Annotated in this window: 111 protein-coding genes (2 of these 111 cut by a window edge); 49 read left to right on the forward strand and 62 right to left on the reverse strand. The window is 68.9% G+C overall.

The genetic code is table 11. From position 1 onward, the window contains the following. From EV137_RS13835 to EV137_RS13850, 5 genes are all read right to left on the reverse strand, one after another. A protein-coding gene (locus EV137_RS13835; RefSeq protein ID WP_133997424.1) for a response regulator transcription factor crosses the window boundary here: on the reverse strand, nt 1-216 show its 5' portion. 450 nt of this gene lie to the left of the window's left edge; 216 of the gene's 666 nt are visible here — the first part of the coding sequence; its start codon is at nt 214-216; its stop codon lies beyond the left edge, outside the window. 155 nt (nt 217-371) lie between these two features. Further along, nucleotides 372-545, reverse strand: coding sequence for a hypothetical protein (locus EV137_RS40540; RefSeq protein ID WP_166679864.1), 174 nt, complete (start codon nt 543-545; stop codon nt 372-374). Nucleotides 546-619: 74 nt separating this feature from the next. After that, the gene (locus tag EV137_RS13840; protein WP_134128981.1) at nt 620-1,249 is read right to left on the reverse strand and encodes a 3-oxoacid CoA-transferase subunit B; all 630 of its coding nucleotides are present in this window, start codon (nt 1,247-1,249) and stop codon (nt 620-622) included. Nucleotide 1,250: 1 nt separating this feature from the next. Then, on the reverse strand, nt 1,251-2,015 hold the full coding sequence (locus EV137_RS13845; RefSeq protein WP_134128983.1) for a CoA transferase subunit A: 765 nt from the start codon (nt 2,013-2,015) through the stop codon (nt 1,251-1,253). Between the two features lie 31 nt (nt 2,016-2,046). Then, on the reverse strand, nt 2,047-3,243 hold the full coding sequence (locus EV137_RS13850; protein ID WP_202870914.1) for an acetyl-CoA C-acetyltransferase: 1,197 nt from the start codon (nt 3,241-3,243) through the stop codon (nt 2,047-2,049). An 80-nt stretch (nt 3,244-3,323) separates the two neighbouring features. Here EV137_RS13850 and EV137_RS13855 point away from each other — a divergent pair, with 80 nt between their 5' ends. Continuing rightward, nucleotides 3,324-4,205, forward strand: coding sequence for a LysR family transcriptional regulator (locus EV137_RS13855; RefSeq protein ID WP_133997440.1), 882 nt, complete (start codon nt 3,324-3,326; stop codon nt 4,203-4,205). On the opposite strand, the gene EV137_RS13860 is transcribed toward EV137_RS13855, so the two are convergent. The 4 genes from EV137_RS13860 to EV137_RS13875 all read right to left on the reverse strand — a co-directional run bounded on the left by EV137_RS13860 (nt 4,186) and on the right by EV137_RS13875 (nt 7,823). Next, nucleotides 4,186-5,502, reverse strand: a complete 1,317-nt coding sequence (locus tag EV137_RS13860) for a sensor histidine kinase (protein ID WP_134128988.1) — start codon at nt 5,500-5,502, stop codon at nt 4,186-4,188. The two genes, EV137_RS13855 and EV137_RS13860, sit on opposite strands and share 20 nt — an antisense overlap. A 2-nt stretch (nt 5,503-5,504) precedes the next feature. Next, nucleotides 5,505-6,188, reverse strand: coding sequence for a response regulator transcription factor (locus tag EV137_RS13865; RefSeq protein WP_133997448.1), 684 nt, complete (start codon nt 6,186-6,188; stop codon nt 5,505-5,507). Between the two features lie 133 nt (nt 6,189-6,321). Then, nucleotides 6,322-6,942 (reverse strand): hypothetical protein, encoded by a 621-nt coding sequence (locus tag EV137_RS13870; RefSeq protein ID WP_133997451.1) that lies wholly within the window; start codon nt 6,940-6,942, stop codon nt 6,322-6,324. Nucleotides 6,943-7,001: 59 nt separating this feature from the next. Continuing rightward, nucleotides 7,002-7,823: a tryptophan 2,3-dioxygenase gene (locus tag EV137_RS13875; RefSeq protein WP_133997454.1), complete on the reverse strand. Its 822-nt coding sequence runs from the start codon at nt 7,821-7,823 to the stop codon at nt 7,002-7,004. 83 nt (nt 7,824-7,906) lie between these two features. Here EV137_RS13875 and EV137_RS13880 point away from each other — a divergent pair, with 83 nt between their 5' ends. The 8 genes from EV137_RS13880 (at nt 7,907) to EV137_RS13915 (ending at nt 16,886) form a co-directional block, all read left to right on the forward strand. Then, nucleotides 7,907-8,422 (forward strand): hypothetical protein, encoded by a 516-nt coding sequence (locus EV137_RS13880; RefSeq protein WP_134128990.1) that lies wholly within the window; start codon nt 7,907-7,909, stop codon nt 8,420-8,422. 67 nt (nt 8,423-8,489) lie between these two features. Then, complete coding sequence (locus EV137_RS13885) at nt 8,490-9,947, forward strand: glycoside hydrolase family 76 protein (protein WP_134128992.1); 1,458 nt, start codon at nt 8,490-8,492, stop codon at nt 9,945-9,947. 141 nt (nt 9,948-10,088) lie between these two features. Further along, complete coding sequence (locus EV137_RS13890; RefSeq protein ID WP_134128994.1) at nt 10,089-12,149, forward strand: hypothetical protein; 2,061 nt, start codon at nt 10,089-10,091, stop codon at nt 12,147-12,149. Then, entirely contained in the window at nt 12,146-12,649 is a 504-nt protein-coding gene (locus EV137_RS13895) for a hypothetical protein (RefSeq protein WP_133997466.1), read from the forward strand. Before EV137_RS13890 ends, EV137_RS13895 begins: the two co-directional genes overlap by 4 nt. Continuing rightward, nucleotides 12,642-15,116 (forward strand): Hsp70 family protein, encoded by a 2,475-nt coding sequence (locus tag EV137_RS13900; RefSeq protein WP_133997469.1) that lies wholly within the window; start codon nt 12,642-12,644, stop codon nt 15,114-15,116. Before EV137_RS13895 ends, EV137_RS13900 begins: the two co-directional genes overlap by 8 nt. Beyond that, the gene (locus tag EV137_RS13905) at nt 15,113-16,027 is read left to right on the forward strand and encodes a hypothetical protein (RefSeq protein WP_134128996.1); all 915 of its coding nucleotides are present in this window, start codon (nt 15,113-15,115) and stop codon (nt 16,025-16,027) included. Before EV137_RS13900 ends, EV137_RS13905 begins: the two co-directional genes overlap by 4 nt. 17 nt (nt 16,028-16,044) lie before the next feature. Then, nucleotides 16,045-16,536: a DUF2505 domain-containing protein gene (locus EV137_RS13910; protein WP_133997475.1), complete on the forward strand. Its 492-nt coding sequence runs from the start codon at nt 16,045-16,047 to the stop codon at nt 16,534-16,536. Between the two features lie 140 nt (nt 16,537-16,676). Further along, nucleotides 16,677-16,886 carry a hypothetical protein gene (locus tag EV137_RS13915; protein ID WP_134128998.1) on the forward strand — a complete coding sequence of 70 codons (210 nt, stop codon included), beginning with the start codon at nt 16,677-16,679 and terminating at the stop codon, nt 16,884-16,886. Between the two features lie 4 nt (nt 16,887-16,890). Here the strand turns inward: EV137_RS13915 and EV137_RS13920 are convergent, their stop codons facing one another. Beyond that, nucleotides 16,891-17,568, reverse strand: coding sequence for a hypothetical protein (locus EV137_RS13920; RefSeq protein ID WP_134129000.1), 678 nt, complete (start codon nt 17,566-17,568; stop codon nt 16,891-16,893). A gap of 47 nt (nt 17,569-17,615) precedes the next feature. After that, nucleotides 17,616-18,491 carry an esterase/lipase family protein gene (locus EV137_RS13925; RefSeq protein WP_134129002.1) on the reverse strand — a complete coding sequence of 292 codons (876 nt, stop codon included), beginning with the start codon at nt 18,489-18,491 and terminating at the stop codon, nt 17,616-17,618. 140 nt (nt 18,492-18,631) lie between these two features. Here EV137_RS13925 and EV137_RS13930 point away from each other — a divergent pair, with 140 nt between their 5' ends. Then, nucleotides 18,632-19,264: a TetR/AcrR family transcriptional regulator gene (locus tag EV137_RS13930; RefSeq protein WP_134129004.1), complete on the forward strand. Its 633-nt coding sequence runs from the start codon at nt 18,632-18,634 to the stop codon at nt 19,262-19,264. A gap of 2 nt (nt 19,265-19,266) precedes the next feature. On the opposite strand, the gene EV137_RS13935 is transcribed toward EV137_RS13930, so the two are convergent. The 6 genes from EV137_RS13935 to EV137_RS13960 all read right to left on the reverse strand — a co-directional run bounded on the left by EV137_RS13935 (nt 19,267) and on the right by EV137_RS13960 (nt 25,573). Further along, nucleotides 19,267-20,319: a hypothetical protein gene (locus tag EV137_RS13935; protein WP_134129006.1), complete on the reverse strand. Its 1,053-nt coding sequence runs from the start codon at nt 20,317-20,319 to the stop codon at nt 19,267-19,269. A gap of 79 nt (nt 20,320-20,398) precedes the next feature. Next, a complete protein-coding gene (gene pruA, locus EV137_RS13940) occupies nt 20,399-22,027 on the reverse strand; it encodes an L-glutamate gamma-semialdehyde dehydrogenase (RefSeq protein ID WP_134129009.1) in 1,629 nt (542 codons plus the stop codon). 116 nt (nt 22,028-22,143) lie between these two features. Next, nucleotides 22,144-22,617 (reverse strand): VOC family protein, encoded by a 474-nt coding sequence (locus EV137_RS13945; protein WP_133997492.1) that lies wholly within the window; start codon nt 22,615-22,617, stop codon nt 22,144-22,146. A 19-nt stretch (nt 22,618-22,636) separates the two neighbouring features. After that, entirely contained in the window at nt 22,637-23,566 is a 930-nt protein-coding gene (gene ku / locus EV137_RS13950; protein ID WP_238175280.1) for a non-homologous end joining protein Ku, read from the reverse strand. Between the two features lie 28 nt (nt 23,567-23,594). Then, on the reverse strand, nt 23,595-24,119 hold the full coding sequence (locus tag EV137_RS13955) for a DUF6912 family protein (RefSeq protein ID WP_134129013.1): 525 nt from the start codon (nt 24,117-24,119) through the stop codon (nt 23,595-23,597). Then, nucleotides 24,116-25,573 carry a WS/DGAT/MGAT family O-acyltransferase gene (locus EV137_RS13960; protein ID WP_133997498.1) on the reverse strand — a complete coding sequence of 486 codons (1,458 nt, stop codon included), beginning with the start codon at nt 25,571-25,573 and terminating at the stop codon, nt 24,116-24,118. Before EV137_RS13960 ends, EV137_RS13955 begins: the two co-directional genes overlap by 4 nt. 168 nt (nt 25,574-25,741) lie before the next feature. Here EV137_RS13960 and EV137_RS13965 point away from each other — a divergent pair, with 168 nt between their 5' ends. The 3 genes from EV137_RS13965 to EV137_RS13975 are packed head-to-tail and all read left to right on the forward strand — an operon-like array spanning nt 25,742 to nt 28,301. Next, nucleotides 25,742-26,227, forward strand: a complete 486-nt coding sequence (locus EV137_RS13965) for a cupredoxin domain-containing protein (RefSeq protein ID WP_134129015.1) — start codon at nt 25,742-25,744, stop codon at nt 26,225-26,227. Next, nucleotides 26,227-27,543, forward strand: a complete 1,317-nt coding sequence (locus EV137_RS13970; RefSeq protein WP_134129017.1) for a hypothetical protein — start codon at nt 26,227-26,229, stop codon at nt 27,541-27,543. The genes EV137_RS13965 and EV137_RS13970 overlap by 1 nt, the downstream gene beginning before the upstream one ends. Next, nucleotides 27,543-28,301: a nucleotidyltransferase domain-containing protein gene (locus EV137_RS13975; RefSeq protein ID WP_134129019.1), complete on the forward strand. Its 759-nt coding sequence runs from the start codon at nt 27,543-27,545 to the stop codon at nt 28,299-28,301. The genes EV137_RS13970 and EV137_RS13975 overlap by 1 nt, the downstream gene beginning before the upstream one ends. Here EV137_RS13975 and EV137_RS13980 read toward each other — a convergent pair. From EV137_RS13980 to EV137_RS14000, 5 genes are all read right to left on the reverse strand, one after another. Then, nucleotides 28,246-29,427 (reverse strand): glycosyltransferase 87 family protein, encoded by a 1,182-nt coding sequence (locus EV137_RS13980; protein ID WP_238175281.1) that lies wholly within the window; start codon nt 29,425-29,427, stop codon nt 28,246-28,248. The genes EV137_RS13975 and EV137_RS13980 overlap by 56 nt on opposite strands. Nucleotides 29,428-29,477: 50 nt before the next feature. Further along, on the reverse strand, nt 29,478-30,134 hold the full coding sequence (locus EV137_RS13985) for an HAD family hydrolase (RefSeq protein ID WP_133997507.1): 657 nt from the start codon (nt 30,132-30,134) through the stop codon (nt 29,478-29,480). A 137-nt stretch (nt 30,135-30,271) separates the two neighbouring features. Beyond that, nucleotides 30,272-31,066 (reverse strand): DUF4097 family beta strand repeat-containing protein, encoded by a 795-nt coding sequence (locus EV137_RS13990; RefSeq protein ID WP_134129021.1) that lies wholly within the window; start codon nt 31,064-31,066, stop codon nt 30,272-30,274. 110 nt (nt 31,067-31,176) lie between these two features. Next, nucleotides 31,177-32,454: a CpaE/TadZ family protein gene (locus EV137_RS13995; RefSeq protein WP_134129023.1), complete on the reverse strand. Its 1,278-nt coding sequence runs from the start codon at nt 32,452-32,454 to the stop codon at nt 31,177-31,179. Beyond that, entirely contained in the window at nt 32,454-33,113 is a 660-nt protein-coding gene (locus EV137_RS14000) for a CpaB family protein (protein WP_133997517.1), read from the reverse strand. The genes EV137_RS13995 and EV137_RS14000 overlap by 1 nt, the downstream gene beginning before the upstream one ends. A 165-nt stretch (nt 33,114-33,278) precedes the next feature. Between EV137_RS14000 and EV137_RS14005 the strand changes: the two genes are divergently transcribed. Then, the gene (locus tag EV137_RS14005) at nt 33,279-33,527 is read left to right on the forward strand and encodes a helix-turn-helix domain-containing protein (RefSeq protein WP_133997520.1); all 249 of its coding nucleotides are present in this window, start codon (nt 33,279-33,281) and stop codon (nt 33,525-33,527) included. 149 nt (nt 33,528-33,676) lie between these two features. Here EV137_RS14005 and EV137_RS14010 read toward each other — a convergent pair whose 3' ends face one another. Beyond that, a complete protein-coding gene (locus EV137_RS14010) occupies nt 33,677-34,225 on the reverse strand; it encodes a hypothetical protein (RefSeq protein ID WP_130382387.1) in 549 nt (182 codons plus the stop codon). 169 nt (nt 34,226-34,394) lie between these two features. On the opposite strand from EV137_RS14010, the gene EV137_RS41035 reads away from it, so the two are divergent. From EV137_RS41035 to EV137_RS14030, 4 genes are all read left to right on the forward strand, one after another. Beyond that, the gene (locus EV137_RS41035) at nt 34,395-35,660 is read left to right on the forward strand and encodes a LysM peptidoglycan-binding domain-containing protein (protein ID WP_202870915.1); all 1,266 of its coding nucleotides are present in this window, start codon (nt 34,395-34,397) and stop codon (nt 35,658-35,660) included. A gap of 461 nt (nt 35,661-36,121) precedes the next feature. Further along, nucleotides 36,122-36,271 carry a hypothetical protein gene (locus tag EV137_RS14020; RefSeq protein ID WP_202870916.1) on the forward strand — a complete coding sequence of 50 codons (150 nt, stop codon included), beginning with the start codon at nt 36,122-36,124 and terminating at the stop codon, nt 36,269-36,271. 248 nt (nt 36,272-36,519) lie between these two features. Continuing rightward, nucleotides 36,520-37,662 (forward strand): Rv3235 family protein, encoded by a 1,143-nt coding sequence (locus EV137_RS14025; protein WP_134129025.1) that lies wholly within the window; start codon nt 36,520-36,522, stop codon nt 37,660-37,662. Between the two features lie 131 nt (nt 37,663-37,793). Next, complete coding sequence (locus tag EV137_RS14030; RefSeq protein WP_166679865.1) at nt 37,794-38,711, forward strand: VanW family protein; 918 nt, start codon at nt 37,794-37,796, stop codon at nt 38,709-38,711. On the opposite strand, the gene EV137_RS14035 is transcribed toward EV137_RS14030, so the two are convergent. Then, nucleotides 38,712-39,119, reverse strand: coding sequence for a cupin domain-containing protein (locus EV137_RS14035; RefSeq protein WP_166679866.1), 408 nt, complete (start codon nt 39,117-39,119; stop codon nt 38,712-38,714). It abuts the gene before it with no gap. 125 nt (nt 39,120-39,244) lie between these two features. Between EV137_RS14035 and EV137_RS14040 the strand changes: the two genes are divergently transcribed. Both EV137_RS14040 and EV137_RS14045 read left to right on the forward strand, forming a co-directional pair. Next, entirely contained in the window at nt 39,245-39,955 is a 711-nt protein-coding gene (locus EV137_RS14040) for a helix-turn-helix domain-containing protein (RefSeq protein WP_238157455.1), read from the forward strand. Between the two features lie 13 nt (nt 39,956-39,968). Then, nucleotides 39,969-40,994, forward strand: coding sequence for an aminoglycoside phosphotransferase/kinase family protein (locus EV137_RS14045; RefSeq protein WP_134129027.1), 1,026 nt, complete (start codon nt 39,969-39,971; stop codon nt 40,992-40,994). Here EV137_RS14045 and EV137_RS14050 read toward each other — a convergent pair. The 6 genes from EV137_RS14050 to EV137_RS14075 are packed head-to-tail and all read right to left on the reverse strand — an operon-like array spanning nt 40,975 to nt 47,954. Then, the gene (locus tag EV137_RS14050; protein ID WP_134129029.1) at nt 40,975-42,867 is read right to left on the reverse strand and encodes a hypothetical protein; all 1,893 of its coding nucleotides are present in this window, start codon (nt 42,865-42,867) and stop codon (nt 40,975-40,977) included. The genes EV137_RS14045 and EV137_RS14050 overlap by 20 nt on opposite strands. Continuing rightward, nucleotides 42,864-43,922, reverse strand: a complete 1,059-nt coding sequence (locus tag EV137_RS14055; RefSeq protein ID WP_238175282.1) for a glycoside hydrolase family 130 protein — start codon at nt 43,920-43,922, stop codon at nt 42,864-42,866. The genes EV137_RS14050 and EV137_RS14055 overlap by 4 nt, the downstream gene beginning before the upstream one ends. An 18-nt stretch (nt 43,923-43,940) precedes the next feature. Next, nucleotides 43,941-44,759 (reverse strand): carbohydrate ABC transporter permease, encoded by an 819-nt coding sequence (locus EV137_RS14060; RefSeq protein ID WP_133997535.1) that lies wholly within the window; start codon nt 44,757-44,759, stop codon nt 43,941-43,943. Continuing rightward, entirely contained in the window at nt 44,756-45,655 is a 900-nt protein-coding gene (locus tag EV137_RS14065; protein ID WP_133790346.1) for a carbohydrate ABC transporter permease, read from the reverse strand. The genes EV137_RS14060 and EV137_RS14065 overlap by 4 nt, the downstream gene beginning before the upstream one ends. Continuing rightward, the gene (locus EV137_RS14070; RefSeq protein WP_134129031.1) at nt 45,652-46,920 is read right to left on the reverse strand and encodes an extracellular solute-binding protein; all 1,269 of its coding nucleotides are present in this window, start codon (nt 46,918-46,920) and stop codon (nt 45,652-45,654) included. The genes EV137_RS14065 and EV137_RS14070 overlap by 4 nt, the downstream gene beginning before the upstream one ends. 11 nt (nt 46,921-46,931) lie before the next feature. Further along, complete coding sequence (locus EV137_RS14075; RefSeq protein ID WP_133997548.1) at nt 46,932-47,954, reverse strand: LacI family DNA-binding transcriptional regulator; 1,023 nt, start codon at nt 47,952-47,954, stop codon at nt 46,932-46,934. A 275-nt stretch (nt 47,955-48,229) separates the two neighbouring features. On the opposite strand from EV137_RS14075, the gene EV137_RS14080 reads away from it, so the two are divergent. The 6 genes from EV137_RS14080 to EV137_RS14105 are packed head-to-tail and all read left to right on the forward strand — an operon-like array spanning nt 48,230 to nt 54,326. Further along, nucleotides 48,230-49,042 (forward strand): endo alpha-1,4 polygalactosaminidase, encoded by an 813-nt coding sequence (locus EV137_RS14080; protein ID WP_238175283.1) that lies wholly within the window; start codon nt 48,230-48,232, stop codon nt 49,040-49,042. Nucleotides 49,043-49,074: 32 nt separating this feature from the next. Beyond that, nucleotides 49,075-50,373: an ABC transporter substrate-binding protein gene (locus tag EV137_RS14085; protein ID WP_134129035.1), complete on the forward strand. Its 1,299-nt coding sequence runs from the start codon at nt 49,075-49,077 to the stop codon at nt 50,371-50,373. After that, nucleotides 50,373-51,296, forward strand: a complete 924-nt coding sequence (locus EV137_RS14090; RefSeq protein WP_134129037.1) for a carbohydrate ABC transporter permease — start codon at nt 50,373-50,375, stop codon at nt 51,294-51,296. Before EV137_RS14085 ends, EV137_RS14090 begins: the two co-directional genes overlap by 1 nt. Continuing rightward, nucleotides 51,293-52,111, forward strand: a complete 819-nt coding sequence (locus tag EV137_RS14095; protein WP_134129039.1) for a carbohydrate ABC transporter permease — start codon at nt 51,293-51,295, stop codon at nt 52,109-52,111. Before EV137_RS14090 ends, EV137_RS14095 begins: the two co-directional genes overlap by 4 nt. Nucleotides 52,112-52,113: 2 nt before the next feature. Continuing rightward, complete coding sequence (locus tag EV137_RS14100) at nt 52,114-53,034, forward strand: carbohydrate kinase family protein (RefSeq protein ID WP_134129041.1); 921 nt, start codon at nt 52,114-52,116, stop codon at nt 53,032-53,034. Beyond that, complete coding sequence (locus EV137_RS14105) at nt 53,031-54,326, forward strand: alpha-glucosidase/alpha-galactosidase (protein ID WP_134129043.1); 1,296 nt, start codon at nt 53,031-53,033, stop codon at nt 54,324-54,326. Before EV137_RS14100 ends, EV137_RS14105 begins: the two co-directional genes overlap by 4 nt. Here the strand turns inward: EV137_RS14105 and EV137_RS14110 are convergent. The 3 genes from EV137_RS14110 to EV137_RS14120 form a co-directional block, all read right to left on the reverse strand. Further along, a complete protein-coding gene (locus EV137_RS14110) occupies nt 54,290-55,216 on the reverse strand; it encodes an NAD(P)H-dependent flavin oxidoreductase (protein ID WP_238175284.1) in 927 nt (308 codons plus the stop codon). The two genes, EV137_RS14105 and EV137_RS14110, sit on opposite strands and share 37 nt — an antisense overlap. Nucleotides 55,217-55,372: 156 nt before the next feature. Next, a complete protein-coding gene (gene secA, locus EV137_RS14115; RefSeq protein ID WP_134129047.1) occupies nt 55,373-58,345 on the reverse strand; it encodes a preprotein translocase subunit SecA in 2,973 nt (990 codons plus the stop codon). Between the two features lie 187 nt (nt 58,346-58,532). Beyond that, the gene (locus tag EV137_RS14120) at nt 58,533-59,744 is read right to left on the reverse strand and encodes a winged helix-turn-helix domain-containing protein (RefSeq protein ID WP_238175285.1); all 1,212 of its coding nucleotides are present in this window, start codon (nt 59,742-59,744) and stop codon (nt 58,533-58,535) included. A gap of 150 nt (nt 59,745-59,894) precedes the next feature. Here EV137_RS14120 and EV137_RS14125 point away from each other — a divergent pair, with 150 nt between their 5' ends. After that, nucleotides 59,895-60,710, forward strand: a complete 816-nt coding sequence (locus EV137_RS14125; protein WP_133997579.1) for a S1 family peptidase — start codon at nt 59,895-59,897, stop codon at nt 60,708-60,710. A gap of 67 nt (nt 60,711-60,777) precedes the next feature. Here EV137_RS14125 and hpf read toward each other — a convergent pair whose 3' ends face one another. From hpf to mtrA, 5 genes are all read right to left on the reverse strand, one after another. Further along, the gene (gene hpf, locus EV137_RS14130) at nt 60,778-61,404 is read right to left on the reverse strand and encodes a ribosome hibernation-promoting factor, HPF/YfiA family (RefSeq protein WP_202870917.1); all 627 of its coding nucleotides are present in this window, start codon (nt 61,402-61,404) and stop codon (nt 60,778-60,780) included. A 216-nt stretch (nt 61,405-61,620) separates the two neighbouring features. Continuing rightward, the gene (locus EV137_RS14135; protein ID WP_238175286.1) at nt 61,621-62,325 is read right to left on the reverse strand and encodes a ComF family protein; all 705 of its coding nucleotides are present in this window, start codon (nt 62,323-62,325) and stop codon (nt 61,621-61,623) included. 52 nt (nt 62,326-62,377) lie between these two features. Further along, nucleotides 62,378-64,132 carry an LpqB family beta-propeller domain-containing protein gene (locus EV137_RS14140; RefSeq protein WP_134129051.1) on the reverse strand — a complete coding sequence of 585 codons (1,755 nt, stop codon included), beginning with the start codon at nt 64,130-64,132 and terminating at the stop codon, nt 62,378-62,380. Next, on the reverse strand, nt 64,129-65,886 hold the full coding sequence (gene mtrB / locus EV137_RS14145) for an MtrAB system histidine kinase MtrB (protein ID WP_238175287.1): 1,758 nt from the start codon (nt 65,884-65,886) through the stop codon (nt 64,129-64,131). Before mtrB ends, EV137_RS14140 begins: the two co-directional genes overlap by 4 nt. Before the next feature lie 50 nt (nt 65,887-65,936). Continuing rightward, nucleotides 65,937-66,614: an MtrAB system response regulator MtrA gene (gene mtrA / locus EV137_RS14150; RefSeq protein ID WP_130445425.1), complete on the reverse strand. Its 678-nt coding sequence runs from the start codon at nt 66,612-66,614 to the stop codon at nt 65,937-65,939. Nucleotides 66,615-66,881: 267 nt separating this feature from the next. On the opposite strand from mtrA, the gene EV137_RS14155 reads away from it, so the two are divergent. Genes EV137_RS14155 through EV137_RS14175 form a run of 5 tightly spaced genes read left to right on the forward strand, consistent with a single transcriptional unit; the run spans nt 66,882 to nt 71,926 of the window. Beyond that, a complete protein-coding gene (locus EV137_RS14155) occupies nt 66,882-67,901 on the forward strand; it encodes a glycerophosphodiester phosphodiesterase family protein (RefSeq protein WP_238175288.1) in 1,020 nt (339 codons plus the stop codon). Continuing rightward, nucleotides 67,898-68,527 carry a DUF4129 domain-containing protein gene (locus tag EV137_RS14160; RefSeq protein ID WP_133997588.1) on the forward strand — a complete coding sequence of 210 codons (630 nt, stop codon included), beginning with the start codon at nt 67,898-67,900 and terminating at the stop codon, nt 68,525-68,527. The genes EV137_RS14155 and EV137_RS14160 overlap by 4 nt, the downstream gene beginning before the upstream one ends. Further along, entirely contained in the window at nt 68,524-69,666 is a 1,143-nt protein-coding gene (locus tag EV137_RS14165; protein WP_134129053.1) for a DUF4350 domain-containing protein, read from the forward strand. The genes EV137_RS14160 and EV137_RS14165 overlap by 4 nt, the downstream gene beginning before the upstream one ends. Then, complete coding sequence (locus EV137_RS14170; protein ID WP_133997595.1) at nt 69,663-70,634, forward strand: AAA family ATPase; 972 nt, start codon at nt 69,663-69,665, stop codon at nt 70,632-70,634. Before EV137_RS14165 ends, EV137_RS14170 begins: the two co-directional genes overlap by 4 nt. After that, the gene (locus EV137_RS14175; RefSeq protein ID WP_134129055.1) at nt 70,634-71,926 is read left to right on the forward strand and encodes a DUF58 domain-containing protein; all 1,293 of its coding nucleotides are present in this window, start codon (nt 70,634-70,636) and stop codon (nt 71,924-71,926) included. The genes EV137_RS14170 and EV137_RS14175 overlap by 1 nt, the downstream gene beginning before the upstream one ends. On the opposite strand, the gene EV137_RS14180 is transcribed toward EV137_RS14175, so the two are convergent. The 3 genes from EV137_RS14180 to EV137_RS14190 are packed head-to-tail and all read right to left on the reverse strand — an operon-like array spanning nt 71,923 to nt 73,752. Beyond that, on the reverse strand, nt 71,923-72,618 hold the full coding sequence (locus tag EV137_RS14180) for a phosphotransferase (RefSeq protein ID WP_134129057.1): 696 nt from the start codon (nt 72,616-72,618) through the stop codon (nt 71,923-71,925). The two genes, EV137_RS14175 and EV137_RS14180, sit on opposite strands and share 4 nt — an antisense overlap. After that, nucleotides 72,615-73,418, reverse strand: coding sequence for a VOC family protein (locus EV137_RS14185; RefSeq protein WP_134129059.1), 804 nt, complete (start codon nt 73,416-73,418; stop codon nt 72,615-72,617). Before EV137_RS14185 ends, EV137_RS14180 begins: the two co-directional genes overlap by 4 nt. After that, on the reverse strand, nt 73,411-73,752 hold the full coding sequence (locus tag EV137_RS14190) for an ArsR/SmtB family transcription factor (protein WP_130382441.1): 342 nt from the start codon (nt 73,750-73,752) through the stop codon (nt 73,411-73,413). The genes EV137_RS14185 and EV137_RS14190 overlap by 8 nt, the downstream gene beginning before the upstream one ends. A 72-nt stretch (nt 73,753-73,824) precedes the next feature. Here EV137_RS14190 and EV137_RS14195 point away from each other — a divergent pair, with 72 nt between their 5' ends. Next, nucleotides 73,825-74,076 carry an amphi-Trp domain-containing protein gene (locus EV137_RS14195; RefSeq protein WP_134129061.1) on the forward strand — a complete coding sequence of 84 codons (252 nt, stop codon included), beginning with the start codon at nt 73,825-73,827 and terminating at the stop codon, nt 74,074-74,076. Between the two features lie 43 nt (nt 74,077-74,119). On the opposite strand, the gene EV137_RS14200 is transcribed toward EV137_RS14195, so the two are convergent. The 5 genes from EV137_RS14200 to EV137_RS14220 all read right to left on the reverse strand — a co-directional run bounded on the left by EV137_RS14200 (nt 74,120) and on the right by EV137_RS14220 (nt 79,754). Continuing rightward, entirely contained in the window at nt 74,120-75,001 is an 882-nt protein-coding gene (locus EV137_RS14200; RefSeq protein WP_238175289.1) for an ABC transporter ATP-binding protein, read from the reverse strand. Nucleotides 75,002-75,076: 75 nt separating this feature from the next. Next, entirely contained in the window at nt 75,077-76,021 is a 945-nt protein-coding gene (locus tag EV137_RS14205; RefSeq protein WP_238175290.1) for an ABC transporter ATP-binding protein, read from the reverse strand. Beyond that, nucleotides 76,014-76,901, reverse strand: coding sequence for an ABC transporter permease (locus EV137_RS14210; RefSeq protein WP_133997614.1), 888 nt, complete (start codon nt 76,899-76,901; stop codon nt 76,014-76,016). The genes EV137_RS14205 and EV137_RS14210 overlap by 8 nt, the downstream gene beginning before the upstream one ends. Continuing rightward, on the reverse strand, nt 76,898-77,920 hold the full coding sequence (locus EV137_RS14215) for an ABC transporter permease (protein ID WP_134129067.1): 1,023 nt from the start codon (nt 77,918-77,920) through the stop codon (nt 76,898-76,900). The genes EV137_RS14210 and EV137_RS14215 overlap by 4 nt, the downstream gene beginning before the upstream one ends. A 37-nt stretch (nt 77,921-77,957) precedes the next feature. Further along, nucleotides 77,958-79,754, reverse strand: a complete 1,797-nt coding sequence (locus EV137_RS14220) for an ABC transporter substrate-binding protein (protein ID WP_134129069.1) — start codon at nt 79,752-79,754, stop codon at nt 77,958-77,960. Between the two features lie 171 nt (nt 79,755-79,925). On the opposite strand from EV137_RS14220, the gene EV137_RS14225 reads away from it, so the two are divergent. From EV137_RS14225 to EV137_RS41770, 6 genes are all read left to right on the forward strand, one after another. Next, a complete protein-coding gene (locus EV137_RS14225; RefSeq protein WP_202870918.1) occupies nt 79,926-80,792 on the forward strand; it encodes a phosphotransferase in 867 nt (288 codons plus the stop codon). 105 nt (nt 80,793-80,897) lie between these two features. Beyond that, entirely contained in the window at nt 80,898-81,500 is a 603-nt protein-coding gene (locus EV137_RS14230; RefSeq protein ID WP_133997623.1) for a TetR/AcrR family transcriptional regulator, read from the forward strand. Nucleotides 81,501-81,502: 2 nt separating this feature from the next. Next, on the forward strand, nt 81,503-82,399 hold the full coding sequence (locus tag EV137_RS14235) for an ABC transporter ATP-binding protein (protein ID WP_133997626.1): 897 nt from the start codon (nt 81,503-81,505) through the stop codon (nt 82,397-82,399). Further along, nucleotides 82,396-83,982 (forward strand): ABC transporter permease, encoded by a 1,587-nt coding sequence (locus tag EV137_RS14240; RefSeq protein WP_134129071.1) that lies wholly within the window; start codon nt 82,396-82,398, stop codon nt 83,980-83,982. The genes EV137_RS14235 and EV137_RS14240 overlap by 4 nt, the downstream gene beginning before the upstream one ends. Nucleotides 83,983-84,020: 38 nt before the next feature. Further along, nucleotides 84,021-84,479 (forward strand): DUF899 family protein, encoded by a 459-nt coding sequence (locus EV137_RS41765; protein WP_255517778.1) that lies wholly within the window; start codon nt 84,021-84,023, stop codon nt 84,477-84,479. Nucleotides 84,480-84,499: 20 nt separating this feature from the next. Then, a complete protein-coding gene (locus EV137_RS41770; protein WP_255517779.1) occupies nt 84,500-84,784 on the forward strand; it encodes a DUF899 family protein in 285 nt (94 codons plus the stop codon). On the opposite strand, the gene EV137_RS14250 is transcribed toward EV137_RS41770, so the two are convergent. Both EV137_RS14250 and EV137_RS14255 read right to left on the reverse strand, forming a co-directional pair. Next, nucleotides 84,756-85,523: a DUF1206 domain-containing protein gene (locus tag EV137_RS14250; RefSeq protein ID WP_238175291.1), complete on the reverse strand. Its 768-nt coding sequence runs from the start codon at nt 85,521-85,523 to the stop codon at nt 84,756-84,758. The two genes, EV137_RS41770 and EV137_RS14250, sit on opposite strands and share 29 nt — an antisense overlap. 69 nt (nt 85,524-85,592) lie before the next feature. Beyond that, nucleotides 85,593-86,588 (reverse strand): stage II sporulation protein M, encoded by a 996-nt coding sequence (locus EV137_RS14255; RefSeq protein ID WP_134129075.1) that lies wholly within the window; start codon nt 86,586-86,588, stop codon nt 85,593-85,595. An 81-nt stretch (nt 86,589-86,669) separates the two neighbouring features. Between EV137_RS14255 and EV137_RS41850 the strand changes: the two genes are divergently transcribed. Then, complete coding sequence (locus tag EV137_RS41850; protein WP_305000153.1) at nt 86,670-87,668, forward strand: RDD family protein; 999 nt, start codon at nt 86,670-86,672, stop codon at nt 87,666-87,668. 71 nt (nt 87,669-87,739) lie between these two features. On the opposite strand, the gene ahcY is transcribed toward EV137_RS41850, so the two are convergent. Then, nucleotides 87,740-89,176 (reverse strand): adenosylhomocysteinase, encoded by a 1,437-nt coding sequence (ahcY, locus tag EV137_RS14265; RefSeq protein WP_133790292.1) that lies wholly within the window; start codon nt 89,174-89,176, stop codon nt 87,740-87,742. Between the two features lie 109 nt (nt 89,177-89,285). On the opposite strand from ahcY, the gene EV137_RS14270 reads away from it, so the two are divergent. Further along, nucleotides 89,286-89,645: a MerR family transcriptional regulator gene (locus EV137_RS14270; protein WP_130382469.1), complete on the forward strand. Its 360-nt coding sequence runs from the start codon at nt 89,286-89,288 to the stop codon at nt 89,643-89,645. On the opposite strand, the gene EV137_RS14275 is transcribed toward EV137_RS14270, so the two are convergent. Then, on the reverse strand, nt 89,642-91,024 hold the full coding sequence (locus EV137_RS14275) for an MFS transporter (protein WP_134129077.1): 1,383 nt from the start codon (nt 91,022-91,024) through the stop codon (nt 89,642-89,644). The genes EV137_RS14270 and EV137_RS14275 overlap by 4 nt on opposite strands. 88 nt (nt 91,025-91,112) lie before the next feature. Between EV137_RS14275 and EV137_RS14280 the strand changes: the two genes are divergently transcribed. Beyond that, nucleotides 91,113-91,751 (forward strand): TetR/AcrR family transcriptional regulator, encoded by a 639-nt coding sequence (locus EV137_RS14280; protein WP_202870919.1) that lies wholly within the window; start codon nt 91,113-91,115, stop codon nt 91,749-91,751. A 32-nt stretch (nt 91,752-91,783) separates the two neighbouring features. Here the strand turns inward: EV137_RS14280 and EV137_RS14285 are convergent, their stop codons facing one another. From EV137_RS14285 to EV137_RS14305, 5 genes are read right to left on the reverse strand one after another with little or no spacing between them, the layout of a single operon-like run. Next, the gene (locus tag EV137_RS14285) at nt 91,784-92,743 is read right to left on the reverse strand and encodes a cation diffusion facilitator family transporter (RefSeq protein WP_133997644.1); all 960 of its coding nucleotides are present in this window, start codon (nt 92,741-92,743) and stop codon (nt 91,784-91,786) included. Nucleotides 92,744-92,771: 28 nt separating this feature from the next. After that, nucleotides 92,772-93,938, reverse strand: coding sequence for a mannose-6-phosphate isomerase, class I (manA, locus tag EV137_RS14290; RefSeq protein ID WP_133997648.1), 1,167 nt, complete (start codon nt 93,936-93,938; stop codon nt 92,772-92,774). Further along, nucleotides 93,932-95,008 carry an SIS domain-containing protein gene (locus tag EV137_RS14295; protein ID WP_133997652.1) on the reverse strand — a complete coding sequence of 359 codons (1,077 nt, stop codon included), beginning with the start codon at nt 95,006-95,008 and terminating at the stop codon, nt 93,932-93,934. The genes manA and EV137_RS14295 overlap by 7 nt, the downstream gene beginning before the upstream one ends. Nucleotides 95,009-95,018: 10 nt before the next feature. After that, nucleotides 95,019-95,222, reverse strand: a complete 204-nt coding sequence (locus EV137_RS14300) for a Trm112 family protein (RefSeq protein WP_133790278.1) — start codon at nt 95,220-95,222, stop codon at nt 95,019-95,021. Next, nucleotides 95,223-96,608 carry a phosphomannomutase/phosphoglucomutase gene (locus EV137_RS14305; protein ID WP_134129081.1) on the reverse strand — a complete coding sequence of 462 codons (1,386 nt, stop codon included), beginning with the start codon at nt 96,606-96,608 and terminating at the stop codon, nt 95,223-95,225. A 170-nt stretch (nt 96,609-96,778) separates the two neighbouring features. Between EV137_RS14305 and EV137_RS14310 the strand changes: the two genes are divergently transcribed. Genes EV137_RS14310 through EV137_RS14320 form a run of 3 tightly spaced genes read left to right on the forward strand, consistent with a single transcriptional unit; the run spans nt 96,779 to nt 101,363 of the window. Further along, nucleotides 96,779-99,883, forward strand: coding sequence for an FtsX-like permease family protein (locus tag EV137_RS14310; RefSeq protein ID WP_134129083.1), 3,105 nt, complete (start codon nt 96,779-96,781; stop codon nt 99,881-99,883). Further along, a complete protein-coding gene (locus EV137_RS14315; protein ID WP_134129085.1) occupies nt 99,880-100,719 on the forward strand; it encodes an ABC transporter ATP-binding protein in 840 nt (279 codons plus the stop codon). Before EV137_RS14310 ends, EV137_RS14315 begins: the two co-directional genes overlap by 4 nt. Beyond that, entirely contained in the window at nt 100,716-101,363 is a 648-nt protein-coding gene (locus EV137_RS14320) for an ABC transporter ATP-binding protein (protein ID WP_134129087.1), read from the forward strand. Before EV137_RS14315 ends, EV137_RS14320 begins: the two co-directional genes overlap by 4 nt. 4 nt (nt 101,364-101,367) lie before the next feature. Here the strand turns inward: EV137_RS14320 and EV137_RS14325 are convergent, their stop codons facing one another. The 3 genes from EV137_RS14325 to EV137_RS14335 form a co-directional block, all read right to left on the reverse strand. Beyond that, on the reverse strand, nt 101,368-102,123 hold the full coding sequence (locus tag EV137_RS14325; protein ID WP_134129089.1) for a ThuA domain-containing protein: 756 nt from the start codon (nt 102,121-102,123) through the stop codon (nt 101,368-101,370). Then, nucleotides 102,116-103,198 (reverse strand): Gfo/Idh/MocA family protein, encoded by a 1,083-nt coding sequence (locus tag EV137_RS14330; protein WP_238175292.1) that lies wholly within the window; start codon nt 103,196-103,198, stop codon nt 102,116-102,118. Before EV137_RS14330 ends, EV137_RS14325 begins: the two co-directional genes overlap by 8 nt. Nucleotides 103,199-103,282: 84 nt before the next feature. Continuing rightward, on the reverse strand, nt 103,283-103,729 hold the full coding sequence (locus tag EV137_RS14335) for a metallopeptidase family protein (protein WP_238157444.1): 447 nt from the start codon (nt 103,727-103,729) through the stop codon (nt 103,283-103,285). A 31-nt stretch (nt 103,730-103,760) separates the two neighbouring features. Between EV137_RS14335 and EV137_RS14340 the strand changes: the two genes are divergently transcribed. Further along, nucleotides 103,761-104,144 (forward strand): DUF3499 domain-containing protein, encoded by a 384-nt coding sequence (locus EV137_RS14340; RefSeq protein WP_130382495.1) that lies wholly within the window; start codon nt 103,761-103,763, stop codon nt 104,142-104,144. Between the two features lies 1 nt (nt 104,145). Here EV137_RS14340 and EV137_RS14345 read toward each other — a convergent pair whose 3' ends face one another. From EV137_RS14345 to EV137_RS14360, 4 genes are all read right to left on the reverse strand, one after another. Beyond that, the gene (locus EV137_RS14345) at nt 104,146-105,627 is read right to left on the reverse strand and encodes a DUF5719 family protein (RefSeq protein ID WP_134129092.1); all 1,482 of its coding nucleotides are present in this window, start codon (nt 105,625-105,627) and stop codon (nt 104,146-104,148) included. After that, complete coding sequence (locus tag EV137_RS14350; RefSeq protein WP_133997673.1) at nt 105,624-108,536, reverse strand: glycosyltransferase family 2 protein; 2,913 nt, start codon at nt 108,534-108,536, stop codon at nt 105,624-105,626. The genes EV137_RS14345 and EV137_RS14350 overlap by 4 nt, the downstream gene beginning before the upstream one ends. A 190-nt stretch (nt 108,537-108,726) precedes the next feature. Then, the gene (locus EV137_RS14355) at nt 108,727-108,978 is read right to left on the reverse strand and encodes a WhiB family transcriptional regulator (protein WP_020389877.1); all 252 of its coding nucleotides are present in this window, start codon (nt 108,976-108,978) and stop codon (nt 108,727-108,729) included. A 340-nt stretch (nt 108,979-109,318) separates the two neighbouring features. Continuing rightward, entirely contained in the window at nt 109,319-110,584 is a 1,266-nt protein-coding gene (locus tag EV137_RS14360) for a hypothetical protein (RefSeq protein WP_134129094.1), read from the reverse strand. Between the two features lie 114 nt (nt 110,585-110,698). On the opposite strand from EV137_RS14360, the gene cofD reads away from it, so the two are divergent. From cofD to EV137_RS14375, 3 genes are all read left to right on the forward strand, one after another. Next, nucleotides 110,699-111,676, forward strand: coding sequence for a 2-phospho-L-lactate transferase (gene cofD / locus EV137_RS14365; protein ID WP_133790260.1), 978 nt, complete (start codon nt 110,699-110,701; stop codon nt 111,674-111,676). Beyond that, nucleotides 111,673-112,647: a coenzyme F420-0:L-glutamate ligase gene (locus EV137_RS14370; RefSeq protein WP_134129096.1), complete on the forward strand. Its 975-nt coding sequence runs from the start codon at nt 111,673-111,675 to the stop codon at nt 112,645-112,647. Before cofD ends, EV137_RS14370 begins: the two co-directional genes overlap by 4 nt. 86 nt (nt 112,648-112,733) lie before the next feature. After that, on the forward strand, nt 112,734-113,237 hold the 5' portion of the coding sequence (locus EV137_RS14375) for a thioredoxin-like domain-containing protein (protein WP_134129098.1). It continues 213 nt past the right edge of the window; only the first 504 of its 717 coding nucleotides appear in the window; it begins with the start codon at nt 112,734-112,736; the stop codon falls past the right edge of the window.

A 113,237-nucleotide genomic window follows, 5' to 3' on the forward strand; every position in this document is an offset into this window, starting at 1 on the left:
CGGATCCTGGGTCACCAAGGCGGAGAGCACGGCCTCACCGTGCATACCGGGCATCGCCAGGTCGAGCACGATCAGCGCCGGGTGTTGGTCCAGCGCGAGCCGGAGACCCTCCAGGCCGTTGGTCGAGGTCAGGACCTGATAACCCTCGGCCTCGAGCGCGCGCCGCACGAAGCGGACGAGATCGGGCTCGTCGTCGATCACAAGAATCTTGGTCATCTCGCCCCCTCAGGATGATGACCAGGTGCAACTGTCCGCCAGTCTGGAACGGTTGGGCCCACAATGGAAGCCTGCTGCCGGACAGACCGGGCGCTCGGGCTGAATACCGGACGTCAGCGTGCATTCGGTGACCGTGGGAAACGAACTGAACGTGCTCAGTTGTGGCGCTTCGACAGGAGAAGGGGCGGAATCCTGCCGTACGACGTGATCGCGGTCGCCCTACCGTTCGCGTGGCTCATTGCGAACTGGTGGGCGGACTGCTTGTCGTGGTCGGCGGCGACGAGCAGCGTGCCGCCGCGCGGGCCGAGCCAACGACCGTTTGACGACAAACTTGCAGCGAGCTGCAACCATGCCAGGTCCGCGACCCGTGCTCGACTCGCGGACCTCGGACGGGACGGCGGAGTTACCAGGTGATGGGGGCTGCGGTGGCGGATCGGAGGTCGGGGAGGGTTACGGCGGGGGCCAGTTCTACGAGGTTGAAGGTGCCGTTGGCAACGTCCAGGACGGCCAGGTCGGTGATGACTCGTTGGACCACCCCGCGGCCGGTCAGCGGAAGAGTGCAGGACGTGAGCAGTTTGGGGGCGCCCTGGCGGGTGCGGTATTCCATCAGGACGATCACGCGGCGGGCGCCGCTGACGAGGTCCATGGCGCCGCCCATGCCCTTCACCATGGCGCCGGGGACGAGCCAGTTCGCGAGGTCGCCGTACGCCGAGACCTGCATCCCGCCGAGGATCGCGACGTCGATGTGGCCGCCGCGGATCATCGCGAAGCTGGTCGCCGAGTCGAAGTACGACGCCCCAGGGACGACGGTGACGGTCTGTTTGCCGGCGTCGATCAGGTCCGGGTCGACCTCGTCGTCGTACGGAAACGGGCCGACGCCGAGAATCCCGTTCTCTGCATGCAACGTGACGGACGATGCGAGCGGCAGGTGGTTGGGGACGAGGGTCGGCAGTCCGATACCGAGGTTCGCGTACTCGCCGTCAGTCAGCTCGGCGGCCGCTCGCGCGGCCATCTCGTCACGGCTCCAGGGCATCTCATGCACCCCGGGTCGTGCGTTTCTCGATCCGCTTCTGCGCGGCCTGCTCCGGCGTCAGCGGTACGACGCGGCGTACGAAGACGCCTGGGAGGTGGATCGCGTCCGGGGCGAGGTCGCCGACGTCCACGACGCGCTCGGCCTCGACGATCGTCAGCCGGCCGGCCATCGCGGCGACAGGGTTGAAGTTTCGGGCGGCCGCATGGAACACGCAGTTGCCGGACCGGTCGGCGACCGCGGCGCGGATCAGCGCGACATCGGTGACGATCGCCTCCTCCAGCACCATGTCCCGGCCCTGGATCGTCCGCACCTCCTTCGCGGGTGAGGCGACCGCGACCGTACCGTCCGGCGCGTACCGCCACGGCAACCCGCCCTCCGAGACCAAAGTGCCGACACCGGTCGGGGTGAAGAACGCCCCGATCCCGGACCCGCCCGCGCGCAAGCGCTCGGCGAGCGTGCCCTGCGGCGTCAGCTCGAGCGTCAACTCCCCCGCGAGGTACTGACGCGCGAACTCCTTGTTCTCCCCGACGTACGACGCGATCACCCGGCTGATCCGCCCGCGTTCGAGCAGCAGACCCAGGCCCGCACCGTCGACGCCGCAGTTGTTCGACACCACGGTCAGATCGCTCGCGCCCTGCTCGAGCAACGCCTCGATCAGGAACCACGGGATCCCGGCCAGCCCGAACCCGCCGACCGCCAGACTCGAACCGTCCGCGATGTCCGCGACTGCCGCAGCCGGCGTGGCGACGACCTTGTCGAGACTCATGAGCCTCCCTCCAGAAGGTGGTCCGGTGCGGTCATAGGACTGCTTCGAAGACGGCCGCGATGCCCTGGCCGCCGCCGATGCACAGCGTCTCCAGGGCGTAGCGGCCTGTGCGGCGGTGGAGTTCGTGGGACAGCGTGGCGAGGATGCGGGCGCCGGTCGCGCCGAGCGGGTGACCCAGGGAGATGCCGGAGCCGTTCGGGTTCAGGCGATCGTCGAGCGGGTCGATCTTCCATTCGCGCAGGCAGGCGAGCACCTGGGCGGCGAACGCTTCGTTGAGCTCGATCAGGTCGAGGTCGTCGAGGGTCAGCTCGGCGCGGGCGAGCGCGGCGGCGACCGCCGGGACCGGGCCGATCCCCATCACCTCGGGTCCGACACCGGCGACAGCCCAGGACTTCAGCCTCACCAGCGGACGCAGACCACGCCGTTCGGCTTCGTCGCGAGTGGTGACGACGCAGACCGCGGCGCCGTCGTTCTGCCCGCTCGCGTTGCCGGCGGTCACGGTCGCTTCCGGGTCGTCCTCGAGCATGACGGGCCGAAGAGCGGCGAGGCCCTCGAGTGAGGTGTCAGGCCGGGGATGCTCGTCCGCGGTGATCAGGCCGCGCTTGGGGACGGCCACCGGAATCAGTTCGTCGGCGAAGCGGCCATCGGTTTGCGCGGCGACGGCCCGCTGGTGCGAGCGGAGCGCGAACTCGTCCTGCTCCTGCCGCGAGATGCCGTACTCCCGCCGTACGTTCTCGGCTGTCTCGAGCATGCCGCCCGGCACCGGGTGATACTTCCCGCCCGCGGTCGCGCGAGCGCGGATCAGGCGGTCGTTCAGCTCCACGTTGCCGCGGATGCCGGTGCGCAGGCCGAGGGCGTAGTGCTCGACCTGCGACATCGATTCGGTGCCTCCGGCAACCACCACACGGGCCGCGCCGGTCGCGACCATGCCCGCGGCGAACAGCACGGCCTGCAATCCAGAGCCGCACCGGCGGTCCACCTGGACACCCGGTACGCCGACGCCGAGGCCCGCGTCGAGGGCAGCGATCCGGCCGATGGCGGGCGCCTCGCCGTTCGGGTAGCACTGGCCGAGAACGACGTCGTCGACATCACCTTCGCCCAGACCGGTTCGCCGTACCAGCTCGGTGAGAGCGACGGTGGCGAGGTCGGCCGCGGACAGCGCGGACAGGACGCCGCCGAAACGGCCCACCGGCGTACGGATCGGTTCGCAGATCACCACGTCGTTCATGCTCTCGACGGTAGGCCGGTCGAACCGATATGGAGAAATACTCATTTACGCTGGATAAAGACTCTGCGAGTATGAATGGCATGGAGCTCCGGCACCTGCGGTACTTCGTCGCCGTCGCCGAGGAACGGCACTTCGGTCGCGCCGCGGCCCGCCTGCACATGGCGCAGCCGCCGCTGTCGCAGCAGATCCGCCAGTTGGAGAGCGAGCTGGGCCTGCAGCTGCTCCGCCGTACGACGCGACGCGTGGAGCTCACGCCCGCGGGCGAGTCCTACCTGGTGCGGGCGCGGCAGATCCTCGCGGCGGTCTCGTCCGCGGCGGGTGAGGCGCAGCGGGTCGCGGCCGGGCTGCAGGGGCGGTTGGTGATCGGGTGCGTCGGCTCGGCAACGTACAGCCTGCTGCCGCAACTGGTCCGGACGTTGCGCGAGGAGCTTCCCGACCTCGAGGTCGCCGTACAGGGCGAGATGCTCGCACCCGATCAGGCGCAGGCCCTCGCGGACGGGCGGATCGACCTAGGGCTGCTGCGGCCGCCGGTCGAGGACGAATCACTGCGGGTCGAAGTACTGCGGGCCGATCCGCTGATCGTCGCCGTACCCGACGGGCATCGGCTGGCCGGCCGACGGCGGGTGCGGCTCGAGGAGCTGGCAGACGAAGACTTCGTGATCCATGCCGGTGGCGGGCGGTCGGTGATGCACGACACCGTCCTCGCCCGCTGCCGAGAGGCCGGATTCGAACCGCGAGTCCGGCACGAGGTCGCGGAAACGTCAACGTTGGTGACGTTCGTCGCCGCCGGACTCGGCATCGCGATCGTGCCCGCGCCCGTAGCCGAACTCCTGGTCCCAGGCGTCACCTATCGCCCACTCACCGGCTCACCAACCATCGACCTGGCAGCCGCCACCCGAGCCGACGACGAAGCCCCGCACCTAGAGCGCGCACTGTCTGTCCTCAAAGGTTTGGTTCAGTAGCAGCTCTGAGAGTCAGGACGACTTCGTTGCGGTGGAGGGTCAGGGTCCCGCCGGCGGCTTCGGCGCAGCGGCGGGCTATGTCGAGGCCCAGGCCGGTGGAGCCGCGGTCGCTGCGGCCGCGTTCGCCGGCGCCCAGGGGGATGCCGGGACCGTTGTCGGCGACAACTATCCGTACGACGTCGTCCTTGCGGGTCAGGGTGATCCGCGCGGGTGTCCCGTCGGGGGTGTGCGCTACAACGTTCTCCACGAGTGCGTCGAGTGCCGCGCCGAGGTCCTCGCCGGAGGAGCGCACCGACGCGGGCACGTTCGGCAGGTCCAGCGCGAGCTCGCGGCCCTGGTCCTCGAACAGCGGCTCCCAGAACGCGGCCCGCTGACGCGTCACCTCGACCGCGTCCGAGTGCGGAACGCGGCCCTCACGCTGGGGTCGCCGAGCAGCACTGATCACCGCGGTCAGTGTCCGTTCGAGGCTGTTGACCTGGGTGTTCAGCTCCTCGGCGCTCTCCCGGTCCGGCAGCGCCTCGACCTGCAGACGCAGCGCGGTCAACGGCGTACGCAGGCGGTGCGACAGGTCCGCGACCGCCTCGCGTTCGACCGCGATCACCTCGTCGATCCGGTCCGCGAGACCGTTCAGCGCGGAGCCGACCTTCGCGACCTCGGCCGGTCCGGTCGTCGGGGCGCGGGCGTCCATGTCGCCGCGGGCCAGACGTTCCGCCGTACTCGCCGTCTCCTCCAACGGGCGCGCGAGCCGACGCGACACCAGTTCGGCGCCGGCGATGCTGAGCAGCAGCACGACCAGACTCCCGCCGACGAGGATCAGGATCCTCGGCACCACACCGTCGTACAGCTCATCGCCGGTGAGGTAGAGGCAGACGGAGGCCGCGCCGTGCGGCGTACCGACGCTGACGTCCACCGCGAGACCGCCGCCGATGTCGCGGTAGTCGGCGTCGCCGATCTTCGGCGGGCCCTTGTCGTCACGGTCACCGTCGCCGTACCCGGCGGGCATGTTCTTGGGGGTCGGCACCCCACCGGGCGGCGGATCGCCCAGTGTCGTACCGTCCGGCATCCGCACCGAGATCCGGCCCGGATGGTCCGTCAGGCCGTCGAGGTACGCCGTGATGTCGTCGTTCGTGTGGTTCTTGTCGCCGACGTAGTACGCGACGCTCTCCGCCAGGTACCGCGCCTTGTCCTTGGACTCGTTGGCCGTAGTACTGCGCAGCAGAATCACCAACGGTACGGCGAATGCGAGCACGACCAACGTGGTCATGCCCACCGACAGCAGCAGGATCCGACGGCGCATGCTCAGCCGTCCACCGCGAGCTTGATCCCGACGCCGCGAACACTGTGCAGGAACCGCGGCGCGGCCGCCGTCTCGCCGAGCTTCCGGCGCAACCACGACAGATGGACGTCGACAGTCCGGTCACCGCCGCCCCACGGCAGCCCCCATACCTCCGCGAGCAGTTCCCGCTTCGTCACCACGGCTCCGGGCCGACGCGACAACGCCAGCAGCAGGTCGAACTCCTTCCGGGTCAGGTCGACCGGCGAGCCGTCCACCGTCACCTCCCGGCTGCGCGGATCGATCCGCAGCCCGCCGACCTCGACCGTCGACTCCTCTTGCGAGTCGTGCCCGAGCCGCCGCAGTACGGCGCGAATCCGCGCATCCATCTGCGCCGCGCTGAACGGCTTGATCACGTAGTCGTCCGCGCCCGCGTCGAGCAGCCGTACGACGCTGGCGTCGTCGTCCCGCGCCGTCGCCACGATCACCGGCACATCGCTGACCGCCCGAACCATCGCGAGCACGTCCCGGCCGTCGAGGTCGGGCAGTCCGAGATCGAGCAGCAGAACCTCCGGCCGCTCCCGCGCGACCGCTGCGACCCCGTCGGCGCCGGCCGCGACCGCCGAGACCACATGCCCGGCCGCCGTCAGGGACTTCCCCAACGACAACCGAATCGCGTCATCGTCCTCGACCAGCAGCACCCGCGCCATGCTGTTGAGCGTAACCGCCGCCCCTGCCCGCGAGCCTCAAGCCGGGGTTAAGCGAACGTCAGCCACTCATCAACCTCGCGCCTGCTCCCTCGGCCACGCTCGGCGGGCCGGGTTCACCGGGTGTCGGGGAAGGTTACTGAGTGCTGGAGGTCCGGGGCGGCTTCAGGCCGGTGGCGCGGAGTTCGAGGGTGGCCAGGGCGGTGACGACCTCGCGGTCGCCGTCGCGCCAGGCGGCGACCGGGTCGTCGGAGATCTTCGCGAGTTTGTGCATCGGCTGGTTCGCCATCGCCCGGAGCGCGAACAGGTCCAGGTCCGCCGCGTTGTCGATGAACCGCTGCGCCGCGCCCGCCCGGCGCGCGAAGCGGATCCGCCGCGGCACCCAGATCAGTACGGCGAACAGCACCGGCAACCCGATCGTGACGGCCGCGAGCACGTACGCCAGCTGTTCCACCGCATGCGCCTGGTCCCGCCCCGCCTGCGCCAGCTTCCCCGCGGCACCGGCCGCCCCGTCGATCGGCGACCGCAACTGGTCACCCACCGCCGGCACCTTCCCGATCGGCTCGGACAACCGCCGCAGATCCCCCGCAAGCCCGTCCCCCGCCTCAGCCGCCTTCCGCCCCGGCGCCCCGAGCGCGTCGGTCACCCGGTAGACAAGCAAGCCCAACTCGACACAGGCCCAAACCCACGCCGCCAGCATCAGATCACCAACAACCTGCCGGAACCGCTGACCCCGTAGATCGGAATAGAGCTTCACCACTTGGCTCCCATCTGCCAGGGCGGTCCGGAACCACAGGCGATCTGTTCCGGAGAGGGTCAGAGGTTGCTGCGGAGGTTCCAGAGGAGGGGGTAGTAGCGGAGGTCGAGGCGGCTGCGCAGGTAGGTGGCGCCGGAGGAGCCTCCGGTGCCCGGTTTGGTGCCGATCATGCGCTCGACCATGACCACGTGTCGCGCGCGCCACGCCGCGGCCAGTTCGTCGTGCTGGACCAGCGCCTCGGCGAGTTCCCAGATGGCGGCGTAGTGCGAGCGGTCGCCGGCGATCTTGCGCAGGGCGTCGCGGATGGCGTCCTCGGAGTCGGTGTCGAAGCCGCCCTTCCGCAGTACGTCGAGGTACGCGTCCCAGAGCGTCGGCTCCTCCAGCCGGCGCCGCAACCGGTCCTGCTCAACCGCAGTCAGCCCGCGGAATCGGCGTACGAAGGACGGATCCTTCGCGCCGGAGAGGAACTCGATCTCCCGGAACTGCACGGACTGGAACCCGGACGCCGGCGACAACCGGTGCCGGAACTCACCGAAGTCCTGCGGCGTCATCGTCTCGAGAATGTCGACCTGCTGCGTCAGCACGCGCTCGATCGTGTGCACCCGCCGCAGCAGGTGCTCGGCCAGCCAGTGCTCGCCGGCGAGCATCGCGTCCCGGGACGCGGTCAGCTCGTGCAGGATCTGCTTGAACCACAGCTCGTACACCTGGTGGATCGTGATGAACAGCAGCTCGTCGTGCGCCGGCGGGTCCGACTCCAGCCGCTGCTGGTCGAGCAGCTCGGTCAGACGCAGGTAGCTCCCGTACGTGAGCCGTCCGCCCTCCTCACCGAAGTGCACGTCGACTCCGCCCCACTGTCCAGCAACCCCGTCATCAGTGCTCATGTGACGGAGACTAGCCGACCGTTCCGTGACCGGTCAGTGATTCGTTCGTTGGTTCTCAGGTACGCCGAGTTTCTAGGAGTTGCATGTCCGCCACGGTCGAGAGCCCGATCGTCCCGGGACCGGTTCAGGGTCCCACCCGGGAAGAGCCGCTGATCGAGGCGTTGCTGCTCGACGACTACCGGTCGCTCGTCCACCTCGCCTACCTGATCCTCCCGCCTGCGATCAGCCGGGCGAGGCGGGTAGCGGCCGCGCATGCCGTCGTCCAGCGGGCGCTCCCGCCGGGGCTCGTGCCGCCGAGGGATCTGGTGCTCCCGTCGAGCCTGATCGTGGCGCCGGATGTCAGGGTCCCGGCGACCAGGCTCCGGGAGTTCATGCGCCGCCGGGTCGTCGAGGAAGCAACCCGGCAGGCGGAGCGCCGGTCGTTCCTCGCCCGCCTCGGCAGCGCACTCGCACCGTCCGACGAACTCGGCTTCGAGCCGTGCACGACCCGCCCCGACCGGTCCGCCCTCGCCCGCCGCCGCGCCCGCGGCCGCCGCTTCGCGATCACCACCGTCCTGGTCCTCACCGCAGGGATCCTCGCAGCACTGCTGATGTCTTGACGTAGAGTCGCCACCCACTTACCTTCGGTGGCACCGCCTTCTTCCTACCGCCCCAGGGAGATCTGTGATGTACGTTGGAATCGTTTCCAGCCTGTCCCTGCTGATCGCTCCCCTCGGCGCGCCACCACCGCCGCCGGCCGAGACCCCACAGGTGAACATGTCCACCCAGGCAACGATCTGCAACAAGTACTGCGACGCCCGCGACCCTGCCCTCGCGCCCAACGACCGGGCTCCCGTCTCCACCACGATCTTCGGCCGCACGATCACCCTGCACTTCGACGACGACGACGCGATGGGGTGGGCCTCGATCGAGAACGGCAACCCCGGCGACGAGGTCTGGCTGGACCGTTCGATGGACGGCGGCCGCACCTGGTCCGGCGGCAGCCGCCTCGGCAACACCGCGATCCCGAGCGGTCAACGCGGCTGGCGCACGCAGATGTACAACGTCGACGACTGGAACAACCTCGGCGTCGGAGCGCTCCGGGCGTGCGGTAAGGCCGGCGACCGCGCCGACATCGCCTGCACGCCGTGGGCCCGAACGACGTGGAACGCCTGGGACCGTCGTACGGCGGCCGCGACCGCGCTGATGCAGAACTACAACCTGGCCAGTGGGCTGTTCGACACCACGGGCTGGTGGAACTCGGCCAACGCGCTGAACGCGTTGATCGACAACGCCCGGGTCAGCGGGATGCAGAGCTACAAGTACGCGATCGGCAAGACGTACGACCTGAACCTGAACAAGTTCGAGGGCCAGTTCCGCAACGACTACATCGACGACACCGGGTGGTGGGGGCTCGCGTGGGTTGCGGCGTACGACCTCACCGGCGAGGACCGCTACCTGCAGACGGCGCGTGCGGACGCCGATCACATGGCGGCGTACTGGGACAACACCTGCGGCGGCGGTGTCTGGTGGAGCGAGGCGAAGACGTACAAGAACGCGATCTCGAACTCGCTCTACATCCAGCTGAACGCGCAGTTGCACAGCCGGATCGGCGGCGACACGACGTACCTGCAACGCGCGCAGGCCGGCTGGACGTGGTTCCAGCAGACCGGGATGATCAACGGCTCGAACCTGGTGAACGACGGGATCGACCTGTCCACGTGCAGGAACAACGGCGACACCGCGTGGACGTACAACCAGGGCGTGCTGATCGGCGCGCTCACCGAGTTGTCCAAGGCAACGAACAACTCGGCGTACCTGACGTCCGCCCGCCGGCTCGCCGACGCGTCGACCACCGCGTCGTCGCTGCACACCGCCGACGGCATCCTGCGCGAGCCGTGCGAGAACGGCGACTGCGGCGGCGACGGCCCGTCGTTCAAGGGCGCGCACGTCCGCGGCCTCGGCAAGCTGAACGCGGCGCTGTCCGACCACCCGTACACGTCCTACCTGCAACGCCAGGCCGACCGCGCCTTCGCCGCCGACCGGACGCCGATGGATCAGTACGGTCTGCGCTGGTACGGCCCGGTCGACACACTCGACGCCGCCCGCCAGCAATCCGCCCTCGATCTACTGAACGCCGTCTGAAAATGCAGGTTCGATACAAGGTCTGTCCGCAGGGGATCCAGGGGAGGTCCAGACCGGTCTGAATGCGTCTCGAACGGTCTGTTTCCGGTGCCAAGGTGAAGTGACGGGTCCACAGGACCCCACAACCCTGGGGGTGAGCCGGTGGCGGATCCGATCGTCGACGAGTTGCGCAGTCTTGCCGGGCCGGACCTGTACCGGCGGAACGCCTTCCGGATCAGCGGGCTGCTCGCGGACGCCAACGCGCGCACCACCCGTCAGGTCGCGCAGCGGTTGCGTGCGGCGCTCGAGGGCGGAGCCGACATCGATCTCGGTACGGCGACCTCTCGCGACCCGCACGAGATCCAGGCCGCCTGCGACCTGATCCTCGGCGACCCGCGCCGCCGGCTGGTCCACGAGGTGTTCGCTCCCTGGGGCGACGACGTCTCCGGCTGCGGCTGCCACCCCAAGGTGCACGAGGACCACGATGCCGCGGTCGCAGCCCACAACGACTCGATCGATCGCGAGCAGAGCCGCGGTACGCCGGACGCCGAGTGGAGCCGCGCCTCGCAGTCCTGGTCGAGGGTTGTCGGCGCGCTGACGAACCACCTGGAGTATCGGGTCCGCGAGCTCGACGACCGGCAGCTCGACGACTCGGCCGTTGCCGGGATCGAGCGGGAACTGCCGCGGACCCTCGTGCAGCCGGCCGTCGATCTCGCAGTGGCCGGTCCGCTCGGCCGGGCGGGCATGCTCGTCAAGACGGCGCGGAGGTTCCCGAAGGCGGAGACCGTGCACCATAGGCTGATCGAGGCCGCGGCAACCCCGTTGTACGAGGACCTGGAGGAACGCCGTACGCAGGTCGCCCGGCGGATCGGCGAGGAGCCGGTCGATCCGATCGTCGCCGAGATCGAACGCGACCTGCTGCCGCAACTGCAACGGCTGGACGCCCTGCTGCCGCCGAAGCAGAACCACCGGACCTCCGCGCTCCACGACCAGCTCGCGATCCTGCTCAACAACTGCGCCGTCGACCTGATGAACCGCGGCAAGGCCGCCGACGGCCGCGCCGAACGCTGGCTGGACCGCGCGACGAAGCTCGTGATCGACCAGCGCGACCGCGACCTGATCGACGAGAACCGGGAGGCGCTGCTCGAGAACCAGCGCGCGATGCGGGAGTTCCGCGAGCAGGTCGACTACCTGTTCCGGATGCGCGGGAAGTACGCCGCGCAACGCCTGCTCCGGCAGGCGCGGACGCAGACCAGCTCGCCGTCGGTCCGTGCCGAGATCGACCAAATGCTCGCCGAGCTCGCGGCCGGCACGTTCAACTCGGTCCACTCCCCTCCGCCACAGGTGAAGCGGCCGCCGGTCTCCCCGAAGCGCCGGCGTCGTCGCCGGCTGGTGGCCTGGCTGCTCGTCCTCGCGCTGATCGGTCTCGGCGTATGGCACTGGTGGCCACGGAAGCTCAACATCTCCAGCGACAAGATCTCCGACAACGCACCCGCCGGGACCTGCCTGGACCAGACGGACAGTTCGCCGACCGATCTCCGCGGCGCAGACTGCGACTCGCCGCACTGGGGCGAAATCATCGGGTACGTCGCGATCACCAAGGTGCCCGCGACGTATCCGGGTGACGACCAGGCGAACGCGCTCGGCCAGTTCCTGTGCGGCGAGAAGATGGTCCAGCAGCGTCTGAACGCCGACGTGTACGACGTGACCACGCTCCATGCACCCGCACAACGCTGGAACAACGGCAAGAACTCCAGCAAGTACGAGAACTACGCGGCCTGTGTGGTTCATCGGCACGACGGTCTCGACCTCGAGAGCGGTGTGACACCGATCGCCGAGCTGAAGGATCCGAAGCCGGTCGCGATGGACCTGCAGGCCGCGAAGGTCGCCGACAACGCGCCCGTCGGTAGCTGTGTCCAGGGCCGAGTCGACGGCGAAGCGCTCGCCGGCAAAGTCAAGATCGTCCGCTGCAGTGAGTGGCACTGGGGGCAGATCTTCGGCTACCCGACGCTCTACGAGGCCGGCCAGTCCTTCCCTGGCGACAGCGAGGTCAATGCCGTGTCCCGGAACGCCTGCGCAGCCAGGATTCCCAGCCTGCCGGGTTTCGCGACCTGGGTAGGACCGCCGTCGTATCCGTCCTGGGAAGACCCGAACCAGGTCAAGTACGCCGTCTGCTTGGTGCACCGGGCAGACAACAAGCCGTTCAAGGGAGCACCTGAATGACGTGGGCCTGGTTCCGCCAATGGCGGCAGCACAAGGCGTTCCGGATCGCGGCACCGAGCTGGTCAGGTACGGCGTACGACGACCTGGACCGCTACCTCGCCGAGCTCGGGGAGACCGCTGCTCAACCGGGCGAGGACGCGGACGACCACGCGCTCGCCGAGGCCGCGACCAATCTGTGGCGGGCCCGCCGCAAACTTGCCCAGGGCAACGATGGGCAGGGGAAGCAGGCTGCACGGTATCTGCGGACCTGCGCCAATGCGCTCGCGTCCGCCGGGTTGACCGTTCAGGACCATGACGGCGAGCCGTTCCATGCCGGGCGTTCGGTCGACGTGCTGCTCTACTCCGACGATTCCGAGGTGACGGTGGAGACCGTTGTCGAGACGGTTCGGCCGGCCGTGTACCACCACGATCGGCGGATCCAGACAGCTCAGGTGATCGTCGCCGTACCCACCGGCTCCAAGAACTCGACCAGCTCCGACAGCGAGGACAGCCATGCGTGACACCATCGATATCGGGATCGATCTCGGCACCACCAACAGCGCGATCGCCCTGGCCGAGGGCGACACGGTCACGGTGATCAAGAACAACGAGAGCCAGGACACCACACCGTCGGCGGTCTGGATGCCGCGCGCGGGTGAGGTCAGGGTCGGCGCGAAGGCCCGTACCCGGGTCGAATCGGATCCGGAGAACACCGCGTCCGAGTTCAAGCTGGAGATGGGTCTGGCGGATGTGGCTCGCCGGTTTGCGAGGGCCGGCGTCCAGCTCACGCCGCCGCAACTGTCGGCCGAAGTCCTGAAGTCGTTGCGCAATGACGCGACCCGGTTCCTGAACGACGCTCCGACCGCGGCCGTCATCACGGTCCCGGCGGCGTTCGCGCTGAACCAGAACAAGGCGACCGTCGAGGCGGCCACGTTGGCCGGTTTCGTTCCCGGCTCGCCGTTGCTCCAGGAGCCGACCGCGGCCGCGTTCGCGTACGGGCTGCAGGACACCAGCGACCGGGCGTACTGGATGGTGTTCGACTTCGGCGGCGGGACCTTCGACGCCGCGGTGGTGAACAAGCGCGACGGCGAGCTGCGCGTGCTGCACCACGCCGGCGACCCGTACCTGGGCGGCAAGCTGATCGACTGGGCGCTCGTCGAGCGAGTGCTCGCACCGGCCGCCGCGTCGGAGTTCGGGCTGTCCGACTTCCACCGCGACAACCCGCGCCACGCGCGGAACTTCGCCCGGTTGAAGGCGGCCGCCGAGGAAGCGAAGATCGCGCTCTCCGGCATCGAGTCGACGTCCGTCCTGGTCGAGTTGGACACGCCGGGCGGCGACAGCGAGACGTTCGACTTCACCCTCAGCCGCGGCGCCCTCGACCGCGTCGCCGAGCCGTACTACGTGCGCGCGATCAACCTCTGCCGCGAGGCGATGCGCGAGAACGGCCTGTCGGCGGACGCGATCGACAAGCTGCTCCTGGTCGGCGGCGTCACGCTCTCCCCCGGCCTGCGCGAACGGCTCGCGGACCCGGCCGACGGGATCGGGATCTCGTTGGAGACCCGGTTGGACCCGTCGACCGTGGTCGCCCGCGGCGCGGCGTTGTTCGCGAGCACCATTCGGCATCCCGCGCGGCTGGCCGCGGCCCCCGCAGCGGGCGAGTTCGCCGTCGAACTCTCGTACGAACCGGCCGTCACCACCACCACGACGACCGTGGCAGGCCGGCTGCGCGCCGGGCGCGACCTGGATTGGACCGGGTATTCCGTGGTCCTCGCGAACCCCGAGGGCCGGCCGCCGTTCCGGACCGCGAACATCGCGCTGAACCGGGTCGGCGCGTTCGCGACCGAGGTCGACGTGGACGAGCGCCGTACGTCGCGATTCACCGTCGAGCTGATCGACCCGGCCGGCGCGCCGCAGAAGGTGGTCCCGAACACGTTGTCGATCACGCACCGGACCGAGACGTTCGGCGGCGCGCGGCTCGCGCACTCGCTCGGCATCCAGCTGGCCGACAAGACGTTCTCGCCGCTGCTCCGCAAGGGCGCCGGGGTTCCGACGACGGCCCACGGGAAGTTCCGTACGTCGTACACGCTGCTCCGGCGCGACGACGAGGCGATGATCCGGATCCCTGTCGTGCAAGGGGAACGGGTGCGCGCGAACCGGAACCGGCCGGTCGGGCTGCTGACGATCAAGCCGGTCGACCTGCGGATGGATCTGCCGGTCGGGACCGAGGTCGAGGTCACGTTCGAGGTGGACGCGTCGAACCTGGTGACGGTGGTCGCCGACGTACCGCTGATCGGGGCGCAGTTCGAAGCAGAGATCGACCTCGGGTCGGTGCGGACGCCGTCGGCCGACGTACTGACCCGGCAACTCGCGGAAGCCGAGGATCGGTACGACAGGTTGCAGCGGTCGGCTGATCTGCGGGATGTGGACGAGCGGTTGCGGCGGCTGGAGGCCGAGGGCACGTTGCCGACCGTTCGGGAGCAGGTACGGGCGTCTGCGACCGACGCTGGTGCGGCGGCGACGGCCGAGGACCGGCTGCGGGACTTCCAGGCGGAACTGGACGACATTGACGATCTGGCGGCGTTGCCGGGTCGTACACGGGGGTTGCTCGATCTCCTCGCGGAGGCGGGCGAGTTGGTTCAGCAGGCAGGAGCGGTACGGGACGAGCAGGAGCTGACCGCGTTGCGAGAGGCGGCGCAGCAGGCGATCGACGACCGCGATCTCAAGGCGATCGACGCGGCGACGGAGCGGACCGAGATCTTCATGGCGCGGCTCTATCGGAGGCAGCCGGGGTGGTACGAGGCCGTGTACTGGGAGGTTGTCCGGTCGCCCGGGATGTTGCCGCCGACCGCTGAGGCGGATCGGCTGGTGGCCGAGGGGCGGGACGCGATCAACCGGCGCGACGAGCGTTCGCTGGAACACGTCGTACAGCAGATGATCCGGCTCCTTCCGCGCGATGAGCGGGAGATCATCATCGGACTCACGCAATGACCGCCTTTCGCCAGCAGGTGGCCCTGGGCCGAGCCGCCGAGCTGGCCCGTCAGGGGGACCTGTCTGGTGCGGCCACCTTGCTCACCGACCTCGAAGACCCGTCGGTCGAGGTCCTCGACCTACTAGCCCGAATCCGAGCCCAGCAGAGGAGGTGGGACGAGGCCGATGCGCTGTGGGCGGAGGTGGTGAAGACCGCTGGAGGCACAGGTACTGCGGCGGGGGCGGTGGCGGGGCGGCGGATGGTTGCGGCGATTCGTGGGCATCGGCGGGCGGCGCGGCCTGTGCTGCCGGTTGTTGTGGCAGTGGTGCTGGTGGGTGCGGTGGTTGGTGGGGGCGCGGTCGCGTTGGGTGGTCGTGCCGACGAGCCTGTGGCGCAGCCGGCTCAGGTACAGCCGACCGTCACACCAAGTGTTGACACCGGCGCGGAGGAGCGGGCGGCTGAGTTGGCCCGGCGGTTGGCGGCGTTGGAGGCGCAGCGTCGCGCCGAAGCCGCCGCAACCGCGGCCAAGTTGGTTGTGATCGCACGACGCGTTGCTGGCGCAGGTGTGCTGGTGCAGCGCGAGAAGAGTGCGGTGCGCGTCGTTTTCACGGAAGGGGTGTTCGAAGCCGGCACCGACCTCAGTACATCCGGCGAGCGCGCACTCGACGTACTCGGAAAGCGGCTCCCCGGGCTGAAGGCAAGGATCACCGTGACCGGCTACTCGGTCGTCGTACCAGGCGGAACCAACTCCGGCGGCTCACGCACCGCACTCCTACGAGCCCGCGTCGCGACCCAGCAGCTCAGCACCGCGTCGGGTCTCCCGTTGACCGCGTTCACGATGCAGTCCGGCGACCAGGCACACCCGCCGTACCGCACCGACGCCCGGAACCGCACCGTCACGGTCACGTTGACGCCGGGTGCCACGCCCTAGATGCCATGATGACGGGCATGGAGCTGAAGATGTCGGCGTCGTACGACGCCACCCCCGAGGAAGTGTTCGCGATCGTGACGGACACCGCCTTCCGCGAGCAGGCCTGCGAGAAGACCAAGGCGCTGTCGTACGACGTCACGGTCAGCGCGTCAGGTACCGACACCGTCGTCCGGGTCTCCCGGAAGATGGAGGCCACCGACATCCCCGACATGGCCCGGAAGTTCGTCGGTGACACGTTGACCGTCGTCCAGACCGAGACCTGGCACGCCGCCGCGGCCGACGGCTCGCGGACCGCGGACGTGTCCGGCGAGATCGCCAACACCCCGGTCACCCTGAAGGGCACCGCCCGGATCGCCCAGGACGGCGGTCAGACGGTCCAGGCCATCGACCTCGACGTCAAGGTCGCCGTACCGCTGATCGGCAAGAAGATGGAACCGTTCGTGGTGGACGCGATCCGCTCCGGCCTCCAGAAGGAACACGACCTCGGCCACGACTGGGCCGGCAAGTAATCCGCCTAGGTCCTGTCTGGTGGATCACCAGACAGGACCTAACCACGACCGGGCCGTGTCGTTGCGCTGACTGCGTCGCCTCCGGTGGCAACCTGAGAAGAAGTGTTGCACCGGAGGTGACCCGTTTGATGCCCCGTTTGATGCATAGTTCCCTGCGAAAGAAGCACGATCGCACCCCCTCGACAACCGACGCGGACCAGTACTGCGCGTTCTGCGCCGCCGTGATGCCCTTCGAACGCATCGAGCCCTCGGACTACCTGGTCGACGAGCCCGACGAGTGGATCTGCGTCAAGTGCGGCTCCGCCCTCCTGGTAGACCCACCCACCCAACAACTCCACCAATCCGCCTAACTCCCTACGGCTGGTTTGTGGTGTCGGCTGTGGTGAGGGCTTTGCGCATGGCTTCGCGTACGTCAGGAGGCCAGGGGCCGGTGTTGGTGAGGGGGATCTCGGTCATGAAGCGGCGTTCTGGCTCGGGGATGGTTGTTGCCACGAGATTCGGATCGTCGACGACCGCCGCGTAGAGCCTCGGGCCGTCGGCGCCGAAGAGGTCCGCGGCGACCAGGCGGCCGTCCGCGTTGCGCATGATGTTGTCCGGGTTGTCGTCCAGCTTCGGCGCGAACCAGTGCAGCTCGCGGCGCCCCCGCTCGTGCACGCGCCAGACGACCTCCGCGAGCTCGGCAACCGCTGGCTCCCGCGCCGCCAGCGCCCGGTGGAACTCCGCCGCCTCGTCCGCATCGACGGGCTCGAGCCACTCCATGATCTGCAGGTCCCCGCCGCCCACCAGTCGGCGATGCGCGAACAGCCGCGGGACCTGACGGGTGTGCGCGGCCTCCCGATACAACGCCACCGTGTACGGCGCTGTCGGATCGAACGGACTGATCCGCGCTGCCGCACGACCGTCCGGAGCCCGCAACGCAATCGCCCAATCACCCGCCCCACAAGGAGTCCACCCAGCCTCTCGCAGTACCCGTTCCGTGTCCCGGTGGTCGGCTGCACGCCCCAGCAACCTGAGCGTCTCGTCGGGTGTCACTTTGGAGAGAATAGGCAACCGCGTGTGTCGCCGCCTCCGAGTAAGAGCTACAGCGGAGGGCCGAAGGCGCAAGTCACCCGCGTCGCACGGGTGGGGTCGAGAGCGTTGGCTACCAGTTGGGCAACAGTCGGGTCGAAGGCCAGGCCGACGTGGCCGACCGTGTCCAGCGGGCAGGTGTCCTGCACGAACTCGTTGGTCACGCCGGGCTCGCGGATGAACGACGTCTCGTGCGGTGTCACCAGCGCGTCGAAGCGGGACGCAATCACGGTGTACTTCACGCCTGGCTGCGCGATCGGGCCCGCGGTCAGCTGTGCGACGGCTGAGCCGCCGACGATGAGTTCGTCGCAGGCCGGGCAGCCGAATTGCCGTAGGACCTGGTCGACGAGCGGGCCCAGGCCGAGGTAGTCACCCACGCTGACCAGCCCGCCGAACGTCGTACCGTGCGTCGGCGGCGCCAGTGCGATCACCTTGCCGACCTGATCGGCGTACCCGAGGACCTTCGGTCCGTAGATGGACTGGAAGCCGCCCTCGGAGTGGCCCACGATGTCGACCTTCGCGGCACCGGTCGTCCGGCGGACTCGCTGGACGAAGGACGCGATCTCCGCGGACGACTGCGCGATCGAAAGCGTGCCACCGACCGGGATCGCCGGGGTTGCCTGGCCGTAGGTGAGGGTGAAGGCGCAGTAGCCCTTCGCGGCGAGGAACGGGCCGAGGTACGAGTAGTTTCCGGGGCCGTTGCCACCGAGGCCGTGCAGCAGGACGAGCGGGTTCGGGTGCGCGGCCGACGGTTTGCACGTCCAGTCGTCGAACCCTGACGCCATCGCACCAGCTGTGCTCGCGGTTGCGGGGCTGGAGGTGATCGCTGCGGTGAGGAGGAAGGCGGCGAGCAGGGCCGCGGCGGTTCGGCGGAGGCGGTGGCGCATGACAAACTCCCCGTGAATGTGTCGACGAGTGATCAGTAGATCACGGGTAGTGGAGCATGTCGGCCGGTTATAAACAAGATGTCGTGTTCATAACAAGATCTCTCGGTTACGGATCGGCCACTCGGGGTAGTGTCCTGCGCATGGGTCGCACGATACGGGGACTGGACGCCGGCCAACGCCGGGCCGAACGACGCGAGCAGTTGCTGGACGCGGCGCTCAAGCTGTTCGCCGACAACGGGTATCTGGGGACGTCGATCGAGCAGATCTGCAGTACGGCGTACATCGGGACGAAGAGTTTCTACGAGCTGTTCACCAGCCGCGAGGAGTGCTACCTGGCGCTGCTCCGGCGGACCTCCGAACGCCTCGAGGAGCGGATGGAAGAGGCCGCCGCGCAGGCGACCGGGAACGAGCGGCAGGAGGCGCCGCGGCTGCTCGCGATCTTCGTGCACGCACTGGTCGACGATCCACGGATCACCAAGGTCACGTTCGGGATGGCGTCCGGCATCTCGGAAGCGGTCGAACGGCAGCGCCGCGCCAACCGGCGGTGGGCGGCCGGCTACCTCGTCCAGCTCTGGGACCGGTACGACGGACCGCAACCCGAGGAGCAGCGCGCGGCACGGCACAGCGTGGCGATCGGGCTGATCGGCGGCATGTTCGACCTGGTCTCCGACTGGCTGCTGGACGCGGACCTCACCGCTCCACCCCAGGTCGAGGCACTGATCGACGACCTGACCACCTTCTACATCACGGTACGCCGGGGCCTCGCGACCTGACCTCAGTCGAAGACGAGCGTGCGGAGCGCGACATGTCCTTCCTCGTCGATGACGTAATGCGCGTGGCCCTCGTCGTCGACCGCGACGCCCTCGACCCGGCGTACATCGCCGAAGTGATGCACCACCTTGCTCCCGACAACCCGGCCGCTCTCCGGCGGTAGCTCGAAGCGGATGTGCTCGGAGTCCGCGGCAGCACCTTCCGGGTGGTCCGCGAGTACCGTGGCTGACTTGCCCGACGCATCGAGGTCGCCCACAACAGCGTCGAACACATCGCCGCCGCGCGTATCGAGCGCCCGGAGTCCCGCCGGTGCCTCCACGCTGCCGGCGTCGCCAAGGATCCAGACGTTGCCACAACGCGGTACGGCGCCGGGATCGTCGAACAGCTCGCCGACGTTCTCGAGCTCCACCAGCACCGGATGCCCGTCGGCGGTCACCGGGTACCGCAGCCCCAGCAGAAGGTTGCCGTTGGCCCGGAACTCGGCCGCCTCGACGTTGATCGGGTGATCGGTCGCGCGAACCGTCCCGTCCCAGCTCTTCGCCTTCAACTGTCCACGAGCGATCGTCGCCTCGACGTACGCCTGCCGCCCGAGCGGCCCGAGAGGCAGCAGATCGAGGTCCGCGAGCGCATCGTTGACCGCCCGATGCAGACCGAACCGGAACCGTACGATCTCCATCGGGACGGGGCCGTCACCGGCGATCGACTGCTCCGCGACCCGTGCGATCCAGGATCGCTTGGCCGACAGCGGGCCTGCCTTCTTCCCGAACTGTGAACCGAGTAGATAGATGTAACCGTCGCGCGCGGCGCACGCCTCGGCGTCCTCTGTCTTGTCTGCGCTCAGGCCGGCGGCGGCGTGGATCCGCCGGGCCGACCAACCCCCGTCGAGCGCCGCTCCAGCTGAGTGCACGAGCAACGCGAGCGCGTCCTCCGCGGTCGTCTCGTCCAGCACGGTGACGAACGCTCGGTCCCAACCGTGCCGCGCCAACTCGTCAGGCGTGAAGACGCGGCACAGGTCGGATGCTTCGTTCGGTTCCAGCTGCAGATCAGTCGCATGCATACCCGAGGAACGACGGACCCGGCAGGAGTTCTCCCACAGCCCGCCGATTCCCGGGTAATCCCCGATCTACCCTGATTTCTCAGCCCTGGTGGGGGTAGCGGTAGTCGGTGGGCGGGGTGAAGGTTTCTTTCATCGACCGGGGCGAGGCCCAGCGGATCAGGTTCCACATCGAGCCGGCCTTGTCGTTGGTGCCGGACGCCCGCGCACCGCCGAACGGCTGCTGCCCGACGACCGCGCCAGTCGGCTTGTCGTTGACGTAGAAGTTCCCCGCCGCGAACCGCAGGTACTCCGCCGCCTCCGCCACCGCGTGCCGGTCCTGTGCGATGACCGCACCGGTCAGCCCGTACGGCGCCGAGTGCTCCATGCCCCGCATCACCGAGTCGTAGTCCGCGTCGTCGTACACGTGCACGCCGAGGATCGGGCCGAAGTACTCGGTCGTGAAGATCTCGTCGGCCGGGTCGTCGGAGACCAGCAGGGTCGGGCGGACGAAGTACCCCTCGCTGTCGTCATAGGTGCCACCGGCAACAACCTCGATCGAGTCCGTCGCCCGGGCCCGGTCCAGCGCCGCCTTGTGCTTGGCGAACGCACGGTCGTCGATCACGGCGCCGATGAAGTTCGACAGGTCGGTGACATCGCCCATCGTGATCGCCTCGGTCTCGGCGACGATGTCGTCCCGGATCCGGTCCCACACCGAGCGCGCGACGTACGCCCGGGACGCCGCCGAGCACTTCTGCCCCTGGTACTCGAACGCGCCGCGCACCATCGCGGTCTTCAGCACCGCCGGGTCCGCCGACGGGTGCGCCAGGATGAAGTCCTTGCCGCCGGTCTCCCCGACCAGCCGCGGATAGGTCTTGTACGACGCGATGTTCGCCCCGACCGTGCTCCACAGCGACTGGAACGTCTTCGTCGAGCCGGTGAAGTGGATGCCGGCCAGATCCGGATGGGTCAGCGCCGCCTTGCTGACGTCGATGCCGTCGCCGGTGACCAGGTTGATCACGCCGGCCGGAAGCCCCGCGGCCTCGAACAGCCGCATCGTCCAGTGCGCCGCGAACTGCTGCGTCGGCGACGGCTTCCACACCACGGTGTTGCCCATCAGCGCCGGCGCGGTCGGCAGGTTGCCGGCGATCGCGGTGAAGTTGAACGGCGTGATCGCGTAGACGAAGCCCTCGAGCGGCCGGTAGTCGACCCGGTTCCACACGCCCGGGGACGAGATCGGCTGATCGCTGACGATCTGCCGCGCGAACGCCACGTTGAACCGCAGGAAGTCGATCAGTTCACACGCCGCGTCGATCTCGGCCTGCTGGATCGTCTTCGACTGACCGAGCATGGTCGCCGCATTCAGCGTGTCGCGCCACGGGCCGGCCAGCAGGTCGGCTGCCTTCAGGAAGATCGCGGCGCGGTCGTCGAAGGACAGGGAGCGCCAGGCCCGAGCCGCTGCCAGCGCCGCGTCGACCGCAGCCTTGCCGTCCGCCTCGGTCGCGTTACCGAGCGTGCCCAGCACGTGCGCGTGCTTGTGCGGCTGCACCACCTGGATCGGCGTACCGCCACCCAGCTTCTGCTCGCCGCCGATCGTGCAGGTCAGGTCGATCGCACCCGCCGCAGTGAACTCCTTGAGCTTCGCCTCCAGACTCGCGCGCTCGACCGCCCCGGGCGCATAGCCCTTGACCGGTTCGTTCGCGGGGGTCGGGACAGCGGTGACAGCATCCATGGGTGCGGTGCTCCTCGATCGACTTGACTGGTTCTCAGCAACTTCATGGTGCCATGTCCAACAGCGGACCACGAACCTGACAGGTCCGCTGCGAGGACGGTCACAGAAGCGGACCGTCAGCGGCGCCACGGCATGTGCTGGAGAGCCCAGGTGTTGCCGTCCGGATCCTCGAACCAGGCGTAGTAGACACCGCCGAGGTCCTCGGTCTCGCCGACCTCGACGCCGCGGCCGATGAGCTGCTGCCGGGCGGCCTCGATGTCCTTCACGACCAGATGCAGAGCGCGCATGGATCCTGGCTCCATGTCCGCCATCGGCAGACCCTGGAGCAGGCTGATCGAGCAGTACGAGCCGGGCGGCGTCAACTGCACGACGCGGACGCCGTCCGCCGGCGAGACGTCCACATCGACGTGGAACCCGCACTGCTCGGAGTAGAACCGCTTCGCCCGGTCGATGTCGGACACCGGCACCGGGATCAGCTCGAGCAGGAACGCCCCGGGCTGGACCAGCGGCGCACCGGGGTCGTCGGGGATCTCCGAGGCGTCCTTCGGGATGTCGGTCGTGGTCGGTGGCGGAGTCGGCAGATCATTCATCGGAGCTCCCCCCGCTTGCTCATGCGGACTTCTTCGTGGCTTTCTTGGCGGCCTTCTTCGCCGTGGTCTTCTTCGCGGCGGTCTTCTTGGCCGGCTCCGCCTTCTTGGCAGCGGCCGCCTTCTTCGCCGGTGCCTTCTTCGCCGGTGCCTCACCACCGCCTGCGCGACGCGCCTTGGCGGCCTCGACGGAGGCGCGCAGCGCGGCGACCAGGTCGACGACCTCGGCGCCCTCGGTCTCCTCCTCCTCGGACTCCGGCAGCGGGATGCCCGCCGCCTTCGCCTCGACCACCTTCTCCAGTGCCTGGCGGTACTCGTCGTGGTACTGGTCCGGGTCGAACTCACCGCGCAGCGTGTCGATGTACGACGACGCCATCGCCTTCTCCTGGGACCGGATCTCCACGTCCTCCGGCGGCGCCGCGAACGACTTGTCCCGGACCTCGTCCGGCCACAGCATCACCTGCAGCACCAGGACGTCGTCGACCGTCCGCAGCAGCCCCAGGCTCTCCCGGGACCGCAGCGCGACCTTGACCAGCGCATACAGCTCGGAGCCGTCGAGTGCGTCCCGGAGCAGCACGTACGGCTTGGCGCCAGGTCCGCCGTCGGCCGCCAGGTAGTACGACTTCCCCAGGTACAGCGGGTCGACCTGGTCGGCCGGCACGAACTCCAGCACGTCGATGACCTTCTTGCTGGACAGCGGCAGGTCGGCGAAGTCCTCCGAGTCCAGCACCACCATCCGGCCGTCCGGCATCTCGTACCCCTTGCCGATGTCGGAGTACGGCACCTCTTCGCCGTCGATCGAGCAGATCCGCTTGTACTTGATCCGGCCCCCGTCGGCGACGTGCACCTGACGGAACGAGATGTCCTTCTCCTCGGTCGCGGAGAACACCTTGATCGGGATCGTCACCATCCCGAACGAGATGGCCCCCTTCCAGATCGCCTGCATCGCCATCAGCTCCCTAAGTGCCCTTATGTGCCGCTTATGTGCGCTGTCCGCCGCGCGGCCCCTCCGCCGCGAGCAGATCGGGGATCTCCTGTGTCGCGTACCACATCAGGTCTTCACCCTCGCACGAATCGAGGGCGAACACAGCGTTGTCATCACCGCTCAGGGCGGCTTCCCAGAGGTCCGCGGCCTTACCGATCACCGTGGTCGCCTGCGCCGCGTCCAGATGCACGGACGCCACCGACCGCCACGGAATCACCACGTGCAGCTCCAGCCGGGCGTCACCGAGCTCCATGGACCCGTCGGCGGGCGGTACGGCGCTGACCTCGGCCGCGATCACCACCCGTCTCCGAGAGGTACCCGGATCGGCGGCCAGCAGTCCTACCGAGGCGCGGGCCGCCTGCGCCATCGCGGCGTACTCCAGCTCCTCGTCGTCACCTTCGACGTACCACTCGCGCAGCGCCGGTGTCACGGCGTACGCCGTCAGCGGCGCCGGGCCGATCTCGCCGGCATTGCACGCCGCGCCCAGCAACCGGAGCGTGGACGGTACGTAGACCCTCATGAGCCCGCCTTCTTGGTCTGTTTCTTCCGGCCCCGGGAAGCCCGGTTCCGGCTGCCCTTGGTGGTGTCCAGCAACTCGTCCAGGGCATCTGTCACACATTGGGCGAAAACGGCGAGGTCCGGCATGGCGGTGCGGTCCGCGTTCAGACCGTAGTACACCTTCCCGTCGTACGACGTGACGCCGACCGACAGGCCCTGACCGGGCATCAACGGAACCACCGGGTACGACGCGAGCATCGGGGCACCCTGCGCGTACAGCGGGAACTGCGGACCCGGCACGTTGGTGATCACGACGTCGTCGATCGGCCGGACCGTGGCGGTCGCGACCCGGGCGGCGAGCGCGTGCAGCGTGGTCGGCGCGAACCCGGCGATCCCGACCAGCGAGCGGGCGCTGACCGCGCGGCCGGTGTCCTTGTGCACCTTGGTCTGGTACGAGATCTGGTGCAGCCGCATGACCGGTGAGTTCTCGCCGACCGGCAGGTTCACGCTCGAGGCGATCACCCGGGAGCCGAGCGACGTGGGCTCGTCGTCCTCGTCGTCGCGGATGCTGACCGGGACCACGGCCCGCACGCTGCGCGTCGGCCCGACGCCCTCGCCACGGGTCATCATCCAGGCCCGGAACGCGCCCGCGACCACCGCGAGGATCACGTCGTTGACCGTCCCGCCGTGGGCCGCGCGGATCGTCCGGTAGTCCTCCAGGTCGGTCTGCACGGTGGTGAACCGTCGCTGACCCGATGTCTTCACATGCAGTGAGCTCTCCTGCGCATGCCGCTGCGCGACGAGGGAGCCGACCACGTCGCCGAGCACCTCGCGAACCGAGGTCGAGCCGGTCAGGCTGGCCATCTCCGCGCGGGCCAGCTCCAGGACCGCGGTCGGGTGCTTGGTGGCGTCGGCGAACACCCCGGCGAGCAGCTCCAGCGCGGACGGCGGGTGCTCCGGCTGCCAGGTGTCGGTCGGCGTGTCCTTGGGCTGCGCCGTCGAGTCCAGCACGACCTGGCCGATGTCGACGGTGCTGTTGCCGTCGACAAGCGCCTGATGGGACTTCGCGATGATCGCGAACCGGTCGCCCTGCAGGCCCTCGACCAGGTACATCTCCCACAGCGGGCGGGCCCGGTCGAGCCGCCGGGACATGATCCGGGCGACCAGCTCGAGCAGCTGCGCGTGCGTGCCGGGGCGCGGCAGGGCCGAGCGCCGGACATGGAAGGTGATGTCGAACTCTTCGTCGTCCACCCACACCGGCCCGGCGAACCGGCCGGGCACCTGCTGGACCCGCTGCCGGTACCTCGGCACGAACGTGATCCGGTCCCGGATCAGCGCCACCAGGCTCTCGTAGTCGAACCCCTCGTCACCGTGCACCGGCGGCTCGAAGATGTCTACCGTCCCGACGTGCATCGGGGTGGCCGGCGACTCGGCCTTGAGAAAGGTGAGGTCGAGCGACGTCAACCGGTCGGGCACGGCGGTCACCTTCCTCTCGTTCGACGGATTCTCACCCTAGCGGGCCGCACGGACAGTGGGCTGCGACACTGCTCGTACGGGAACACTGAGCTATCCGTGTTCGTCAGGCAAGAGGGTGTGTCCCGCACCCTGAGAACTTCGTTGACCCTTTGAAAGGCTCCTGGACCGATGCGTTCGACGCTCACTCGCGGTGCCGCCACCGCACTCCTGCCCGCCCTCGGCATGCTGGTCCTGGCCGGCTGCGGCGGCGACAGCACCGGCGGCACAACCACCCCCTCGCCGAGCGCCCCGGCCAGTACGCCGACGTCGACCCTCCCGACCAGCACCCCGACCCCGGGCAAGCCGAACACGAGCTCGCCGTCGAACACCGCCGACCCGTCCGGTGAGCAGGCGGACGTCACCGTCGACGTCACCGTTGCCAACGGCAAGGTCAACCCGAGCGGCGCGACGATCAAGGTGAAGGCCGGCCAGACCGTGCTGGTCAAGGCGGTCAGCGACGCCGCCGAGGAGCTGCACATCCACGGGTACGACAAGGAGCTGGAGCTCAGTCCGGGCAAGCCGGCCTCGGTCAAGTTCACCGCGAACATGAAGGGCACGTTCGAGGTCGAGACCCACAAGAGCGGCAAACTCGTCGCCAAACTCGTTGTCTCGTGATGCTTCCCCTTCACGGGATCGGTGGGCGTCAGGACCTGCCGGTTCCGTTCGGGCTGGCGGTCGGTGGGGCCGCGGTCGCGGTCGCGCTGTCGTTCGTCGTCCTCGGGCTGGCCTGGCGTAGTCCGAAGTACCGCGGCGACGCGTCCGGCGTACCGTTGCCGACCGCAATCACCCGGATCGTCGACGCCGGCTGGTTCCGGTGGATCGTGCGGCTGTTCGGGCTGGCGACCTTCCTGTACGCGATGGTGTCGCTGGTCTTCGGCGTCGACCGGCTGACGAACCCGATCTTCGGCTTCATCTACATCCTCGTCTGGGTCGGGCTGGTACCGATCTCATTGGTCTTCGGCCCGGTCTGGCGGACGCTGAACCCGCTGCGCACCGTCCACCTGCTGCTGTCGAAGCTGCTCCGCCAGCCGCCGTCCAAGGGTCTGCTCGAGCTCCCGGCCTGGGTCGGTCTGTGGCCGGCCGCGCTGGGCATCTTCGCGTTCACCTGGCTGGAACTGGTCGCGCCCGACCGCGCCACGATCCCGGTACTGCAGGCGTGGATCGCGTTGTACGTCGTGATCACGATGTTCGGAGCTGTCCTGTTCGGGGACCGCTGGTTCGCGCAGGGCGATCCGTTCGAGGTGTACGCGACCCTGATGTCGCGCCTGTCGCCGTGGGGTCGCCGTACCGACGGGCAACTGGTCCTCCGCCGGCCGTTGGAGAACCTCGACGGCCTTCGCGCGCAGCCCGGACTGGTGGGGATGGTGGCGGCGCTGCTCGGCTCGACGGCGTACGACGGGTTCTCGAACTCGTCCGCGTGGATCGGCTGGGCGCAGAACCAGGACGTCTCGATGACCTGGCTCGGCACCGGCGCGCTGATCGTCTTCATCCTGTTCGTGCTGATCACGTACTCCGGTGCCACGGTCCTGGCCGGCCGGCTCTCCGACAGCTCGCGGACTTCGCTACCGGGCCTGTTCGCGCACTCCGTCGTACCGATCGCCTTCGGATACGTCGTCGCGCACTACCTGACCCTGTTGATCCTGGAGGGTCAGCGGACGCTCATCTACCTGAGCGACCCGCTGAGCAACGGCGCCAACGTCTTCGGCACCGGTCTCCTCGCGGTGAACACCGGCATCACCAACCACAGCACGGCGATCTCGGTCATCCAGGTCCTCGCGGTGGTCTGCGGACACCTGCTCGGCGTCATCTCGGCCCACGACCGCGCGGTCGCCCTGTTCCCCCGCGCAAAGGCCCTGGCCGGCCAGCTGCCCCTACTGATCGTCATGGTCGGCTACACCTGCGGGGGCCTACTCCTGCTCTTCTCGTCCTGATGTACACCCCAGCCGAACGCTCGAGCCTCCGCGACGCCCTGGTTGCGGCAGCTCGAGCGGACGCGCGTGTTGCGGGCGCTGCGCTCACTGGCTCGGCTGCAGCGGGTGCAGAAGACAGGTGGTCGGACATCGACCTGGCACTCGGTCTCGCACCAGACGCGGACCAGTCCGGCGTCCTGACGGACTGGACGGACCGCATGTACCGCGAGCACACCGCTGTCCATCACACCGACGTCTGGTCCCGCAGCACCGTCTACCGCGTGTTCTTGCTGCAGTCCACGCTGCAGGTGGACATCGCGTTCGCCCCGGCCGAGGAGTTCGGCGCACTCGGCCCCACGTTCCAACTGCTCTTCGGCGAGACCGCAGAACAGCCGCAGTGGAGTGCACCGGCAGCCGTCGACGTCGTCGGTATGGCGTGGCTGTACGCGCTGCATGCGCGATCGAGCATTGGGCGCGGCAGGGTGTGGCAGGCGGAGTACATGATCAGTGGAGTGCGGGATCACGTGCTGACGCTGATGTGCCTGCGCTACGGCGTACCGCACTCTCAGGGGCGTGGGCTGCATCTGTTGCCGTCGGACGGCGCGTCTGCTGTGGAGGCGACTCTGGTGCGTTCGCCGGATGTGGAGGAGCTGCGGCGCGCGTTTCGTGCGAGCGTCGACGTACTGCTTCTTGAGGTCGAGTACGTCGACGCGGAGCTGGCGGTCAGGTTGGCGGGGCCGCTTCGGGGGTTGACGGCTTCGGCAGACTCCGGCTCGTGATCACCAGCAGGATGAAGGCGATCATTCCGACGATCAGGTGTGAGTTGCCGGGGATCGACTGCCAGAAGCTCCAGCTGAGCTCGCGGTCGTCGCGGAACGGGACCCACCAGATCGAGCGCAGCACGAACAGGCCGTAGAACAGTACGCCGGTGACGACCGCGGGGTTGAGGCCCCAGACGCGGTTGACGCCGCGGATCAGGCTGACGCCGAGCGGGATGATCCACACCCAGTGGTGGCTCCATGAGATCGGCGACGCGTACAGGACCGCGAGGGCCATCACGGAGATCGCGGTGACACGCTCGTCGGCGAGCCAGTACTTCCGGGCCAGCCACAGCACCGCCAGCCCGAACGCGGCCGACAGCACGAACCAGGTCGGCTGCACCCAGCTCGCTTCGTCTCCGATCCGGTGCAGGAACCCGTTGAACGACTGGTTGCCGGTGTAGGCGATCCCGCCGACCCGGTTGGCGTCCAGGATCACGTCGGTCCAGTACCGCCACGACTGGTGCGGCACGATCGCGAACCCGATCGCCATCGTCGCCAGCAACCCGAGTACGGCGTTGCGCAGCGCACGCCACTGCTTCGTGACCACCAGCAGTGCGAGGAACGGCAACGGGGTGAGCTTGACGCCGATCGTCACACCGAGCCAGAACCCGCGCAGGCGCGCGTCGTTCGGCCGGATCAGGTCCAGCAGGATCATTGCGGTCAGCAACAGGTTGATCTGGCCGAACTGGATCGTCTGCCAGACCGGCTCGAGCAGCAGCGACAGCACGGTCAGCGCGATCAGCACCGCCGTACGCTTCCGCTGGGTGACGAACGACCAGAACGTCCTGGTCAGGCTGGCCCGCCACAACGCGGTGATGCACAGCACCGAGATCGTCGTCCAGACCACGAGCGCGACACCCCACGGTACGGCGCCCAGCGGGACCATCGCGATCGCGGCGAACGGCGGGTACGTGAACGGGAGGTTCGAGCCGCCGGGGAGCTTCGCGTCGTACAGCGAGTCGCCGTGCAGCAGGACCGAGCCGCCCATCCGGTAGACGCGCAGGTCGATCATGCCGCCGTACAGGTGGAGGATCCAGGCGCCGAGCGCCACGAGGACCGCGCATCCGGCGATCGCGATGATCACGCGACGACGACCGGCCGGACGAGTTGGGGAGGAAGGAGGGGTGGTCACGGTCACGTCAGGTCGGCTCCGAACAGGGTTTCCAGCGCTCGCCGGGTCTCGTCGTACTCGGTGTGAAGAATCGCGGTCATCCCGACCGCGCGGGCGCCGTCGACGTTGAGCTGCAGGTCGTCGACGAACACGCACTCGGCCGGCTCGAGGCCGAGCCGCTGGGCGGCGAGCTCGAAGATCTCCGGCTCGGGTTTGCGCAGGCCCACCTCGCCGGAGATGACGATGTCGTCGAACATCCCGTCCCAGGTGTCCCGCGGGTAGGTGTTGCCCCAGGAGTTCGAGAGCAGCGCGGTCCGGATCCCGCGCTCGTTGGCGCGGCGGACCAGCGCGGACATCGCGGGCTGGTGCTCGAAGTGCGCGAACATCCGCTCGATCAGTCCCTCCGCGGGGACCGGCGTACCGTCGCGGCGGACCAGGATCGAGGCGAGCTTGCGCTCGAAGTCGGGGACGGCGATCTGACCGCGTTCGAGGGCGTGCACCGGGTTGAGCTCGGCGGTGACGCTCTCCGAAGGGAGCCATTTCATGACTGCTTCGAGGTAGGAATCGAAGTCGAAATCGTCGAGTTCGGCCCAGCGCCGCAGCGCCGGCTCGAGGCCGGAGGTGAGCACGCCGCCCCAGTCCACCAGCAGACCACGCGGCACCGCCCGCTCCTCGACCATGCGCGCAAGCCTACTCAGACGACAGTCGCCCTCACCCTCCCGACCCTCACCCTCACAGGCTGTGCACACTCGGCCAGAGTCCGTCATACCCCCGGCGTCGGTTCGTCCGCCCCGACCCCGAGCGGAGTGAGGGTTGGTCAGTGGTTGTATTCGATGCTGACGTCACCCGAAGACGTCTTCGCGGTGATCGTGCGGCTGGCGTTCGGATCGATCTTCACATTCGCCGACTCGTCGCCCGACGACGTGTCGGTGTCCACCTTGTACGCCTCGGTGCCGGACGGGAGCCGGATCGAGACGTCGCCGGAACTGGTCTTCGCCTCGACAGTCTGCGGCGCCTCGGTGAAGTCCAGCGACGTACTGCCGGAGCTGCTGTGCGCCGTCACCGACGTCGCGCTGAGCCCGTCCGCCTCGAGCTCACCCGAGTTCGACTTGAGGTCCAGCGGGCCGCCGACGTCGTGCACCTCGATGTCACCCGAGCTGGTCTTCAGCTCCGTCGCGCCCTCGATCCCGCTCACCGTCATGTCGCCGCTGCTGCTCTCGACCGTGAGCTTCATGTCCCGCGGCACCGTCAGGACGTACGTCGTCTTGCACCCGAACGACAGGAATCCGCAGCCGCCGCTGTCCAGCTCGAGCTTGCCTTCACTCTCGTCGTACTTCTCCTTCGGGTCCGAACCGAACACGTTCCGCTCGGACTGCCGGTCGATCTTGACCTCGGTCCCGTCGCCGGGCCGTACCTCGACCGTCGCGGAGCCGCCTTTCACGAGCAGCGCACCGCCCTGCACCGGGTAGCTGGTCTGGCTGTTCTTGGTGCCCTCGGTCAGCCCGGTGAGCGCCCAGTACGCCCCGCCGAGGATGAGAGCGACGGAGATCGCGATCCCGTACCGCCGCTCGACACTCATCGAGCTCCGCGGCCGGCCTTGGACATCGGACATGACGCTCCCTCAAGTGCAGGTCGAAGTGCTTCCAACACTGGCACATCGCGGCCCTGCTGTCGGTGGGGATATCCCCCAGATCCCCACCGACTCGACCCTGAGTGCCGGGCTCAGACGGGGACGGAATGGAGGTCGTTGGCGACCGCCGTGGCGAGCTGCTGGAACGCCTTGCGGAGCTTGCTCGACTTCGCCGCCTCGGCCAGACTGCGCCCGTGCGCGACCGCGGTGTCCGCCGCGCTCAGGTCATAGGGCAGCAGAGCGGCGTTGTCGATCCCGGCGTACTGCCGCAGCGCGTCCAGCGCCGCGTCACCCGGCGAGCCGCCGAGCGACCCGGAGCGCAGCCGGTTCACCACCACACGGGTGTTGACCGACGGTACGACGGCGCGCAGGTCGTGGACCGCCCGGATCAGGCGGGTCAGACCGACCGGGTCCGCCGTACCGACGACAACGACCTCGTCGGCCTCCTCGAGCGTCACCACGGTCGCCCCGTTGCGCCGCGGCGCCAGCGAGTCGAACGAGATCTCCTCGTCGGTCTCGATGCAGAACCCGGCGTCCACCACCGTGATCGGGGCCAGCGTCCGCGCGGTCGACCAGATCGCCTCGACTGCCGCGGGCCGTAGCTCGGTCCAGCGGTCGGCCCGGCTGAGTCCGGTCAGCACCAGCAGATGCGGATTCACCTCGCGGGCGTGCCGGGCGAGCATCACCATGTCGAGCGAGCCGTTCGACGCCGATCGGGCCGCGGCGGCGAGGCCGGAGGTCTCGTCGAGCATCCCGAGCATCTGCGCCACGGTCCCGCCGTACACGTCGACGTCCGCGAGCAACGTCGGGACCCGCTTCGCCGCGAGTTCAGAGGCGAGGTTGACCGCGACCGTCGTCCGCCCGGGCGCGCCGGTCGGTCCCCAGACCGCGACCAGCCGACCGGTGCCCTGCGGGAAGGCGGCCGGCTGCGGGTTGCCGGCATTCTCCGGCGAGAGCGGGACGAAACCGCCCGCGAAGTGCGAGCTGGTGATCGGCGGACCGGCGTCGACCGCATCGGAGATCGCCCGGCCGAGGTCCGCCGGACTCACGTCGGCGGGCAGGATCCGCTCGATTCCCATCCGGCTCAGCCGGTCCTCGGCGCCGAACGGCGCCCCGGTCTCCATCGGGTCGACCAGGGCGAGCACGGCGATACCGCGGGCGTGCAGCGCCGCGACCGCATCGGACGACAGCCGCGGCAGCGCGTCGGCCAGCAGCACAGCACGAGCCTGACCGCTCGCAGCCGCCGCCATCACGTCGGCGACGTCGACACAGCGCCGTACGATCCGGATCCCGGGTGCGCCCTCGGTCCGCCGTACGACGTCTGCTTCCCAGGGCGCCCCGGTGACGGCCAGTAGTACTGGGACCGACATCAGCTGTCCTTCCGGACCAGGGTCGGCTCGCCGGTGCTGATCGCGGTGAGGGCGGCCGGGATACGAGGTAGATCGTCCGAGGCGAGGGCGATCGTCACCTGCCTGCGCGCCGAACCGCCGGCGACACCCTTGACGGAGTCGATCTGCAGCACGCGAACACTGCTCCACAGGGCCCGAGCGGGCTGGCCCTCCTCCTTCGGTACCACCCACACGTCCACGACATCGCCCGGCGCGGTGTCGGACGGCAGGCGACCGGACGCCACCGACAGCGGGAACTCGGTGCGGTCCTGGTCGGACTTGGGTACGGCGGCGTCCCTCGGCACGAACTCTCCCTGGCCCACCGTCCGGCCGACGACCAGCCCCTTCAGATCGGCGTCGGCCGACAGGTACCGCCCCGAGTCGTCGCCGCTGGTGAAGCGGACCCGGACCGTGGTCAGGTCGTCGTCGGTCAACGGGGTCCCGGCCTTGAGCTCGTGCTTGGCCGCCCAGATCGTGGTGGTGTCGTCCGCGGAGGACAGCAGCTTGGCTCCGGCCAGCGCGGTGACGGCGACCAGCAGCACGCCGAGCACCAGGCGACCGTCCTTCCAGCGCGCCTTCCGGTTGCGCTGGGCCGGTGCGGCCGGCGCCCCGAAGCCACTTCGCACTGCTGTCTCGACCACGTCGTCTCCCCAGTCGGTCTGCTGATCCCGGGACATTCTGCCTGGTGGCCGCTCGCAGGGTGAACGGTCATCCACAGGCTGTCATGGCCTGGGGACAAACTCGGTCGTCCACCCGCCAACCGTGGCAAACTGAAGGAACCAGCCACTATCCGAAGGAGCACGACGATGCCGGGTCCCCGCTTCCTCCAGTTGGCCGACGTCGCCGAGGTCCTCAACATCTCCGCCAACCAGGTGTACGCACTGGTCCGCCGCGGCGACATCCCCGCCGTGAAGATCGGCGGCCGCGGCCAATGGCGGGTCGAGTCGACCGAGCTGGAGAAGTACATCGAACGCCTCTACACCGAGACCAAACAGTTCATCGACACCCACCCGTTCGGCGAAGAAGTCGACGCCAACGAAGACGCCAACCTCTAACCCCGCCTCCCTCGGCGAGCTGGCGCCAGAGGGCTAGGCACAGGCAGTGGAGTCTGGACACAGGAAAGTGCACTTGGGCACGGGCTGGTGTGTCTGGGCATAGGCAATAGCCTGTTTCCTCACCCCAGCAGGGGTGCACGCCCCCGGGGCTAGCGGCGGCGTAGGGCGCGGAGGGCCTGGGTGGGGACCAGGCGGACGTTGTAGACCTCGCTGCGGCGCCGGGGCGCGTCCAGGGGGTGCTCCGCGAGTTCCAGGAAGTCGGCGCCGACGCGGTCGATCGTGCCGGTGACCGGACCTCCACCGCTGCAGAACAGGGTGACCGGTGAACGATCCCGGGCGATCCCGCGCAGCAGATGCGCGAGTCCGAGTTTCCCCTCGACGGCTCCGACCGCCGGCTCCGCCCACGGCCCGAGCCGGTGTACGGCGACCAGGGCGTCGACCGGGATCAGCCATTCCTCGTAGCGCTCGGTCTCGAGCAGCAGGCAGTCCTTCCCGACCCGGCTGAGCAGCCCGCGGACCGGCTCCGCGTCGATCAGTTCAACGCGTACGACGGTGTTCACCGCCCCGCGCAGACGGTCCAGGACCGTGATCTTGCCGACCTCGGCGCGGATCCGATCGGCCACCTCGCCGTACAGATCACTCTCCTGGAGCGCCTCGAACTGCGACTCCAGGTCCGCGAACAACGCATCCCACCGCATGACCGTGAACCTACCGGTCCCGGGCGCCACCGCGCCCTGCGACGGTCACCGTCCGCAGCGGAAACCGACGCAGCGTGCGTTAAGGACTTGCAAACCTGCCGCAGAACCGGTCTATAGTGGTCAAGTCAAAGCAAACTAAAGCAAACTCATAGGTCGGGGGTGAAGCGGGATGAATGCGATGATCCGAGCGGTCAAAGGCACACTCGCGCTGGCCGGACTGGCCGGGCTCTACCTGCTGTTGCGGTGGATCACCGCGGGCTCGATCAGCGGCCTGCGGACGTACGACCTGGATTCGCTGACCGTTCTCGCCGTCGGGACGGTCGCGTGGATCGCATACGGGTGGCTGGTGCTGGCCGTCGTACTCACAGCGCTCGAGCAGATCCCCGGTGCGGTCGGTGCACTCGCCGGAGCCGTCGCCGGCCGGATCACCACCAAGACCGCCCGCGCACTGCTCCGCTCCGGTCTCGGCGTCGCCGCCGTCACTCCCCTGACCGTCGGCGCCGCCCACGCAAGTCCTGGCGACACCGCCCACGTCAGCCAGTGGACCCAGCCGTCCTCGACCACCCTGTCCACCGACTACCGCGCCACCGACTACCGCGCCACCGAGCCCCGCTCCACGGTCCAGCTCGGCGGCACCGACACGTCGTTCCGCGCCACCGAGCCCGCGTCCACTGTGGAGATCGGTGGCACGGAGACCGCGCTGCACCGCACGAGTGCCGACAGCACGGCTCCCCGTCAGCGCAGCAACGACTACCGTGCGACCGAGCCCCGCTCGGCCGTAGAGCTCGGCGGCTCCAAGAGCGCGCCGCAAACGCCGCAGACGCAGAGCGACTACCGCGCCACCGAGCCGCCCTCCCAGGTCCGCCTGACCAACCTCACGCCAGGCACACCGGCCCGTCCCACCACCCCCACCACGCCCAGCACGCCGACGCCGACCACCAGCACCCCGACGCCGACACCGACACCGACGAAGCCCATCACCAGCACCCCGAACCATCCGGCCGGCCACGGCAACCCGACCACCGGCCGCCCCTCCGCCGAGCGGAAGGCCACCGACCGGCCCGCCGCTTCCAGCGGCCCCGTGGACACAGGCGCAGGACAGAAGGGTGGGAACGACCTGCCCGCGGGTGGGCGTGCGCGGGTGGGTGTGCCGGATCGGCCGACCGCCGGTGCGCCGACCCGGTACACGAACCTGCGGCCATCCGTGCCGGTGCGGGTCGTCGTACGGAAAGGCGACTCGCTCTGGAGCATCGCCGCCCGCGAACTCGGCCCCCGCGCGACCGCCGATGCGATCGCCGCCCGCTGGCCGGACTGGTACGCCACGAACCGCCAAGTGATCGGGAACGACCCCGACCTCATCCTCCCCGGGCAGGTACTCCGCATCCCGCCCGCACCCACCGGCGACCACCTCACGCCCCACCCCGAGGAGCAGTGACATGAGCCAGCCCCCCAACCTCCGGCCGGAAGACCTCCCGCTGGAACACCTCCAGCCCGCTGCTCCTCTCACCGCCGTCCCCACCCGTACGACGGCCCGCACCGGAGCCCGCGCCGCTCAAGAAGACCCCGCCCCCACCCACCCGGACGCAACGGAGGCTCCCATGGCCGCCCCAACCCCGACCTCACCATCACCCAAGCCGACTCCTCAGCCCGAGCCGAGCACCACGCCGTCAACTCCCACGGGCACGGCGGTCCCAACTACCGCAGATGCAGCTACTTCGTCAGCGCCCGCCGAAACCCCCGGCACACCCGCAGCTACAGCAGCCGAGACCGCACTCGCTAGCACCGCGGTCGCCGGAGCACCGGTTGCCGACTCCACCGCTGGTGGAACTGCGGCTGCTGGGGCTGCGATAGCTGGGGCTGCGGTAGCTGGCTCCGCGGTAGCTGGAGCTGCGGTAGGTGGAGCTGCGGCTGGTGGATCCACGGTTGGTGAAGCAGCGGTTGCTGGCTCCGCGGTTGGTGAAGCAGCGGTTGCTGGCTCCGCGGTTGCTGGCTCCGCGGTTGCTGGCTCCGCGGTTGCTGGCTCCGCGGTTGCTGGCTCCGCGGTAGCTGGCTCCGCGGTAGCTGGTTCCGCGGTGGCTGGAGCTGCCGCTGGTGGAGCTGCGGCTGCTGGCTCCACGGTTGCCGGAGCTGCGGCCGCTGGCTCCACGGTTGCCGGAGCTGCGGCCGCTGGCTCCACGGTTGCTGGAGCAGCGGTTGGTGGCTCTGCGGTTGGTGGGGTGGATGTCGCGGGGATGTTGGCTGCGGTGGCTCGGCCTCGGTTGGCGTCGGTTGGCGGTGGGTCGGGTGAGCACACTGTGCCGGCCACCGCGCGGTACGCCGGGGAGCTGACGGACGGGGCGTTGGCGCTGCGGCTGCAGGCGATCACGCGGCTGGGCGTCGTGTCAGCGCCGCGGCACCTGTCGAGCATCGACGCCGCTGCCACCCCCCAGCCCCACACCGCGCCTCCCGCGGACGGTGGAGTGACGAAGGAGAGCCGGAAGCTCAGCGTGGTGCCGCCAGTTGTAGGTGCCACACACACGGTCGCGGCGCCTGGGCAACCTGACGGGGCCCGGGCGTCGCTCAAGGCAGCCAACACCAACCCGACCGACACCACCCCCACCACCACCCCGACCGACACCGCAAGCAGCACCCCGCTGGCCGCAACCCCGTCCAGCAGCACGCCGGCCAACGTCCGCTCCACCAGTACGCCAGCCACCACCGGTGCCGGCACCACGTTGACTGCAGCCGCGTCCAGCAGCACGCCGGCCAAGGTCCGCTCCACCACCACGCCAGCCACCACCGGTGCCGGCACCACGTTGGCCGCAGCCGCGTCCAGCAGCACACCGGCCAAGGTCCGCTCCACCACCACGCCAGCCACCACCCGTGCCAGCACCCCGCTGGCCGCGGCCCCTTCCAGCAGCACACCGGCCAACGTCCGCTCCACCACCACGCCAGCCACCACCGCCGGCAGCACCACGTTGGGTGCAGCCACGTCCAGCAGCACGCCGGCCACCGCGGGTGGCGCGGCGGCTGTTGGGAGGCGGGTGGGTGGGCGTGGCGGGGACGGGCGGGTGCAGGGTGGGGTTGGTGGGCCGGAGGGGCGGCCGGGGGCGGCTCCGGTGTTGCCGGAGGTTCGGGTCTGGGGGGCTCGGTTGGCGCAGGCGGTTTCGGAGGTGCTGGCGGGGGATCGACCGATCTCGCAGCTGGTGCGGTTCACCGACGACGTGGTGTTCACGGAGCTGAATCGGCGGGTGCGGATGCTCGGGATGAACTCGACCGCGGGTACGCGTGGGTCGAAAGAGAAGAGCACCGTGCGTTCGGTGCGGGTGTTCATGCCCCAGCCGTGCATCGCCGAGGTCGCCGCGCACGTGCGACACGGGGAGCGGTCGCGCGCGGTCGCGTTTCGCCTGGAGGTCCGCCGCAACCGCTGGGTCTGCACCGCGCTCGAACTCGGTTAGAGCGAGACGCGGCGAACTCTCGGCCGAGGTTCGGCGTCTCAACAGGCGCAATTCGATTGTGCTGCGTCTGTCACGTGGTTGGAGGCGGGGCGGCGTACGTTGGCCGAGGTCTTCTTGTTCGGGGGAATGGGATGTTGGAGAGTGCAGCCGCCGAGGCGGCGTGGCAGGTCGATGTTCGAGAGTTGACCGCGGCCGAGCGGGCGCGGGTTCTTCCGGCGGTACGTCGGCGACGGTGGAGCGAACGCATCCGCCTGCTGTATCCGTTGGCAGTGCGCTACCACCGTGCCGCCAAGCGGCTGGAGTGGATGAGGTCCAGCACGCCGTACGCCGGGACGCGCGACGTCAACGACCTACCGGTGCGCATCAAGCGGCACAAGTCGTTGCTGTTGCGGCAGCTCGGTGAGACCGAGATGTGGATGCAGCACAACAAGGTGACGAACCTGAAGCTCGCCTGCGCACAGGTCGACGGGCTGGTGATCCGGCCGGGTGAGACGTTCTCCTTCAACAAGGTGGTCGGCAACGCGACCCGCCGCAAGGGGTACGTGAAGGGCATGCGGCTGTCGAACGGGCAGGCCAAACCGGGCATCGGCGGCGGCATCTGCCAGCTGGCGAATCTGCTGCACTGGATGGTCCTGCACTCGCCGTTGACCGTGACGCAGCGATCCACGCACAGCTTCGACCCGTTCCCCGACAACGGGCGGGTGCTGCCGTGGGGTGTGGGCTGCAGCATCGTCTACAACTACGTGGACCTGCAGTTCCGCAACGACACCGACCAGACGTTCCAGCTGCACGTGGGCGTCGGCGATCGCTATCTCGAGGGCGAGATCCTGGCCGACGTCCCAGCGGAGTCGTCGTACCGGGTGTTCGCGAAGGAGGAGCGGTTCCTCCGGGTCGGCGCGGACTACTTCCGGCGGAACGAGATCTGGCGGACCGTGATCGATCGCCGCACGGGTACGGCGGTCCGCGACGAGTTGATCCGCGAGAACGTTGCCCTGGTCAAGTACCTGCCGGTCGACGTACCGGTGCTGGACGTCGTACTCCCGGACTGATCACCCGAGCAGCGAGCACCCGTACTTCTCGAACAGCGCCGCCACGTCCCCCGAGAACCCGCCGTGCAACTCGCGCAGCATCGCGTGGGTAGTGGACGACATCACCAGCACATACCGCGCCGGTTCCTCGCTCGGGTTGCCGAAGGTGTGCGGCACGCCGCGCGGCCCGACGATCCCGGACCCGGCCGGTACGTCGTAGTCCTCGCCGTCGATCCGCATCCGCATCGTCCCGGACAGCACGTACCACGCCTCGTCGTCGGTGTGATGCACATGCAGGGGTGCCTGCCACGCCACCTCGTCCGACGTACGTCCCGCCGCCTCCCACTCGGCGAGGACGAGGCCGGATCCCTCCGGCGCCACCGTCCGCCCGAGCAGCGGAACCCCTGACAGGTCGTCGCGACGTGCCACCAGAATCTCCTTCTCACCGGCGAATTCCCCATCCTGGCCGCGCGAATCCAACGATGCAACAGGAAGCGACGCCACCGAGAAGCAGTGCAACTGGAACTGTCGGCGGGACGTAGCAGACTGGAGGTGTGACTGTGGTCCTCGTCGAGCCGTACCGGGAGCGCCCCGCGCGCATCGCCGGCGCCGACCTCTGGACGCGGACGGCAGCGGGCGGTGAGTACCGGATCCTGCCCGACGGCTGCATGGATCTGCTGCTGATGGACGACGACCTGATCGTCGCTGGTCCGGACAGCCGCGCCTGGACGGGCAGCGCGCCGCGGGGCACGCGGTACGCCGGGATCCGCTTCGCGCCAGGCGCCGCGCCGGGCTTCCTCGGCGTACCGGCCCGCGAATTGCTGAACCAGCGGGTCCGCCTCGCCGATCTGTGGTCGCCGAACCGGAGCAGGCGCCTGCTGGATCGGATCCGGTCAGCGCCCGACCGCGCGACAGCACTCGACCTCGAGGTCGCCAAACTGGTCGAGGAACCGACCGACCGCCTGACCGCGCATGTACTGCGCAGCGTCCGCGGCGGCCTGCTCCGCGGCACGGCCGGCGTCTCCCGCCTCGCGGCGACGATCGGTCTCAGCGAGCGGCAGCTGCACCGGCGCTGCCTGGACGCGTTCGGCTACGGCCCGAAGACGCTCGATCGGGTCCTGTGGATGAACGTTGCCCTCGACCACGCGCGCACCGGCGTCCCGCTCGCCGACGTCGCCGTGCTCACCGGGTACGCCGACCAGGCCCACTTCACCCGCGATGTGAAAGCTCTCACCGGTCTGCCACCGAAGATCCTCTTGGGCTGACAAACTGCTCCTCATGACCGAGGTCGGTACGACGGCGTTGCGGCACAATCCGCTCAACGCGGTGACGGCGAGCGTCGAGCGGGTGACGTACGCCGACGGCCGGACCGCCGTACGCAAGGAACTGCGGCGGCCGAGCGACACCTCCGGGCCGTGGGCGGCTACGACCGACCCGCGGCACTGGAACTACTGGCGCCGCGAACTCGAGGTCTATCGCGACGACGAGCTCCGCGAACAACTCGCCGACGCCGGACTGGTCCTGCCCACCGCGCAGGTCGACGAGAAGCCCGATGGCGCCGTACTGCTGATGGACGACATCGGCGGTACGCCCGGCACACATTTCAGCCTCGCGGAACATGCAGCCCTCGCACGCGCCTGCGGCCGCTGGCAGGCCCGTCCCGCACCGGAACGACCCTGGACGTCGACGGGCTTCCTGCGCGACTACTCGACGACTCGTGACGTGCCCTGGCAGCTGATGACCGACGACGCAGCCTGGCAGCAACCGCTGATCCGCGAGACCTGGCCGGCCGAACTGCGCGAGGCCTGGACCGGCCTGCTGATCCATCGCGACGCGCTGCTCGACCTCGTCGCGTCCCTCCCGCGCGCCCGCTGTCATCTCGACTTCTGGGTGTCGAACGTGATCCAGCGCCCGACCGGCGAGCTCGCGCTGTTCGACTGGTCGTTCCTCGGTGACGGCGCGCTCGGCGAGGACATCGGCAACTACATCCCGGACGCGGTGTTCGACCTGTTCTGGCCGGCCGAGCGCCTTCCTGAGCTGGCGGAGACCTGCATCGCCAACTACCTCGACGGCCTGCAGGAGGCGGGCTGGCGCGGTGACCCGGACCAGGTGCGCCTGGCGGTGATGGCGTCCGGTGTGAAGTACGCCTGGCTCCTGCCCGGCCTGCTGGGCCGGGCCTCGGACACGACGCACAACGCCTACCACCGCCAGGTCGACAGCAGGTACCTGTTCCACCAGCGCGGCCAGGCTCTGCTGTTCGTTGCCCGCTGGTGCGCCGAGGCGTTCAGCCGAGCACGACGGTGAAACCTCCAGGTACGACGAGTGGCTTGCCGCGGGCAACCAACTGCCCAGTGGAGTCGTACGTGTAGGCGTGCCCGCTGGCAGTGACCACGCGCGGACGGGTATCGACGCTGACCAGCAACGTGGCTGCTCCGATCCGCAGGCTGCTGATGGTCGGGAGCAGCAGTACGGCGTCCAGCTGAGCCGTGCCCGTTGTCTGCGCGTTGAGCGCGGTCGCATTGGCAGGGAGCGGGTTGGCGAGTGTCAGCGGTTGAAGCGCGCCGGGTGCAGCCGAGATGCCTTGCGGACCGCAGGCATGGACCAGCGTGCCGAGAGTGCGGCCACCGCTCGTCCAGGTACTCCGGGCCGGCGTGGGTGTGTCGACGAGGTTGACGACCGGGAGCACCAGCCGCGGCTGTGGTGACGGTGGCACGGTCCATGTTGCCGTACCGTCGACGGAGAGGTAGGAGCCGTTGCTCCATTGGGATTCTCCGGTCCACGCGGATGGCGGTGTGACGACCGCACCGCCGGTGGCCGTCTCCGCCTCGACGATCTGGAGCCCGTCGTACGCCGATGCGCCTGACAGGCGGGCGATGTCCGGGTGGGCGTCGAGGGCGAGCATCGAGAGTTGCCCGTGGATCGTGGACTCGGCACCGGAGTTGCGGTTGATCACACCGTCGCCGGAGATGCCGTCGTACGTGCGGCCGGTGATGGCGTCGTACATGGGTTGACCGGCGCGGTTGGCGCCGAAGTACCAGGCGGCGACGAAGGCTGCGAGATGTTTCTGGCCAGGGCGATCGATCGCGAGGAGTGCCTCCAGGCGGGCGTCGACGCCGTACGCGATCTGGGAGCGGTCGATCGGCGTCGGGAGCCAGCCGTTGTCGGGGCCTCCGGCGGTCAGCAGGAGAGGGGTGAAGCCGGCGGTGTCACCGATCGCCGCGGTCAGGAAAACGGTTTCGTTGAGGGCGGCCGAGGCGGCGGCGAGGGCCGAGGGCATCTGGGCGCCCCAGGCGTGCCAGTCGGAGATCGACTCGCCCCAAGGCATGAGCGCACGGAAAGGCCACTCACGGGTCGAACCCGCGGGCATCTGGGCGATGCCTTCGGCGAACCGCGTGAGGGCTCGACGGGCTCGGGGCGATCCGCCGGCGTCGACGTACGCCGAGAGCCCGAGGACTGCTTCCGACGTCGCGTCCGCGCCGTTCACGATCAGCCACGCGGGGAGACGGCGGCCGTCGACGACGTTGTACTGGCCGTAGCGGATCAGGACCTGGCGCTCGAGCGCATCGATCGCCAACTCGAGGCGGTCGCGGAGGAACGCGGCGAAGGCGCGGTCCGTGCAGCGGAAAACGCTGTACCCCTCCCCTAGCGCCCAGACGGTGCGGGCCAACCAGTACGACGGCCCGGAGTCGGAGGGGTCAGGGAGCTCGACCGGCTCGGCGCTCGGGTTGAGCGTTCCGTCGGGCTGCATCCAGAGCACGACGTTTCCGTTGGGCGACTGCAGGAACGTGAGCGCTCGCAGCAGGTCGCGGGCGGTCTGCAGGGAGGTCGCCTGGTGGAAGAGTTTCCAGTGCCGCAGGTAGACGACGGCCGCCCGCGCGATGTCGTCGGCGTTGTAGGCGCCTTGCCCGTAGGTGTTCGTTGCCGGGTCGTAGGACCCACCACCGATTCTCCGGTACGAGCCGTCCGCCTGATGGTCGGCGTACGTCCACAGAACGCCCAACGGGCCGGACCCGAAGGTGGTGTGGCCCGCGGCGGCAGGAGGTGAGACCGAAGCTCGGAGGAAGTCGAGGTGGGCGAGATTGGACAGGCGGCTGGAGGCTGCAGCGGGAAGGGCGACCGTGGATGCGGCGGCCACCGCGAGTGCTCCGCCGAGGACGGTGCGGCGGGTCGGGTTCATGGCAGGCGGTCCAATCTGGCCACGCCGATCGCGGCGTCGGCCATGCCGTAGAAGACGTAGTGCACGCCTTCGACCTCTTCGATGGCGGTCGGGAAAACGACGTTTCCTACCGTTCCGACTTTTTCCTCCTCGGTTTCCGGGACCATCAGAGGTTCGGTGGTCCGGGCGACGACCCGGGTGACGTCGTCGGGGTCGAGGATCAGCGCGCCGGCCGCGTAGCAGACCTTCTGGGTGGTGGGGTCGAAGCCTTCCGGCTGCTCGCCGGTGACGCCGTGGTGGATGACGAGCCAGCCTTCGGGGACCCGCAGCGGCGCCGGACCGGCGCCGATCTTCAACTCCTCGAAGGGGTACTCCGACATCGCGACCAGCCGGTGCTGACGCAGGTGGACGAGGTTCCGCAGATCGTCCTCGACGGCGGCCACCGGGACGAACGACACCCAGATCCCCGGCCGGTCGTCGGTGACACCCGCCGGCAGATGCACGCCCTCGCCCTCGCGGAACCATCCGAGATCCCACATCGGCCGGTGCAGCATCGCGTACGACAGTTCGCCGTCCGGACCCGGCACCGGCTCGGGGAAGAAAACGGTGTCCTTGTTCGGGAACAGGTTCAGGTCGGTGTCCAGGTCCGGCTGGTACTCGAAGTGCAGCGGCCCCAGCCGGCGCCACTCCCGAAGATCCGACGACACGGCGAGTGCCGGCTTCGGACCGAGCGGACCGTAGGCGACGTACGTCATCACGTGCAGCCCGAGCGACGGGACGAACGTGACCCGTGGATCCTCCACGCCCGCGTTGTTCTTGCCCCGCTCCCAGCCCTCGTCAGGCGCGAGCACGACACCTTCCCGCCGGACGCCGACCGGTACGCCGTCCGCCAGCTCGACGGCGGCCAGGCCGACCCGCGACACGTTGCCGTCAGCAACCAGCCGCGGCAGCAGGTACAACTGCCCGTCGGGCGTGTGTCCGGTCGCGGGGTTCAGCACCCCCTCCGCCTCGAGTTCGTTGCCCGGCTCGGCCGTCATCAGGACGCCGACGCGAGTAAGGGTGTAAGGAACAGTCACGGAAAAGCCCTTCAGAGATTAGCCTTTGACGCCCGACGACAGGTTCGTCGAGATGAAGCGGCGTTGGAAGACGATGAACAAGGTCACCGCAGGCGCGGCCAGCACGCACGCGCCGGCGAGCACGGCACCGAACGGGTTCGCGGCCCGTGCCGAGACGGTGGTGAGGTAGTTGGACAGCGAGACCGCGAGCGGCTGCAGGTCCTGCTGCTTGGTGATCAGGAAAGGCCACAGAAACTCGTTCCACGGCCCGATGAACGTGAGCAGAACGCCGGTCAGCAGAGCCGGCCGCACCAGCGGTACGGCGATCCGCCACAGGATGCTCAGCTCCGACGCCCCGTCGATCCGCGCCGCGTCGAACAACTCGGCCGGCAACTGCAGGAAATACTGCCGGAAAACGAAGACCGCGGTCGAGTTGATCAGGAACGGCAGGATCATTCCGAGGTAGCTGTCGGCGAGCCCGTAGCTGCGCACGATCAGCACGTACAGCGGGATCGTCAGCAACTGGAAGGGCACGACCTGGATCAATAGCATCAGGTTGAACACCAGCCCGCGCCCGCGGAACTGCAACCGTGCCAGCGCGTACCCGGCGAGCACCCCGAACACGAGCGTCCCGAGGATCACGCCGCCGGTGAAGATCCCGGAGTTGAGCAGCGACCGGCCGAGATGGATCGACTGGTTGATCTCGGCGTAGTTGTGGCCGGTGAGGTTCCCCGGCGACGGAAACGCGCCGCCGACCGACGGGTCCGGCTCGGCCTGCAGCGAGCCGATCAGCATGTAGTAGAAGGGAAACAGGAAAACGAAGGCCCCGATCAGCAGGCCGACGAACTTGAGCTTCACGACTCCTCCCTCCCCACGAAACGCCTTTCGATCAACGCGAGCGCCAGCACTCCGATCACGAGCAGGACGCCGATCGCCGAACCCACATCGGGATTCCCCTGCTCGATCCCGCGCTGGTACATGATCAGAACCGGAGACGCAGAGGCTCCGTCCGGCCCGCCGCCACCGGTCAGCAGGTAGGGCTCGGTGAAGAGATTCGCGCCGGTCACCGTGGCGACCAGGACGACGAGCGTCGTCGCCGGCCGCACACCGGGAACTGTCACGTTCAGAAACGACTTCCATCGCCCGGCACCGTCCATCGAGGCGGCCTCGTACAGATCCTTGGAGACGTTCTGCAGCGCGGCCAGGTAGAGCAGGATGAAGAAGCCGAGCTGCTTCCAAGTGACGTAGATGGCAACTGTCGGCATGGCCAGCGACGAGTTCACCAACCAGGACGGATCAGGCGCGAGCGGGCCGAGGACGGAGTTGACCAGGCCGTTGGAGTTGAACAGGAACAGCCAGACCCCGACGACCGCGACCGACGCCGTGACATACGGGACGTAGTACGAGACCCGGAAGAACGTCCGCCACCGGATCGCCGCGTTCAGCGCGTTCGCGAGCAGCAGCGACAGGACGACCGTCAACGGAACATTGATGACCAGAAACACCAGAACGTTTCCGAACGCCCGCCGTACGGCCGGATCCGACAACACCGTCACGTAGTTGTCGAACCCGACGAACGGCCGCTCCACGATCGCACCCGGCGCCGCGAAGAAGTAGTCGTGGAACGACATGTACACCGCGAACCCGAGCGGATACGCGAACACCGCGGCCAGGAAAACGACGTACGGCGTGACGAACGCGGTCCCGACCGGATGCTCACCGAGAATCCGGCCGAGCGGACCACGCGACCTCATGTCTGCTTGGCGAGTTGGTCGACCTTCTGGGCGGCGCCGTCGAGGGCTGTGCCGATGTCTTCCTGGCCGAAGATCACCGACTTGGAGTAGGCGTCGCGGAACGTCTGCCAGATCGTGATCGAGTTCGGCACGTTCGGAACCTCGACGGTCCGCGACGCCTGGTCCGCGAACGTCTTGTACTCGGGGTTCTTCGCGAAGTAGTCGGCGTACGTCGACGCGACGTCCTTGCGCAGCGGCATCTGCCCGGTCGCGGCCAGGAACTTTCCGTCCTGTTCCTTACTGGTCGCGAACTTCAGCACGTCCGACGCGGTGCCGCGATTCTTGCAGGCGGAGTACATCGCGACGTTCTTCGCGTCGCTGAACGTGTGGATCTCCTCGGGAGCCTTACCCGACGACGTCGGCACCGGTACGACGCCCCAGTCGACCTTGCCCTTGTACGTCGCGATCGCCCACGGACCGACCACGGCCATCGCCGCCGTACCGTCCACGAACGCGTCCCCGGTGTACTTCTCCGGCGAGGCGAGCTTGTCGGCGTACATCGTCCGCCAGAACTGCGCGACCTTCTTGCCCTCGTCGGAGGCGAACGTCGCCTTGCCATCGGCAACCAGCTGCTTGCCGCCGGTCTCGGCCGCGTACAACGGGTAGAAGTCGAACCAGGACTGGTAGAACTCGTTGCTCGGCGCCGGGTAGATCGCGAACTTCGCCGCCTTCGACGCCACCACCTTGCGCGATGCGGCGAGGAACTCGTCGTACGTCTTCAGCGAGGGATCGGTGATACCGGCCTTTGCGAAGATCTTCTTGTTGTAGAAGATCATCACCGGGTTCGACTTCCACGGCAGCTGGTAGTACTTGCCGTCCGGCGACTTGTACTGCTGCGCGACGTCGCCGGACCGCTCCTCGATGTAGGACGCGTCCAGCGGCACCAGACCGCCCTGCTTCTGGAACTGCGAGACCGACGCCGGCGAGGTGTTGAAGATCAGGCAGGGTGCGTTGCCCGCGGTGATCGCCGCGCCGATGACCTCCTCCGACGACTTCCCGGTCGGGATCTCCTGGGCGGTGACCTTCTGGTCGGCGTGCTCGGCGTTCCAGGCCGCGACCATCTGCTTGCCCCAGGCCACTTCCTCGGCGTTGTTCGAGTACCAGATCTTGATCGGTCCGCGGGCCTGCGCCGCGGCGTCGGCGTCACCAGAGCCGCCACCGCCGCTCCCGCACGCGGCGAGCGAGCCGGCCAGAACCACGGCCAGCAGTCCAGCTTGCAACTTCATCAGAGTTCCTCCTACAAAGGGGGTGCGGCGGTGGAGCGCCGTACGACGAGTTCGGCGGGCGGCAGCTCGACGTCGGGTACGTCGGTGTCGCCGTCGACGACCCTGTTGAGGGTCCGGGCCGCCGCCTCGCCGAAGCGGAACGGGTCGGCGCGGACCGTGGTCAGACCGGGATGCACGTACTCGGCGAGCTCGCTGTCGTCGAAGCCGGCGATGCTCAGGTCGTCCGGCACGTTCAGGCCCGCGGCCTGGGCGGCGCCGAGACCCGCGATCGCCATCCGGTCGTTCGCGTAGAAGATCGCGGTCGGCGGCTCGGGCAGCGCGAGCAGCCGCCGGGTGGCCTCGATCCCGCCGGCCGCCGTGAAGTCGCCGGTCTCGACCGCGACCGGTTCCAGGCCCGCGGCGGCCAGCGTGTCGGTGAAGGCTGTGGACCGCGCTGTGGCGTGCACGAACGCGGGCGGACCGGCGACCTGCGCGATCCGGGTGTGTCCGAGTCCGACGAGGTGCTCGACGACCGCCACCGTGCCCGGCCGGTCGTCGAGGGTTACAGCCGGGAACGGCGAGTCGCCGTCCGGACGGTTCAGGGTGACCGCGGGCAGGCCGAGCTCGACCAGCAGGCCGATCCGCGGATCGTCGTGCCGGAGGTCGGACAGGAACACCCCGTCGACCCGGGCGTCCTGCGCGAGCCGCCGGTACCCGTCCTCCTCCGACTCCCCTGCCGTCACCACCTGCAGGACCAGAGCCTGCCCCCGCGTCGACAACACGCTCTCGACCCCGGCGATGAACGCCGGGAAGAACGGGTCCGACGACAGCACGGCCGGGTCACGGGTGATCACCAGGCCGAGCGCGAACGCCTTCGATACCGACAGCGACCGCGCGCGGTTGCTCGGTCGCCAGCCGAGCTCGTCGGCGGCCGCGAGGATCTTGTCCACGGTCGACTGCGCCAGCCCGGGGCGCCCGTTGAGCGCGAACGACACCGAGCCCTTGGACACGCCGGCCCGGCGCGCCACATCCGCGATCGTCGGCCGTTTGGTCACTCGAACTCCTCATTAAACCGGTTTAAAGAGGAGTTAAACCGGTTTAAACCGCGCCTGTCAAGATCTCGCGGTGTGCGCAGTACCGCAATCTGCGGCGAGTTCCGCGCACTCGTTTGCAGCCGATCGCTTGACGGGCCCGGTCGGCGGTGGCTTAACTGGTCGGCAGTGACGCACCCAGCCGGTACCAGGCCGACGGCCTGAAGTCCGGTTTCCCGGCGCCAGGGCGGTGAGAAGCCCGAGGCGGGGTCGCGTCCCCGGGACCGATGGAGCCAATCGTGTCCAGACTCGCCCACCGCCTGCTGGTAGCAGCCGCGGCCATTCTCACGCCAGCCCTCGCAGTCACCACCTCCACCCTCACCCGAAACCCCGCCGACGCGGCCGTCATGCTCCCGCCGGCGCACGCGAAGTTCGACTACCAGATCGGCGGCGCGTACACCCCGCCCGCCGGTGTCCAGGTGGTCACCCGCGACCGGACCGCCGCTCCGGCGTCCGGGCTCTACAACATCTGCTACGTCAACGCCTTCCAGGTCCAGCCCGGCGAACAGGGCCAGTGGGACTCCGACCTGCTGCTCCGCGATGCCAAGGGCAACCTTGTGATCGACGAGGACTGGGGCGAACCGCTGCTCGACCTCCGGACGGCGGACAAACGGAACCGGATCGCCGCCAAGGTCAACAGCTGGATCGACGGCTGCGCGACCAAGGGCTACAAGGCGATCGAGCCCGACAACTACGACAGCTACACCCGCTCGAAGAACCTCCTCACCGCGGGCCAGGCGAAGGCGTACCTGACCCTGCTGGCCACGCACGCACACAGCAAGAGCCTCGCCATCGGCCAGAAGAACACGGTCGAACTGGCCGGCCAACGCACCTCGGTCGGCCTGGACTTCGCGGTCGCCGAGGAGTGCGGCCAGTACGACGAGTGCGGTGACTATGTGGATGCCTTCGGCAACAACGTGATCGTGATCGAGTACACCGACAAGGGCCGGCGTACGGCGTGTTCGCAGTACGGCGGAAGGCTCTCGATCGTGCAGCGCGATGTGGACGTCTCCGTCCCGGGCGACCCCGGGTACGTCCGCAAGACCTGCTGAAACTCCTTCCTCCAACCTCTCCGGAGACCGCCATGTCTCAGCATGCTCGAAACCTGTCCCGTCGTGACATCCTCCGCGCGGCCGCCGCCGTCGCGGCCGTAGGCACCCTGGGCGCCTGCGGGAAGAACGACGACGAAGGGGCAGATCCGAACGGCGTCGTGACGCTGGATCTGTGGCACGGCCAGGTGGATACCGGCAAGGCCGCGATCGACTCCCTGATCACCGCGTTCAACCAGTCGCACCCGAAGATCAAGGTGGTCGGCGGCGGTGGCGGTGTGACCGCGGACAGCATGCTGCAGAAGGTCACCGCGGGTCTGGCGGCGGGGTCCTACCCGGACATCGCGTACATCTTCGGGTCGGATCTCGCCAGCCTGACCAAGTCTCCCAAGGTCGCCGATCTCACCGGCCAGCTGAAGATCGACGACTACTGGCCGGCGGCGAAGGACGCGGTCAGCGTGAAGGGCAAGGTCCGGGCCGCTCCGGCGCTGCTCGACTCGCTGTGCGTCGTCTACAACAAGAAGCTGTTCGCCGCCGCCGGTGTGGCCCCGCCGAAGGCCGGCTGGACCTGGGACGATTTCGTGGCCACGTCCAAGCAACTGACCAACCCGGCCAAGGGCATCTTCGGCACCGGCTGGCCGGGCGTCGGCGACGAGGACACGGTCTGGCGGATCTGGCCGATGATCTGGGACCTCGGCGGCGACGTGGTCAGCGGCGACGGTAAGAAGGCCGGGTTCGACTCGGTCGGCACGAAAGCCCTGGAAACGCTGGACCGGCTGCGCACTGACAAGTCGCTGTACGTCGACCCGAAGCCGGGCAGCGAGCAGCTGTACCAGGTGTTCCTCGGCGGCCGGATGGGAATGGTTGCCACCGGCCCCTGGCAGCTCCCTGAGCTGCAGGACAACGGCATCGAGTACGGCGTGGTGCCGCTGCCGTCGTACTCCGGGAAGCCGCTGACGATCTCGGGGCCGGACACCTGGACGATCTTCGACAACGGCAAGGCCAAGGTGAAGGCGGCCACCGAGTTCGTCACCTGGCTGGCGGACCCGGCGCAGGACATCCAGTGGGACATCAAGGGCGGCAGCCTCCCGATCACCAAGGCGACGGCCGAGTTGCCGCAGTGGAAGAAGCACTCGACGCAGACCAACGGGCTCGAGGTGTTCGTGACGGCCCTCGACACCGCGAAGGTGCGACCGACGATCTCGACGTACCCGAAGATCTCGGAGCACATGGGTGCGGCGATCGCCGCCGTACTGCTCGGGAAGCAGAGTCCCGCGGACGCGTTGAAGCAGGCCGTCGACCAGTGCAACCAGGTGCTGGCGGTGCCGAACTGATGGCCAGCGTGGTCGGGACGTTCACCGTCGATCCACGCTCCCGGGCCGCCAAGCGGCGGGCTCGCGGTGAGGGTGCGACCGGGTGGGCCTTCGTCAGTCCGTCGGTCGTGATCATTCTCGGGCTGAGCGTCGTACCGGTGCTGTGGTCGTTGCTGTTGTCGTTCCAGGTGAACGATCTGGTGTCGCCGAGCGAGTGGGTCGGGCTGGCGAACTACAAGGCGTTGGTGAAAGACCCGGCGTTCGGTTCGGCCGTCTCGCACACGCTGATCTACACGGCGTTGTACGTGCCGTTGAGCGTGGTCGCCGGGTTGGGGATCGCGATCGCGCTGGACCGGAAGATCGCGCTGATCGGGCTGTACCGGACGTTGGTGTTCGTACCTTTCGTGGTGTCGGCGGCGGCGCAGGGCGTGCTGTTCTCGTTCGTGCTCGATCCGGAGTTCGGTGTCGCGAACTCCTTGCTGCACAAGCTCGGTCTGCCGGCGCAGGGGTTCTTCAGCGATCCGGGTCAAGCGCTGTACCTGTTGGTCGCGATCTCTTTGTGGAGCGGCACCGGGTTCTGCGTGATCGTCTATCTCGCCGGTCTGCAAGGGGTTTCGGCCGAGCTGGTCGAGGCGGCGCGGATCGACGGCGCCGGCCGTTGGGGTGTGCTGCGGCACGTGACACTGCCCGCGCTGGCGCCGGTCACGATCTTCCTGCTGCTGTTCCAGACCATCAACGCGTTGCAGGTGTTCGACCTGGTGTTCGTCACCACGAAGGGCGGACCGCTCGGCTCGACGACGGTGATCGTGTACTTCATCTGGGAGAAGGCCTTCAAGACGTTCACGGCCGGCTACAGCGCGGCAGCGGCGTACACGCTGGCCGTCGCGTTGCTGGTGGTCGGCGCCGCCTTGCAGATCTACCGGCGGAGGGTGGCTGCTCGATGAAGAGATTGCCTTTCAGCGGTTGGCATCTGGTGCTCGCGCCGCTGGCATTGCTGTTCGCGTTGCCGTTGGTGTGGCTGCTGGTCAGCTCGGTGATGAGCAACGCGGAAATCAACCGTTTTCCGCCGGCGCTGTGGCCGCACGGGATCAAGCTCGACGGCTACCGGTACGTGCTCGGAAACGCGTTGTTTCCGCGGTGGTTCCTGAATTCCTTCATCGTTTCCGCGGTGGCGGTGACGGCGAACCTGGTGCTCGGGTCGCTCGGCGGGTACGCGTTCGCGCGGATCCGGTTCGCCGGGTCGAAGCTCGTCCTCGGGCTGATGCTGGCGACGATGGTGATCCCGTTCCAGCTGACGATGATCCCGACGTTCCTGGTCATGAAGCAGCTCGGCCTGATCGACACCCTCGGCGCGCTGATCGTGCCGTCGCTGGTGACACCGCTTTCGGTGTTTCTGTTCCGGCAGTTCTTCGTCTCGCTGCCCCGCGAGCTCGAGGAGGCAGCCTGGATCGACGGCTGCGGGCGACTCCGGATCCTGGTGTCGATCGTGCTGCCGCTCGCGCGGCCGGCGTTGAGCACTGTCGCCGTACTGACCTTCCTCGCGACCTGGAACGACCTGACCTGGCCGTTGATCGCGATCAACAGCGACTCCACCTACACCCTCCAGCTGGGACTCACCACGTTCCAGGGACAGCACCACACCCAGTGGTCGGCTGTGATGGCGGGCAACGTCATCACCGTGCTGCCCGTCCTGCTGGGGTTCCTCCTGGCCCAGAAGGCGTTCATCCGCTCTCTGGCCTCCACCGGACTCAAAGGCTGACTATGGACCTGCTTGTCATTGGCGACGCCAACCCTGATGTGGTGATCGGGCCGGTTGACCAACCGATCCTGTTCGGTCAGCGGGAGCGTCTGGTTCCGGCCGGGTCGCTGGTTCTCGGCGGCTCCGCGTCGATCATGGCGTGCGGCGCGGCCCGGCTCGGGCTCAGCGTCGCGTTCGCCGGTCGCGTCGGCGACGACCCCGCGGGCGACTTCGTCCGTACGTCGCTTGCCGACCGGGGCGTGAACGTCGACGCGCTGGTGGTCGACTCCTCGCTGCCGACGCCCCTCACCACGATCCTCACCTCGGGCGACGATCGCGCGATCCTCACGTCTCCGGGATGTCTGCCCAGTATCACCGCGGACGACGTACCGCTGGACCTGGTGCGGTCGGTGCGGCACGTGCATGCGGCGTCGTTCTACCTGTTGCCGGAGTTGGCTGCTGGGCTGGCCGGGATCTTCAAGGAGGCGAAGGCGGCGAAGGCGACCACCTCGCTGGATCCGAACGACGATCCCGCCGGGCGCTGGGACCGGTCGATCCTCGACCCGATCCTGCGGGTCACCGACTACTTCCTGCCCAATGCCGCCGAGGCCCTGGCCCTGACCGGCCATCACCAGGTCGAGGACGCCGCCGGCATCCTCGCCCGCCGCGGCCCCCTCGTCGTGGTCAAGAACGGTGTCGACGGTGCCATCGCCCACAACGGGTCGAAAGTCGTCACCGCACCGGCGCTCAAGGTCGACACGATCGACGCCATCGGAGCAGGCGACAGCTTCGATGCCGGCTGGGTGGCCGCCGTACTCAACGGATCCCGCCCTGACCGCGCCCTGGCGATCGCCGCGGCCTGCGGTTCGCTCTCAACCCGCGCCGCAGGCGGCACCGCGGCGCAAGCCAACTGGAACGAGGCAGTCGAAAGCATGACGACATGAGGAAGATCGCCTTCATCGGCGCGGGCAGCGTGGTGTTTACGCAGGGTCTGCTCGCCGACCTGTTCGGGCTCGAGCTCGGGCCGGTGGAGATCGCTCTGCACGACATCGACCCCGAGCGGCTCGAGACGGCTGCGGCCGCGGCGGCGTACATCGCCCGGGAGCGTGGCGTCGTACCGCGGATCAGCAAGCATCTCGAGCGCCGGGCAGCGTTGGACGGCGCCGACTTCGTCATCAACATCGTGCAGGTCGGGATGAACGCGGCGACCCACGTCGACTTCGAGATCCCCGCCCGGTACGGGATTCGGCAGACGATCGGCGACACGCTCGGCGTCGGTGGGGTGTTCCGGGCGCTGCGGACGTTCCCGGTACTGCGGGGGCTCGCGAAGGACATCGCCGACGTCTGCCCGGACGCCTGGCTGCTCAACTACACCAATCCGATGGTGATGAACGTCTGGTACCTCAAGGCGCTCGGGGTCCGGAACGTCGTCGGGCTCTGCCACTCGGTGTACTGGACGATGCAAGGGCTGTCCGAGCTGGTCGGCGTACCGTACGACGACGTCACCTACCTGGCCGCCGGGGTGAACCATCAGTCGTGGGTACTGCGGTTCGAGCGCGGAGCCGAGAACCTGTACGACCGGCTGGACGAGGCGATCGCGGCGGACCCGGAGCTGCTGCGCCGGGTCCGGGTGGACATGTACCGCCGGCTCGGGTTCTACCCGACCGAGACGAGCGAACACTCCTCGGAGTACGTGCCGTGGTACCTCGGGCACGCGCGCGAGATCGAGCGACTCCGGCTGCCGATCGGGGCGTACCTCGACATCGTCGCGGAGAACCTCGCGTCGTACGAGCAGACCCGCAACGCGTTGAAGGCGGGCGAGCCGGTCGAGGTCGACCCCACGATGGAGTACGCCCCGCAGATCATCCACAGCATCGTCACCGGAACGCCCCGGACGGTCTACGGGAACGTGCCGAACACCGGCCTGATCCCCAACCTGCAGTCCGGGGCCGTCGTCGAGGTCCCCTGTCTGGTGGACGCATCAGGTGTCCGGCCGACCGCGGTCGGAGCACTCCCGGCGCAGTGCGCGGCGCTCAACCGTTCGTACCTGAACGTGGCCGAACTCGCCGTACAGGCAGCGATCGAGGAGGATCCGCGGGCGATCCGCCAGGCCGTCATGGTCGACCCGGCGACCGCGGCCGCCCTACCCGTCGAGCAGATCTGGGAGCTGTGCAACGACCTGGTGCTTGCTCATCGCAACTACTTGGACCCGTCGTTGAGGGCGGCGCTCAGATAGTCGCGGTACGTCGCGAAACCGGCGAGGACCTCGGCCGCTGTGGGTTGACCGGTCAGTGCGCCGACGCCCTGGCCCGCGTAGATGGACGCGCGGGCCGGGTCGGCGGTCTTGGACCCTTCGACCCAGAGGTCGTGTGCCGAGTCCTCGGTCTTCAGTTCCTCCTCGCGTCCTTCCCAGGTGTCGAAGAAGGCGTTGCGAAGGGCGCGACCACCGAACTCGTCCGGCCAGCCGGCGCGTGAGGCGGCGTCGAACACTGTTCCGTAGACGGTGTCGGTTTCGTCTGCCTCGATGATGCGCTGCCGTGCCGGTTCCTTCGTCTGCGCCTCGACGCAGGTGAGGAACGCCGTACCGATCCAACCGCCGACTGCGCCGGCGGCCATCACGGCAGCCAGGCCGCGTGGGCCGGAGATCCCGCCACCCGCGAGCACGGGCAGGTCGGTTGTGTCGAGGATCGCCTGCAGCAGCGGGAGGGTGGCGACGGCGTTCCTGCCGTGCCCGCCCGCTTCGGCGCCGCGGGCAACGATCACGTCCACGCCGGCGTCCACGGCCTCCCGCGCATCCGCGACCGTGCCGGCCTGCGTCGCTACGACGATCCCAGCCTCCTGCAGCGGAGCGACGTACGGCGTGTAATCCCCGAAGCTCAGCGACACCAGCGCGGGCCGCAGCTCCAGCACCGCTTCCAGGTGCTCAGGATGATCCTTCAGCGACCACGCCATCAACCCGATCCCGTACGGCGTACCAGCTGCCGCCGCGATCGCTCCCTCGGTCCGGATCCAGTCAGCCGTGACGGCCGAGCCCGCCCCGAGCATCCCCAACCCGCCCGCGGCGGAGATCGCCGCGGTCAACTCCCCGCCGCTGACATAAGCCATCGGCGCCCCGACCACCGGCACCCGAACCCCAAACCTCTCCCGCAGCCACATACCCCAAGCGCACCACACCCCCACCTCACCCCGCCATGGCCCGCACCACACCCGCCCCCCAGTACCGGTTCAAACGCACCAACGGCCGGCCCCTGCAGAGGGGGACCGGCCGTTGGCGAGTGGTGATTAGAACTTGTAGACGTCCGACTGCGGGTCGCCGTGGCAGCGCTTGTACTTCTTGCCGGAGCCGCAGGGGCAGGCGGCGTTGCGCGGTGTGCCGGCGTACTCCAGGGTGCCTTCCTCGACGGCGTCCTGGTGCATCGCGACCTCGTCGTCACCGTCGATCGTCGGCGCCGAGTACGTCAGCCGCTGCGGACGCGGCTCGTTGGTGAGGCCCTTGGCCCGCAGGCGCGGCGTGTCCCGCGGCCGCGGGGTGTCCTGCGGTCGCTCCTCGTCGTCCGCCCCGGCGAGCTCGGCAGCCGCCGGGCCGGAGCTGAGGATGTCCTGGATCCGGCGGCCCTGGAGGTTGTCCTCGTCCGCGAGCGCAGCCTCGCTCGCCAGCTCCATCTCGGCGCGCATCGCCTCGACGTCCACCTCGACGTTGAAAATGAAGCCGACCGACTCCTCCTTGATCGACTCCATCATCGAGGCGAACATGTCGTAGCCCTCGCGCTGGTACTCGACCAGAGGATCGCGCTGTGCCATCGCCCGCAGGCCGATGCCCTCACGCAGGTAGTCCATCTCGTACAGGTGCTCGCGCCACTTGCGGTCCAGCACGCTCAGTACGACGCGGCGCTCCAGCTCGCGCATCGCCTCCTCGCCGAGCAGTTCCTCACGACGGTCGTACGCCGCGGTCGCGTCCTCGAGGAAGCGCTCGATCAGGAAGTCCTGGGTCAGGCCCGCCTTCTCGCCGCCGGCCTCCTCGATCAGCTGCTCCTCGGTGAGCTCGGTCTGGTACAGCGTCTTCATCGCGGTGAACAGTGCGTCCAGGTCCCAGTCCTCGGCGAACCCGTCCGCGGTCGCGCCCTGCACGTACCCGGTGACGGTCTCCTCGAGCATGTCCTGCACCTGGTCGCGCAGGTCGGCGCCCTCGAGCACGCGGCGGCGCTCGTCGTACACGACGTGCCGCTGACGGTTCATCACGTCGTCGTACTTGAGGATGTTCTTCCGGGTCTCGAAGTTCTGCGCCTCGACCTGACCCTGCGCCGACGCGATCGCCTTCGTGACGACCTTGTTCTCCAGCGGCTGGCTGTCGTCGTTGTTCCGCGACATCGCCCAGTCGACCATCTCGCGCTTGAACAGCCGCATCAGGTCGTCCTCGAGCGACAGGTAGAACCGCGACTTGCCCGGGTCGCCCTGCCGGCCGGCGCGACCGCGCAGCTGGTTGTCGATCCGGCGGGACTCGTGCCGCTCGGTGCCGAGGACGTAGAGGCCGCCGAGCTCGCGGACCTCCTCCTGCTCCTCCTTCACCTGCTTCTCGAACCGCTCGAGCATCGCCGGGTACTCGGCCTCGTACTGCTCGATGTCCTCGGCCGGGTCGATGCCGCGCGCGCGCAGCTCCTTGTCGGCCAGGAACTCCGGGTTGCCGCCGAGGATGATGTCGGTACCACGACCGGCCATGTTGGTGGCCACCGTGACCGCGCCCTTGCGGCCGGCCTCGGCGACGATCGCCGCCTCCCGCGCGTGCTGCTTCGCGTTCAGCACCTCGTGCTTGATGTTCTCCTTGAGCAGCATCCGGGACAGCCGCTCGGACTTCTCCACCGAGGTCGTGCCGACCAGGATCGGCTGGCCGGTCGCGTGCACCTCGACGATGTCCTTGACCACCGCGTCGAACTTGGCGTCCTCGGTGCGGTAGATCAGGTCCCGCTCCTCGACCCGGATCATCGGCTTGTTGGTCGGGATCGGCACCACGCCGAGCTTGTAGACCTTGGAGAACTCGTTCGCCTCGGTCATCGCCGTACCGGTCATGCCGGCCAGCTTGGTGTAGAGGCGGAAGTAGTTCTGCAGCGTGATCGTCGCGAGGGTCTGGTACTCCTCCTTGATCTCGACGCCTTCCTTGGCCTCGATCGCCTGGTGCAGGCCCTCGTTGTAGCGGCGGCCGTGCAGCGTCCGGCCGGTGTGCTCGTCGACGATCAGGACCTCACCGTCGTCGACCACCACGTAGTCCTTGTCCCGGTGGAACAGGTCCTTGGCCTTCAGCGCGTTGTTCAGGTAGCTGATCAGCGGGGTGTTGGCCGACTCGTACAGGTTGTCGATGCCGAGCCGGTCCTCGACCTTCTCGATCCCGCGCTCGAGGATCGCGACCGTGCGCTTCTTCTCGTCCACGTCGTAGTCGGCGACCCGGCGCTTGGTCTCGTCGATCTCGAGGTCGGTGATCCGCGGGTTCTTCCGCTTCAGCTCCGCCTCGTCGGCCAGCGTCCAGGCCTTCAGCGAGTTCGCGATCCGGGCCATCTCGACGTACCAGCGCTGGCTGTCCTCGGCCGGGCCGGAGATGATCAGCGGGGTCCGGGCCTCGTCGACCAGGATCGAGTCCACCTCGTCCACGATCGCGTAGTTGTGCTCGCGCTGGACGCAGTCCTCGATACTGCCCGCCATGTTGTCGCGCAGGTAGTCGAAGCCGAACTCGTTGTTGGTGCCGTAGGTGATGTCCTTGGCGTAGGCGATCCGGCGCTCGGCCGGGGTCATCTCCGGCAGGATCACGCCGTAGTCGAGGCCGAGGAAGTGGTACACCCGGCCCATCCACTCGGCCTGGTACTTGGCCAGGTAGTCGTTCACCGTGACCACGTGCACGCCCTTGCCGGACAGCGCGTTCAGGTACGTCGGGAGCGTGCCGACCAGGGTCTTGCCCTCACCGGTCTTCATCTCCGCGATGTTGCCCAGGTGCAGCGCGGCCCCACCCATGATCTGGACGTCGTAGTGCCGCTGGTGCAGCGTCCGCTTGGCGGCCTCCCGGACCACCGCGAAGGCCTCCGGGAGCAGCGCGTCCAGGGATTCCCCGTTCTCGTGACGCTCCTTGAACTCCGCGGTCTGCGCGCGCAGCTCCTCGTCGGTCATGTTGACGAAGTCGTCCTCGATGGAGTTGACCATCTTCGCGATGCCCTGCAACTGGCGGAGGATCTTGCCCTCGCCGATCCGCAGAACCTTGTCGACAACCTTCATGGTGGGGAGTTCACTCCTTGCTGCTGAAGCCTGGGTTGCGGCCGAACGCCGACAGGGCACGGCCGACCCACCGGGAAGGCGTGCGTCCCCCATCGTACGGGGCCGGGTGTGCCAAGCCACGCCGGCAGCGTGCCTCAAGCCCTACCTCACCCACGTCCGGGCGGGCCCGAAAGTTCCCAGGTGGTCCTCAGGAACCGCGCAGAGCGTCACTGAGCGCTGGCGACAGGTCACCGCCGCCGGCCACCCGGACCTGGTCCAGCCCGAGCCATCCGGCCAGCTGGACGAGCTCCGCGGCCAGCTCCTCGGCGGTCTCCACGGGCGCCTTCGGCTCCGCGTGCGCCGCCTGGACGAGCAGCACACCGCCGGGGCGGTCGGCCTTGAGGTCGACCCGGGCGACCAGCCGGTCCCCGAGCAGGAAGGGCAGCACGTAGTACCCGTGGATGCGTTTCTCCGCCGGGACGTAGATCTCGATCCGGTACCGGAAGTCGAAGAGGACCTCGGTCCGGGTGCGCTCGAACACCAGCGAGTCGAACGGGCTGACCAGAGCCCGCGTGTTCACCCGGCGCGGCAGCCGCGCGTCGCGATGCAGGTACGCCGGGCGTTTCCAGCCGTCGATCCGGACCGGGAGCAGCTCGCCGTCCTCGACCAGCTCGGAGATCGCCTGCTGTGTCGGCGCGGGCGCGGTCCGGAAGTAGTCCCGCAGGCACTGCGCGGTAGCCACCCCGTGGGCCCGGGCCGCGATCGACACCAGCCCGCGGTGCGCCTCGTCGAGCGTCGGGGTCGGCGTCTCGACGACCGCGCTGGGCAGCACCCTTTCCGGTAGGTCGTACAGCCGCTCGAACTGCTGGTTGCGGCGGGCGACCGTGATCTCGCCCGCGAAGAACAGGAACTCGAGGGCGCGCTTGACGTCGGACCAGTTCCAGCCCCAGTTGTCCCTGGCCCGCTCGACGTCGTCGTCGATCTCGCGGGCGGTCAGCGGACCGTGGTTCCGGACGTCGGAAAGCACCTGCTTGAGCAGGTCCGGCCGCTCCTTCGCGATCGATCGCGGCCCGCCCCACGCCTCGGTCGTTGCCCGGGCCATCCGCCAGCGCATCAACGGGTGCGTCTCGACCGGGATCAGTGACGCCTCGTGGGCCCAGTACTCCACCAGACGGCGCGGGGCCTTCCCGGACGCGCGGTCCAGCAACTCACGCGGGTACGGACCGAGCCGCGAGTAGAGCGGCAGGTACTGCGTTCTGCTCAGCACATTGACCGAGTCGATCTGGATCAGCCCGATGCGACCCAGTACCCGGGTCAGGGCCCGCATGTCGGGGACGCCCTTGGGCCGCGGGTCCGTGAAGCCCTGCGCCGCAAGCGCCACCCGCCGCGCCTGAGCCGTCGACAGCACCTCTGTAGTCACGCCTCGAATTCTGCCTGGCCCCACCGACAAGAACCGTGGGGTCATAACTCGGGAGTTACCGAAAGTGGGAGGTGCGCTACAGATGGTGTTCGGGAGAGCCTGCGAGGGAGGCCGTCCGCCCGTGCGGCCCCTATCACCCTGGAGTGAGGCATGACAGGAAACAAGCATGTGGTCCGCGCTGCCCTCGCGGCCGGCGTACTGACCGCGGCGTCCCTCGGTGCGGTGGCCGTAGCAGGCTCCGCATCGGCCGCGCAGTCGCCCGACGGACCCAAGACCCGGATCGTCGGCGGAACCATCGCCCACACCGCCGACACCCCCTGGGCCATCCAGCTCTCGAACAGCGGCTCTCCCGACCCGACCCTCGAGTGGTGCGGCTCGACCCTGGTGGCGGCGAACAAGATCGTCACCGCGGCCCACTGCGCCCAGGAGGCCGCGTCCACCTACACCGCCATCCAAGGTCGCGACGACCTGGCCGACAAGTCCACCGGCAAGGAATCGAAGATCACCAGCATCTGGGTGGACCCGGAGTACGGCAAGTCGCCGGCGCACGACGTCGCCGTGATGACGCTGGCGACGCCGTTCGAGGGTGTCGACACGCTGGCGCTCGAGACCGACAAGGCGGCCGACGCGGCCGGAGCGGCCTCGATCGTCTACGGCTGGGGCGAGACCGAGGGCACCGGCCCGGCGGACACCTTCCAGAAGGTCGACGTACCGGTGCTCGGCGACGCGTACTGCGGGAAGGCGTACGCGAGCGAGGGCTACACCGCCGACGGCGAGATCTGCGCCGGCTACGAGGAAGGCGGCAAGGACTCCTGCCAGGGCGACTCCGGTGGCCCGCTGGTCCTGAACGGCCGCCTGTTCGGCGTCGTGTCGTGGGGCGTCGGCTGCGCGGACGCCGGCAAGCCGGGCGTGTACGCCGAGGTCGCGACGTACGCCGCCGAACTACAGCAGCAGATCGACAGCTGACGTACCGCGGGACAGCGAAGGGGCCGGGCGAGTTGCCCGGCCCCTTCGTCGTGCACCTCCTGAGGTCTCAGACGGCCAGCCGGATCACGCCGTAGTCGTAGCCGCGACGGCGGTACACGACGCTGGGCTGGTTCTCGTCGGCATCGACGAACAGGTAGAAGTCGTGCCCGACCAGTTCGAGCTCGTAGAGCGCCTGGTCCAGGGTCATCGGCTTGGCGGTGTGGGTCTTCTCGCGCATCACCAGCGGTCCGTCGCCGGTGACCAGGAGAGATCCGTACTTGTGCGTCGCCACCTCGTCCTCGGCGACTGGTTCCTCCACTACAGGTGCGGTGCCGTTCACCGGCTGCTTCGCGTTCACGTGCCGCAGGCCTTCCGGCGCACGCTCACCACGGTGCACCCGACGCCGGTCGGCCGCCTTGCGGACCTGGGACCGGAGCCGGTCCAGGCAGACGTCGAACGCCGCCTGCTTGGTCTCCCCGCACGCCTCTGCGCGGACCACCGGACCCTTGGTGTACATGGTGAGCTCGACACGCATCGCCCGATCGTGCTGTCGCGGGTTCTTTTCCTGGCTGACTTCCACTTCGCACCGCAGTACCCGGTGATCGACCTTCTCGATCCGTTCGAGTTTTTCCTCGACGTACTGCCGGAAGCGGTCACTGACCTCGCAGTGATGACCCTTGACAACGACGTCCACGGAAACCTCCATCGATCGGCGACTTCTTTTACGTGTTCGGACCCCCGTGCTCGTGGTGACGGTGCCCGAAACGAGAACACCCGCTGTCGAACCCGTCGGACCCGGTGGCGAGGAATCCGGCTGATCCGGTCCTCCACCACTCCACTGCCCGACAAGCCCTAGCGGGTGTCATAAGCCAACGCTAGTCGGCTTCGGCGAAAACCGGTAGGGAAGTTCTCATGAACCAGACGTCCGGTGCCGGGCGGTCGCCGCGAGCAGCGCACAGCCGACGACCTGGATTCCCCCGGATTCCAAGGCGCGGCAGGCCTCGGTGAGCGTGGATCCGGTGGTGATCACGTCGTCGACCAGCAGGACCGGTTGATCGATCAGCGTTTCAGCCCAGCGCGAACGCAGTCCGAAGGCCCCGTCCAGGTTCGCGGTACGGCGTTCCGCGGACAGTCCGGCCTGGTCGTCGGGGCGTCCCACGACCCGCAGCGCGGCGGCCGGCCGGGCGTCGATTCCCTGTCTGCGCAGGGATCTGACGGCAGCCTTCGTAATCCGCCCGAGCGGATCGTGCCCGCGCTTGCGGACCGTTGCCCGCGGCGACGGCACCGGACAGATCCACGCCGCCCGCCGCTGGTCGAGGGCCGCCCGTACGACGGTCGCCAGCAGCTCGCCGAGTGGCCTGGCAAGGGCGTACCGCGCGTGCTCCTTGTGCGCGAGGATCAAGTTACGGAGCTCCCCGGCGTACGGCGCGGCGGCGGTCGGGGGCGCGAGACCGGGCGGACTCGGGTCGGGCCATGCACGGAACGGAGTCAGTTCGGTCAGTAGCCGACGGCAACCACCACAGAGAGTGACGCCAGGCTGCGTGCACCCCGCGCACCGCCCGCCCAGCACCAGGTCCACGAACCCGTCCCACCCGCGCACCACCTCACGGTCCACGACGCGCTCCGGCCCCCGCAACCGCGGGAGCCGGAGCCTGTGGACAAACGGGTCAGCCGGGGTAGGTGGGCTTGATGGTGGCCTCGCTGTCGTCGTCGTTCATGGACACCCACCCGAGGTCCTTGCTGAGCCAGTGGATGTGGCCGGCGTCGTCCTGGATCACCGGCAGTGTGTCCTTGTGCGTGTTCGACGCGACGTGTTCGGGGACGAAGCCCGGTGCCGAGCCGGGCAGCAGTTGCAGGCTGGACCCGTCGGTGCTGACCAGCCAGGGCTGTGGCGCGGCCTTGTCGGTCCCGATCACGATGATGCCCTGCTTGTCCCAGGCCGCGTCGGTGATGTTGGTCAGCTGCAGCCGCAGCGGCTGGAACTCCCCCAGCATCATCTGCTTGCCGCCGTTCGTGGTCTGGACGGTCGCCGTCTCGACATAGTTCTGCTTGGCGGCTGCACTGTGCATCACCAGGAGCGCCCGGACTCCGTCCGGCGCCATCCGCAGGGCTACCGGAGTGTCGCCCGCGAAGTCGATCGCGACCGGGCTGAGGCGCCCGTCGTCGTGGCGGACGCGCAGCCGCGGGTGGTCGCTGTCGGCCCTGTCCAGGATCCACAGATTGTCCTGGCCGTCGAAGCTCGGCGACAAGGTTTTCCCATCGACCGGGATCTCGGACGGCTTGCCGGGGTTGTCGGGCGGGTCCAGCTTCCCGTAGACGACACGGCGACCGTCGGCGGTGACGATCGCCCCGGCGTCACCGGCCAGCGTGACCGCGAACGACTGTGCCTTGTGGAGCGCCAACGGGCCCGAGTTCAGCGGCTGGGCGGAGATCTCCGACGCCCCGTCCAGTCCGACGATCCGCTGCGGCTTCTGCCCGAGCAGACCGTACAGCTTGGTCATTGCATCGGCTGTTGCCTGCGGGTCGTACGCGCTGAAGTTGCCGAACGGCAGGACCTCCGGCTCGTCCGGAAGCAGCGGTGCACCGCCGACGGTGATCTTGGCCCGGAGGTTGAGCTGGTTCAGCGTCCAGACGATCTGCGCCGCCAGCAGCCTCCGGTCCTGGTCCCTGAGCGAACCGGCGATGTCGTTCAGTGCCACGGTGGCCACGCCGAGGTCCACGGGGACCGACACCTGGACCTCGGTGCCGGGTGGCGCGATGGAGACCACGCCGTTGCCCAGCCGGCTCGTCGGGCCCTTCAGCAGCTCCTGGATGAGCTGCGTTGCGGCCTGGCCGGACGGGAGGTTCTGCGGCAGCCAGACCTGGTCGGGCACCAGCAGGTTCCTGGACTGGTTGAAGAAGTACAGGTCCCGGGGAGCGAGTTTCAGGTCGACCTGGTTGCTGCCCAGGAACGCGCCGGGAGGCGCTTTGGCGACGCGGAGCTGCCCGTCGACCTTCTTCAGCTTGAAGAAGAAGTCGGCCTTCTCGTTCGGGCCTGCCGGGGTCCACTCGCCGCGCGCGCCGATGGTGGCGATCTTCTGGGCGGTCAGCTGGATCCCGTCGCCCTTCCGGATCAATGACTCGGGAGTCTGGTCGTACACCACCGTCTGCGACTCCGGCTTCCATGCCCCCGCGGCCTCCGGAGTCATGTACTGCCGCGCCACGTCGTAGGCCTGGGAGTCCGACATGGCTTCCAGGAAGCCGCTGACGATCTGCATGTCACCGATGTTCGCCCGCGGTGGCTTGGCCTCGACGCCGACGCCGCCCAGGTCGGGCGCGAGGCCCTGCCGCTCGCCGTTGCGGATGGTGCCCTTGGTCGGCACGGTCGCGCAGCCGCCGAGCAGCGCCACGGCCAGCACGAACCCGAGCAGTCTGCGTCTCACCGCTCCTCACCGCCGCTCAGCTTCTGGTAGGGCGCGCCGACATCGACGAGCTCCGTGACGACCCGGGTCGCGTCGGGCGGGCGCGGCGGCAGCGGCGAGCCGGTGAGGGCCACGTCCGGACGGCGCGGCAGCGTCAGCCGGAAGTACGCGCCGTCGCCCGGCGAGCCCCACGCGTCCAGGCGGCCGCCGTGCAGCCGGGCGTCCTCGAGCGCGATCGACAGGCCGAGGCCGGTACCACCCGTGGTCCGGGCCCGGGCCGGGTCGGCCCGCCAGAACCGGCTGAACACCATCTCCGCCTCCTCGGGCCGGAACCCGACCCCGTGGTCGCGGACGGCCACCGCGGCGGCATCGTCGTCGTACGCCGTGCTGATCCGGATCGGCAGGCCCTCGCTGTGCTCGATCGCGTTGCCGATCAGGTTGCGCAGGATCCGCTCGATCCGGCGGGAGTCGACCTTCGCCCTGCACGGCCGCGGCATGTCCAGCTCGACCGGGCAGCCCTTGCGCTCCAGCAGGGTCTCGTGGTTCTCCAGGACCCGGTTGACGATGTCGCGCAGGTCGACGTCCTCCAGGTCCAGGGCGGCCGCTCCGGCGTCGAACCGGCTGATCTCCAGCAGGTCGGCGAGCAGTTCCTCGAACCGGTTGAGCTCGTTCTGCAGCAGCTCCACCGAGCGCCGGCTGATCGGGTCGAACTGGTCACGGGTCTCGTGCAGCAGGTCGGCGGCCATCCGGACCGTGGTCAGGGGCGTGCGCAGCTCGTGGGACACGTCCGACACGAACCGGCGCTGCAGCCGTGACAGCTCCTCCAGCCGGCGGATCTGCCGCTGCAGGTTCGAGGCCATCTTGTTGAACGACACGGCCAGGCGCGCCAGGTCATCGGTGCCGCGGACCTGCATCCGCTCCTCGAGCTTGCCGGCCGCCAGCCGCTCAGCGATCCGTCGTGCCATCCGCACCGGGGTCACGACCTGCCGGGTGACCAGCCAGGCCACCGCACCGAGCAGGACGATCAGCAACAGACCTGCGGTGAACAGAGCCCGCTGCACGACGTCCAGCGTCTCCTGCTGCGCAGTGAGCGGGAACAGGAAGTAGATCGCGTACTTGTCGCCGGTGGAGTCGATCCGGATCTGCGAACCGATGACGAGCCCCGGGACGCTGGGGCTCTCCCGGTAGTTGATCAGTGTGTACGTGTCCCACAACTTGGAGCCGTCACTCACCACAGAGGAGGCCAGCGGCTGCGGGATCGAGTTGCTGTCGACCAGTCCCGTGTAGCGGATCGCGTTGGACGCCGCTTGGTCGGTCGGCACCAGCAGGACGTCGTACAGGCCCGGGCGGTTGGAGCCGAGGACCAGCTTGGACAGCTCCTGGTTGACGGTGTTGCGGTTGGCGGCGTCGATCGTCACGGACAGCTGCTGGAGCTGCGCGCGGACCTCGGCCTGCGCGCTCTGCCGCCGGGACTCCAGGACACCGTCGGTGACCTGGCTCATCATCACCCAGCCGACCAGGATCAGGACCAGCGTCGACATCAACAGGGTGCCGGTGACGATCCGGGCCTGGATGGACCGCCGCCAGATGTCCGGCCAGTGCTTGGGGTGGGTCCGCCACAGCGGCTGCGGCTGGGCAGACCAGTCCACCGCGGCGACGGTCAGTTCCAGTTCCGTCCCGCGGGACTCGGGCGCCTCCTGCTCGGGCGGTGCCGTCGGCTGCGCGCCCTGGTGGTCGGCGATCTGTCCGGTGTGTACCTCGGTGCCGGGGTCCACACCGGAGTCGTCGGCGGCAGCCTGCGACTCTTGGCCGCGTCCGTACTCGATCAGTCCGCACCCGCCTTGTATCCGACACCGCGGACCGTGACCACGATCTCCGGGTGCTCAGGGTCCTTCTCGATCTTGGAGCGCAGTCGCTGGACGTGCACGTTCACCAGCCGGGTGTCGGCGGCGTGCCGGTAGCCCCAGACCTGCTCCAGCAGCACCTCGCGGGTGAACACCTGCCAGGGCTTCGACGCCAGGCAGACCAGCAGGTCGAACTCCAGCGGCGTCAGCTGGATCGTCTCGCCGGCCCGCTTCACCGAGTGGCCGGCGACGTCGATGGTGAGGTCGCCGATGGTCAGCGACTCCGGACCGGGCTCGTCCATCCGGCGCAGCCGGGCCCGGATCCGGGCCACCAGCTCCTTCGGCTTGAACGGCTTGACCACGTAGTCGTCGGCGCCCGACTCCAGCCCGAGCACCACGTCGACGGTGTCGCTCTTGGCGGTCAGCATCACGATCGGCACGCCGGACTCGGCCCGGATCGCCCGGCAGACGTCGATCCCGTCCATCCCGGGCAGCATCAGGTCGAGCAGCAGCAGATCCGGCTTGAACTCCCGGAACGCCGGTACCGCCTTGTCACCGGTTGCGACCAGATACGTGTCGTAGCCCTCGTTGCGCAGCACGATGCTGAGCATCTCCGACAACGCTGTGTCGTCGTCGACGATGAGGATGCGGCCCCGCATCGTCCGGTTACCGTCTGCCACGCCCTTAGCTCCTTGCCGTCCGCTGCCGACCGATTCGACTGCTCGGGGTGCGCCCGGCGGGTACCAGGCCGTACGCACTACGGATAGTGTCCCATTCCCGCGGTACTGCACACGCCGGATCGCCGTATGACCCCGAGTTGGGCTGTGATCATCCGGGATCATGGTGCACCGCGGGGGTTCACCACAACTCACGTGCCCACTGGTACGACGGTTCACCGGGACATTCATCGGGAGAGGAGGTACGCAGTGGCCGACCAGAGTATGCGCCTGCACGACGACGTGGCGACCGAGCCGCTGCGGCCGTGGCTGCCGGCGGATCTGCTCGACAACGCCGCCCGGACCATCTCCGACAACAAGACCATCATGCTGGGCCTGCCGGTGCTGGCCGGGATCGCCCTGGTCGCGGTGCAGGCCGTTCTGACCGAGGTCGCCGTACCTGGTGGGCTCGGTGGGTTCTTCGGGGCGGAGGATCCGTTCGGGCAGGCGGGTGCGGCTCTTTTGCTCACGTACGGCGTACAGGTGGTGCTGTTCTCGGTGGTGTCGAGCATGCTGGCCGGCATCATCGCGCTGGCCGCGGTGCGGAGTCAGCTCGCCCACCGGGCCGGTCCGCGCGAGCTGATGCGGCTGGTGCGACCTGCGCTCCCTGCACTCGCCGCCGTCGGTCTGGTGCAGTCCCTGTCGTTCATGCTGCTGATCGGCGGCTGGGGGCTCGCAGTGCTCGGCATCGGTGCCGGAGCGGATGCCGCGGTCTCCTCCGAGGCAGCCGGGGCTGCTGCGCTGGCGATGATGTTCGTCGGCGGCGTCCTGGTGCTGATCTTCGGCGTCCGCCTGGTGCTTGCGGGGACCGTGGTGCTGATGGAGGGCCGGCACGCACCGGACATCGGCCTCTACATCCCGGTCCGAGTGGGCGTCTGGGGTGCGCTGCGGCGGTCCTGGCAGCTCGTGAAGGGCAAGTTCTGGCGGGTGTTCGGGATTCTGCTGTTCGGCGGGCTGGTGGTGAACATCATCGGTTACGCGCTGCAGTTCGGGGTCAGCGCGCTGATCCTCACCGTCGGCTCGTGGGCCGATCTGAGTGACAGCACCGGGGCCGTGGTGGTGACGATCGCGCTGGCCGTGGCAGCGGGGATCGCGACGCTCATGACGCTGATCGCGAGCCTGGCGTTCATGTCCGCCGTACAGGCCCTGATCTACCTCGACCTCCGGGTCCGGCGGGAAGGTCTCGACCTGTGGATGCGGCAGGCCCTGCGGTTCGAGGAGACGGTGTGAGCTTCTTCCCGCTGGAGCCGCCGGTCGACATCGACCGGGACCAGGCTGCCCAGGAGGCGGCCAAGGAGCTGTCCAAGTCCGCGTACCGGGACTCCGGCTCGCTGATCGAGAGGGCCATCCGCAAGGTGGTGGACTGGATCGGAGACCTGCTGGACAGCCTCACCGGCTCGTCGCCCAACGGCCACGCCGGTCTGACCATGCTGATCGGTCTGCTGGTCCTTGTGGTGGTCGTGGTGCTCTGGCGGTCCGGCGTACTACGGACCAGCCGGAGGACGAAGACCCAGGCTGTTTTCGACACCACACGGCCGCAGAGCGCCGCGGAGTACCGCGCACTCGCGGAGCGGGAGGCCGCGTCGGGTGACTTCGCGTTGGCGATCCGTAGCCGTTTCCGGGCGTGCGTAGCGGAGCTGACCGAGCGGACCGTGCTGGACGAGCGGGCCGGACGTACGGCGTACGAAGTGGTCGCTGATGCGTCGCGAGCGGCGCCCATACTGCGTGACCCGCTGCAGCCGGCCGCATTGGTGTTCACGGAGGTTGTCTATGGCAACCGCCCGGGAACACCGGAGCGGTACGCCGTTGTGGTGGCTGCTGACGACGCTGCGCGAACTGCGCGGGTGGCTGCATGAGCACGCCGGTCGGGCGGAGTGTTGGCGAGAGCTGGCGTGCGTTGCGGGTACCGCTGCTCGTCACTGGATTCATTGTGCTGGCCGCGATCGTTGTCCTGATCGCTACGTCCGCACGGACGTCAGGACAGTTCAGCCCGGACTCCACCGAGTCGACCGGGGCACGGGCGCTGGCAGCGTTGCTGGAGGACCACAACGTCGACGTACACGGCACGGAGTCGCTCAACGACGCCGTACAGGCAGGAGGCGGCAGTGCGCTCCTCATCGGGCCAGGTGGCTCGCTGGACGACGGAGACTGGCGGCGGATCGCGCAGGCGCAGTGGAGCCACGTCATCCTGATCCGGCCCGGCAGACGCGCTCTGGAGGCTCTGGCGCCTGGTGTGCAGCCCACGGGCACCTCGTTGGCCAGCCGCAGCCGTCAGCCCGGCTGTGAGCTTCCAGCTGCGGTCAAGGCGGGCACGGTCACCGTCAACGGACCGACGTACTCCGCTCCCGAGGGAGCGACCACCTGTTACGGCGACGGCGTCAACAACACCGTGGTCCGGCTGGAGGTCGGCGACCGGCTCGTCGACGTGATCGGTACGCCGGGGTCGTTCATGAACACCCGGCTCGCTGAGGACGGCAACGCAGCGTTGGCGCTCAACCTGCTGGGCACGCACCGGGATCTGACCTGGTACCTGCCGCAGTGGGAGTCGGACTACCCCGACTCCAGTGGCGAGGGCAGCGCACAGCTGATTCCGCCTGATGTCCGCTACATCGCCTGGGCGCTGGCGTTCGCCGTACTGGTGGTAGCGATCTGGCGTGGGCGGCGGCTCGGCCCCGTGGTGGCAGAGCAGCTGCCGGTGATCGTGCACGCGGCCGAGACCACTGAGGGCAGGGCGCGGCTCTACCGACGCTCACGGGCCCGCGACCGCGCCGCGTCGGCATTGCGCGAGTCAGCGCTCGGCCAACTGCAGGAAGCGCATGGCATTCCGCGGCGGGCCGATCCGTCGGCTGTGGTCGCGACTGTCGCCGCACGGACCGGCCGGGACCCAGCCATGCTGTACGAGCTGCTCTACGGCCTGCCGCCGCTCACTGACGCCGCTCTGATGTCCTTGTCCCAGGAACTCGACGTACTGACGCAGGAGGTACGACACCCGTGACGACTACCGAGGTCACCGCGGACCAGGCCCGGCAGGCGCTGGTCGCGCTCCGGACCGAGATCGGCAAGGCGGTGGTCGGCCAGGACACTGCTGTGACCGCACTGGTGCTCGCGCTGCTCTGCCGCGGACACGTGCTGCTGGAAGGCGTCCCCGGTACGGCGAAGACGCTGATGGTCCGGGCACTGTCGACAGCGATGCGGCTGAACACCAAACGTGTGCAGTTCACCCCCGACCTAATGCCGGGTGATGTGACCGGGTCACTGGTGTACGACGCGAAGACGAGCGAGTTCGAGTTCCGGCCGGGACCTGTGTTCACGAACATCCTGCTGGCGGACGAGATCAACCGGACGCCGCCGAAGACACAGGCGGCGTTGCTGGAGGCAATGGAGGAGCGGCAGGTCACTGTGGACGGCGAGCCGCGCAAGCTGCCGGTGCCGTTCGTCGTGGCCGCTACCCAGAACCCGGTGGAGTACGAGGGCACGTACCCGCTGCCCGAGGCGCAGCTGGACCGGTTCCTGCTGAAGGTGACGCTGGACATCCCGCCGCGCGACGCGGAGATCGCCGTACTCGCCCGGCACGCGCAGGGCTTCGATCCGCGGGACCTGGAGGCGGCTGGGTTGCGCCCGGTGGCCGGCCCGGAGGACTTGCTGGCCGGACAGAACGCCGTACGCCGGGTTGCGGTCCGGGAGGACGTCCTGGCGTACGTCGTCGACCTGTGCCGCGCCACCCGCCAGTCGCCTTCGCTGCAACTGGGCGTGTCCCCACGTGGCGCCACGGCGTTGCTGGCGGTCTCCCGTGCGTGGGCATGGCTGTCGGGCCGCGACTACGTCATTCCGGACGATGTGAAGGCGATGGCGCGTCCTTGCCTTCGGCATCGAGTACAGGTGCGGCCGGAGGCTGAGCTGGAGGGTGTCAGCGCGGACGCGGTGCTGGAGAGCGTGCTCGCGACGGTGCCGGTGCCACGCTGATGGTCCTGACTGGCCGAGCCGGCATCCTGGCCGCAGCCGGAGTGGTGTTCGTCGCTCTGGTGATGCCGTCGTGGGCCGGTGTCGGTGTGGTCGTTGCTGCGGTGCTGGTGGTGTGTCTGGTCGACATACTGCTGGCGGGATCGCCGCGTCGGCTGCAGTTCAGCCGGGAAGGCGACAACGCCGTACGGCTCGGTGAGCAGGCCATGGTGAATCTCCTGATCACCAACCCGGGACGGCGAGTGCGCGGGCTGCTGCGGGACGCGTGGCCGCCTTCAGCCGGCGTACTGGATCCGCCGCACAAGCTGGATCTGCCGTCCGGCGAGCGGCGTCGCCTGACCACACACCTGCTCCCGACGCGCAGAGGTGACCGGCACGCGTTCCGGGTGACTGTGCGATCCATTGGCCCGTTGGGGTTCGCCGGACGCCAGGGGTCGCATCAGGTCGCCTGGACGGTGCGGGCGCTGCCGCCGTTCAAGAGCCGGAAGCACCTGCCGTCCCGGCTGGCCCGGTTGCGGGAGCTTGACGGACGTACGGCGTTGCTGGTGCGTGGGCAGGGGACGGAATTCGACTCGCTGCGGGACTACGTGCCCGGTGACGACGTACGGAGCATCGACTGGCGCGCGACGGCGCGGCGCGGGAACGTCGTACTGCGGACCTGGCGACCGGAGCGGGACCGGCAGGTCGTGATCGTGATCGACTCCGGACGGCTGTCCGCGGGCCGCGTCGGCGACGCGCCACGGCTCGACCATGCGATGGACGCGGCGCTGCTGCTGGCCGCCTTGGCCACACGGGCTGGGGACCGCGTGTCATTGCTGGCCTGCGATTCCGCGGTGCGTGCCGACGTACGGCGTCCTGCTCCGGAGGACGTGCTGCCGTCCTTCGTGAACGCTTTGGCGAACGTCGAGGCCGAGCTCGTGCAGACCGACTTCCGCATCGTCGTGTCACAGGTGCTGGAGCGGTTGCGGCAACGCTCCCTCGTCGTCCTCCTCACGGGCCTCGACCCGGCCGTGATCGAGGAGTCCCTGCTGCCCGTCATCGGCCCGCTGCTGCGACGGCACGTCGTACTGCTGGCGTCCGTGGCCGACCCGCGCCTGACCGAGCTCGAGGCCGCCCGCGGAGACCTCCTGGACGTGTACGGCGCTGCCTCGGCCGCCCGCACGCGCCTGGACCGGGACCGCCTGACCGCCACCCTCACGCGAGCCGGCGCCACCGTCGTCGACGAACCCCCGGACCACATCGCCCCCGCACTCGCGGACACATATCTCGCGTTGAAGAAGGCTGGGCGTCTCTAGGCCAGTGCCGCCTCGAAGATGTCGCGGTTGGCGGTGGTGAAGGCGTGCTCACGGTGGGACCAGGCGATGCGCTCGGCAGCTTCCGGACAGGGTCTCTGCGTCCAGAAGTCGACGTTCTGGATCAGGCGGGACAGGACGGCCGGGATCAGGCCGGGACGATCTGTCGCGGGCAGGTCGTAGCCGTCGGCCAGGACGCGGACCTGGTGGGCCTGGCGGGCGGGGTCGTTGTGTTTGGACGCGATGCACCAGGTCCAGACGGCGTACCCGAGGTCTTCCAGGGGATCGCCCGGGGCGGCCAGGTCGAAGTCGATGAGGGCGGCCGGGAGATCGTCGGTAAAGACGAAGTTGGTCGGCGCGGGATCGTGGTGGCAGACGACCGGTTGGCCGGCGGTGAGCGCACTGTCGCGGGTGGCGTCGTGGAAGCGACGGAGCAGTGCGCCCGCGGCGGCGATCTGCTGGTCGGACCAGCGCTGGTACCTGGACGGCACCCAACCGTCCAGGTACGTGAGGATGTCGCGGCCGGTCTCGTCCTGACCCAGGTACTTCGGGGCGGCGGTGAAACCGCGCGCGTCCAGCAGGCGCAGGAGGTTCGCGGTGAACGCCGAGTTGTCCGAGCCGGGGCGGCGTACCGTGTCGGCGACACGAACCACCCCGGGCGTCAGACGGCCTCCGGCCAGCGGGTGCTCGGTCACGCCATCGTGGGACGGGCTTGGGCGAACGTCCAGCGGTGGCCCTCCAGGTCCTCGGCTTCGTAGCAACGGTATCCGTGCTGGTGGATGTCCGAGAGGATCTTCGCGCCGTTCTCCTGACTGTGCGCGAAATGGACATCGAGATCGTCGACGTACACCCAGACGCTGTGGTCCAGCTGCACGGTGCGCTTCTCCGTGAGCTTGAAGAGCAGGATCGCGCGGGTGCCGACCTGCAGCTCGATCCAGGACGGGTCTGTTCCCTCGGCCGGGATCTTGTCCCACGAGTCGAGGCCGAAGACCGTGTGCAGCCAGCGGGCCGCGGCGGCGGGATCCTTGTAGTACAAGGCGATCGCGAGCCGGTCCAGCTCACGCGGTGTCCGTGACGCGTGATCGCGCCGTTCGACCCAGGCCGGCAGCCAGTGGATGACGTTCGGCCAGAAGTAGAAGGCCTTCTCGCCGCCGGGGACGAGCGACTGTACGACGCTCACGCGAGTGCCGCCGTCGTACGCCTCGAAGTCGATGCGGATCTCGGTGTCGTCGACCGAACTGCGATAGGCGAACAGCACGCCCGGCGCCCAGTCGGTGATCCTGCCGAGCTCGAGGACGTCGTCGGGCGGTGCGTACACCTCGAGGATGCGACCGCCGACGCCAGGCTCGATCTGCATCGCGGTGGCGCGGGCGGCGTCGAAGAAGTTGATCGGTCCCCGCACCCACCACAGGTCGATCTCCTCGGTGAAGATCTCGAACGCAGTTGCCGGATCAACGGCAACCTCGACCGATGCGGTCGCGGACGGTTCAGTCATCGGACTTGCCCTTCTGCTCGACATGGCGTTTGAAGGAGCCCAGCTGGTCGCGCCAATGCGCCTGGACCTGGTCGAGCCAGGCTTGCACGGCCACGACGGGCTCGGGGTTGAGGCGGAAGACGCGGACCCGGGCGTCGTCCGGGACGCGCTCGTCGGCGACCAGTCCGGCCTCGAGCAGGATCCGCAGGTGCCGGCTCATCGCGGGCGACGACGCCCCGGTCGCCGCGGCTAGCTGCCCGGCCCGCTGCGGTCCTTCGCCCAGCAGTTGCACAACCTGCCGACGCGTCGGATCAGCCAGGACCTCGAAGAACCGATCCACCTGATGTTCCGCCATACCGCAATAGTTCTATCACTTGTTAACTATTGTCAATGGGTGGAAGAACCTGAGGGCTGATTGGATTGCGGTATGAGTGAGAGAGATGTCGAGAAGGACTACTCGGTCAGCGAGTTCGCCGCCAAGCTGCGGCGGTTGGCGGACGCGCTGGAGGCGGGGAAGCCGTTCCGGATCCAGGTCGCCGGTGAGCGGTTCACGGTGCCGGCGGGCGCGCGGATCAGTGTCGAGCACGAACGCGGGGAGGACGAGGAAGAGGTCGAGTTCCAACTGACCTGGGCGCTGGCCGACGCCGATCAGGGACCTGAGCAGGACGCTGAGGTCTGACTGATGTGGTGACTGGAGACATGCAATAGCAGGTCTCCAGTCACTATTTCCTGTCCCGACCCACCAGGTCGGCTACGTGACAGGAGACTTGGGGGGCGGTGGTGGCGGGGAGGACTTGCAGGGGCTGGGTCGTGCAGGCTTCGGTGCCTTTGCCCGCGGCGACGAGTTGGCAGCGGGGGTGGAAGCGGCAGCCGGTGGGGATGCGGGTCGGGTCCGGAGGTTCGCCGGTCAGGACGATGCGATTCGGGGACTCGGGGAGAACGCTCAGAAGCGCTTGCGTATAAGGGTGTTGCGGATCCTTCAGGACGTCCTCCGTGGGGCCCGACTCGACGATGCGGCCGAGGTACATGACCGCGACCCGGTCGGCGATGTTCCAGGCCAGGCCGAGGTCGTGGGTGACGACGAGCGCGGACAGCCCGAGGTCGTCGCGGAGCCGGAGCAGGAGCGAGAGGATCTCGCCACGGACCGAGGCGTCGAGGGACGCGACGGGTTCGTCGGCGATCAGCACCTTGGGGTCGAGCGCCAGGGCGCCGGCGATGACGACGCGTTGACGCTGGCCACCACTCAACTCGTGCGGAAAACGCTGGAAAAACCGTTCCGGCGGTCGCAGCCCGGCACGCGCGAGGGCGTCGGCTACCACCGCTTCCTCGTCGGGCAGACGGTGGATCCGGGGGCCTTCGGCAACCGCCTCGTAGACGGTATGGCGAGGATTCAGCGATCCCATCGGGTCCTGCAGCACGAGTTGGACCTCGCGGCGGAAGGCCCGCAGCGCGCGGCCGGAGTAGCTCAGCGGTGTTCCGTCGTACGAGATCTGGCCGGACGTGGGACGTTCCAGCCCGAGGAGCGTGCGCGCGAGCGTGGTCTTGCCGCAGCCCGACTCGCCGACGAGGGCGACGATCTCGCCGGCCCCGACGGACAGGTTCACGCCGTCGACCGCCCGCGCCCGGCGTCCGCCACGGCCGGAGAACTCCACGTGCAGATCAGTTGCCTCTAGCAAGAGTCACTCCCCTACCAGGACGCAGGCGGCGGCCCGGTCGGCCCCGGACGCCCGCAGTTGTACGTCGGAAGTCGCACACGACTCGAGTGCGACCGGGCAACGCGGGTGGAACGCACAACCACCCGGCAACTGTTGTGGGTCCGGCGGATCGCCGGGCAGCCCGCGCGGGGCGAGGCGGGACGCGGGATCGCCGACGGTCGGGAAAGCGGCCGCCAGTGCTTGACTGTACGGATGCTGGAACTGCCCGGACGAAGGGCCGACCTCGACCAGCCGCCCGGCGTACATCACGGCCAGCCGATCACACACATCCGCGAGGACCGACAGGTCGTGCGAGATCATCAGCAACGAGATGCCGTGGTCCGCGATCAACTTGCGGATCAGCGTCAGGACCTGCGCCTGCACCATCAGGTCGAGCGCGGTCGTGGGCTCGTCGGCGATGATCAGCTGCGGCTCGCACGCCAGGGCCATGGCGATCATCACTCGTTGCCGTTGGCCACCACTCAGCTCGTGCGGGTAACTCCGTGCGCGCCACGCCGGCAACCCGACCTGCGCCAGCAGTTCTCGTACTCGCTTGGACGCGTCCGCGCCAGACGCCTGCCGATGGACGAGCAGAGGTTCCGCGATCTGATCGCCGATCCGCTGCACCGGGTTCAGCCCGTGTTGCGCGCCCTGGAAAACGATCGACGCCGACGACCACCGGACAGCCCGTAGCCGGCCCCACTTCATCGCCAGCACGTCCTCGCCGTCCAGCATCACCCGCCCACCGACGACGGCGGAGCGCGGCAGCAGCCGGAGCAGCGCGAGCGCGACCGAGGACTTCCCCGATCCCGACTCCCCCGCCAGCCCGAGCGCCTCGCCGGCCGCCAGCTGCAGCGAAACTCCCCGTACGGCGGGCACGTCGGACGACTCGAGCCGGTACGTCACGGACAACTCGTCGAGCTCAAGCATGGGCACGCGTCCGCAGCCGGGGATTGAGCACAGTCTCCAAAGCCCTTCCACACAAGGTGAACGCCATCACCACCGTCACGATGCACAGACCGGGCACGAGGATGTACCACCAGGCGCCGGCGGTCGCCGCACCCCAGTCGTACGAACCGCGCAGCATCGTGCCCCACGAGGTCTTGTTCGCACTCACGCCGAGGAACGCCAGCGTCGACTCGGTGACGATCGCACTCGCGACCTCCAGCGTCGTACTTGCCAGCAGCAACGGTGCGACGTTCGGCAGCACGTGGCGCGTCGTGATGTGCCAATGGCCGGCGCCGAGCGCCAAGGAGCGTTCGATGTACGGGCGTGCCTCCACGGCTAACGTTTGCGCACGGATCAGCCGCGCCGTCGACGGCCAGGACGTCACGCCGATCGCGACAATGATCGTCGCGGTGGAACCGCCCAGGATCGCCGCCAGTACCAGCGCGGTGACCAGCGACGGGAGCACCAGGAACCAGTCGGTCACCCGCAGGATCACCGCACCGATCCAGCCCCGGAAATGCCCGGCCGCGATCCCGAGCACGGTCCCGATCACCATGCTGAGCAGTGCGGCGAGGAACCCGATCAGCAGCGAGGTCCGGGAGCCCCACCAGATCATCAGCAACACCGACCGGCCCGACTCGTCCGTCCCCAACGGATCGTCGAGACTCGGCGGCGCCATCTTCGCGCCGGTGCCGCTCACCACGTTCGTCACGCTGGAGTCGATGAAGAGCGGCGCCAGCAGTGCCAGGACTACGGCCACGGCGAGAATCACCAACCCGGCGACACCGGCCCGGTGCGTGCGGAAATCCGCCCAGAACCGTCCGATGGCGCGCCGACGGCGTACCCAGGTCACGTTGCTCATGCCGACCTCACTCGCGGATCCAGCAGGTGGTACACGACGTCCGCCAACGTGTTCATGAGGATCACCGACACCGTGATCAGCAGGAACGTGCCCTGCATCAACGTGAAGTCCGGCACCCGGATCGCTTCGTAGAACAGCTGCCCGAGCCCCGGCCAGCTGAAGATCGCCTCGACCGTCACGGCACCCCCGACCACGAACCCGATCCGCATGAACACCAGCGTCACGGTCGGCAGCAGCGCGTTCGGTACGGCGTGCTTGCGCCGTATGTCGTCGTCGCGCAAACCCTTCGCCCGCGCGGTCGTGATGTAGTCCTGCCCGACCTCGTCGATCACCGACGACCGCATCACCAGCAGGTACTGCGCGTAGACGACAGCGACCAGTGTCAGGCACGGCAGCACCATGTGCTGCGCGACATCCAGTACGCCGGCGAACCCGTCCGGCTTGTCGACGCTCGAGCTCCCGCGGGTCGGGAAGATCCCCGGAATGGGCCCGATTCCGGCCGCGAACACCATCAACAGCAGCAGCCCGAGCCAGAACGTCGGCACCGACCACAGCACCAGCGAGATGGCGGTCGACACCTTGTCGAACTTGCTGCCGGGCTTCCATCCGGCCCGTGCTCCTTGCCAGAGACCGAGGCTCACCGCGACCACCAGCGCCGTGCCGGTGAGCAGCAGCGTCGACCCGATCCGTTCGCCGATCAGGTCGAGGACGGGCCGCTTGTACTCGTACGACACCCCGAGGTCGAACCGCAGCGTCTGACCCACGAAGTGCAGGAACTGCTCGGGAATCGATTTGTCCAGCCCGAGCCGCGCGCGCTCCAGGTCCAGCTGCTCCGGCGTCATGTTCCGGCCCTGCGCGAGCGCCCGGACCGGATCGCCCGGCAGCAACCGGAACAGGAAGAACGTCGCGACGATCACCATCGCGATGCTGAGCAACGCGCCACCCGCCTTGGTCGCTGCATAACGCAACAAACCATGACGGACAGGCGTCTGCTCCAGCTCCTCGACCGCGGTGGTCATGGAGCCTCCCGTCGCGGGAGGCGCGGCCATGACAGCGTCATTCGCGTTCGTCAGCCGCGCCGCTGCGGCGGCGCAGGACGAAGAAGCCGGCAAGGGCGAGTACGACGACCCCGGCCGCGATGCCCGCGATCACGCCGGTGCTCGATCCGCCTCCGTCGGCCGACGCGCCGTCCTTCGACACTGCCTCGAGCGTGTAGAACGGCCAGTACCCGGAACCGCCGTACAGCAGGCCCTTGTCCTCCGGGATCGGCGTGATGCCGGCGATCCGGTCCTTGCGGTAGCCCTCGAGATCGTTCGGGTAGTAGAGCGCGATCACCGGAGCGTCGGTGTAGAGCCTTTCCTCCATCTTCTTGATCGTTTCCGCGCGCTTTCCGCGGTCGAGTTCCTTCTGCTGCTCCAGGTACAGGCTCTCGTACGTCGGGTCGCAGTAGAACGACTCGGTGCCGCCGCCGTCACCGGACGCGGTCGGGCGCCGGCTGCACAGGTGCGTGCCGAGCACCTCCTCCGGGTCGGGGTTCACCGACCACCCGCTGATCGCGATGTCGAAGAGTGCCGTCGTACCGGTCTCCTCGGTGAACTTGCTGGAGTCGAGCCGCTTGGTGGTCAGCGTGATGCCGACCTCCTTGAACCAGCCGGTCAGGTACTCGGCGAGCTTGTCCTCGACCGGGGCATCGGTGTGGATGCTGAACCGGAACTGCAGTTTCCGCGACCCGTCCGGCATCGTCCGGACGCCGTCAGCGCCCTTCTTGTACCCCGCGTCGTCGAGGATCTTGTTCGCCTTCGCGAGGTCGAACGTGATCTTCTCGGCGCCGCTCGCCTCCCAGAAGAAGTCCTTGTACAGCGGCGGAATGATCGACCCGTCGGCCGGTTTCGCCAGTCCGCCCTGGACCTCGTCGACCAGCTTCTGCTTGTCGATCGCGTAGTGCAGCGCGGTCCGCACCTTCGGGTCCTTCAGCGCCGGATGCCCGTCGCCGATCGGCTTGTTGTCGCTGGTCGTCGCACCGTGGTTGACCTGCAGGTACGTCGCCCGCCGGCCCTGCGTGTTCCACTGGACGATGTTGTCGTCGCCCTTCAGCGACTCGAAGTCCGACGGGTTCAGCCGGCCGATCAGGTCGATGTCACCCTTCTTCAGGCCGACGATCGAGGCCGCGGGGTTGTCGTAGAAGATGATCTGCAGCTCGTCGATCTTCGGCCGGCCGCGCCAGTAGTCGGGGTTCGCCTCCAGCCGGACGAACTGGTCCTTCTTGTGCTCCACCGCGACGTACGGTCCGCTGCCGACGGTCGGGTAGACCTCGGCGTCGTACTTGCCGATGTCCTTGACCTTCTCCCAGACGTGCTTGGGCATGATCGGCACCGGGTTGTCCAGCATCGACGCCTGCGGCGCCTTCAGCTTGATGGTCAGCTCCTGACCGTTCGCGGTGACGCTCGCGAAGTTCTCCACCGCCGGCCCGTTACCGGTCTTGGCGGCGTCGTCGGTCATCATCTTGTTGAACGTCCAGGCCGCGTCGTCGGCGGTGATCGGCTGCCCGTCCGACCACTTCGCCTGGCGGATCTTGAACGTCCAGGTCAGCCCGTCCGGCGACGTCGTCCAGGACTCGGCCAGATCCGGGCTGGGTTGCAGCGTCTTCGAGTCCGGCACCGTGAGGAAGCCGTAGATCATCCGCTGGATGGATCCCGTCACCAGCCGTACGGCGAGGAACGGGTTCATGGAGTCGACCGCCTGGGTGACCCCGATCTTGATGACCTTCTTCGGCGCCGGATCGGCCGCCATCGCCGTACCCGGCACCGCCGCCAGCACGCACAACGCCGCCAGCACCGCCAACAACTTCCTCATCGGGCCGCCCCACCTTCAGCTGGTGTTGGTGTTTGGGGAAGAACCCACACCAGCAACCACCCCGCTGTCAACAAGGTACGAAGCTTTGTCACACCGAAGTAACCTTCTTACCGGCCAGGCCCGGCAAATCCAGAGGACAGAACAAGCTCGCGACGGTAGCCTCACCACGTCATGGAGATGTCCGAGGTCACGCGTGCGATCGCGACTGCGACGTCCATCGCCGGATCGCTCGGCCTGGCTGCGAACGACGCAATCGTCCTGCACAACTCGAACAAGCTGGCGTTGCGGCTGACGCCGTGCGACGTTTTCGCCCGGGTCGCCCCGGTGGGGCAAGAGGTCGCACAGTTCGAGGTCGAGCTCGCACAACGCCTCGCCGAAGTCGGATCCCCGGTGGCCGCCTTGGAGCCTCGGGTGGATCCGCTTGTGTACACGCGCGACGGCTTCGCGGTGACGCTGTGGACCTACTACGAGCCCGCGACACCTCACGTCTCACCAGTCGACTACGCCAAGGCGCTGGAGCAGCTGCACGTCGGCATGCGCAAGGTCGAGATGGCGAGTCCACACTTCTCGGATCGAATCACCGAGGCGGAGAAGATCGTCGCCGACCCGAGCCTCTCCCCGGAGCTCCCCGACGCGGACCGCACGTTCCTCAGCAGCAGGCTACGAAGCGTACGTCGGGCGATCGACGAGCGTGGCGCCGAGGAGCAGCTGCTCCACGGCGAGCCGCATCCAGGCAATGTGCTCAGCACGACGTACGGCGCGTTGTTCATCGACCTCGAGACGTGCTGCCGTGGACCCGTCGAGTTGGATCTCGCCCACGTACCCGAGGCGGTCTGCGCGCAGTACCCAGGCGTCGACCAAGAACTGCTGGACGACTGCCGGCAACTCGTTCTTGCGATGGTCGCAGCGTGGCGCTGGGACGTCGGCGACCAATTCCCGAACGGGCGGCGCTGGGGAAACGACTTCCTCCGCGTCCTGCGCGAGGGCCCTCCCTGGCCAACCCTCGACACGATGGCCGGCCGACTGGACGGTCAGTAGAAACCCCACCCACCACTTCCTGTCTCCACCGACCGGGGACACCCATGGGCTTGACTACACGATCGTGTAGTAGTTTGCTTTTGTGTGTAGGGAGAGGAGTTGGGAATGGAGCGTCCGGCGGATGACTTGACGGCTCGGGCCCGGATTCGGGATGCGGCGATCCGGTTGTTCGGGGAGCGGGGGATCGAGGGAGCCTCGATCCGGGACATCGCGGCCGAGGCGGGGGTTTCGTCGGGGTTGGTGCGGCATCACTTCGGCTCGAAGGAGTCGTTGCGCGAGGCGTGTGACCGCTATGCGAAGGAGCGGATGCTCCAGATCGGCGCCGAGCTCACCCAGGACCACGACCTCAGCGGGCTCGATCCGCTGGCGCTGCACCCGGTCGCGTTCCCGCTGCAGCTCTACATCGTGCGTTCGATGATGGACGGTTCGGAGACCGCGACCGCGCTCTTCCTCGAGGGTGTCGACGCGGTCGAGGAGTGGACCACCAGCTACGGGATCAACCCCAAGGACCGGCGCGGGTACGCCGCCGCGCTGGCCGCGATCAAGCTCAGCGTGTTCGTGTTCCGCGACCAGGTCTCGAAGGCGCTCGGCGAGGACATCACCACAGCGGCGGGTTACAACCGGATCGGCCAGGCCTTGATGGAGGTCTTCACGATCCCGCTGCTCACCCAGGAACAAGTCGACAACATGCGGAATCAGGAGAAGTGATCATGCCGGCTGCGATCAGCACGGAAGGTCTGGTCAAGTCGTTCGGACGGACCTATGCCCTGGACGGTCTCGACCTCGCGGTGCGAACCGGTGAGGTGCACGGGTTCCTCGGCCCGAACGGCGCGGGGAAGACCACCACCATTCGCATCCTGCTCGGAATGACCCGGGCGGACGAGGGTACGGCGCGGGTCCTGGACGGCGACCCGTGGTCGGACGCGACCGAGCTGCACCGGCGGCTCGCGTACGTGCCGGGTGACGTCACGCTGTGGCCGAATCTCTCCGGCGGCGAGGCGATCGACCTGCTCGGCCGGATGCGCGGCGGCGTGGACAAGAAGCGCAAGGCCGAGCTGCTCGAGCGTTTCGACCTCGATCCGCGGAAGAAGGCGCGCGCGTACTCGAAGGGCAACCGGCAGAAGGTCGCGCTGGTCGCCGCGTTCGCGTCCGACGTCGAGCTGCTGCTGCTCGACGAGCCGACGAGTGGGCTGGATCCGTTGATGGAGGAGGTCTTCCGCGAGGTCGTGCAGGAGATCAGCGACCGCGAAGGCCGGACCGTGTTGCTGTCCAGCCACATCCTGTCCGAGGTCGAGGCGCTGTGTGATCGCGTCACGATCATCCGGGCCGGCCGCGCCGTCGAGAGCGGCACGCTGAACGAGCTGCGCCACCTCACCCGTACGTCGATCCAGGCCGAGCTGGTCGGCCCGATGGACGGTCTGGCGCAGCTGAACGGCGTCCACGATCTGCAGGTCGACGACGGCCGCGTCCGCTTCGACGTCGACACGGACGAGATCAACCCGGTACTGCGGCGTTTGACGGAGATCGGCGTACGGAGTCTCGTCAGCCAGCCGCCGTCGCTGGAGGAACTGTTCCTGCGGCTGTACGAACCCGAGGCCGTGAAATGAAGTCGCTGGCGGGTACCGGCGGCCTGATCCGGCTGATCCTGCGCCGCGACCGCGTCGTACTGCCGCTGTGGATCGTACTGCTCGTGGCGATCTCGGTGAGCTACGTGCAGGAGTACGGCGACCTGTTCCCGACACCGGAGTCGCGGGTCAAGTACGCGGGCAACGCCGGCTTCATCACCCTGTACGGCGAACTTTCCGGGCCGAGCCTTGGCGAGTTCGTCACCTGGCGACTCGGCTTCGTACCGGTGATGATCGGTCTGATCAGCCTGCTCACGGTCATCCGGCACACCCGCGTCGAGGAGGAGTCCGGGCGGCGCGAGTTGCTTGGGGCAACTGTCGTCGGGCGGCATGCGCAGCTCGCGGCGGCCCTCACCACGGTCCTCGGTGCGAACCTCGTGCTCGCCGTACTGCTTGCCCTCGGCATGCACAGTCAGGACCTGCCACTGTCCGGGTCGGTTGCCATCGGCCTCGTCTATGCGGGCACCGGGTGGTTCTTCGCGGCGGTTGGTGCGGTCGCGGCGCAGTTGACTGCGAGCGCTGGTACTGCGCGTGGGATCGCGATCGGTGTGCTCGGAGGGGCTTATGTACTGCGGGCCGCTGGGGACACCAGCGCGCATACGGATGGCCCGCTCGCGTGGTTGTCCTACGTGTCGCCGATCGGTTGGGCGCAGCGGATCCACCCATATGCCCAGAACCGCTGGTGGTTGGCGGTCGTCCTACTGGCGGTCACCGTTCTGCTGGTGGCTGTTGCGGTGAGTCTCGCTGTGCGGCGGGATGTGGGGGCGGGGATTCTGGCGGATCGGCTCGGTCCTGCGGATGGGACGCTCGGGTCGCCGCTCGGGTTGGCGTGGCGTCTGCACCGCGGGCTGCTCGCCGCGTGGACGGTCGGATTCGCCTTGCTGGGCTTGCTTTTCGGCGGGGTCGCCGAGGGCGTCGGCGACATGATGCGCGACGACCCGGGCATCCAGGAGATGTTCCAGCGGCTGGGCGGCGCGGCCGGGTTGATCGACTCGTTCCTGGCCGGCGTGATGACGCTCGTCGGCCTGATCGCCTCGGCGTACGCCGTCCAGGCGACGTTGCGGATGCGGGTCGAGGAGAGCAGCGGGCGCGTCGAGCCGGTCCTGGCGACTGCGACCAGTCGCTGGCAATGGGCCGCGAGCCATCTTGTGTTCAGCCTGCTGGGTCCGGCTGTCGCGCTGCTCGCCGCCGGCGTGGCCGAAGGGCTTGCGTACGGCGTGGCGATCGGTGATGTGGGTGGACAGTTGCCGCGACTGATCGGTGCGGCGCTCGCGCAGTTGCCGGCCGTCTGGGTACTGGCCGCGATCGCGGTCGCGATCATCGGGTTCTTCCCGCAGGCCTCGATGGCGTCCTGGGCCGGACCGACGGTGTGCATCCTGATCGGCCTGGTGAGCGCCGGCGTCAGCACCGCCGACTGGATCCGCGACATCTCGCCGTTCACCCATCTTCCGTCGCTACCGGGCGGCTCGGTGTCGGCCGGTCCGTTCCTCGTCCTGCTCGCGATCGCGCTCCTCGTCGGCGTCGCCGGCCTGGTCGGGCTTCGTCGACGGGATCTGCCGGCGTAGCGTGTCGAGAGTCGGCGGCCGGCTCCGACGTACCCGATATGAGACGAGCCATTGCCGACACAACTGCCCTTCCGCCGGTCGTCGACCGGGAGACGTTCGACGCGGGACTCCAGGCACTGAGGGCCCGCGAGAAGGCACACACCCGCGAGGGCGATGCGATCGCCGCGGAACGCAGGCGGCTGCCGATGGTCGAGGTCGATGCGAGCGTCACGGTGACCGGTCCGGACGGGCCGGTCACCCTGCTCGACGCGTTCGACGGCCGTAAGCAGCTGCTCGCGTACTACTACATGTGGCACACGGGTCACCCAGCCGCGGAGCAGTGCCAGGGGTGCACGTGGTGCACCGGGCAGGTCCAGGAGATCTCGTACCTGCACTCACGGGACATCACCTTCGCAGTCTTCTGCCAAGGCCCGTACGCCGAGAGCCGTGCGTACCGCGACTTCATGGGCTGGACCATGCCGTGGTCTCCGCTCTCGGCTCCCTGGACCAACTGCTGACCGGACGCAACATCGGACAGATGTACCTCATCTCGTACGTGCGCCAGGCCGACCGCGTCTACGAGACGTACTGGACGACCATGCGTGGCGTCGAGGTGATGGACAACAACTACGCGCTGATGGACCTGACGGTCTATGGGCGGCAGGAGCCGTACGAAGACTCTCCGGACGGCTGGCCGCGGCAGTGGGCCACCGAGGAGCCCAAGCTCCCGAAGACCATCCACGGCCGTCCGATCGCCCAGTGGTCGCGGATCGAGGCGGGCCGCGACGACGATCTCAGCGGCGGGCGTTCCGGGACCAGCTGAAGCAGTAGACGCCGAAGGCTGCGATGCCGGCCGCCAGTACGGTCAGCAGGACCGGGCCGGACGGTTGGTCCTTGATCGTGTGCAGCGCCGTGTCGAGACCGCCGGCCTTCTGCGGGTCGTAGTCGATCGCCGCCCAGCCGAACAGCACACCGACCACGACGAACGCGATCCCCTTCGCGAAGTACCCGATCCGGCCCAGCAGGATGGTCACCTCCGAGACACCGCCGACCAGGTCCTCGGTGAACTTCTTCGTGATCGCCTTGTACCCCTGATAGCAGCCGATCCCGATGATCGCGACCCCGACGGCGACGATCAGGACCCGGCCCCCGCCGTGCGCCATCAGCCGGGCGGAAACCGTACGCTCCTGGCCGCCGCTCGAACTGCCGGAGCCGACAGCGACCTTCACCGCGCTCACACCGAGCACGAGGTAGACGATCGCGCGGCCCACCGAGGACACCTTCTTGTGCAGGTCCAGATATCCCCACCCGAGCTCCAGAACCCGCCACACGACCAGTGCGAACAGTCCGATCGCGACGATCCACAACAGCACACCGCCCAGTGGTTTGCCGGCCAGCTCCCGCAGAGCGCCTTGCTGCGAGGCCTCCTGCGACGATTTGCCGAAGGCGAGTTGCAGGGCGATCCAGGCGACCAGCAGGTGTACGACGCCGTACGCGACCAGGCCGGTCGTGATCGCCATGCCATACGTCTTGCTGTAGCGGACTTCTTGGGCGTTGTTCACGCTCTGACCGGTGCCCAGTGCAGAAACGGTCGGGCAGAAACGGTCGGGCAGGCGGTCGGGCAGAAACGGTCAGGCGGAGACGGGTGCGGTGGCCTCGCGGTCCGATTCGTCGATGTCGCCGTACTCGCCCTGGCGGTGAGCTCGACGGCCGAGGGTCCAGACGTAGGTGAAGAACGCCAGCTCGGCGAGGATGCCGATGGTGATGCGGACCGGGCCGGGCAGGAACGGTGTGACGAACGCTTCGATCAGCCCGGTGACGAGGAGGACCGCGGCGAGGCCGATCGCCATACCGACGGTGGCGCGGCCGGTCCGGGCGACGGACTGCATGCGGGTGCGTGGCCCCGGTACGACCCAGGACCAGCCGAGACGCAGGCCGGCCGCGGTCGCGACGAACACCGTGGTCAGCTCGAGGAGACCGTGCGGGGTGATCAGGCTGAAGAACAGACCGCCCTTGTCGTGGCTGATCATCAGCCCAGCGCTGAGGCCGAGGTTGAGCGCGTTGTCCCAGAGGATGAAGACGGACGGAATCAGCAGGATGCCGAGTGCCAGTACGGCGGCACTGATCGTGGCGTTGTTGATCCAGACACGGAGTGCGAAGTCCTGTGCGGGGTTCTCCGAGTAGTACGACTCGAAGTCGTGCTCGACGAGCTGCTTGATCTGGTCCGGCGTACCGATCGAGTCCACCACCTCCGGGTGCGCCAGCACCCGCCAGGCGGTCCAGGCCGCGACCAGGTAGAAGAGCAGACCGATGGTGACCCACCAGCGTCTGGACGCGTAGAGCGCGGCCGGGAAGCTGACCAGGAAGTACTTCGAGATGTCACGCCAGACGGGTGCCTGCGCACCTGTCACGGCACCTCGCGCGTCGGCGATCAGCCCGGACAGGCGACCGATCGACACCGGATCCGCTCCGGCTGCTCGCAGCGCGGCCAGGTGGGTGCCGACGCGCTGGTAGAGCACTACGAGCTCTTCGGCCTCCGCACCGGACAGGCGGCGCTGGCGACGGGTCAGGTAGGCCAGGCGGTCCCACTGCGGCTGGTGCACCGAGACAAACGCTTCTACGTCCACCGCCACACCTCCTCCACCCGACTGGTGGCAGACTAACCGGACCGAGTGTCTACCGTGTCTACAGGGGGAGGGGGCGGCGAAGTGTCTCAGCTGGTCACCGGCGAAGCGGTTGTCCTCCAGGTGCGGATCGCCCGGATGCCGACGCGGGCCCTGGCGTGTGCGATCGACATGGCGCTACAGGGCATCGTGCTGACCGTACTGCTCGCGTTGCTGGCCGGGTTCCTGTTCGGGAGCGAGTCCAGTGAGGCGTTGGCGGTGGCGCTGATCTTCATCGTCGTACTGCTCGTGGTGGTCGGCTATCGGGTCGTGATGGAGACGCTCACCCGGGGGCGGACGCTGGGCAAGATGGTGCTCGGGCTGAAGGTGGTGCGCGACGACGGCAGCTCGATCCGGTTCCGGCACGCGCTGGTGCGGACGCTGATGTGGTTCTTCGTCGACTTCGCGCCGTGGTTCGCGGCCTGCCCGGGAATCGTGGCGAGCCTGATGAACAAGCAGGGCAAGCGGATCGGGGACATGGTCGCCGGTACGGTCGTCATTCGCGAACGGCACCAGTCGATGGCGTCACCGCCGCTGTTCGTCCCCGGCCACCTGGTCCAGTGGGCGCAATCGCTCGAACTGTCTCGGCTGTCCGACGAACTCGCCAACGCGGCCCGCGACTACCTGTCCCGGTACGCCGAGCTCCTCCCCGGCGCACAACACGCCCTCGGCGAGGCACTGGCCGCCCGCGTAGCCGCGGTCATCGCCCCCGCACCGCCGACCCAGATCATCGCGCCCGCCTACCTCTCCGCCGTACTCGCCGAACGCCGCCGCCGCGAACTCAACCGCCTCTCCACCCAACGCCCCACCCCAACCGGCCCCTTCGCCCCCAACCCGTACGCCGCCCCCGCCGCCCCCGCGCCGTCGTACGCAGTACCCGCCGGCCCGTTCGCCCCGCCCAGCCCGTACGGCGTCCTCCCGCCGCCCCCACCCACCGCGGGCCCGTTCGCCCCGCCCGCCCCACCGTCAGCAACCCGCCCCGCGACGGTGAACGCCCAAGGCTGGGCCGCCCCAGGCAGCAACGAGTCAGATCGGTGGTCCTGAACGCAAGCAAACCCCCTCCGAACGGCCATTTCCGACCGTTGGGAGGGGGTTTTGTCTGCGTAGCGGTCCGCTCAGTAGCGGTAAGCCTCAGCCTTGTACGGCCCCTCGACCGGAACGCCGAGGTACGCCGCCTGCTCCTTGGTCAGCTCGGTGAGCTTGACGCCGAGGGCGTCGAGGTGGAGCCGGGCGACCATCTCGTCGAGGTGCTTCGGCAGCACGTACACGTCGGTCGGGTACTCCGCGGTCCGCACGAACAGCTCGATCTGCGCCAGCACCTGGTTGGTGAACGAGTTCGACATCACGAACGACGGGTGCCCGGTGGCGTTGCCCAGGTTCAGCAGCCGGCCCTCGGACAGGACGATGATCGTGTGACCGTCCGGGAACCGGAACTCGTCGACCTGCGGCTTGATGTTGACCCGCTCGACGCCCGGCGTCTTGTACAGCCCGGCCATGTCGATCTCGTTGTCGAAGTGGCCGATGTTGCCGACGATCGCCTGGTGCTTCATCGCGGCCATGTGGTCGGCGGTGATGACGTCCTTGTTGCCGGTGGTGGTGACGAAGATGTCGGCGATCCCGACCACGTCGTCAACGGTCGTCACCTGGTATCCGTCCATCGCCGCCTGCAGCGCGCAGATCGGGTCGATCTCGGTGACGATCACCCGTGCGCCCTGGCCACGCAGCGACTCGGCGCAGCCCTTGCCGACGTCGCCGTACCCGCAGACGACCGCGACCTTGCCGCCGATCAGTACGTCGGTGGCGCGGTTGATGCCGTCGATCAGCGAGTGCCGGCAGCCGTACTTGTTGTCGAACTTCGACTTGGTCACCGAGTCGTTGACGTTGATCGCCGGGAACAGCAGCGCGCCGGCCTTGTGCATCTCGTACAGCCGGTGCACGCCGGTGGTGGTCTCCTCGGTGACACCCTTGATGCCCTGGCCGATCGTCGTCCACAGCTGCGGGTCCTCCTGCAGCGTGCGCGTCAGCAGCTTCAGGACGACGCCGTACTCCTCGGAGTCAGCGGTCGACGGGTCCGGTACGGCGCCCGCCTTCTCGAACTCGGTGCCCTTGTGCACGAGCATCGTGGCGTCGCCGCCGTCGTCGAGGATCATGTTCGGGCCGTCACCGCCCGGCCACTTCAGCGCCTGCTCGGTGCACCACCAGTACTCCTCCAGCGTCTCGCCCTTCCAGGCGAACACCGGCACACCGGCGGGGTTCTCGGCGGAACCGTCCGGGCCGACGACGACCGCGGCGGCGGCGTGGTCCTGCGTGGAGAAGATGTTGCACGAGACCCAGCGCACCTCGGCACCGAGCGCGGTCAGCGTCTCGATCAGCACCGCGGTCTGGATCGTCATGTGCAGCGAGCCCATGATCCGCGCGCCGGCCAGCGGCTTGCTCTCGCCGTACTGCGCGCGCATCGCCATCAGGCCGGGCATCTCGTGCTCGGCCAGCCGGATCTCCTTGCGCCCGAACTCGGCCAGGCCGAGGTCCGCCACCTTGTAGTCGAAGGTCATGCCGCTCCCCTGAAGACAGTGATTGGTTCGTGCTGAGCCTAGAGGGCCGAGCCACGCGGTTTGATCGCTCCAGGCGCATTTTTGACACCGAAATGTCAGGATTGATGCTATGCGCATCACCGAGGCCGCTCGCCAACTGGGTACCACTCCGCGCATGCTGCGCTACCGGGAGGCACTGGGGTTGCTCCCCCGCTCCCGTTCCGAACACACGGCGCAGCGCCAGTACGACGAACGCGACCTGGCCGCCGTCCAGCTCGCGCTCGACCTCGAACGCCGGTACGACGTGACCCCGGCCGCGCTCGCCTTCGCACTGAGAGCGCTCGCCGAACCGTCCGTGGCCGCGGACATCCGCAACCTCGGGTACCGCACCGGCCGCCTCACCGCCCCACCCACCCAGGCCCAGATCGACCGCGACCGCGCGCTCAGATGGCTGGGACGATCCGGCGTACTGCCCCCGAAACCGCGTTAACTGCAGACCGCTGCGGGTTTGCGCAGCCGCAGGGCGAACAGCAACGTCAAGACGATCCCCGCACCAATCACGAACACGGTGGTACGGATCCCGTCCGCAGCCGCCAGCCGCAGCTCTTCACCAACAAGCCCCGACGTGTGCGCGTTGGCCACCAGCACCAGTACGGCGAGCCCCACCGACGCACCGATCCCCGAACTGGTCGACACCAGGCCCGACGCGACCCCCTGCTTCCGGTCGGGCACCCCGGTGGCCGCGGCGATGAACATCATCGTGAACACCGCGCCGTCCCCGATACTCACCAGCACGAGGCCCGGGACGAGCACGACGTACGACCCATCGGCCGACAGGCCGAGCCCCAGGACCACCGCTCCGGCAGCTCCGACCGCCAGCGCAGTGAGCAACGTACGGCGCAACCCGAAACGAGTTACCGCCTGCCCGGCGATCGTCGACCCGGCCACGACCACTGCGGTGGGGAGCAGAAATCCCAAACCGGTCTGCAACGGGTCGTACCCACGCACGTCCTGGAAGTAGAGGGACAGGAAGTACAGCAGCGACCCGAACGTCGCCATGAACAGGAACGCGATCACCAGCGCCACGACAAGGACCCGGTTCCTCAGCAGGTTCGGTGGAACCAGTGGATCCGGACTGCGCCGTTCGATCCCGACGAAGGCCACCAGCAGGACAACCGCGATCACAGAGATCCCGACGAGGATGCTCCAGTCGAGCGCCGGACCTTGCACCAGCGCGAACACCAGCAAGGTGACCGCGCCGGTCGCCGTCAACGCCCCTGGCAGGTCGAACAACCGACGGACCTCCGGACGCCCGCCATCCAGCAGCGGCACAGCGAGGAGCAGCGCTACACCGACCAAAGGCAGGTTGACGAAGAACACCGCCTCCCAACCGAACAACCGGGTCAGTGCACCACCGAGCAGTACGCCGATCACCAGACCAGCCGCCCCTGACCCACCCCAGATGCCGAGTGCGCGGTTCCGGTCGCGGCCCTCCACGAACATGGTGTTGATGATCGCCAGCGTGCTCGGGAACACCAGTGCGCCACCAAGTCCCTGGACCGCCCGCGCGGTCAACTGCCAGGCCGGTCCGGTCGCCAGACCACCGGCCAGCGACGCAACGCCGTACAGCGCAAGGCCGGTCATCAGCATCCGCCTCCGCCCGAGCACATCGGCAGCGCGGCCGCCGAACAGCAGGAAGCCGCTCGAGGCGATCGCGTAGGCGCTGATCACCGACTGCAGAGTGTGCGCGGAGTATCCGAGCTCGCGCCCGATCTCCGGGAGTGCGACGACGACGATGTACTGATCCAGCGACACGATCAGCATCGCGAACGACAACAGCGCGAGCGCCGCGGACTTCCTCCGGTCCATGACTCCTCCTCAGGGATAATCCGAACTGTACGGAACAGTTCAGATGAACTCAACCGTTCAGTTCAGATATTTGCTAGACTCCTGGATCGTGGCGAAGTCAGCTCCGCGGGAGCTCACCGGTGACCGGGCGGCGCGCAAACGGGAGGCGATCATCCCGGCCGCGCGGGCCGCGTTCGTCCGGGACGGGTTCGACGCCTCGGTGGACTCGATCGCGGCCGAGGCAGGCGTGTCGAAGGTGACCGTCTACAACCACTACGGCACCAAGGAAACGCTGTTCACGGCCGTCATCGGCGACGCGCTCGAGGGTGCGCTGGCCGAGGTCATCGCCGGTACGGCGCAGCGCCTGGCGGAGTCCGACGACCTCCGCGCCGCGCTCAAGTGGACCGCAAGGGCTTGGGTCACCAGCATGACGCAGCCCGACATGCTGGCGCTGCGCCAGCTCGTCACCAGCGAGGTGCGGCGCTTCCCCGAGCTCGGCACCGCCTGGCGCGAGCACGGGCCGGACAGAGCCCGCCCCACTCTCGCGGCGGCCTTCGAGCGCCTGATCGCGGCCGGCCGTCTGACCATGCCCGACGTGGACACCGCGATCCTCCAGCTGTACGCACTGGTCCTCTACCCGCACCTGGTCCACAGCACGTACGGCGCCACCCTCGACGAGCACACCACCGGCAAACTCATCGAGACCGGCGTCGAGATGTTCCTGCAGTACTACGCGTACCGCGACTAGGTCCTGTCTGGTGATCCATCACCAGACAGGACCTAGTGCGAGGGGGCCTCGGGTACGGCGGGACGCTCGTCGGGGACGTGGTTCTCGACGTAGACGTCGGGCTCGAGGTAGATGTGTTGGCTCATCGGCTCGGCCTCGCGGATGGCGCGTTCGGCCGCGTCGATGATCCCGGCGACGACGGCCGCGTCGGTGGTCGGCTCGACGCCGAGCTTCGCGGCGACCAGGACCTCCTCGGGACCGAGGTGCAGGGTCTTGATGTGGATCAGCCGCTGCACACCCGGGGTGTTCTCGATCGCGGCGACGATCTTCTGCTGCGCCTCGCGGGTCGCGGACTCGCCCAGCAGCAGCGACTTCATCTCGATCGCCAGGAAGATCGCCACGGCGACCAGCAGCGCACCGATCGCCATCGAACCCAGGCCGTCGAACACACCGTTGCCGGTGGCAAGCGTCAGCGCGACGCCGATCAGCGCCAGCACCAGACCGGTGAGCGCCGCGAAGTCCTCCAGCAGGATGACCGGCAGCTCGGGCGCCCGGGCGTTCCGGACGAACCGCACCCAGGGCACCTGCCCGCGCACCTTGTTCGCCTCGACGATCGCGGTCCGGAACGACAGGCTCTCCATCACGATCGCGACCACCAGCACCGCGACCGGAACCCACTTCCAGTTGTCGATGCCGTGCGGGTCGTGCACCTTGTGGTAGCCCTCGTACAGCGCGAACAGACCACCCACGCTGAACAGCACGATCGACACGATGAACGAGTAGACGTACCGCTCCCGGCCGAACCCGAACTGGTGCAGCTCGTCGGCCGCCCGCTTGGCCCGCTGACCGCCGACCAGCAGCAGCACCTGGTTGCCCGCGTCGGCGAGCGAGTGGATCGCCTCGGCCAGCATCGACGCCGACTGGGTCAGCGCCCAGGCGGCGAACTTGGTGACCGCGATCCCCGTGTTCGCCAGCAAAGCCGCGACAACGGCCTTGTTTCCGCCACCAGCCATGGTTGTTCAGGTCCTCCGTCGAGTGAAATCAGCGTGCGGACACGACGAACGCCGTGCCGGAACCACGCAGGGTACAGGGTCCTTCGGTTCCCGAGGCGAACGCCGACTGCCCTGCGGACAACTTCACAGCAGATTCTTTGCCGACAGCATCGACCGTCCCGTCGACGCAACAGACGATCCGCGGTCCGGCGCCGTCCAGCGTGCGCTCGCCGGACGCCAGATCGACACGGTGCACAGCAAAGTACTCACAACCTGTCTCGTACGTCGCGACGCCGTCGCCGACCGTGGTCGCGGTGAGCACCGGATCGACGAGCGGCGAGAAGTCCACCACCGAAGCCAGCTCGGGTACGTCGACGTGCTTGCTCGTCAGCCCACCGCGCAGCACGTTGTCCGAGTTCGCCATCACCTCGAAGCCGAGCCCCCGCAGGTACGCGTGCACGTTCCCGGCCGGCAGGTACACCGCGTCGAACCGCTGCAGCCGCACCCGGTTCAGCAGCAGGGCCGCGAGTACGCCGGGATCGTCCGGGAAATCCGCGCACAGCCGCGAGATCGTCTCGCGCTCCAACGCGAACGCGTCACCGGTGTAGGTGTCGATCGCGAACCCCAGCGCGGCGACCAGCGGACGGATCGCGTCCCGGTCCCGGCTCATGAAATCGGTGAACGCCTCGCGCAGCTTGCCGTTCCGCAGCAGGTCCGTCAGGTCGCCGAATCCGGCGGGTCCGAGGGCGTCCAGCAGCGCGACCGTGCTCTCCAGCGGCCGGAAACCGACCAGCGCGTCGAACGGCTCGAGCGCGATCAGGATCTCCGGCTTCGGCCAGGCGTCCTTGTAGTTCCGGTCCGCGGCGTCCCGGGGGATCCCGTCCGCCTCGTCGCGCGCGTAGCCGTCGATCGCCTGGTCCCGGGACGGATGCGCCTGGATCGACAACGGCTGCGCGGCCGCGAGCAGCTTCGCGAGGAACGGGAACCGGCCGTCGAACCGCTCGGCCGTCTCCGCGCCCAGCACCGCGGCCGGATCCGCGGACACCACGTCGTACAAGGTGTCGCCGTTCGGCAGCACCGACGGGGCGGACTCGTGTGCGCCCATCCACATCTCTGCTTGCGGCTCGCCGGTCGGCTGCACCCCGAGGAGCTCGGGGAGGGCGGTCGGCGAACCCCACGCGTAGTCGCGGATCGTGTTCTGGAGCGGGACTACCACGCCGGGTCCTCCGAGGGGTTGCGTGGCTCGACCGGGTCGTCCACGGTCGCCATGCCGTACCGGCCGAGGCCGATCCCGAGGTACGCCGCGGCGTACCGGCCCTGCTGGGTCAGAGCGGCGTACCGGGCGACGTCCGTGCCATTGGCCTGCCTGATGGTGTGCACGCGGACGTCGTGTGCCTCGGCCTTGTACTCCAGCTTGCGACGGGTGTCGGCGATGCCGGCCTCGTCGACACCGTCGTCCAGGATGATCAGCGCTGGGCGTAGCTCTTCCGGCTTGTCGAACGGGTCGGCGAACAGGTCCCGCGGCGGCTGGTTGAGCACTGGCAGGAGATGGCCTGCGTCAGCAGCCAGCGCCGGCCGTCCGCTGGCCAGCCGCAGCGCCTCGACGACACGGCGGGCAGCACGCGCAGCCAGGACAGAGCCACCCCAGACCAGCGGCAGCGCGTCCGCCAGCACCAGAGCGAGCTCCTTCGCCGGGTTGGACGACACGTCGTTGTTGGGCGAGCATTCGATCGCAACGTCGTCCAGCAACGCCGCAACGGACTTGTGGTCGACCTCCGGGCCCAGCTCCATCTGGTGCAGCGCCTGCAGTACGGCGACTGCGGCAGCCAATTGGTCGTCCGACTGGGACGGCAGCCGGATCGCATGCCGGAGACCGGCCGAGGCGATTGCCACGGGTGAGTCCTCCGGCGCAGCCACCATCAGCCCGCACCCACGCCGTACCGCTTCGCCCGCGGCGGACACTGCCTCCGTGTCCTCGGCAGCACCACCGAGGACTATCACCAGGTCCAGCGGACCGGCCCACCCGGGTAGCCCCGGTCCTGGCCAGGCGAGGAACGGAACCGGGCAGACCGGCTCCAGTACCGCCCGGACCAGCCGGGCGTCCCGACCGGCGGCGACCACGGCCCGCGGCCGGAAGCCGTCGGACTCCAGCTTGGTCAGCACGTCCTCGGACGCTTCGAGCTCGGCCCGGATCCGCGCACCGGCCATCGCCAGCCGGCGCAGCAGGTGGTCCGCCGCCTGGAGTGCGGCCGGGTCGTCCAGCCGGGTGTCGTCGAAGACGCTCATCAGCTCGGTGTCAGCTCTCTGTCGCGGTGGTTTCCCTGGTGTCCCGGGCCTCGTCGATCAGCAGCACCGGGATGTCGTCACGCACCGGGTACGCCAGCCCGCAGGCGGCGTTGGTGCAGATCAGCTCGTTCGCCTCGTCGTCCACGCGGAACTCCGAGCGGCACTTCGGGCAGACCAGGATGCTCAGCAGGTCCGGGTCCAGATTGACTGCCATTCAGTTCTCCTCCACCGATGCGCCGGTGATCAGGGCCAGTACTTCGTCGCGGACGCGTTCCATCTCCGGCCGGTCCGCTGCCTCGACGTTCAGCCGCAGCAACGGCTCCGTGTTCGACGCACGGACGTTGAACCACCACTGTCCCGCCGACACGGTCAACCCGTCCAGATGGTCGACGGTCACGCCGTCGACGCCAGAATATGTGTCTTCGATCGCCGCGACGGTCGCCGCCGCGTCCTCGACCTTGTTGTTGATCTCACCGGACGCGACGTACCGCTCGTACTCGGCGAACAGCTCGCTGGCCGGCTTGTCCTGCTCACCCAGTGCGGCGAGGACGTGCAGTGCGGCCAGCATGCCGGTGTCGGCGCGCCAGAAGTCGCGGAAGTAGTAGTGCGCCGAGTGCTCGCCGCCGAACACCGCGTCGGTCTCGGCCATCTTCTGCTTGATGTTGGAGTGCCCGACCCGCGTTCGCACCGCCGTACCGCCGTGCTCGGCGATCAGCTCCGGCACAGCCTTGGAGGTGATCAGGTTGTGCAGAATGGTCGAGCCGGGGTGCTTCGCGAGCTCCCGTACGGCGACCGCACCGGTGACCGCGCTCGGCGAGATCGGGTCGCCCTTCTCGTCCACCACGAAGCAGCGGTCCGCGTCGCCGTCGAAGGCGAGGCCGAGGTCGGCGCCGGTCTCGCGGACCTTGGCCTGCAGGTCGACCAGGTTCTTCGGGTCGAGCGGGTTGGCCTCGTGGTTCGGGAAGCTGCCGTCGAGCTCGAAGTACAGCGGGACGATCGTCACCGGCCCCTCGGCGAACACCGCCGGGACGGTGTGGCCGCCCATACCGTTGCCGGCGTCGACGACCACTGTGAGCGGGCGGATGCCGCTGAGGTCCACCAGATTGTGCAGGTGGTCGGCGTACGCCGTCAGCAGGTCCTTGTGCGTGATGTGACCGCTGGTGGACCCGGCCGACGGCCCCTCGGTCAGGGCCTTCGCGACCAGGTCGGCGATGTCGCGCAGCCCCGAGTCGGAGCCCACCGGAGCAGCGCCCGCGCGGCACATCTTGATGCCGTTGTACTGCGCCGGGTTGTGGCTGGCCGTGAACATCGCGCCGGGCAGGTCGAGCCGCCCGGACGCGAAGTACAGCTGGTCGGTGGAGGCCAGGCCGATGTCGATCACGTCCGCGCCGGTGCTGGCCACGCCCTCGGCGAACGCGGCTGCCAGCGCCGGGCTGGACGGCCGCATGTCGTACCCGACGACGACCGCGCCGGGCCCGCCGAGCACGTCCAGGACCTCGACGAACGCAGCCCCCGTCGCCCGGGCCACCGACTCGTCCAACTGGTCCGGCACAACCCCCCGGACGTCATAAGCCTTGAAGATCCCCGCAACATCAACCATGCACGGACCCTATCCGGCCCATCGGAAAAGCCGAATCTCAGCCTCGATCCTGCGGCTCCAGGCAACAACTGGGCATCGTTGTCAGCAGGCGTCCTGACGTTGCCCCTCTGGTTTCGTATGTTCGGTCCTTGGTCACCGAGCGGCGTGGCCTGGCGGCTGGGGGGTGGCCAATGACGTTCTTGCGGCAGGCTCTGCGCTACCGCAGGTCCCAAGGCCTGGTCCTCGGCGGGATCAGCCTGTTGATCGGCACGTGCGCGGCGTTCGCGCCCTGGTTCGCCCGGGCGGTCGAACAGACCGTCACGACCGAGGCCTTGACGCACCAGTGGAACTCCGCGGCCTGGCAGCTCAAGACGACGCCGTCGACCGCTGTCGGCGGACCGGCCGAGTCGGCCCCGCCGGAGGACCTCGCCCAGTTCGTCCCGGCCGACCTGAAGGAGCTGTTCACCCCACCGGTCTACGGACGGACCGCCGTAGTGATCTGGGGTCGCGGCAACGAGAGACCGACCGTCCAAGGCCGGGTGGTGTGGCGGGACGGCTACTGCGCCCGACTCGAACTGACCGCCGGCCGGTGCCCCCGCGGCCCCGGTGAGGTCGCCGCATCGACAGCGGACGCGAAGAACTTCGGCCTGGCGGTCGGGACGACGCTCAGGGCCCAGACCGCCAGCGACCCCGAGCGCAGCCCGCTCCGCGTGGTCGGGATCTACCAGGCGGACGCCGAAGCCACCTACTGGTTCGGCCGCAGACCGATCGGGAACTCGCGGCCGGCCAGCGACTCCCAGCCCCCGTTGGGCGACTTCCTGCTCGCCGAACGTGGCACCCTCTCCGCGGGCAACTGGGACGCCTACTCGACGCTGGACACCCGCCCGCAGCCGGGAAGCGTGCGAGTCGACGACCTGGACCGGATCCGGCAGGTGACCGATCAACTCGAAGCCCAGATCGCCGAACGCGGCGTCGACGCACAGAACAGCTCAGGACTGATCGGGGTCGTCGACGGCATCCAGGCGGAGCGACGGCAGGCCAGGACGATCATCCCCCTGGTGATGGTGCAGGTGGCCCTGTTCGGAGTGGTCGTGCTGGCGCTGGCGCTGGCCACGGTGGTCGACCAGCGCCGACCGGAACTGGCGGTCTCGCGACTGCGCGGGTCGGGCACCGGCGCGACCGGCCGGACGCTGGCCGTCGAGCTGAGCGTCCCCGTGCTGCTCGGTACATTGCTCGGCTTGGCGGCCGGTTTCGCGATGCTCCTCGCCGTACGAGCGGCCTGGCTGGACGGACTGGCACCGCTGGAGGTGCCGTGGACGGTTCCGGCAGCGGTCGCTCTGGCGGCTCTGGTCGGGCTGGCGGTTGTGGCGCTGTCGGTTCGCACCGTCGTCCGGCGGCCGATCTCCAGCCTGCTCCGGCGGATTCCGCTCCGCGGACGCCACCGCACGATCGGCCTGATCGATCTCACCGTCATCGTCGTCGCGTCGGCCGGGCTGGTGACCGGACTGACCAGTGGTGGACGAGGCCCGCTCCCCATCCTGACCCCCACCTTGCTCGCTCTGGCAGCGGGACTCGCCCTCGCACACCTCCTCCTGCCGGTCGCGGGGCTGGTCAGCCGGCAGGCGCTGCGCAGCGGGCGGCTCGGTCTCGCGCTCGGCGCTCTGCAGGTAGCCCGGCGCCCGGCCGTGACGCGACTCGTCGCCGTGGTCGCCGTCGCGACCGGCCTGGCCTCGTTCGCCGGTCAGGCGGCGTCGGTCGGCGATCGCAACCGGGACACCAGGGCCGGCTACGAGACCGGCGCCGAGGCGGTCCTCGCGATCGGCTCCACCAACCTCGGCGTCTTCACCGCGGCAGCCGACAAGGTCGATCCGGACCGGCGGTGGCTGACCCCCGTCGTACTCACCAGTCCGCCGTCCGCGGAGAGCCTGCGCGCCGTGCTGATCGAGTCGGACAGCTACCACCGGATCGCCTTCCACGGCGATCGGCTCACCGATGCCGAGGGGTTCCGCAAGCTCCGGACACCCACCGAGCCGAAGCCGATCGAGCTGACCGGTCAGCGTCTGACGGTGACCGCCGAGGTCGGCGCGATCACGCCGTACGCGCTACCCGCCGGCGAAAACGTGATTCCTGTCCCCGAGGAGCCGGCCAAGTCGGTGATCCTGCAGGCGACGGTGGTCAACCAGCGCAGCGGCGGGCGCTATCTGGTGCGCTTCCCGCCGATCCCGCTGGGTCGCCGCGGTCCGGTCACGCTGAGTACGGCGCTCGGCTGCCTGCCGTCCTGTCAGCTGCTCCGGCTCGGGGTGTCCCGCGAAGTGGGCGACACTGCCGGTGTCAAAGGCGAGATCGCGATCAGCCGCCTGGCGACCGACACCCAGCAGTCGGTCCCACTGGGCCGGATGCAGGACTGGACGAACAGCTCGCAGGCAGGAGCCGACCAGGGCAGCATCGCGGCCAGGAACGCGCCTGACGGGCTGGCGCTCGACGTGACCAGCCTCGGCGGCGAGCTGAACCTCCAGTACGCCGCGGTCCCCACGCCGGTGCCGGCGCTGGTGAGCCCGGACGCCGTCGGCGAGGCTCTGACGGTGCCCGGCCTCGACGGGATCTCGATCCCGATCGCCAAGCTCGGCAACCCTCAGATCCCGGTGCCACGCCACACCGACCGGGTCGCGGTCCTCGACCTGGAGACCGCCCGCCGGGTCGGCGGGGGCGTCGACCGCGCTTCGACGGAGTTCGAGCTCTGGCTCAACGCCGACGGGCTCGCGAACGTCGGCAAGATCATGGACGGCCTGACCGCGGCCGGGGTCACCCCCACACTCGTCGACCGGCGGTCGGACCGGATCGACGGATACGGGCGCTCCGCCAGCGCACTCGCGCTCCAGCTCACTCCGATCGTCGGAATCGCCAGCTGGGCCCTTGCGGTCATCGTGCTGCTGCTGATGGGCGTCAGCTCCTGGCGCTCCCGGGCCCAGGACTACGCGAGCCTGCGGATCAACGGCGTACCGGCGAGCACGACCGGAGGGGCCGCGCGCTGGGAACAGACCGGACCGGTCGCGCTGGCAGCGCTGCTCGGGTCGGCCTGCGGCATCATCGGCGCCCACATCGCGCTCCCGATGTTCCCGCTCTTCGCGGAGACCGCCGAACCGTCGCCGATTCCGCTCGACCTGGCGATCAACTGGTCCGGAGCGGTGATCCTCTGGGTGGCCGGCACCGTCGTGCTGACGGCGACAACGCTCGTGCTGGGCACCAGCGTGAACCGGCGGGCGGGCTACGGCCGGATCCGGGAGGACCTGTCATGAGCGGACTGGCGATCAGTACCAGCGGCCTGGTCCACATCTACCGGAGCCAAGGCCACGACGTCGCTGCCCTGTCGGGTATCGGGATCACTGTGCGACCCGGTGAGTTCGTCGGTCTGCTCGGCCCGTCCGGCGCCGGCAAGTCCACGCTGCTTCAGCTGTGCGGTGGTCTGCTGACGCCGAGCGCCGGGCGGCTGCAGATCGGCGAACACAACCTGACCACGATGACCGAGCCCGAGCTCGACCGGATGCGCGCCCGTGACGTCGGCATCGTGTTGCAGGGAGCCGGGCGCAACCTCATCCCCTACCTGTCCCCCGTGGACAACGTCCGTTACGCACAGCGCGCCGCGTCGCGCGATCGGTCCTTGCCGGCGCCGGAGGACGTACTCGACCTGGTCGGTCTGACCGACCACGCCCGAACTCCGCTGCCCTCGCTGACGCCTGGCCAGATCCAGCTCTGTGCGGTGGCAGTGGGGATCGCCACGTTCCCCGGCCTGCTGCTGGCCGACGAACCCACGAGCCAACTGGACCACCGGGCCCGGGACGAGGTCCTGGCCGCGATCTCGACCATCAACACGAGCACCGGCATGACGGTGCTGCTGGTCACCCACGACCCTGATGTCGCCGCAGTGCTCCCCCGCACCGTGACCATCCGCGACGGGCGGATCGCGTCCGAGGGGCGCAGCGGCGAGGAGTTCGCGGTCGTCGCCACCGACGGATCGCTGCCGCTGCCGCCGCACGTCGCCGAGTTGCTGCCTCCCGGAACCCTGCTCCGCGTCACCACCACCGAGGCCGGCGACGTTCGCCTGAGCCCTGTACAGCAAGAAGGTCAGTCGTGATCACGGTCACCAACCTCACCGTCGCCTACGACGACCTGATCGCGGTGGCGGACGTTTCCCTGCGGGTGCCGCCCGGCTTCGTTCTCGCGGTCAGCGGGCCGTCCGGGGCCGGCAAGAGCTCGCTGCTGTGGGCCGTCGCCGGAGCGGTCCGGCCGAGCTCCGGCCAGGTCGAGGTGGACGATCTCACGATCAGCGACCGGCCGGCGGCCGCGGCTCACGGCGTCGTACTGATCCCGCAGGGCAACGGCCTGGCCCGGGTACTGACTGCCCGGGAGAATCTCTGTCTGCCGCTGCTCGCCCAGCGCACCGACCCGGAAGCGGTCGACCGCCAGGTCGAGCAGGCACTGGCCGACGTCGGGCTCCAGGACAGTGGCGACCACCTGGTCGAGGAACTGTCCGGCGGCGAGCAGCAACGCGTCGCCGTCGCCCGTGGACTCGCCCAGCAGGGCCGCGTCATCCTCGCCGACGAGTCCACCAGCGAACTCGACGGCACGAACCGTGAACGAGTCCTCGACCTCCTCCGCCGCGAAGCCGGCCGCGGCGCCGCGGTGATCGTGGCTACCCACGACCTCAACGTCGCAGCCGGCGCCGACGGCCACGCCATCATGGACGAAGGCCACCTGACCTGGCAGCGGAAGCTCTGACAGGTCAGGCCTTCTCGAACCAGCCCGGGTTCTTGCGGTGGTGGACCGTCGGCAGCTGGCGGGGGCTGGTCGGTGCGGCCCACTTGGCGGCGTTGGCGATGATCTGCTGGACCTCGGGCTGGTGGTACGTCGGGTACTCCTGGTCGCCGGGGCGGAAGTAGAAGACCCGGCCCTGGCCGCGGCGGTAGCAGCAGCCGGAGCGGAACACCTCGCCGCCGGAGAACGAGCTGACGAACACCAGCTCGTCGGGCTGCGGGATGTCGAACAGCTCGCCGTACATCTCCTCGCGCTCGATCACCAGCGGGTGCGGGATGCCCTGCGCGATCGGGTGACCGGCGGCGACCGTCCAGATCAGCTCGCGGTCGTTCTCGGCGCGCCAGTCGAGCGAGCACGTCGTACCCATCAGTTTGATGAAGATCTTGCTGAAGTGCGCGGAGTGCAGCGCGATCAGGCCCATCCCGGACAGCACGTGCTGCTGCACCCGGTCGACGATCGCGTCGTCGACATCACCGTGCGCGGCGTGCCCCCACCAGGTGAGTACGTCGGTGTCGGCGAGCACTTCCTCGGTCAGACCGTGCTCGTCCTGCTGCAGCCACGCCGTACGGACGACGACGTCCTGGCCGAGCTTGTCCCGCAGCGCCGCCGCGATCGTCTCGTGCATGGTGTCCGGATAGACCTTGCGGACGGACTCGTCGCGGCCTTCGTGGACGTTCTCGCCCCAGACGGTGACGCGAATGGCTCCCTGATTTTGCTCAGTCATTGAGCACAACCTCTCGTCCCGCCTTCGCCGAGGCGTAGCAGGCGTCGATGATCTCGGTCCGCAGCAGCGCCTCGGACCCGTTCTGGCCTTCCCACTCACCGCTCTTGACGATCCGGACGAACTCCCGGACCACGGCGCGGTGACCGAGCCCGGCGCCGGTCGCCGGCTTCACCTCGGCCGGTACGCCGCCGACGTCGGTGAAGATCCGCAGCGTGTCCTCGTTGGTGTAGTTCTGCACCTCGATCTTGGCGCCGCCGTCGGTGCCGAACAGCTCGATCCCGAAGTTGTCGCCCGGCGCCCGGAACGTCGCCCAGCTGGTCTCCAGCTGCAGCGCGCCGCCGCCCTTCAGCCGCAGGTACGCCGTGGCGAGGTCCTCCACCTCGAACGCCGATCCGAGCGTGTTCGCGTTCGGGTCCCGGCTGCCCTTGCCGCGCGGGCCGAGTTCGGCGAACGTGTCGGCCGACACCGTGCTCACCTGCGGCTCGCCCATCAGGTGCAGCGCCATGTCGAGGATGTGGACGCCGAGGTCGATCAGCGGCCCGCCGCCGGACAGCTCCCGGTTGGTGAACCAGCCGCCCATCCCGGGGATGCCGTTGCGGCGCATCCAGTGCGCCTTGGCGTAGTAGATGCGGCCGAGCTGGCCCTCGTCGATCTGATGCTTGAGCGCCGCGACGTCACCGCGCTCGCGGTGGTTGAACACGACCTTCAGCACCCGGCCGGCCTGCTTCGAGGCCTCGACCATCGCGGTGCCCTCGGCCAAGGTCCTGGCCAGCGGCTTCTCGGACAGGACGTGCAGCCCCTTCTGCAGGGCCGCGAGCGCGATCGGGGCGTGCAGCTGCGTCGGCGTACCGATGCTGACCGCCTCCAGCCCCGGGGTCTCGAGCAGGTCCTCCCACCTCTCGTACAGATGCGGTACGCCGTGCTTCTCGCCCAGGCTGGTCAGGATGTCCTTCTCCAGGCCCGCCAGGCCGATCACCTCGACGTCCGGAAGCTCGGAGAACGCCTCCAGCGCCGTCCGCCCGGCAAAGCCCAGTCCTACGACACCGACCCGCAGTTTTTGATCGTTCACAGACACGATCCTCTCCCGATGACAACGAAGGTCACAAACCTCGATCCACAGTACGGAACAGGTTCGAACACCGCTGGGAGGGGTGGCGTGTCAGTCGTCGTCTGTGTCGAAGTCGGGGTCGATCTGTTCGGGGGACAGCGCCAGGACGTCGGCGAGCTCCAGGACGAGGGCGGAGCGGACCAGCCAGGACAGTCCGGCGCCGGAGCGTTCGGCGCGGAGCTCGATCGGGCGCCGGAAGACCACGATCCGGTACGGCTCGTGCGACGTACCGCCGGTGGCGTGCGTGAGCGGGATCTCGGTGGCGTCCAGGTCCAGGTTCGGCACGTCCTCGATGGCGAACTCGACCCGCGCGACCACCTGCGGCAGCCGCTTCTCCAGCCGCGTCACCTCGATCGCGACCACCTCGTCGAACTGCGCGGCGGCGGACCGCTGCAGCGGCAGACCACGCGGCGCGAACGTGCTCGGCCGGCTGATCGGGCCGAGCATGCCGCGCCCGTGGCGGTCGATGTGCCTGCGATGACGGCGAGCCTCGGTCACGCGCTCAGCCTAGTGGGCGTAATGTCTGGTCGTGAGCATCGCCAGGATCTGTTCGCGCGCCGGATGTCAGAAGCCTGCCGTATCGACGCTCACCTACGTCTACGCGGACTCGACCTGTGTCCTCGGTCCACTCGCGACGTACGCCGAGCCGCACTGCTACGACCTGTGCGCCGACCACGCCGACCGCCTCACCGCTCCGAACGGCTGGGAAGTCATCCGGCTCGCCCCGGACCCCGCAGCCGCCGGCCCGTCCTCCGACGACCTGGAGGCCCTGGCGAACGCGGTCCGCGAGGCAGCACGTCCGCTCCCCCGCCGGGAGCCTGGTGCCGGTACGCCGGGCGCCCCGGTCGAGGTAGCCCGCCGCGGCCACCTCCGCATGCTGCAAGACCCCGGCGCCAACACCAACGAGGGCTGAGCTACCTGAGAGCGGCGCTGACGTCCGGCTGGGCGCCCAGCTGAGCGCGGAACACCAGCGACGTCGTCAACGGCCAAGCGGCCACCTGCGGTACGTCGTCCTCGGCCGGCTTCGCCGCCGGCATCAACGTGACGCCCGCGACCACAGTCCCCCGCGTCTGCTGCACCATCAGGTACGTCGGCCGCGGCTGCGCCGGGAACGAGATCTGTGTCGTCGCGCCACCGACGACGTCCAGCGCCCGCGTGGTCAGCACCCGGTCCGCCGCGTCCCGGAGCTCGAACTTCACGCTGCCGGTCTTTCCCGGCGCGGTCACCTGCAGCATCGCCGGCTGCTTGTGCGCCGGAATGACCAGGTACGCCGGTCCGGTCAGCGCCTCCGCCGAACCCAGCGACGAGAACTCGGTCCGGCTCGCGTCCGTGGACCGCACCGACGCGGTCACCGGCTGGTCCGAGGTCACGGTGATCGCGCTCGCGTCACCGTGCAGCACCGAGTCGAGCATGAACGTCTTCACAGAGCCGGCCGCGATCTGCACGGTCTCCAGCCCGGCCGGCTTGAACGGCCCGTTCGGCCCGTTCACCGTCAGGCTCGCGGTCGCCTGCAGGTCGGTGGGGTTCGCGACCGACAGGATCCGCAGACCGGCACCGGGTGCCACCGCGGGCACGAACACCTTGGTCGCAGGGGGCGCTGAGGTGTTCAGCCAGTCCACGCCGCCCGGCTGACTGCCGTTCGTCGCATTGGACCGGACGGCGGCCGCTACCCGGCCACCTGTCGACTCCACGTGCAGGGCGATGTCACGCAGGTTCGGAGCAACCTGCTTGAGGAACAGCTCGGCCGTGCCGAGTGCCGGGACCACGATGCCCCGGGCCGCCGGCAGGTCCTGCGCACCGGTCCGCGCGTACACGCTGACGTTCACTTCCGCGTTGATGCTGTCCAGGTTGGTCAGCACCAGCACGTCACGCCGGTCGCTCGCACCGGAGGCTCCGACGAACCAGAAGTCCGAACCGGGCACCTGACACGGCACGCTGGCCATGCCGCGGTTCACGCCGTCCTGCGCAGTCGTCGTACTCGTGCCGACCGTCCCCGCGGCCAGCGGTCCTGTGCCCTTGATGGACAGCGGCTCCGGCTTCACGACCGACGCACTCGAACCGATCGTTCCGCGCTTCAGCAGCGAGCCGACCGGGTCCGACGTGGCGGGCAGCGGAGCGATCGTCAACGGTTCGGCGGCCCCTGGCGCGGTCGGCGTACCTTCGGGCAGCGTCGGTGCCACTCCGTTCACCACGCTGGTCATCTTGCCGCCGGGAGACAGCGCCGGGCAGGACAGCGCCGTACGGTTCACCACTGTGCGCGCCGGCTCGGTGACGGCGGCCTGCGCGCGGGTGTCGGCCTTCTCGGGGTGGATGACCACTCCGATCCCTGCCAGCGCGGCCATGGCAACGACGACGGCTCCGATCCGGAGACGCGGGTCGGACAGCAACCGGGTCACCGGTCCCTCCTCGCGTGGGTGCCCTGCGGTACGGCGACGGTGCGGCGCACCGTCGGCAGACAGAAGATCAGTGCGAGGATCCAGCCGATCAGACCGAGGATGCGCCAAACCGTGTGGGTCTGGTCGACCAGCGGCGTCTCGCCCTTGATCTTCGACCGGTCGACCAGCCACGAGGCGTCGCCGTCGTTCGCACTGGCCCTGGTGAGGCCCGGCAGCGAGTCGAGCGTCGACTGCAGCGTCGGGTCTACCGGACCCGGCAGGTACACGTAGTCGATCGCGAGACCGGCCAACTGCCGGCCTTCCTCACCACTACCGCCGCCACCGAGCGTCGCCAGGACATCCGTGAGCGGTTTGGTCTGTGCCGCGGTCGGCGCCGCCTCGAGCGCTCCCATCCGCGGTCCGCCGTTCTTGACCAGCGAGAACCGCATCTGGCCTTCGGGCGCCTTCCGCACCACCAGGATCGACTGGTTGTCCGGTGGATCCTGCGAAGCGACCAGGTACGCCGGCAGGTCCTGAGCGGGACCACGCCACAACGGACCGTCTGCCCCACGCACGAGCCAGAAGCCGGCCGTCACCACGGTCGTCAGCAACACGATCCCGAGCACACCCTGGACGATGATCTCGGTGGACTTGCCGACCGAGTCCCAGGCAACCGCCACGGTGATGATCCAGCCTGCAGTCATCAGGAACATCAATGGCCCGCTGCCACCGCCGAGCCGGCTGGCAACCAGTGTCGCGGCCAGACCGGCCAGCGCGGCGAACCAACCGACCAACTCGTATCGCTGCCGCGACTGACGCAACAGACTGACCAGAGCCACCAGAATCAGCGGTACGGCGAACCACCAGGGCGCCGGCGCACCGACCGGCGTACCTGTCAGCAGATGCGGCAGGCTGTCGCCCGGACCGATCGCGGCGGTCGGCGGACCGCCCGCCTCCTGCCCCAGCTTCGAGGGGTGCCGCACCAGGTCCAGCGTCCACGGCAGCACGAGCAGCAGGCCAAGCACAACCGAGAAGACCAACTGGCGCCCCTGCCGCCGCCAGCCCAGCCCCAGCACCGCGCCGAAGACCAGGATGACGCTGACCAGCAGAGCCAGAGCCGGCGTGAACGCGAACAGCACCGCCAGACAGATCCCCGCGAACCACGCGGCCCGCCAACTGCCCTGAACAACCACGCGCCGCCGTCGGGCAACGGTGTGGACAGCGGCACCGAGCAGTGGCAGCACGATCGCCGCCACACACGTCCCGATCCGCCCCTGCGTGATCGCACCGTTCGTGAAAACAGCCAGCCCGTACGCCGATGCACCCCAGGCCCGCGCGACACGGTCGACGACGAACGCCCGCAGCAACGCCCACGCAGCCAGACCGGCCAGTGGTACCGCGCCGAGCAGCAGAACGTTCACCGCACCGGTGGGACCGAACATGACCGTCGAGAACGCCCAGAACTGCGCCAACCATGCAGGTGGCGTTACGCCTGGCGGAGCCGACGCAGCTGCGTGCCACAACGCCGCAAGGTTCTCCTGCGCGGGCAGCAACAGGTTGGACCGGAGTACGCCGCCGCCGATCAGATCGCGCGCCGCGATCAGCGCACCGATCGCCAGCACGACCCATGCGATCAGGAACGGCCGCCGAATCAGCTGACGCCGCCACCTCGGCTGGTCGACCGCTACGCGCGCAGTGGACTTGGCACGTCGGGCGGTGGTGACGACTTGCTCTTCCGGCTCGTCCGCCCAGGCTTCGCGGATGCGCTCGGAGATCGTGCTGGTCGTCTCCTCCAGGTTGTGCCGCAGTGCGTGCACGGACCGGGAGAACAGTCCCTTGATGTCGTCGTACGGGACCTGGTCGAGACTTCGGCGGTTCTTGCGTGCTTGCGTCCAGCCGCCGGCCAGCAGGGTGCCGAGCAACGCGGTCCACTCGTCGACGGCGCCCGACGGTGTCTTGCCGAGCAGGAACCAGATCGACCGCATCACGGTGCCGAGGAGGAACCGCAGGATCAGCAGCGGAAGCAGTTTGCCGGGAGCGTTCGCGAGAACGGTGTAGTACGCATGGGCGCGGTCGAGCTGGTACGCGTGCCGTCGGGTGCCGGCCAGTGCTCGCTCGCCGGTCGCCGCGGCCTGCGCGTGGTAGACGACCGCGTCGGGCGCGACCCCGACCTGGTAGCCGGCGCGGCTGGCGCGCCAGCCGAAGTCGATGTCGTCGCGGAACATCGGCAGCCGCGGGTCGAAACCGTGCAGGGCCTCCCAGACGTCGCGGCGTACCAGCATGCCGGCCGAGCTGACCGCGAGCACGTTCCGCGGCTGGTCGTGCTGGCCCTGGTCCAGCTCGCCGTTCTCGATGCCGGTGTCGCGGCGGCCGCCGAGTGACGTGGTGACGCCGACCTCGAGCAGTTCCCGGTCCCGCGGCCAGAGCCGCAGCTTCGGGCCCCAGACACCGGTGTTCGGCGACATAGTGGCCTGGAGCAACAATTTCTCCAGGGCCTTCGGCGCCGGCGCGCAGTCGTCGTGGAGCAGCCAGAGCCACTCCACCACAGGCATGTGGCCGTCGTCGCCGTACGGGCCGACGGCACTCGGGATGGGCGCGAAACCGTGCGTCTCGAGACCGCGGGCCACCGCCATCCCGAAGCCGGTCCGCGCGGAGACGCTGACGACCGGCTCCACGCCGGGCATCGCAGCGAGCAGTTCGGCGGTTTCGTCGGTGGATCCGGTGTCGACCGCGATCAGCCGGTCCGGGCGCGGGTTGAGCGCCCACAACGCCTCGGACAGCCGCGGCAGCCAGGCCGCGCCCTCATGCCCGACCACCACCGCGGTGACGACATGCCGGACCCGCGGACGACCCATCGGGTCGTCGATGTGATCGGTCGGGAAGTCGACGGAGTCGAAGAATTCCCAGCCGGCCGGGGCTTCTTGTTCCATGCGGAGCTGTGACACCTCGATGCTTGCGGACGGTCACCGTGACCGCAGTCCCGGCGAGGACTCACCATACAGCCGCCGTCGGAGTGTCCGAAAAGCCGCGGGCCCTGGTCCGGAAAGCCGCGGGCCCCGGGGTGATCACCCCGGGGCCTCGCGGAAGTCCTACGTGAAGTTGTTCGCTGCGTCCGGGCCGTCAGACGGCCTTCTTCTTCAGCTTGCGGCGTTCCCGTTCCGACAGGCCGCCCCAGATCCCGAAGCGCTCGTCGTTCTGCAGCGCGTACTCGAGGCACTCGCCCCGGACGTCGCAACCGAGGCACACCTTCTTGGCCTCGCGGGTGGAACCGCCCTTCTCCGGGAAGAAAGCCTCTGGATCGGTCTGGGCGCACAACGCCCTTTCCTGCCAGTTCGGCTCCTCCTCGATCGCCTCACCGTCGACAATCGCCATCAGCTCTGTCACGGTACGACCTCCTCGACCCTGTTCGTTCCCCTGTACATGTGGGTTTGCGGTCCACATGCCTGACCTCGTCCGTCCTGCGCTCTGCAACGGTCCCCGATACCGAGTGTCCTAACGAACGACACGGTTGAAATTACATTCCTGCAATCCACGAAAGTCAAGCCGTGCTCTGCTATTGGGATCATCCGCAACATGGCCGCAAAAGAACGAGAGGCCTGTAGATACAGGCCTCTCGCGCTGTGTACCCGGGCTCAAACCCCGTTGTTCCCGGATTTTTCCCGCAGGTTCGGTAAGGGCTTGCTGTCGCAGAACCGCCCTTGCTGTTGCCTGATCAGGAAGGCTGCGACCACCAACCCTGCTGGCCCTGACCCTGCTGGTTCGGGTCGTTCTTGTCCGACTCGGCCCGCGGGTCGATCCGGGTCTCGTCGGCGGCCTCGGCCTGCGGTGCCGGGTCGGCAGCACCCGGCTGCTGCTCGGCGGCCGGAGTCTCCTCGGCCTGCCAGGCCTGCTCCTGCTGCCATGCCTGCTGAGCCTGCTGGGCCTCCGCCGGCTGCTGGCTACCCTCGACAGCGCCGTGCTCCTGCTGGCCCCACTCCTGGCCGGCCGGAGTCTGCTGGCCGTACTCCTGAGCGCCCCACTGCTGCTGGCCGGCGTCAGCGCCGCGCCACTGCTGCTCCTGCGGCCACTGCTGCGCCGGCTGGGCCTGGTCCTGGCCGCCCCACTGCTGCTGGCCTTCGGAGTTCCACGCCTGCGTCGGCTCGGCGCTCTGACCCTCGGCGGGCCACGCCTGCTCGGCACCCGGCTGACCGGCGTGCTGCGCGGAGTGCTGACCGGCCTGCTGGGCCTCGGCCTCACCGGCGGACCAGTTCTGCTGCTCGCCCTGGTTCCAGCCCTGCTCCTGCGGCCACTGCTGGCCCTGGTCCTGGCCCGCGACATAGCCACCTGCGGCGCCGGCAGCACCAGCACCACCAGCAGCCGCGTAGCCGCCGTACTGCTGACCCTGGTCGTACTGGCCGCCGAACTGACCTTGCTGACCCTGGTCGTAACCCTGCTGGGCGAAGCCCTGCTGCTGACCGTACGGCGCTGTCTGGCCGTACTGCTGGCCCGGCTGACCCTGCTGGAACTGGCCCGGCTTCGGCGCACGCACCGGCGCGGGGAGCGCCTGGAAGGTCTTCAGGATGTAGAAGCCGGCGGCGGCGTACAGCGCGAGGCCGGCGAGCACCATGAGGAAGCTGAAGATCTTCAGACCAGCGGTGCCGTTGTCGTTGAAGCCGGCGAACCCCGCGATCAGGAGGATCAGCGCGGTCACGCCCGTGATGACGAGTGCGGCCAGCGCGACGATCCGCGCGTTCGGGGTCCGCTCACCTTCGTTCACCAGCCACACCGCGCCGACCAGGGCGACGGCGCTCACCAGCCCGGCGAGGCCGAGCTGGCCGCCGAACGGGATGAGCAGGTTCGACACGTAGGTGGAAGCGGAGACGAAACCCGCTCCGCCGACGAACAGCCGGATCAACGCGGCCAGCGCGAGCAGGCCGGAGTATGCGAGCAGGATGTACGCGACCGGCTCTCTGAGCTTCTTGGTTGCGTCGGTGACCACGAGGGCTCCTCGGATGTTGGGGGGCCGTACAACTGAGCTGTGCGGATGTGATGACCCTCCGCAGCATAGTCGTGCGGTGGTCCGCCGCATTGACGACTCGGGCAGACTCTTCCCATGCGATTGACAGTGCTGGCCGGCGGCATCGGCGGCTCCACCTTCCTGCTCGGGCTCCTGAAGGCCCGTCCGGACGCCGAGATCACCGTCGTGGGGAACACCGCGGACGACATCACCCTGTTCGGGCTGCGGGTCTGTCCCGACCTCGACACCGTGATGTACACCCTCGGCGGTGGCATCTCCCAGGAGCGTAAGTGGGGCCGCGAGGACGAGACCTGGGTGATCAAGGAGGAGCTCGCGGCGTACGGCGTGGAACCGACCTGGTTCGGGCTCGGCGACCGCGACGTGGCGACGCATCTGGTGCGCACCCAGATGCTGGACGCCGGCTACACGCTCAGTGCGGTCACCGAGGCGCTGTCCACACGCTGGAAGCTGCCCGTCCGGCTGCTGCCGATGAGCGACGACCGGATCGAGACCCACGTGGTGGTTGACGACCCGGAGCAGCCCGGGCGGCGCAAGGCCATTCATTTCCAGGAGTACTGGGTCCGTTACCAGGCCGGGATCCCCGCGCACCAGATCATTGCCGTCGGCCAGGACAAGGCCAAGCCCGCACCCGGCGTACTCGAGGCGATCGCGGACTGCGACGTACTGATCGTGCCGCCGTCCAACCCGGTGGTCTCGGTCGGCACGATCCTCGGCGTCCCCGGGATCCGGGACGCGGTCCGGGAGACGAAGGCCCCGGTCATCGGACTGTCGCCGATCATCGGCACGGGTCCGGTCCGCGGAATGGCGGACAAGGTGCTGGCCACCGTCGGTGTCGCGTCCACCGCGTCGGCCGTGGCCCGGTACTACGGTTCCCGCGCGTCCGGCGGCGTACTGGACGGCTGGTTGATCGACTCCTCCGACGCGATCCAGGCGGACTCGATCGCCGGGGCCGGAATTCATGTGCAGGCGGTGCCGTTGTGGATGACGGACGAGACCAAAACCGCCGCGATGGCTGACGCGGCTCTGACCCTCGCGGAGGCCGTACGGCGATGAGGAAGCACCTGGAGATCTTCCCGGTGACCGGACTGCCCGAGGTGGCGGCCGGTGACGACCTGGCCGCGCTGATCGCCGAAGGCACGGACCTGCGCGACGGTGACGTCGTCTCGGTGACGTCGAAGATCGTCAGCAAGGCGGAGGGCCGGCTGACGAACGGCACCCGCCAGGAGGCGATCGACGCCGAGCTCGTGCGGGTCGTCGCGCAGCGCGGTGAGACGCGGATCGTGCAGACCCGGCACGGCCTGGTGATGGCCGCCGCGGGCACCGACACGTCCAACACGACGCCCGGCACGGTCCTGCTGCTCCCGGTCGACCCCGACGCGTCAGCCCGCGACCTGCGGACCGCTTTGAAGCAGCGGTACGACGTCAACGTCGGCATCGTCGTCACGGACACGCTCGGCCGCCCGTGGCGCAACGGTCAGACCGACCTGGCGATCGGGGCCGCCGGCGTCCGCGTCATGGAAGATCTGCGTGGTACGACGGACAGCCACGGCAACGTCCTCGCGGTGACCGAGCCCGCGCTGGCCGACGAGATCGCCGGTGCCAGCGAACTCGTCAAGGGCAAGGCGGACGGCGTGCCTGTCGCCGTACTGCGTGGCATGGACGACGCCGTACTGCCGGCCGGTGAGCACGGGCCGGGCGCGCGGGCGCTGGTGCGGGACGCCGAGCACGACATGTTCAGCCTGGGAACGCGGGAGGCCGCGCGGGCCGCCGTACTCGACCGGCAACCGCCGGCCGGGCCGCGGGAGGCCGATCCGGCACTGTGGTCCGGACTGCTGGCTGACGTCGACGGTGTCCGTCTCGAGGCGGCAGACAACGGTGTCACGGTGTTCGGTGACGATCCGGTGACCGTCGGCATGGTCGCGGAGCGGCTGGCGGTGCTGCTGCACGCCGAGGGGTACGGCGTGGCGGTGCGTCCGGGACCGGGCAGCGAGGCGACGGTCACGTTCGGCTCACGGTCCCGATAGTTTTCTAGGCAACTTCTCAGGGGCACCTCGTACACTGCCTTCGCACGGCGGCGCGGTGGCCGCCCCGATCCGGGAAGACCAACACTGTGGGTAAAGCGTCGTCGCAGAAACAGTCGCGCCGCGAGATGATCGAGAAGATGCAGCGCGAGCAGGCCCGCTCGGACCGCCGCCGCACGATCCTCATCGTGGTGTGCTCCATCGTGGTCGGCCTGGCCATCATCGCCTACCCGGCGATCAAGCTGATCCAGGACTCCCGGACCAAGAACCAGGCCCTGACCGACTTCGGCGTCGCGGCATCCGCGGCCTCCTGTGACGCGGCCACCAACGACGACGGCGGCGGTACGCAGGACCACCGCCCCGACGGCGAGAAGATCGCGTACGCCGTCTCCCCGCCGTCCTCGGGCCCGCACTACGCGGTCTGGGCGCCGTTCGACAAGAAGTTCTACTCCGACGGCGACCGTCCCCCGGTCGAGAACCTGGTGCACAACCTCGAGCACGGCTACACGATCCTCTGGTACCGCGACACACTGCCGAAGGACCAGATCGACCAGATCGAGAAGATCTCCAAGTCCAAGCTGCCCGACAGCTCG

The organism is Kribbella pratensis (genome assembly GCF_004366075.1).
GTDB classification, from domain to species: domain Bacteria; phylum Actinomycetota; class Actinomycetes; order Propionibacteriales; family Kribbellaceae; genus Kribbella; species Kribbella pratensis.

What these genes read in the sequence shown, in the direction of transcription:
- EV137_RS13840 (WP_134128981.1), bottom strand. Translation starts at nt 1,249, where the DNA reads ATGCCCTGGAGCCGTGACGAGATGGCCGCGCGAGCGGCCGCCGAGCTG.
- EV137_RS13845 (WP_134128983.1), bottom strand. Translation starts at nt 2,015, where the DNA reads ATGAGTCTCGACAAGGTCGTCGCCACGCCGGCTGCGGCAGTCGCGGAC.
- EV137_RS13850 (WP_202870914.1), bottom strand. Translation starts at nt 3,243, where the DNA reads ATGAACGACGTGGTGATCTGCGAACCGATCCGTACGCCGGTGGGCCGT.
- EV137_RS13855 (WP_133997440.1), top strand. Translation starts at nt 3,324, where the DNA reads ATGGAGCTCCGGCACCTGCGGTACTTCGTCGCCGTCGCCGAGGAACGG.
- EV137_RS13860 (WP_134128988.1), bottom strand. Translation starts at nt 5,502, where the DNA reads ATGCGCCGTCGGATCCTGCTGCTGTCGGTGGGCATGACCACGTTGGTC.
- EV137_RS13865 (WP_133997448.1), bottom strand. Translation starts at nt 6,188, where the DNA reads ATGGCGCGGGTGCTGCTGGTCGAGGACGATGACGCGATTCGGTTGTCG.
- EV137_RS13875 (WP_133997454.1), bottom strand. Translation starts at nt 7,823, where the DNA reads ATGAGCACTGATGACGGGGTTGCTGGACAGTGGGGCGGAGTCGACGTG.
- EV137_RS13880 (WP_134128990.1), top strand. Translation starts at nt 7,907, where the DNA reads ATGTCCGCCACGGTCGAGAGCCCGATCGTCCCGGGACCGGTTCAGGGT.
- EV137_RS13885 (WP_134128992.1), top strand. Translation starts at nt 8,490, where the DNA reads ATGTACGTTGGAATCGTTTCCAGCCTGTCCCTGCTGATCGCTCCCCTC.
- EV137_RS13895 (WP_133997466.1), top strand. Translation starts at nt 12,146, where the DNA reads ATGACGTGGGCCTGGTTCCGCCAATGGCGGCAGCACAAGGCGTTCCGG.
- EV137_RS13900 (WP_133997469.1), top strand. Translation starts at nt 12,642, where the DNA reads ATGCGTGACACCATCGATATCGGGATCGATCTCGGCACCACCAACAGC.
- EV137_RS13905 (WP_134128996.1), top strand. Translation starts at nt 15,113, where the DNA reads ATGACCGCCTTTCGCCAGCAGGTGGCCCTGGGCCGAGCCGCCGAGCTG.
- EV137_RS13910 (WP_133997475.1), top strand. Translation starts at nt 16,045, where the DNA reads ATGGAGCTGAAGATGTCGGCGTCGTACGACGCCACCCCCGAGGAAGTG.
- EV137_RS13915 (WP_134128998.1), top strand. Translation starts at nt 16,677, where the DNA reads ATGCATAGTTCCCTGCGAAAGAAGCACGATCGCACCCCCTCGACAACC.
- EV137_RS13925 (WP_134129002.1), bottom strand. Translation starts at nt 18,491, where the DNA reads ATGCGCCACCGCCTCCGCCGAACCGCCGCGGCCCTGCTCGCCGCCTTC.
- EV137_RS13930 (WP_134129004.1), top strand. Translation starts at nt 18,632, where the DNA reads ATGGGTCGCACGATACGGGGACTGGACGCCGGCCAACGCCGGGCCGAA.
- EV137_RS13935 (WP_134129006.1), bottom strand. Translation starts at nt 20,319, where the DNA reads ATGCATGCGACTGATCTGCAGCTGGAACCGAACGAAGCATCCGACCTG.
- pruA (WP_134129009.1), bottom strand. Translation starts at nt 22,027, where the DNA reads ATGGATGCTGTCACCGCTGTCCCGACCCCCGCGAACGAACCGGTCAAG.
- EV137_RS13945 (WP_133997492.1), bottom strand. Translation starts at nt 22,617, where the DNA reads ATGAATGATCTGCCGACTCCGCCACCGACCACGACCGACATCCCGAAG.
- ku (WP_238175280.1), bottom strand. Translation starts at nt 23,566, where the DNA reads ATGGCGATGCAGGCGATCTGGAAGGGGGCCATCTCGTTCGGGATGGTG.
- EV137_RS13955 (WP_134129013.1), bottom strand. Translation starts at nt 24,119, where the DNA reads ATGAGGGTCTACGTACCGTCCACGCTCCGGTTGCTGGGCGCGGCGTGC.
- EV137_RS13965 (WP_134129015.1), top strand. Translation starts at nt 25,742, where the DNA reads ATGCGTTCGACGCTCACTCGCGGTGCCGCCACCGCACTCCTGCCCGCC.
- EV137_RS13970 (WP_134129017.1), top strand. Translation starts at nt 26,227, where the DNA reads ATGCTTCCCCTTCACGGGATCGGTGGGCGTCAGGACCTGCCGGTTCCG.
- EV137_RS13975 (WP_134129019.1), top strand. Translation starts at nt 27,543, where the DNA reads ATGTACACCCCAGCCGAACGCTCGAGCCTCCGCGACGCCCTGGTTGCG.
- EV137_RS13985 (WP_133997507.1), bottom strand. Translation starts at nt 30,134, where the DNA reads ATGGTCGAGGAGCGGGCGGTGCCGCGTGGTCTGCTGGTGGACTGGGGC.
- EV137_RS13990 (WP_134129021.1), bottom strand. Translation starts at nt 31,066, where the DNA reads ATGTCCGATGTCCAAGGCCGGCCGCGGAGCTCGATGAGTGTCGAGCGG.
- EV137_RS13995 (WP_134129023.1), bottom strand. Translation starts at nt 32,454, where the DNA reads ATGTCGGTCCCAGTACTACTGGCCGTCACCGGGGCGCCCTGGGAAGCA.
- EV137_RS14005 (WP_133997520.1), top strand. Translation starts at nt 33,279, where the DNA reads ATGCCGGGTCCCCGCTTCCTCCAGTTGGCCGACGTCGCCGAGGTCCTC.
- EV137_RS14010 (WP_130382387.1), bottom strand. Translation starts at nt 34,225, where the DNA reads ATGCGGTGGGATGCGTTGTTCGCGGACCTGGAGTCGCAGTTCGAGGCG.
- EV137_RS41035 (WP_202870915.1), top strand. Translation starts at nt 34,395, where the DNA reads ATGAATGCGATGATCCGAGCGGTCAAAGGCACACTCGCGCTGGCCGGA.
- EV137_RS14030 (WP_166679865.1), top strand. Translation starts at nt 37,794, where the DNA reads ATGTTGGAGAGTGCAGCCGCCGAGGCGGCGTGGCAGGTCGATGTTCGA.
- EV137_RS14045 (WP_134129027.1), top strand. Translation starts at nt 39,969, where the DNA reads ATGACCGAGGTCGGTACGACGGCGTTGCGGCACAATCCGCTCAACGCG.
- EV137_RS14050 (WP_134129029.1), bottom strand. Translation starts at nt 42,867, where the DNA reads ATGAACCCGACCCGCCGCACCGTCCTCGGCGGAGCACTCGCGGTGGCC.
- EV137_RS14065 (WP_133790346.1), bottom strand. Translation starts at nt 45,655, where the DNA reads ATGAGGTCGCGTGGTCCGCTCGGCCGGATTCTCGGTGAGCATCCGGTC.
- EV137_RS14070 (WP_134129031.1), bottom strand. Translation starts at nt 46,920, where the DNA reads ATGAAGTTGCAAGCTGGACTGCTGGCCGTGGTTCTGGCCGGCTCGCTC.
- EV137_RS14085 (WP_134129035.1), top strand. Translation starts at nt 49,075, where the DNA reads ATGTCTCAGCATGCTCGAAACCTGTCCCGTCGTGACATCCTCCGCGCG.
- EV137_RS14090 (WP_134129037.1), top strand. Translation starts at nt 50,373, where the DNA reads ATGGCCAGCGTGGTCGGGACGTTCACCGTCGATCCACGCTCCCGGGCC.
- EV137_RS14095 (WP_134129039.1), top strand. Translation starts at nt 51,293, where the DNA reads ATGAAGAGATTGCCTTTCAGCGGTTGGCATCTGGTGCTCGCGCCGCTG.
- EV137_RS14100 (WP_134129041.1), top strand. Translation starts at nt 52,114, where the DNA reads ATGGACCTGCTTGTCATTGGCGACGCCAACCCTGATGTGGTGATCGGG.
- EV137_RS14105 (WP_134129043.1), top strand. Translation starts at nt 53,031, where the DNA reads ATGAGGAAGATCGCCTTCATCGGCGCGGGCAGCGTGGTGTTTACGCAG.
- secA (WP_134129047.1), bottom strand. Translation starts at nt 58,345, where the DNA reads ATGAAGGTTGTCGACAAGGTTCTGCGGATCGGCGAGGGCAAGATCCTC.
- EV137_RS14125 (WP_133997579.1), top strand. Translation starts at nt 59,895, where the DNA reads ATGACAGGAAACAAGCATGTGGTCCGCGCTGCCCTCGCGGCCGGCGTA.
- mtrA (WP_130445425.1), bottom strand. Translation starts at nt 66,614, where the DNA reads ATGCGGGGCCGCATCCTCATCGTCGACGACGACACAGCGTTGTCGGAG.
- EV137_RS14165 (WP_134129053.1), top strand. Translation starts at nt 68,524, where the DNA reads ATGAGCACGCCGGTCGGGCGGAGTGTTGGCGAGAGCTGGCGTGCGTTG.
- EV137_RS14175 (WP_134129055.1), top strand. Translation starts at nt 70,634, where the DNA reads ATGGTCCTGACTGGCCGAGCCGGCATCCTGGCCGCAGCCGGAGTGGTG.
- EV137_RS14185 (WP_134129059.1), bottom strand. Translation starts at nt 73,418, where the DNA reads ATGACTGAACCGTCCGCGACCGCATCGGTCGAGGTTGCCGTTGATCCG.
- EV137_RS14190 (WP_130382441.1), bottom strand. Translation starts at nt 73,752, where the DNA reads ATGGCGGAACATCAGGTGGATCGGTTCTTCGAGGTCCTGGCTGATCCG.
- EV137_RS14195 (WP_134129061.1), top strand. Translation starts at nt 73,825, where the DNA reads ATGAGTGAGAGAGATGTCGAGAAGGACTACTCGGTCAGCGAGTTCGCC.
- EV137_RS14205 (WP_238175290.1), bottom strand. Translation starts at nt 76,021, where the DNA reads ATGCTTGAGCTCGACGAGTTGTCCGTGACGTACCGGCTCGAGTCGTCC.
- EV137_RS14210 (WP_133997614.1), bottom strand. Translation starts at nt 76,901, where the DNA reads ATGAGCAACGTGACCTGGGTACGCCGTCGGCGCGCCATCGGACGGTTC.
- EV137_RS14215 (WP_134129067.1), bottom strand. Translation starts at nt 77,920, where the DNA reads ATGACCACCGCGGTCGAGGAGCTGGAGCAGACGCCTGTCCGTCATGGT.
- EV137_RS14220 (WP_134129069.1), bottom strand. Translation starts at nt 79,754, where the DNA reads ATGAGGAAGTTGTTGGCGGTGCTGGCGGCGTTGTGCGTGCTGGCGGCG.
- EV137_RS14225 (WP_202870918.1), top strand. Translation starts at nt 79,926, where the DNA reads ATGGAGATGTCCGAGGTCACGCGTGCGATCGCGACTGCGACGTCCATC.
- EV137_RS14230 (WP_133997623.1), top strand. Translation starts at nt 80,898, where the DNA reads ATGGAGCGTCCGGCGGATGACTTGACGGCTCGGGCCCGGATTCGGGAT.
- EV137_RS14235 (WP_133997626.1), top strand. Translation starts at nt 81,503, where the DNA reads ATGCCGGCTGCGATCAGCACGGAAGGTCTGGTCAAGTCGTTCGGACGG.
- EV137_RS14240 (WP_134129071.1), top strand. Translation starts at nt 82,396, where the DNA reads ATGAAGTCGCTGGCGGGTACCGGCGGCCTGATCCGGCTGATCCTGCGC.
- EV137_RS41765 (WP_255517778.1), top strand. Translation starts at nt 84,021, where the DNA reads ATGAGACGAGCCATTGCCGACACAACTGCCCTTCCGCCGGTCGTCGAC.
- EV137_RS41770 (WP_255517779.1), top strand. Translation starts at nt 84,500, where the DNA reads ATGTACCTCATCTCGTACGTGCGCCAGGCCGACCGCGTCTACGAGACG.
- ahcY (WP_133790292.1), bottom strand. Translation starts at nt 89,176, where the DNA reads ATGACCTTCGACTACAAGGTGGCGGACCTCGGCCTGGCCGAGTTCGGG.
- EV137_RS14270 (WP_130382469.1), top strand. Translation starts at nt 89,286, where the DNA reads ATGCGCATCACCGAGGCCGCTCGCCAACTGGGTACCACTCCGCGCATG.
- EV137_RS14275 (WP_134129077.1), bottom strand. Translation starts at nt 91,024, where the DNA reads ATGGACCGGAGGAAGTCCGCGGCGCTCGCGCTGTTGTCGTTCGCGATG.
- EV137_RS14285 (WP_133997644.1), bottom strand. Translation starts at nt 92,743, where the DNA reads ATGGCTGGTGGCGGAAACAAGGCCGTTGTCGCGGCTTTGCTGGCGAAC.
- EV137_RS14295 (WP_133997652.1), bottom strand. Translation starts at nt 95,008, where the DNA reads ATGAGCGTCTTCGACGACACCCGGCTGGACGACCCGGCCGCACTCCAG.
- EV137_RS14300 (WP_133790278.1), bottom strand. Translation starts at nt 95,222, where the DNA reads ATGGCAGTCAATCTGGACCCGGACCTGCTGAGCATCCTGGTCTGCCCG.
- EV137_RS14305 (WP_134129081.1), bottom strand. Translation starts at nt 96,608, where the DNA reads ATGGTTGATGTTGCGGGGATCTTCAAGGCTTATGACGTCCGGGGGGTT.
- EV137_RS14310 (WP_134129083.1), top strand. Translation starts at nt 96,779, where the DNA reads ATGACGTTCTTGCGGCAGGCTCTGCGCTACCGCAGGTCCCAAGGCCTG.
- EV137_RS14315 (WP_134129085.1), top strand. Translation starts at nt 99,880, where the DNA reads ATGAGCGGACTGGCGATCAGTACCAGCGGCCTGGTCCACATCTACCGG.
- EV137_RS14325 (WP_134129089.1), bottom strand. Translation starts at nt 102,123, where the DNA reads ATGACTGAGCAAAATCAGGGAGCCATTCGCGTCACCGTCTGGGGCGAG.
- EV137_RS14350 (WP_133997673.1), bottom strand. Translation starts at nt 108,536, where the DNA reads ATGGAACAAGAAGCCCCGGCCGGCTGGGAATTCTTCGACTCCGTCGAC.
- EV137_RS14355 (WP_020389877.1), bottom strand. Translation starts at nt 108,978, where the DNA reads ATGGCGATTGTCGACGGTGAGGCGATCGAGGAGGAGCCGAACTGGCAG.
- cofD (WP_133790260.1), top strand. Translation starts at nt 110,699, where the DNA reads ATGCGATTGACAGTGCTGGCCGGCGGCATCGGCGGCTCCACCTTCCTG.
- EV137_RS14370 (WP_134129096.1), top strand. Translation starts at nt 111,673, where the DNA reads ATGAGGAAGCACCTGGAGATCTTCCCGGTGACCGGACTGCCCGAGGTG.